Genomic DNA, 115,343 nt, shown 5'->3' on the forward strand with positions numbered 1-115,343 from the left:
CCGGAAGGTTTGAAAGATAAGACGATCTTTTCGCTTGATATGGGAGCGCTCGTTGCAGGAGCAAAGTATCGGGGCGAGTTTGAGGAACGACTGAAAGCAGTTCTTGAAGAAGTGAAAAACAGTGACGGAAAGATTATTCTGTTTATCGATGAGCTGCATACGATCGTCGGAGCAGGAAAGTCGGACGGCGCTATGGATGCCGGAAATATGCTGAAACCGATGCTTGCAAGAGGTGAACTTCACTGTATCGGAGCGACGACGCTTGATGAGTATCGTCAATATATTGAGAAAGATGCGGCTTTGGAACGCCGTTTCCAGCCGGTTTTAGTTGACGAGCCTACAGTAGAAGACGCCATTTCGATTCTGCGTGGTCTGAAAGAACGTTATGAAGTATTTCATGGAGTGAAGATTACAGACAGCGCTCTTGTCGCAGCGGCAATGTTGTCGAACAGATATATTTCGGATCGTTTTTTGCCGGACAAAGCGATAGACCTTGTAGATGAAGCTTGTGCGCTCATTAAGACAGAACTTGATTCGATGCCGACAGAGTTGGACGAATTAAGAAGAAGGATTATGCAGCTTGAGATTGAAGAAGAGGCGCTGAAAAAAGAAGAAGACAGATTAAGCCGTGAACGTCTGGAACATTTACAGGAAGAACTGGCGGGTCTGAAAGAAGAATATGCCGGTGAAAAGGTACAGTGGGAGAATGAAAAGCATTCTGTTGAGCGGGTACAGAAAATTCGTGAAGAGATCGAACATGTGAATAAGGAGATCAGCAAAGCGCAAAGAGAGTATGATCTGAATAAAGCCGCGCAGCTGCAGTATGGTGAACTGCCTCAGCTTCAGAAACAGCTTGAAGAAGAGGAAGAGAAAGTAAGAGAAAAAGAATTGTCTCTTGTTCATGAAGCGGTAACAGACGAAGAAATCGCAAGGATTGTTTCAAGATGGACGGGAATTCCCGTAGCGAAATTAAATGAAAGCGAAAGAAACAAAACACTTCATCTTGCTGATGAACTTCATAAAAGAGTCATAGGTCAGGATGAAGGAGTCGAACTTGTAACAGAGGCGATCATCCGTTCCAAAGCCGGAATCAAAGACCCGAGCAAGCCGATCGGATCGTTCCTCTTCCTCGGACCTACAGGCGTGGGAAAAACAGAACTTGCGAAGGCGTTGGCGCAGAGCCTGTTTGACGATGAGAATAATATGGTGCGGATTGATATGAGCGAATACATGGAGAAATATTCCGTGTCGAGACTGATCGGAGCGCCTCCGGGATATGTAGGATATGACGAAGGCGGTCAACTGACAGAGGCAGTCAGAAGAAAACCGTATTCAGTCGTATTATTTGACGAAGTAGAGAAGGCGCATCCGGATGTATTTAACGTGCTTTTGCAAGTGCTTGACGATGGAAGGATTACAGATTCTCAGGGCCGTACCGTTGATTTCAAAAATACGATTCTGATCATGACGTCCAATATCGGAGCAGGTTATCTTTTAGACGGTATAAAAGAAGACGGTTCGATCTCGAAAGAGGCGCAGGATATGGCGATGAATGATTTAAGAGCTCACTTCAGACCGGAATTTTTGAACCGTCTTGACGAGATCATTATGTTTAAACCATTGACGAAAGAAAATATTCGTGCCATTATTGACTTGTTAGTGGCAGATGTAAACAGACGGCTGGAGGAAAAAGAACTGACGATCGAACTGACGGAAGCGGCGAAAGACTGTATCGTAGAAGGCGGATATGATCCGATGTACGGAGCAAGACCGTTAAAGAGATATCTGCAGAAAAACGTAGAGACACTGGCTGCACGGTTGATTCTTGCCGGAAATGTCGGAAGAGAAGACACGATACTGATCGATGCGAAAGACGGCAAACTGAAAGCAGATGTGAAGCGGGTAAACAGCTTGGAAAGACAGGAAGCATAAGTAAGATATGCAAAAAAGCGAGAAGAAAAGAGTCTGCATGAAGCCGGTGTGTGAAAGGATGGCGCAAGTGACACCGATAATCTTTCATATTGATGTAAACTCAGCTTATTTGAGCTGGACGGCTGTAGAACAATTAAAAAACGGGGCGAAAGTGGATATTCGGGAGATCCCGGCAATTATCGGCGGGGATCAGACATCCCGGCACGGTGTTGTTCTCGCAAAATCCACTTTTGCCAAAAAATATGGCATCCGCACGGGAGAACCTGTTGCGAATGCCTTTCGTAAGTGTCCGAATCTCGTAATGTATCCGCCTGATCATCGGATGTACCGCGAGAAGAGCAGACAGATGATGGAATATTTAAAGACATTCACGAAAGAGATAGAGCAGGTCAGCGTAGACGAGTGTTATATGGATTTTACGAAGATCGCCGCGCGGTACAGTTCTCCGATCGACGGAGCGCTTGAGATTAAGGAAGGGATTAAAAAGAAGTTTGGATTTACGGTAAATGTCGGAATCTCAACGAATAAATTACTGGCGAAAATGGCGTCAGATTTTGAAAAGCCGGACCGGATACACACATTATTTCCGGAAGAGATTGAAGTGAAAATGTGGCCGCTTCCGATCAAAGATCTGTATATGGCAGGAAAATCCAGTGTGCAGGTATTGAAAAAACTGGAGATTAATACAATCGGAGCATTGGCGCAGGCAGATCCCGATCTGATCTCACTTCATTTGAAAAGTCATGGACGGATGTTGTGGGAGTTTGCCAACGGAATCGGTACGTCGACCGTTCAGTCTGAGCCGGAAGAAGCGAAAGGGATCGGGAATTCCACAACGCTTAGGGAAGATGCACGGACAATGGAGGAAGTTTGTCCGGTGTTTGAAGAATTGGCTCAAAGCGTCGGAAGACGTCTGAAAAAAGCCGGGAAAAAGGCAGGAATGGTAAGTGCGGAAATTAAATACTATGATTTTCGTACATTATCTCATCAGATGCAGTTGGAAAAGCCGTCAAACGAAAGCGATATAATATGCAAGGCGGCAGTCAATCTGTTTCGGGAAGTGTGGACCGGAGAACCGGTGCGTCTGCTGGGAATCAGAACGTCAAAATTGTCGGATGAAAACGAACCGGAGCAGTTGACGATCTTCGATATGAAACCGGAAGCAGAGCCGGACGAAAAACATAAACGGCTTAGAAAGGCGATGGACGAACTGAATAAAAAATACGGAGAAGGAGCAGTTATTAAAGCGAGTCTTATGCCGAAGAAAAAATAAATATCAAAATCTTGTTCAAAAAATCTTTAGAATTTCTTTTGAATCTTATGTCAGCCCCCTTTAGATTTACAGGATATCCTGTAGATAGTTAAAGGAGGCTGATTTTTTTATGAGCATATCTGAACTTACCGATTATTTTTTACGATACGGAGCATTTTTTATTTATTTGATCGTGCTTTTAGAATATTTGAATCTCCCCGGATTTCCGGCAGGAGTTATTATGCCGCTGGCGGGAATATGGGCGGCGAAAGGTGAAATAAGTTTTCCTATGGTCATGGTTCTGACTGTATTTGCGGGACTTACCGGAAGCTGGGCGCTGTATCTTCTCGGAAGATTCGGCGGCGGGAAGGTGATGGAATTTTATTTTAAGAAATTCCCGAAACATCGGCCGGTGATTGAAGAAAAAATGGCGTTTTTAAGAGAAAAAGGAGGAACAGGGGTATTTGTAAGCAAGCTTCTTCCGATGGTGCGCACGCTGATCTCTATTCCGGCAGGAATGGTAAAAATGAATTTTACAAAATATACGGTTAGCTCCGCATGCGGAATCTTCCTGTGGAATCTGGCGTTTGTAGGCGCGGGATATTTCTTCGGAGATGCGGCGATCAATTTCTTTACATAAATTTATGCATAATTTTTCACATAATTTTTTATATCATTTGAAAAATGAGAGTTTATTTAATAATTGTTATCCGAAAAAGTTATTAAAAATAAGGCGAGAGAATTCAGACAAGGGGGAAAAGACATGAGAATCGCAATGTTGACAAACAATTACAGACCATTTGTAGGAGGAGTGCCGATCTCGGTAGAGCGTCAGGCAGAAGAATTGATAAAATTAGGGCATCAGGTAACGGTGTTTGCACCGATGTACGGGGAAACACAAGAAGAAAGAGAGGCAGTTCTGGCAGCCGATGTTTCTGCTCCCGAGCAGGTTGTACGCTACGGAACGCAGAAACGTAAGATGGATAATGGGATGGTATATCCGAGTTTTTATCCGTCTGAGATCATGGAAGCATTTGAAAGAGACGAATTTGACTGTATCCATGTACATCATCCGATGTTCGTAGGACCGTGCGCTCTCTATCTGAAACGAAAATACAGACTGCCGCTTATCTATACATATCATACGAGATATGAAGATTATCTGCACTATATACCGGGACTGCGAGTTGATGAGAAGAGCTTTGTATTAAAAAAGAAGGCGATCGGACTGATCAGGACAAAGATCATACCAACTTATATGAGCTGGTTTGCAAATCAGTGCGATCTCGTACTTGCTCCGTCGGCAGGAATGCAGAAGATATTGTGGGAATATGGTATGAGAAGCAGATCCGCCGTATTTCCGACCGGACTTGAAAAGTCGTTTTTTGCGATGGATGAGCAGAAGGCAAAAGAGATCAGGAAGACGTATAAGGGAGATAAAAAACATTTATTTGTCACTGTATCCAGACTTGAGAAAGAGAAAAATTATGAATTTATCCTTCGGGGAATCGCGAAGATCAAAGAAGAAGCCGGGGATGACTTTCATGTGATGATACTTGGAGACGGAAGTCAGAAGGGAGAATTAAAAACGAAAGCCGCTCTTTTAGGGATCGGAAATCTTGTGACTTTTGTAGGAAACGTGAAGAATGAAGATGTAAAACATTATGTACATGCGGCAGATCTGTTTTTATTTGCATCAAAATCAGAGACACAGGGAATCGTTCTGGCAGAAGCGATGGCAGCAGGAACTCCGGTAGTTGCGGTTCACGCGGTCGGATCGGACGATATTGTCAAAGACGGAGTAAACGGATTTTTGACAGAAGAAGAGGAAAGCAGGTGGGCGGAGAAAGTCATCGAAGCAGCACAGCCGGAGAACCGGTTTAAAATGAAAAAAGCGGCTTTGAAAGAAGCACAAAATTATCGTTCCGACACACTTGCCTTATATGAAGAGATGCTCTACAATCAATGTATCTGCGGAAAAGCAATGGATCGGCAAAAAGACGGAAAAGGAGAATATTCTTATGAAAACGGAGAAGCTCACGGAGAAGGCGCTGCGATGGCTGTTCACAAAATATCTCACATTGCTTGAAAAGACAGTAAAAATAAACTGGCATGAAGAAAATGAATACGGTGAAAGTCAGATATTCGGATTTTGGCATGAGGACAGCTTTTTTATGAATCTCGTGCTTGAGCGTCTGGCGGATAAGACAACACCTGTAGATGTGATTGTTACAGCCGATACACGGGGAAATTATATTGAACATATGATAAAGCGATGCGGCGGAAACGCGCTTCGCGTTCCTGACGGGTATAAGGCGTTCGGGGCGTTAAAAAACATCGTCCGCGATTCTTATGAGAAGGCACATTCGATCGCCGTTGCGTTAGACGGACCGCTCGGTCCGCGGCACGAGCCGAAAAAACTGGCATTTTACTTGTCGGAACATGCAGAAGAAGCATTTGTAGGCATCAGCCTTTCTTATTCTTCATGTATCAGGCTGACTCGCAGATGGGATAAATATGTAATTCCGCTTCCGTTTACAACAGTGGACGTTGCGGTAAAAGATTATGGGATCGTTCAGAAGAAGGCGATTCCGAATCTTCCGGTCAATGCAGATGCAGCGTCGGAAGAAATATATGTTGCGCAGACAATATAAACATTTCTCTTTTGCAAAAAGAAGAGATAGGATAAAAAATACGGGGAATGACGGAAAAGGAGAGGGCATAAGCAATGGAAATCAATCATGTTTTGATCGTAGAGGATGATAAGGAAATCAGGGAAGGCGTACAGATCTATCTGCAAAGTCAGGGGTATGTCGTATTTCAGGCAGCAGATGGAATTGAAGGTTTAGAAATACTTGAAAAAGAGGAGATCCATCTGGCGATCATAGATATTATGATGCCGCGTATGGACGGGATACGCATGACGATGAAACTAAGGGAGAAATACGATTTTCCGGTTATCATGTTATCTGCCAAATCCGAGGAGGTCGATAAGATCACAGGTCTTAATATCGGGGCGGATGATTATGTGACGAAACCGTTTACTCCGATGGAACTGATGGCGCGAGTGAATTCCCAGTTACGAAGATACCGGAAGTTTCTTGAAAAATTAGCACCTCAGGAAAATACGCATGTGATCGGCGGGCTTGAGATCAATGAAGATATGGTAGAAGTGTCTATGGACGGAAATCCTGTGAAGCTGACGCCGATCGAGTACAAGATCCTTTTATTGCTTGCCAAGAATCCGGGAAGAGTTTTTTCGGCAGAAGAGATTTATGAGCGGGTTTGGCAGGAAAAAGCGATCAATACAGATACGATTATGGTGCATGTAAGAAATATTCGGGAGAAGATCGAGATCGACCCGAAAAATCCAAAATATTTGAAGGTGGTGTGGGGCGTTGGATACAAAATCGAAAAACAGCCGTAAATTTGGAATTCTTATTCTGATCTTGCTTTTGGCGGCAAGTTCCGCAGTTATGATGCTGCAATACGGAACGATCAGACGGCAGATAGAATCGGTGCAGGAGGAGGGCTCCCGATCGGGAGAAACGGCGGCGGATATGGCGAATACGCTGGCGGAAGGCAATTATCTTCTTTATAATCGGTATGTACGGGACACTGATCCGGCGGAAGTACTTTCTCTTTACGGACAGCAAAGGTTTGATCTGGCAGAAAAATATTTAGATTATGAGCTGATCGACAGTAAAGATGAGGTGATAGCTTCTGATCTGCCGGAAGAAGAACAGGAGAAGCTGCATGAAGACGGAAAAGAGTATGCCTTCCGTGTGAAATATATTTTTTCCGAAAACGGAGATTTGGAGGATATCCAGATCGGCGGAACGGCATTCGGAGCAGAAGAGGCATACAATATGGAATCGATCTATATTAACGAGGTTGAAAGCGTCGAGTCTTACGGGCAGATATCAAGCATTACAACGCTTACGGATGTTACGTTCATTTACGGGATAACAGAAGAAAATCTGGAAGCTTATGGGAATATCATTGCTTCGGAAAACGGAGAATATCTCGAGTATTACAATATCAGCTATACAACGGCTTTCAGAGATACGCTTGAAATGTTGAGCGTGCTGCTGATCGCGGCGGCGATTCTTATGCCGTTTGTAAAATGTCTCGACTTAAGCGAGATGAAAGTATTCCGTGCATCCTTTGAAGTGGCAGGTGCGGGAGCTTTATTTTTCGCTTTCGGCGGTTTTGATATAATGGCTTATGTTGTTTATCATACGGTGAAAGGAAGATCTCTTCCGGCAGGATTCGAGCCGGCTTTGCTTGTGGCGAATTTCCTGCTTTGGATGTTTATGTTCGGGATACTTTTCTGGTGCGTTACATCGCTTCGGGCAATGTTCCGCATGAAGAAAGCGTATTGGACGGAAAGGACGCTGACGGCAAAGATGTTAAGAAAGATGAAGAATAAAGGAGAAGAAAGCGGAGGAAAGATACAAAAGAAAGTGAAAAGTATCGGGAGAAAGATCAGAAACTTTTTTGCCCGGCAGTATGACGCTTTGCTTCATCTTGATTTTCAGGATAAAACGAACCGGACGATCCTTCGCGTAGTGCTGATCAACTTTGCGATTCTGTTTGTCGTATGTCTTTTTTGGTGGTACGGTACGGTCGCGTTGATCGTTTATTCGGTGATGCTGTTTATGTTTTTGAAAAAATATACGCAGGATCTTTCTGAAAAATATGCTCTTTTGCTCAAGTCAACGAATCAGCTTGCAGAAGGTCATTTGGATATTCCGATCGAAGGCGATGTCGGTCTGTTCAATCCGATCCAGGAAGAATTAAAGCGGATTCAAAAAGGATTTAAAAAAGCAGTAGATGAAGAAGTGAAAAACGAGCGGATGAAGACAGAACTCGTCACGAACGTCTCCCATGATCTTAGGACGCCGCTGACAGCGATCATCACATATACAGATCTGTTGAAAAATGAGAAAGACGAAGAAAAGAGAAAAGAATATATCAGCGTTCTGGAAAGAAAGTCTCTTCGTTTGAAAGTGTTGATCGAAGATTTATTCGAGATCAGCAAGGCGGCAAGCAAAAGTGTCGTTATGCATTTTATGAAAGTTGATATCGTAGGATTATTTAAGCAGGTTGAGCTGGAAAATGTTGAAAAAATCAAAGCGGCGAATTTGGAATTCAGAACAAAGATTCCGGAACAAAAAGTTGTCATGTGGCTTGACAGTGAGAAAACATATCGGATTTTTGAGAATCTTATCGTGAATATCACGAAGTATGCAATGCCTCATACGAGAGTTTATATTGATATGACAGAGACGGAAGACGGAGTGCATATTACAATGAAGAATGTTTCTGCGGCAGAATTGAACTTTAACGCAGATGAGATTACGGATCGGTTTGTCCGCGGAGATTCGGCAAGAAACACCGAAGGATCGGGACTTGGTCTGGCGATTGCAAAGAGCTTTGCCGAATTGCAGCACGGTTCTTTGAAGATTTCGACAGAGGCAGATCTCTTTAAAGCAGACTTGTATTTACCGAAATCAAAGGAAATGCCCGAAAAACCCGGGGGGGGGTATCCTGAAAATTTATAAATGTAACGGATATGTAAATAATGCCGGGAGAGTAGTGACTCTTCCGGTATTTTATGATAATCTGTGGATAGAAAACAGAGTCGGTATAAAGAGAGACAGAATAAGAAAAATATGCTGGCATAAAGAATGGGAAAAGGGAGGAAAAGAAGATGAAATATGAGATTAAAGGCGGAGAACTTCCGGTAGTAGTCTGCTTTATGGACGCAGGAGAAACGATGATTACAGAAAAAGGCTCTATGAGCTGGATGTCACCGAACATGAAGATGGAAACGACGTCAAACGGCGGGGTCGGAAAAGCGCTCGGAAGAATGTTCGCAGGAGAGGCGATTTTCCAGAACCGTTATACAGCGGAAGGCGGTCCGGGGATGATCGCGTTTGCATCCAGTTTTCCGGGACAGATCAGACCTTGGGAGATCGCTCCGGGAAAAGAGATAGTTGTGCAAAAAGCAGGTTTTCTGGCGGCGCAGGAAAGCGTTGAATTATCGATCTTTTTCCAGAAAAAATTAGGTTCCGGTCTGTTCGGCGGAGAAGGATTTATCATGCAGAAAATTTCGGGACATGGTCTGGCGTTTCTTGAATTTGACGGATCTGTCATAGAGTATGTACTCCAGCCGGGACAACAGATCGTAGTCGATACAGGTTACCTTGCCGCTATGGAGGCGACATGCAATATGGAGATTCGCACAGTGCCCGGAATCAAAAACATGATGTTCGGAGGCGAAGGTCTGTTTAATACGGTAATTACAGGACCGGGACGGGTATGGCTTCAGACAATGCCGATTTCAAATGTGGCAGGCGCTATCATGAAAGTTTTCCCGGCAAGATAAATATAATAGCATGCTATATAATAAAAACAGCAGTCTGGCAGGATCGGATATTGATACCGATCCTGCCAGACTGCTAAAAAAGAAGAATTTTTTTGCAGATCGTATTGCACGTCACGTTTAATCTAAAAACATCTTTGACCCCATCCATTGTCTCATATGTTCGATCATTTTCCTGTCAGGTTCGATATATACGCATGAGTTTTTCTGATCGAGAGAAATCATAACGGCATAGACGTCGGCATTTTCATTTCCTGAAGTGAAATCATATGTTTTGTCAGGATGGAAAGCGTTCAGCCGCGGAGATTTTTTCGGAGCAATGATCTCGGCAGACTGAATATCAAAACTGAGCATATGTTTTCTTTTGGACTTGTTGTAAATGGCATCGATCTGAAGATCATGGTTTAAGATCATATATTCATATTCCACATTGAGCTTTGGAAAGATAAAATAAAAAGCGATCATCAGGATCAAAACTGCGATAAGAAATGACAGAAAACCGACCAGAGGCATTCCTAAAACAGCAACAGCGACTGCAAGAACGATGATAAGTATGCTGATGAGAATGCCGGAAGTTTTTTGTTTGCGGGGTACGAGTTGTTCATATAATGCGTCATTCATAGTTATTTGTTTCCTTTCAAGTAATTTATGACCATCATAGCGATCTTAAATGTCATGGCGTCGTCAAAGAGACGAAGATCCAGACCTGTCTGTTTTTCAATCTGTTCCAGACGGTAGATAAGAGTGTTTCTGTGCATATGGAGTTGTCTGGCGGTTTCGGCAATGTTTAAGTTGTTTAAAAAGAAACGGTTGACTGTTGCCATAAGTTCGGGGTCAAGCGTTTTTGGTATAGGAGAACCGAATATTTCAGACAGAAAGTTCTCGCACAGTGAAACAGGAAGACGATAGATCAGTCTGCCGATCCCGAGTTCGTTATACGGGAAAATATTTTGTTCTGAATAAAAGAGCCTTCCGACTTTCAACGCAAGATTCGTTTCCTGAAAAGCTTTTTGAATATCGGCAAGCGTGTTCATTACAGAACTGTATGAGAGGCGGACACGGATAAGCGCCTCGGTATTGAGCGTATCAACGATCGTCTCCGCAATATGTCTCATATCTTCAAACGTCTCGTTTTGGCAAAGCGGACGTATGACTGCAAGCAGCGTTTCCGTAAGGGGAACGATATAAGTTTTTGAACGGCAGGACAGTAGATTTTTCAATATTGCGCCTGAAGTTTCATCAAAGTGTTTTCCTTCTATAAGGAAAAGAATTCGTTTTTCCTCCGGATCAATGTGAAGTCTCGATGCCCGATCGGAAATTTCATAGTGCGGGATATTCCCGGTCATCAGTCCCTGCAGAAAATCAGTGCGGTTATATTTTTCTTTGTAAGCTGTGCAAAGACAGTGGATCTGTGTCAGCGCAGGTTCGATCTGTTCAGGCGCTGCACCGGATACCTCAAGCGAGATTCCGGTAATTTTTTTTAATTTCAAGCAGAGCTTTGTTTAGTTCATTCATCTGTGCTGTAGTTTCTGTTTTGCGGTTTGTAGTCTGTTCAGTATTTTCTCCCATAGATTAACCTCGTTTTGAATAAAGAGGCCGCACCTGTAATAAGTGCAGCCCCCTTTAAATTCTTATTATAAGCAGTATTGTCAGAAATGAGATCCTGATCAAACCGGGCGTTCTGACACTATGTAACTGCTGTTTTGATTTTAAATCATTAGTTTGTAATCGTCAACTCGGTTTCTTTGTCAAATACGTGAATTTTTTCCATATCAAGCGCGAATACGGCTTTATCGCCTGTACGCAGTGTCGTACGAGGATTTACACGAGCTGTCATCTGTGTTCCTTCCACGTCAAAGTAAAGGAATACTTCAGCGCCGAGCAATTCGTATACTTTGATCTCAGATTCAATAATGCTGTCCGGTGAATTGCTGATAAATGCCTGAGAATCATGTACGTCTTCAGGACGGATGCCGAGAACAACTGTTTTTCCGTCATAGTTTCCGTTGATAAGAGCCTGTTTCTTGGAAGCAGGAACTTTTAATACATGTTTTCCTACAGTCAATGTTACATCATCACCTTTTACAGAGCATACGGCATCCATAAAGTTCATCTGAGGAGATCCGATAAATCCTGCAACGAACAGGTTGCACGGTGTATTGTAAAGGTTCTGCGGTGTATCGACCTGCTGAACGACTCCGTCTTTCATAACGACGATTCTCGTTCCGAGAGTCATGGCTTCTGTCTGGTCATGTGTTACATAGATGATCGTTGCGCCGAGGTTTTCGTGAAGTTTTGAAATCTCGATACGCATCTGGACTCTCAGTTTTGCGTCAAGGTTGGAAAGAGGTTCGTCCATAAGGAATACTTTCGGATTACGAACAATGGCACGTCCCATGGCAACACGCTGTCTTTGTCCTCCCGAAAGAGCCTTCGGCTTCCGGTCGAGCAGTTTGTCAAGGTCAAGGATTCTTGCCGCTTCACGGACTTTTTTGTCGATTTCTGCTTTCGGTACTTTACGAAGTTTCAGACCAAACGCCATATTATCATATACTGTCATGTGCGGATACAATGCGTAGTTCTGGAATACCATTGCGATATCACGGTCTTTCGGTTCTACGTCGTTCATAACTTTTCCGTCGATTTTGAATACTCCGTCGGAAATATCTTCCAAACCTGCGATCATACGAAGTGTTGTAGATTTACCGCATCCGGACGGACCGACGAAGATGATGAATTCTTTATCTGCGATTTCGAGGTTGAAATCTTTTACTGCATGGAATCCGTTCGGATAAATTTTCTGAACGCCTTTAAGTGATAAACTTGCCATTTTATGTTCCTCCTAAAAATAAACTTGTTTTTCTGGATTTTTCTTATGAGATAAGTATAACCGTAAGCCAGAAACAGAACAATGTCATGAGTGACTAAAAAAAGCGGCGGAAAGTGTACATGTTGACGAAAAATGAGAAATCAGATACAATAGCACTGTTATAAGCGATGAAAACAGTAAAGAAAAGAGGAATAAAATTATGGCAAATCCAATCGTTACATTTGAGATGGAAAACGGCGATATCATGAAAGCGGAGCTTTATCCCGAGATTGCGCCGAATACGGTAAATAACTTTATTTCATTGATTAATAAAGGATTTTACGACGGTCTGATCTTTCACCGTGTGATCCGCGGATTTATGATCCAGGGCGGATGTCCGAACGGAAACGGAATGGGTGGTCCGGGATACGCGATCAAAGGCGAGTTTGCACAGAACGGTTTCCAAAACGATCTTGCACATGATCCGGGAGTTCTTTCCATGGCTCGTGCAATGCATCCTGATTCTGCGGGAAGCCAGTTTTTTATCATGCATGAAAAATCACCGCATCTGGACGGCGCTTATGCGGCGTTTGGAAAGATCACGGAAGGAATGGATATTGTAAATAAGATCGCAGAAACCGCAACAGATTACAGCGATCGTCCGCTTGAAGAGCAGAGAATGAAAAAGGTGACTGTAGAATTGTTCGGAGAAACATATGACGAACCGGAGACAGTATAAGCTGTAAAGGCAAAAAAGAAAAGTAAAGATGCTGACATATTCCCCTTAGGCAGGCAAGGAAACGAAAACCTGTTTAAGGGGATTGTTATGTCACAGTATTTACAGCCGATATTCCATAATGTAATCATCCATGAAAAAGCCGTTTCCGATATCATTTTTCTGAGCGTCGATCGTCTGAAAACCAAAGTGACGGTATACGTTCAGAGAGTGATCGTTGTGCTTATTACATGTCAGCCAAATGGCGGAACAATTTCGCTGCCGACATAAATTTTTTAGAAAATCAAACAAAAATGCGGCTAAATGTCTGCCGCGGTATTGTTTGGCAATGTACAGTTTGCTCAAAAACATCCTTCCGTCCTGATCCTGCCTGATCGCCATATATCCGCACAGTTTTCGGTTGCCGAGAAGCCGGTAGTATTCGTATCCGGTAAGAACCTGATCTTGTAAAGCCGGATAAGACTGAAAACGTGACAGCATATATTCTACCTGCTCTTTGCCGATGATCGGCGTGAAATGTTCATGCCAGATCACATCTGCCAAAGCGGCGATCTCTTGAAGATCCTCGTTAGTTTCTGCCTTGCGGATTGTAAACGGTTGATCCGTTCGATTGTCTGAAGATGTCTGATCCATGAGAAATATTCCCCCTTCTTTTTTTATCAAATATTATAGTACAAATAACATATTTTCCGCAACTTTCTAAAAATAATATTAATTATTAGCACTCAACACAAAAGAGTGCTGATTTTCTATTGACTTTTAAATATTGCCGTACTAGAATGTCTGTTAGACATAAAAAACAGATCGCATGAAGCCGATGTATATAAAGTATACCGGGAGATGCGTAAGTCATAAAATCAAAAAAAGATAAGGAGTGTTTACAATGGCAGTGAAAAAAGGAACATTATCGATCGACAGCGAAAATATATTTCCGATTATAAAGAAATGGGTGTATTCGGATCATGATATTTTTGTGAGGGAACTTATATCAAATGGCTGCGATGCGGTTACGAAGCTGAAAAAGCTTGATATGATGGGAGAATATGAACTTCCCGAAGATTATAAGGCAAAGATCGAAGTAATTGTCAATCCGGAAGAAAAGACAATGAAATTTATCGATAACGGTCTTGGTATGACAGCCGAAGAGGTAGAAGAGTACATTACGCAGATCGCATTTTCGGGAGCGACACAGTTTCTTGAAAAATATAAAGATAAAACGACAGAAGACGATATGATCGGTCATTTCGGACTTGGATTTTATTCTGCGTTTATGGTGGCGGATGAAGTTCAGATCGACACATTGTCTTATAAAGAAGGCGCATCTGCCGTACACTGGGCAAGTCAGGGAGGTACGGAATATGAGATGCAGGAAGGAAATAAAGAGACGGTCGGAACAGAGATCACACTGTTTTTAAATGAAGACAGTCTTGCGTTTGCAAATGAATACCGCGCAAGAGAAGTGATTGAAAAATATTGTTCTTTTATGCCTGTTGAAATCTTCCTTTCCAAAGCAAATGCGCAGCCGGAGTATGAAACGATCGATGAGGAGGATGTGCTTGACACAGACGAAGTCGTAGAGCATATTACGGAAGAAGTAAAAGAAGGCGAAGAAGGAGAACCGAAAAAGAAAGCGAAGATCGTGAAACGCCCTGTTTCTTTGAGCGATACTCATCCGCTGTGGAGCAAGAGTCCGAGCGAGTGCACAAAGGAAGAATACATTGATTTTTACCGCAAAGTGTTCATGGATTATAAAGAGCCTTTGTTCTGGATCCATTTGAATATGGATTACCCGTTTAACTTAAAAGGAATTTTGTATTTTCCGAAGATCAATACGGAATATGAATCTATCGAAGGAACGATCAAGCTGTACAACAATCAAGTTTTTATCGCGGACAATATCAAGGAAGTGATTCCGGAGTTCCTTATGGTTCTCAAAGGTGTGATCGACTGTCCGGATCTGCCGCTTAATGTATCAAGAAGCGCCCTGCAAAACGATGGATTCGTCAATAAAGTTGCCGATTACATTTCTAAGAAAGTGGCGGATAAGCTGACGGGAATGTTTAAGACAGACAGAGAGAATTATGAGAAATACTGGGATGACATCAGTCCGTTTATCAAATTCGGATGTCTGAAAGATGAAAAATTCGGCGAGAAGATGAAAGATTCGATGATCTACAAAAACCTGGATCACAAATATCTGACATTAGAAGATATTATAAATGAAAGTAAAGCTGCAGGAACAGAAGAAGAGACAGCCGAAGAGGCGGCAGCGGAAACAGATGTGCAGACAGATACGGACGATCAGGATAAAGAGCCTGAGAAAACGTCGGTTTACTATGTGACAGACGAAGTTCAGCAGAGCCAATACATCAATATGTTCAAGGCACAGGGACAAGACGCGATCGTACTGACACATAATATTGATTCTGCGTTTGTGACTTATCTGGAACAGAAACATGAAGACGTCAGATTTTTAAGAATCGATGCCGATGTACATGAGTCTTTGAAAGATGAAGTTGCAGAAGACGAGAAAGAATCTTTCGGAAAAATGGCAGACAGTCTCGTGGAAATCTTCCGAAAAGAACTAAATGACGATAAGCTCGATGTGAAAGTGGAAAAGCTTAAAGACGATAAAGTGGCGTCTATGGCTGTTTTGTCAGAAGAAAACCGCCGTATGGAAGAGATGATGAAGATGTACGGTATGAGCGGAATGGATTCGGCTATGTTCGGCAGCAAGGCGACACTTGTACTCAACGCAAACCATCCGCTTGTGAAGTTCCTGACAGAGAACAAAGAAAGCGAGAATGTAACTGTCATCTGTAAACAGCTTTATGATCTTGCAATGCTTGCTCATAAGCCTTTAAGCCCGGAAGAAATGACGGCGTTTGTACAAAGAAGCAACGAGATCATGCTTTTACTCACAAAATAAAATGATAATGATAAAGGCAGCCTGTATAGTTTTTTATACAGGCTGCTAAATTAAAACCGTTTTTTATTTCTGTCAATTTAGTAATTCAAAATCAATCCCTTTTTTCTTAAAGAAATTTTCAGTCATTTCATCCCATGCATGTTCTAATGTTTTATCCATCGTAAAAGTCTTGAAGGAAGTTCCGGTAATACATGTCAATGTTTCTCCGTTGTAGCGGATGTTCAGATAGAGTCCCTGCACAGCGTCCGCCTGAACGGAAAGATCGTTTTGCAAGAGGAGCGTTTCGATGTTCTTCGGAGCAAGGCTGAATACGAATTGGAAGGCAAGAGGAGTCCGTTTTCCTTTGATGAGGGAAAAGCAGAAGTTTCTTACATTTTTCCAATAAGAGTATTCGGGAAGGACGGAGTTAGAGTCAAAGAACTCTTTTTTGATAAAGCCGTCAATGTGAAATGTATTGAATGTTGTGATCTCTCCTTCGATAAATGAAAAATGATCAAATGTTTCATTTAACAGAAGGTGCGACATGAAATCTTTTATATTTGTCAATGAAAATGCGATCATGGAAAGACTCCTTATCATTGTATATTTGTTCATTTTACCTGCCATGTTTTTGATATGACAGGGTCATACTGATTGTACCACGAAACGGATGTGCCGTCATTGACTTTTTAATCTAAAAAAAGTATTATTATCTTGGGTTATTTTTATTTGTAAAATAAAATGAGTATTATAATGGGGAAACAATATAAATGAAGAAAATAAAACAGAAAACAAAAAGGAAGATCGTTCTTGCGGTATGTGTTCTTGCGGCAGCGCTTGTCATTGTGCTGATCGTGCAGGGCGTGCGGGGACTTTTTTATAAGAAAGCGGACACATCGGCAGGACTGGAATATATTCACGGAGAAGAAAAAGGAGATATTGCGGCGATTGAGAAAAAAATCGAACTGCTTGAAAAAAAAGACGGAGAAGAAGGCACCGGGGAACGGAGTCTGAAAGAAAAGTTTACGGGCGCGGTTATCGTGGGAGACTCTATTACGGAAGGATTTACAGAATATGACATTTTGAACACATCCAGCGTTGTAGCAAAGATCGGAGTACATTTGGATGAGTTGGACGAGCAGATCAAACAGGTGAAAAAATTAAGTCCCGGGATCATATTTTTGTCTCTCGGAATGAATGATGTCGAGCATACAAACGGTGATGCGGACGAGTTTGTCAAACAATACGGAGCAGTTGTGGATGAACTGAAAAAGAGCGTGCCGGGAGCGCATATTTTTGTGAACGCAATTTTTCCGGTGCAGGAAAAGGCAGTGAAAGAAAAGCCTGTTTTTGCAGAAATAGAAAATTTCAACGAGAAACTAAAAGAGTTATGTGATAAAAAGCGGATAGCGTTTATCGACAGTTCGGATCTTATGTCTGACGAATATTATGAGCAGGACGGCATACATTTTAAGGCGTCTTTCTATCCGGTCTGGGCTGAAAAAATGGCGGAGGTGGCAGGCTTATGAGTCAGTGGAAGAAAATAACTATCCGGGTGATGCGCTATGTGACATTGCTTCTGATCGTCGGATTCGTTGCACTTCTTTTGATCTATACAAGCGGCAGCAATCGCCCTTTTGAGAAAGTGGAGAAGTCTGTGGAAGCATCTCTTGATAAGGAAAATATGAAGCGTCAGGACGGGACGGCATTAAAACGTAACTTTGGACTGAATGCGGCAGATTATGACGGCGTTATGTATTATTCGTCGGAATTTAGTATTTCATCTGAAGAAGTTCTTCTTATTAAAGCAAAAAGTGAAACGCAGACCGCGGAAATTTCAAGTGCGATCGAAGAACGGATCAAAACAAGGATGAATGATTTTGAGGGGTATGCGCCGGAATCGGTGCAGTTATTGGAAGATGCAAAGAAAAGCGTGCGCGGTAAATATGTATTTTTTGCCGCTGCGCCGGGAGCAGAAAAATATTTAGAAATATTTAACAACAGTTTATAAATCGGGAGAGGGAACAGGCGGATGTTATTTAGCAGTATCACATTTTTGTTTATGTTTCTGCCAATCGTAATGGCAGTGTATTATCTCGTTCCGAACGGGGCGAAAAATATCGTCTTGCTTTTGGCGAGTCTGTTTTTTTACGCATGGGGAGAGCCGGTCTATGTCGTGCTCATGATCTTATCCATCGTATTAAACTATTTTTGCGGACGGGATATCGAGGCAAATGCAGACAATCCGAAAAAGGCAAAGCTAAGTCTTGTGTTTGCTCTTACGGCAAATATTCTCATACTTGGATTTTTTAAATATTATGGCTTTTTGCTTGATACAGTTAATTCCTTTCTTACGACGGACATTCCTTACAGAGTGCTCCCTCTGCCGATCGGAATCTCATTCTATACGTTTCAGGCGATCTCATATGTGATCGATATCTATCGGAAAGACGCGAAGCCGCAGAAGAATATTTTATACTTTGCGCTTTATATCAGTATGTTCCCGCAGTTGATCGCAGGTCCGATCGTCCGTTACGCGGATATTGAAGAACAGTTGAAAATGCGGAAAGTCACGCTTCGTAAACTGGGGCAAGGTTCGATGTATTTTATCATCGGTCTGGCGAAAAAAGTGATCATCGCAAATTCAACGGGGGCGGTGTTTGAAGAAGTCGCCGCGATGTCAACCGGAAGTTTATCTGTCTTAACTGCATGGGTCGGCGTATTTTCTTATGCGTTCCAGATATATTTTGACTTCAGCGGATATTCGGATATGGCGATCGGCCTCGGAAAAATGTTCGGATTTGAATTTAAGAAAAATTTTGACCATCCGTATGTATCGAAAAGCGCAACGGAATTTTGGAGAAGGTGGCATATTTCTCTTGGAACGTGGTTTAGAGAGTATGTATATATTCCTCTCGGCGGCAATCGATGTTCGGTTTCGAGAAATATATTTAACCTGATGGTTGTCTGGACACTGACCGGAATGTGGCACGGGGCGGCATGGAACTTTGTCGCATGGGGCGTATATTACGGCGTGATCCTTGTGATGGAAAAGTATGTGTGGGGTGCTTCCGTCGAACAGCTTCCGAAACCGGTCCAGCATATTTATGCAGGCGCAGTCATCCTTGTAGGCTGGGTATTCTTCTTTAGTCCGAGTCTTGGGTATGCTCTGCGGTATCTTTGGGCGATGATCGGAGGAGGATCGGGAATAGCGGATGCGCAAGGCGCATTTCTTCTGTTTACTCACTGGCTTTTGTTTGTCATTGCGGCGGTGGGAAGTACAGCTTACGGAAGAAAACTGCTAAATAACGCAGTTCGTTTTTCCGCCAACCGAACAGTAAGAATGACGGTGGGAGCCGTTCTCTATATTGGAATTTTCTTCCTTTCGGTGGCATTTTTGGTGACAGATACATTTAATCCATTTTTATATTTCAGATTTTAGGGGAATACTTATGAACAGCAGGAAAAGAAAAGGTCAGCTTGAGAGTATGATCGGAAAAATCTTTGTATTAAGTCTTTTTCTCATTTTACTTGTGAATCTGATCGTTCCGAACAAAGAAAAATCAGAAGAAGAAAACAGGATGCTGGAGACGAAACCGAAAGCGTCGGCAGCTTCGATCATTTCCGGAGATTACATGGAACAATGGGAAAAGTATGTAAGCGATCAGTTTTTCGGACGGAACTTTTGGAGGAAGATAAAAGTAAACGCAGATAAGATTTCGGGAACAAAAAAAGAAAACGGCGTGTTCATCGGAAAAAGCGGACAACTATTAGAAGATATCGCAGTTCCGGATAAAGAGCAGCTTGAAGCGAATATCAATGCGGTGAAAAATTTTGCACAGACATATGAAAACATTCCGACGACGGTAATGCTTGTTCCGGATGCGGCATGTATTTTGAGCAATCGTCTTCCTGCATTTGCGACAGTGGAAGATCAGCGTCAGATGTTCGGTATGGTAGAGCGTAATCTGGGCGATACGGTCAACTGGGTAGATACTGTTTCTATTATGAATAAACATAAGTCAGAAAAGCTGTACTATAAAACGGATCATCACTGGACGACTCAGGGAGCGTTTTATATGTTCAAAGATACGGCTTCGCTGTTCGGGATCAAAGGAGACGTATCTGATGATTATGTTTCCTATACTGTGACAGATGATTTTAACGGTGTTCTTGCGTCAAAAAGCGGATGCGGTCTGGATGAAAAAGAAAAAATCGATATTTACGCGCCGACAAACGGCGATGACGATGTAATCGTAAATTATGTCAATGAAACGAAAAAGACAACTTCTCTTTATGATTCGTCCAAACTAAAGACAAGAGATAAGTACGGAGTATTTTTAGGCGGGAATACATCAGTTATCGATATAAAGACAGTGTCTACGAGCCAGAAGAGACTGCTTGTGGTGAAAGATTCATTTGCAGACTGCTTTATTCCGTTCTTAACTCCTCATTACAGAGAGATCGTTGTTGTTGATCCAAGATATTACAGCGGAACGATGCAGGATATTATGGACACATACCGCATAACAGATGCGTTGATCTTGTATAGCGGAAATACATTTTTTACAGACAATAATATAAGTGGAGTGTTTACTGGTGAGTAATCGGATCAGAGAAGAATTTTTACAGGCAAAAGAGTCGGTAAGACTGAATAAATACTTAAGCGAGGCGGGCGTTTGTTCCAGAAGGGAGGCGGACCGCCTTATTGAAAGCGGTAAAGTGACGGTAGACGGAGTGACGGCGCAGATGGGGATGCGCGTTACGGCGGGGCAGATTGTCAAAGTCGGAAAAAAAACAGTGTCAAAGCAAGATGAGATGATCGTTTTAGCTGTGAATAAGCCGAAAGGGATCGTCTGTACCGAAGATCAAAGAGAACGCGACAGTATCGTTCGTTTTTTGAACTACCCTGTGCGTGTTACTTATGCGGGCAGACTGGACAAAGATTCGCGCGGACTTCTGCTTATGACGAACAACGGAGATATCATCAATCAGATGATGCGTGCGGCAAACCGCCATGAAAAAGAATATAAAGTTACGGTTGATAAAGAGATCACGGAACAATTTATAAAAAAAATGTCGGAAGGAGTTCCGATCCTTGACACGGTCACAAGACCATGTACAGTAAAGAAGATCGGGAAATATACTTTTTCGATCATCTTGACTCAGGGGCTGAACCGCCAGATCAGAAGGATGTGTGCGGCGTTCGGATATGAGGTGAAAGATCTTGTCCGTATAAGGATTATGAATATTCGTCTCGGGAGTCTGAAAGAAGGAGCATACCGAAAACTGACGGACGAAGAACTGGAAGAATTGTATGAGATGTTGAAATGACCGGTCAAGATACCGTAAAGAAATTAATTGTTGGAGAAGAAGATGGAAAAGAAGAAGAAAACGAAACGGATGCGCGAACTTGTCGAACTTCTGAATAAAGCGCGCCGTGCTTACGAACAGGAAAACACGGAGATCATGAGCAATTTCGAGTATGACCGTCTTTATGACGAACTGTTGTCCTTAGAAAAAGAACTGGAAACAACGCTTGCCTCAAGCCCGACGGTCAATGTGGGATATGAAGTTTTGAGCGAGCTTCCGAAAGAGCGTCATGAAACGCCGATGTTGTCCCTTGATAAGACGAAAGATGTAGAACGATTGAGGGAATTTTTGGGAGATCAACAGGCGGTGATCTCATGGAAGATGGATGGTCTGACGATTGTTCTGACTTATGAAAACGGAGTTTTGAAAAAAGCGGTTACAAGGGGAAACGGGGAGATCGGAGAAGTTGTGACGAACAACGCAAAAGTATTTCGTAATGTTCCGTTATCTATTCCGTTTAAAGGGGAGCTTGTGCTTCGGGGAGAAGCTGTTATTTCTTATAAAGATTTTGAAAAGATCAATGAAGAAATCGGAGATGCCGATGCAAAATACAAGAATCCCCGTAACTTGTGCAGCGGATCGGTCCGCCAGTTAAACAATGAAGTGACGGCGAAGAGAAATGTAAGGTTTTATGCGTTCACGCTTGTGAAAGCTGACAATGTGGATTTTGAAAATTCAAGAGCATATCAACTGAAATGGCTGCAGGAACAAGGATTCGATGTTGTAGAGCATCATCTCGTTACCCGGGATACCGTCGGTGATGAAGTTGCGTGGTTTGCAGAGCATATTCGGGAAAACGAAGTGCCGTCGGACGGACTTGTTCTTATATATGATGATATTTCTTATGGGCAGTCACTTGGAACAACGGCAAAGTTTCCGCGAGATTCCTTTGCGTTTAAGTGGGAGGATGAAGTGCGAAAGACGACGATCCGTGAGATTGAATGGAGTCCGTCCAGAACAGGACTGATCAATCCTGTTGCGATCTTTGATCCTGTAGAATTAGAAGGAACAACAGTAAGCCGTGCAAGCGTTCATAATATCAGTATTATGGAGGAACTGGAACTGGGGATCGGAGATACGGTTACGGTGTATAAGGCAAATATGATCATCCCCCAGATTGCGGAAAATCTGACGCGCAGCGGAGTAAGCGAGATTCCGAAAGAATGTCCTGTCTGTAAAAAGCCGACAAAAATATCTATGGAAAATAATACGAAAACGCTGTATTGTATGAATCCGAAATGTCAGGCAAAGCATGTGAAGTCATTCAGTTTGTTTGCAAGCAGAGACGCTATGAATATCGAAGGACTGTCCGAGGCGACTTTGGAAAAATTCATCATTAACGGGTATGTCAAAGATTTTACGGATATCTTCCATCTTGACAGATATGAAGCGGAAATAAAGACGATGGAAGGATTTGGAGAAAAATCTTATGAAAATCTGCGAAAAAGGATAGAAAATGCAAGAAAGACAACGCTTCCGAGGCTGATCTACAGTCTTGGGATTCCGAACATCGGAATCTCAAACGCAAAAATGATCTGTCGTGCGCTGGGAGAAGATCCAAAACGGGTCATCCGGGCGACGGAAGAAGAATTAAGCGCGATATCGGGTGTGGGAGGAGTGATAGCAGGTACATTTGTCGAATATTTTAAAGATACGGCGCATGTAGATGTTTTTGATCGTCTCCTCAAAGAAGTAGAACTTACGAAAGAAACGTCAGAAGAAGATCAGAAGTTTGCGGGAGTTAATTTTGTCATTACAGGCAGCGTAGAGCATTTTGTAAATCGGGCACAGGTAAAAGAAGAGATTGAAAAACGAGGCGGCAAAGTGACGGGGAGCGTGACGTCAAAGACAAATTATCTGATTAACAACGATACCGGATCGGGAACGGCAAAAAACAAAAAAGCACGGGAACTTGGTATTCCGATCATTTCGGAAGAAGATTTCCTTCAAATGATGAATGAATAGAAAAAAGCGGATTCGATTTTTACAAAAACTTCATTTGTACAATGAAGTCAAGTGTACTATAATAAAAAAATACTTGTAAAAGAAAGTGGATAAACACAATGTCCATATAGATGAAAACAGTCAGAGAAAGACGAGGAGAATTATGTCAGATCAGGATTTCATTTTAGTAGATGAGGAAGAAAAAGAGTCCACAGGGGCAGACGAGGTGGACAAAGAAGAGAAAAAAGACCATTTGGCAGTAAAGAAGGAAGAGGAAAAGAAACGGAAAAAGACAACGATGATGATGGATATGAGAAGATCTGTCTCATCTGTCACAGACCGGAAAGCGTTGCGGGAAAGATGATCGAGATGCCGAATCATATTACGGTATGCCGGGATTGTATGCAAAGAAGCTTTGATGCGATGACAGACGGCTCTGTTGATCTGAGCCGGCTTGTCAACATGCCGGGGGTACAGTTTCTTAATTTATCGGATTTGGATCATATGCAGCCTAAAGCGCAGAAGATCAAGAAGAAAAAAGAAAAGCCGAAAGAGTTCCATCAACTTGATATTAAGAAGATTCCGGCGCCTCATAAGATCAAAGCAAGACTTGACGAATATGTAGTCGGACAGGAAAAAGCGAAGAAAGCGATGGCAGTCGCCGTTTATAATCATTATAAACGGGTTGCGTCAGATACAATGGACGATATCGAGATTGAAAAGTCGAATATGCTTATGATCGGACCGACGGGAAGCGGAAAGACGTATCTTGTCAAAACATTGGCAAAACTTCTTGACGTGCCGCTCGCCATTACAGACGCTACGTCGCTGACAGAAGCAGGATATATCGGAGATGATATAGAAAGCGTTGTTTCCAAACTACTTGCCGCTGCCGACAACGATGTAGAACGGGCGGAGCAGGGAATTATTTTTATCGATGAAATCGATAAGATCGCAAAAAAACATACGTCGAATCAAAGAGATGTAAGCGGGGAATCAGTTCAGCAGGGAATGCTCAAACTTTTGGAAGGAAGCGAAGTGGAAGTTCCTGTCGGAGCGAACAGCAAGAACGCGATGGTTCCTTTGACAACGGTCAATACGAAAAATATTTTGTTTATTTGTGCCGGCGCATTTCCGGATCTGGAAGATATTATAAAAGAGCGTCTTACAAAGAAAACGTCTATGGGATTTAATGCAGAACTAAAAGATAAGTATGAGCATGACGAGGACATTTTGTCGAAAGTGACGGTGGAAGATCTGAGAAAATTCGGTATGATCCCGGAGTTCCTCGGACGTATGCCGATCATATTTACATTGAAAGGTCTTGATAAAGATATGCTTGTTAAGATCTTGAAAGAGCCGAGAAATGCGATCTTAAAACAGTATCAGAAGCTGCTTGCCCTTGATGAAGTAAGTCTGGTGTTTGATGACGGCGCTCTTGAGACGATTGCGGAAAAAGCAATGGAAAAAGATACCGGGGCGAGAGCGCTTCGGGCGATCATCGAAGAGTTTATGTTGGATATTATGTATGAAATCCCCAAAGATGACAACATCGGGGAAGTGACGATCACAAGAGAGTATATTGAAGGTACGGGAGGTCCTGTCATTAAACTGCGGGGACAGCAGTCGATCGCGATGAAAGAGGATCATTCGTAAAAGAGAGAGTAAAACCGGAAGATTTGGTCATAGATCAGAGCCTTCCGGCTTTTCTTTTGATTTTCTTTAGAAAAACTTTCAAACATATATATTGACCATTCATATTATATATTATATAATATAAATATATTAAACATATAAATAAATAAAACATATATAAAGGAGTGAGAATATGACATTACCGTTGAGTGCACCGATGCTCGATCTTCTTGTCCTCTCTGTGATTGCAGAAGAAGATGCGTATGGTTATCAGATCGGCAGGATCATTAAAAGAGCGTCGGCTACGATGAAAGATTCTGCGTTGTACCCGATATTAAAGCGGCTTCAGGAAAATCATTTTGTGGAAACGTATGATAGACAGTTTCAGGGAAGAAACAGGAAGTATTATACGATCACAGATGCCGGGAGACAGTATCTGGCAGAATTGACAGAGGAATGGGAGCGTTATCGGACGGTTGTGGATGATATTGTAAAGGGAGGGAATTTATCATGACAAAAAGTGAATATATGAAAAAATTGTCATACAGTCTCAGAAGGCTACCGAAAGAAGATTTCAATCAGGCGATAGACTACTTTGAGGAATACTTTGCAGAGGCGGGAGAGGAGAATGAACAGCAGGCGATCGAAGATCTTGGATCGCCGGAAGATGCGGCAAAAGAATTGATTATGAATCTGGCGGAAAAGAATATGGAGCAGCCGCCGAAAACGGTAAAACACAGTTTTAAGGCAGTCTGGATCGGTATTCTCGGAATCTGCGCGGCGCCGATCGCACTTCCGATCGCACTTTCTTTGATCTGTGTGATCGCAGCCGTGATTGTTTCTGTTTTCTGTGTGTTTGCAGGCTTGTTTCTTACGGCGGTTACGCTGGCGGGAGCTGCGGTGATCGGCGTGATAGGAGGAGCGGCTCTGCTGATCCAAAGTCTCCCGGATGGATTGGCGACATTAGGATTCAGTCTTTGCTGCGGCGCAGTAGGAATTATGTCTGTATATGGAATTTTCTGTTTCTTGAAATGGCTTCTTTATAAAGTGGCTCAGCTTTTAGGAAAGATTATGAAGGGAGGAAAGAAAAATGAAAAAAATAACTAAGCGGATTTTGATTGCTTCGGCAGTGACAGCCGGAACAGGAGTTGTCTTTATGGGAGTTGGAATCGCATTAGGCGGCTGGCCCGGAGTTGTTTTTACAAAAGGCGGAATCCATTCACCGTACGAGCAGAAAACTCCTTATCGGCAGGAAAAGAAAGAGATCGAACCTTTTTCAGAACTGAGTCTCTATGTGGGAAGCGAAGCGGATGTAGTTGTTATGGCTTCAAAAGATGAGAAATATTATGTCGAATATACACTTGACGGAAATTACGGTAAACCTAAATGTGAATTAACAAATGGAAAACTTTCTATTGCTCAGCAAGATCACAACGGATATATGACAGGTATGTTCGGATTGAACCTCGGAGAAAATCTATCAGGAGAAAAATCTTACATTACAGTTTATATTCCGAAAGGAACGCTTCTTGAAACCGCAGATATATACAATGATTATGGGAATGTCAACTGGTCAAATGTCAATGGAAAAAAAGTGTCGATCGAGGCGGACAGCGGAAATGTAAAAATAGAACAGTCGGAAACAACGTCAATGAAACTGACTTTGAACGACGGAGATGCATTCGCAGACAAACTGAAAGCGGAAACATTTACGCTGCAATCGGATTATGGCGACAGTACACTTTCCAATGTTTCCGGTAAGACGTTTACAGTGCAGTCAGAATGCGGAGATGTAAAAACAGAGCAGTCGGAAACAACGTCGATGGAACTGATTTTAAATGACGGAGATGTATCTGTAGATGGACTGAAAGCGGAAACGTTTGTATTACAATCGGAGTATGGCGACAGCACGATTTCCGATGTTTCCGGTAAGGTGTTTACGGTACAGTCGGAATGCGGAGAAGTGGAATTAGACCGGGTTTTGTTTGAAAAGATGAAAGTGGAAGCGCTGGATGGAGACGTATTATCGAGTGAAATTTCCTGTTCTTTTGCAGATGTGACATTAGAATACGGGGATCTTCGCTGGGATGCGCAAAAACTGGAAAATTTGACCTGCCAGGCCGAGTGCGGAGACGTAGATCTTATTCTTCCCGAAGAACTGGAAAAGTATGAAGTTGATCTGCAGATTGAATACGGAGATCTTTCTCTGCCCAAAGACACTCCCCATGATCAGTATAGAGAGGAAGACGGAGAAGTATCTTACCGCATATCGGCATCAGAGAAAAATGCAGGAAAGAAGATCTCCGTCATAAATGAGGAGGGCGATGTAAAGGTTCGCTATCGCTAAATTTAAATCGTTATAATTTTCGCATCACTTCAAATGTATGGTAAAGATTTAACTGCCCGTATCCCCATATACGATTAGGATACTCCATCGTATCGGGACGCAGAGCTCCGAGTATGAGAAGACTTCTGATTTGGAAGGAATCTATACCCGGAGCTTTTTGAATATAGAGAAGCCATTCCAACATCAACGCCACAGCGCCGGCAGTGACGGCACAGGCTGCGCAGGAGCCGGAATGTGTTTCAAATCGTCCGTTGGAAACAGGACCGCGTATATTAATCCCGGGAGCAGTTAAGTCCGGCTTGATCTGACCGGATCGTGTATATCCTCTGCCTGATGTTTGAGATACGGCGTTTGTCGTTCCGTTATAATAGGAAACGACAACGGGACTTTGAGTATTTGCGGGATTGGTTAAAGTATAATAGGGGTCAGATTCAAGAAAATACACTTCTCCGTCAATAAATTCCGTGACAGGAAGCCACATGTGAAACTGACCGTCGGTGACGGTGATCGGTTCAATGACGATTTTCCAAATGCCTGCCGCCGGGCTGTTAAAACGGAAAAATACAAGTTCGGAAGTGGTTTTTTCTACGAGGATACGGTAATCGACCGATACCTTTGTACGCTCAAAGAGAAAATCAAGCTCTGCGCTTGATCCCGCATGAAAAGGGATTCGCGAGGTGTCTTCCCCGGAAGGGGATATAATGGATATGGACGATGTATTCGGAATATCTGTCCATAATTCCATGGAAAATCCCGAAACATTTTCTCCGACGCGGATTTCTACCGTTTTGTTTTTTGATCCGTTCGTTAAAGTATTGGCATAGTGATGACGCTGATCCGCCTCATTTCCGGTTCCGATGACGGCGATATGATTGGCAAGCGAACCATAATTTTCAATTAGATTCGGGAGCGGAAGCGTCCCGATATGTCCGCCCATATTAGAACCGACTGTAAAACAGATGACAAGAGGAAGATTCAGGGAATCTGCAAGAAGGTTTAAATAGCGGATTCCGAGCATAAGATCTGTTTCCTGGTAGCATTCGGCATCAGAAGGAATGAAATAATAGTCTCGGAGATATTGCTTTGCCTGTTTTAGTTTCACAACGGCGATAGAGGCTTCAGGTGCGGCGCCGAGAAATTCTTCTTCAGGAACGGCGCTTCCGCATGCAAGGGCAGCGGCGTAAGTTCCGTGCCCTGTTTCATCAGTGGATGGAACAAGATCAAACGGAGAATCCGATCTAAGAGCTTCGTTGATCTGTTCTTCCGTAAATTCGCTTCCGTAAGAAAAATGTTCCGGCATTGTTCCGGTCTGCACAGTTTGATCCCAAATAGCGCGGATGCGGGTTGTATTATCTAAGTTTTGAAAAACCGGATTTGTATAGTCGATTCCGCTGTCAAGAAATCCGATCAAAATATTGCGTCCTTTAAGCTGAAGCGTAGGGTAGTTTTGAACAGGGAGGATTCCGGCTTCGTTGAGTGTCTGCATATTAAGAGGCGAATAGCAGTTCGGAATCGAAGCATATGAATATTTCGGCAGAGTGATCGGGTCGGAAATCTCCTTTGGAAGATAGAAGCATTTGTAAGAAAATCCCGCTTCCTGTTCACAGCGATGCACGTTCATGAGACTGTTGAAAAAGGGAGTTCGGACATGGTTTCCGATAAAGTCGCGGTAATCTTCGGATAAAATATGTTCACGGCATGTTTCGCGGTCAAGCATAAAATAAATTCTCCGATTTGATTTTTATATCATATGCGGAAAATCAGAACCTCATTCTTGAAAAAATGAAAAAAGAGTGTTTGATCTAAAGAACGCTTCCGAAGAATCAGAAGTGAAAAAAGTATAAATTCCAATGAGAAATGTTGAAGTTGTTTCAGAAAAGGGTATAATAATGATAACTTAAATATCAGATACGACCGATGTTTTTTGTACTTCGGACGTCCGTTTGGATAAAAGACGAAAGGAGATTGATACACATGAAAGATTTTTTTGAAAATTTCGGAAAACGGTTCGGAGAGACTGCCGAAATGGTGACGAATAAAGCAGGAGAGATGATAGAGATCCAGAGAGTTAAAAGTCAGATCAGAGATCTTGCTCGTGAAAACGCCGTTGATATGATGGAGTTGGGCAAAGCGGTGTATGAGCGTTATAAATCAGGCGAAGAACTTGACGATAGCACTGCGCAGATTTGTGATTCGATAAAAGAACGGGAAAAGGAAATTGAAAAGTACGAACGCAAGATCGCGGTTTTGAAAGGTTCTGCAGCTTGTGTTAAATGCGGCAGAATGGTTTCGGAAGATATGGCATACTGCCCGTACTGCGGAGAGAAGATGGAGGCCCGGGATATGGAAGAGGCGACGGAGGAGTATGCGGAGAAAGTAAAGGAAAAAGCAGCGGATGTTGCCGAAGCGATGGCTGATAAAGCAGAAGAAACGGCAAAAAAGATAGGAGAAGCTGCGCAGAAAGCAGCGTATAAGACAGAAGAAGTGCTTGAAAAAGCGGCAGATAAGACGACCCAGGCTGTTCATAAAGCAGCGGAAAAAACGACGGAAGCAGTTCATAAAGCGGCGGATAAAGCTGAGGAAACAGCGCATAAATCAGCGGATAAAGCAGAAGAAGCGGCGCATAGATCAGCGGAGAAAGCAGAAGATGCGGCAGATAAGACAGTGGAGAAACTCAATGAAGATTAGATGGTTTCCGATCACGGCAGCTTTGGCTGCCGCAGATCAGGCGGCAAAATGCTATGCCGAGAATAAACTTGCAAAAGGAGAAGAACGTGCGATTACAGACAAGGTTGTTTTACGGCACGTTCAAAACGAAGGAGTCTGTATGAGCCTTCTGGAAGATGAACCTGAGACTGCCCGTATTTTGGCGGGAGCGGCGTCGGGAGCTGTGCTCGGATGGCATGCCTTTACGGTTGTGACAAAGAAGAAGAGGTTTTGGAAAAAGGCAGGACTTTCATTGATGGCGGCAGGCTCGATCAGTAATATGTTCGATCGGCTCGTTCGCGGACACGTTGTAGATTATGTGGGATTTCGCTTGGAAGATAAACATTTGGAAGGGATCACATATAATTTCGCGGATTTCTTTATCGCAGCAGGAGCTGTCATTACAGTGATGACAAAACTGTTTCGACCGGGCTCGAAAAAGAAGAAAAAAGCAAAAACGAAAAGTGTCTGAAATCTGAAAAACGTAAAATCCGAAAAGAAAACGAAACAAAAAAACAGAACAGAAGAAGGTACAGCTAAAAAGCGACTGGTTTCTTGAGATCAGAAACCAATCGCTTTTTTCACATCGTCGATATTGCCGTTGAAAACAATTCCGTCCATACCAAGAGAACGCGCGGCATTGATATTTTTTTCCAGATCGTCGATAAAGAAACATTCTTTCGGATCAAGGGAAAACGTTTCAAACAAGTAACGGTAGATTGCAGGATCGGGTTTTGCCATTTTAAGAGGAGCGGAAAATACAATTCCGCTGAACTCCTTCAGAAAATCATAGTTGACGGCATATTCGGCAAAATAGGTCGGTGCATTTGATAATAGATACAACGGAATGTTACGCTCTTTTAACTCATCTATAAAGCGCAGCGTATCGTTGATCGGCGTCAGGTGACGCGGCCACTCGCGAAAAAGTGTCTGTACGGCAGATTCTAACCGGTCGGGGAGTGAAGCTGCAATATTGTCTATGTTTTGTTCATAGTCTACCGAACCATTGTCAATATCATCCCATCTTGAAAAAATTGCGGTAAAGAGAAGTTCCTGATCTTCTTCGCAGGAAGAAAAATGTTTTACAAGATCACGTCCGTTAAATTTACCTATTACATTTCCGAAATCAAAAACAATATTTTTATATTTCATAGCATTTATACCTCATATTATTACAATTATCATCATTAGTTTAGTGGCATTTTCATACTTTGTCAAATGCTTTAAAAGATAAGGAATTTAGATCATACATGTTTAAAATCTACATTTATTGCAGTAGACAGATGGTGCGTGTTATACTGGAAAAAACAAGAAAGAGGTGTTGTATGTCTATTATTCAAATTATAAAAGAACAGATGAATATGACGGAACGAGAGCGGGATATATGCAGATATATTTTGGAAAATCCGGAAAAAATAGAAGAAATGTCTTCAAGAGAATTAGGGCATGCGACTTTTACAAGCGCCGCTTCCGTAACTCGATTTTGTCAAAAGATAGGGGTAAAAGGTTTTCCTGAATTTAAAATGCAGTTTGTCCGGGAGTTGAGAACCGGGGGAATGGAAGACGTTTCCGCAGTTACGATGTCGGAGCGGGAAAATGTGGTTACTATGGTTCGGAAAGCGGAAAAGATACAAAGACAGGCGGTGGAGGAGACGAATAAAGAACTCTCTTATACTCAGTTAGTGCGGATCGGAAAGTTGATCGCAGATGCGTCTTGTGTTGATTTTTATGTATATGATATGAATATTTATTTGGCGAAATACGGATGCGCCTTGTTTTTTCATGCCGGGAAATTGTCGAGTGTTCACTCGGAAATTAATATACAAGGGCTGCATGCGGCCATGCCCGCAGACGGACATGTGGCAATTATTATCAGTCATACGGGCAAAAACGAGCAGCTGGCGGAGATTGAAAAAATGCTGCACAGGGGAGGAACGAAAATTATCGTAATCTCCGGAAACAGGAAAGGCGTGGTAGGTCAATATGCAACAGAGTTTTTATACGCGGCAGGTTCTGAAAAAGTGGAAGAATTTTGGAGTTCCACGTTTTTTGCATCGGGGAAATATCTTCTTGATATTTTATATGGAATGGAATTTAGCAGACGGTACGAAGAAAATATTGCTTTAAACAGCAGATATGAAAAGTCAGGCAAGAATCTTCTGTGGAGATTTTCCGAAAAAGAGAGTGATTAAAAATAACAGAGTAGTAAAAAGACAGAGTGAAAACTTTTCCTTTCTGAAAGATCAGATATGGAGAAGTTTTTATGCTTTATACATTTTGCACAAAATACAGGACAGATTTTTTACATCTGAAACGAAATTGCATAAAACGGAACGCGAAAGTAGTTAATTTTGAAACAGATAAACAAAAAAGTATGAATGAATTGAAAAAAATCATCAGATTATTTAAACTGATGTCAAGATCAAAAGAGAAATGTGCACAAACTCTCTTAGAATCGGAGCAATATGATGTTTGATCATCATACTCATGGAAGCAAGGTTAGAATCAATACGTTGGCAGATCGGTTCAGTGATATCAACTAAGTGATCGAACATCGATTGTAAGTCCATAAGAAAGTCCTGTTTAAAGCGGGTAAATTTTGAGGCATCAGGAACAACACGGAAGCCACAGAAATCCCGTAGTTCCTGAGAATATTTTAAAAATATAATCAGAAGAGTATCCGTCGGGATTGAGAAAATGCGCTGAATAAGGAGAACCTTAATCATAGGATAAAGTGGATGCTTGCGAGGTCTTCCTGTGGAAGCGTGAAAATGAGTAACAAAAGAAACAGGAACAATTTCATCAAGATTAATGGTTTGGTGAAGTAGAGAAAGAAACTGATATTTGTCATTATCGAATTTGTTTTGGCAATCTTCAAAAATTTCTGCCAAAGTGAGCTGCTTATATGGTATCATATAGGTACATCTCCTTTCGGGTGGTTGGTTTATAGTTTCTAGGCAACTCTATTTTACCACAATCCGTTGAGGAGATATTTTGTTTTATAAAAGTTAAAATGCCGTATTTATGCGGCTTGTGGCGTTTCGCAAACGCCTAATTGAAAATAAAATGAAAAGGAGAATTTGCAAGATGCCATTATCAAATGATTTTTTATGGGGAGGAGCAGTTGCGGCAAACCAGTTTGAAGGCGGATGGAATGAGGGCGGTAAAGGAATCAGTGTTATAGATGTGATGACAGGTGGAACACATGAGAAGATGCGGGAGATTACAAACGGAATTGAAGCAGATAAATATTACCCGAACCATAAAGCGAGTGATTTTTATCATGAATACAAGAGTGATATTGCGCTGATGGCGGAGATGGGATTCAAATGTTTTCGTACAAGTATCGCATGGACCCGCATTTTTCCAAGCGGGGATGAGACAGAACCGAATGAAGAAGGGCTGAAGTTCTATGATGATATGTTCGATGAACTTTTGAAATACGGAATCGAACCGGTCATTACGTTAAGCCATTTTGAAATGCCGTATCATCTGGCAAAAAAATACGGTGGATGGGTCAATCGTAAGGTGATTGATTTCTTTGTAAACTATGCAGTGACGGTCATGGAGAAATATAAAAATAAAGTTAAATATTGGATGACATTTAATGAGATCAATAATCAAAGTAATACATCAGCTGATATTTTCGGATGGACAAATTCGGGAGTTCTCTTTTCGGAATATACAAATAAGAAAAAGGCGATGTATCAGGCGGCGCATCATGAGCTGCTTGCAAGTGCGATCGTTGTGAAAAAAGGTCACGAGATCAATCCGGAGTTTCAGATCGGATGTATGTGTTCTTTTGTTCCGTTTTATCCGTATTCCTGCAATCCAGAAGATGTTATGACTGCGGCAGAATGTATGCATGAAAGATTTTATTTTTCAGACGTACATATGAGAGGGCATTATCCGGCTTATGCAAAAAAGGAGTGGGAGAGGGAAGGAACAAAACCACAGATGCTTCCTGAAGACGAGAAGATTTTGGCGGAAGGAAAATGCGACTATCTGGGATTTAGTTATTATATGACGAATGCGGTGAAAGCAGATGCAAAAAAAGATACGACAGAATCTCTGGACGGAAGTTCTCCGTATTCTGTACCAAACCCGTATGTGAAGGCAAGTGACTGGGGGTGGCAGATAGATCCTGTCGGATTAAGATATGCTCTGGTTACTCTTTATGAACGTTACGAAGCACCTCTGTTTATTGTAGAAAATGGATTCGGCGCGATCGATGTGTTAAAAGAAGATAAAACATGTGATGACGATTATAGAATTGCATATTTAAGAGAACATATTACCGAAATGAAAAAAGCGGTTGAACTTGACGGAGTAGATCTTATAGGATATACCCCGTGGGGATGCATTGATCTTGTATCGTTTACAACAGGCGAGATGAAAAAAAGATATGGATTTATTTATGTCGATATTGATAACGAAGGAAATGGAAGCGGAAACAGGTATAAGAAGAAGTCTTTTGACTGGTACAAGAACGTAATCCGGTCGAATGGAGAAGAACTGTAGTTTTAAAGATAAAATAAAAAGAAGAATAAGCGGAAGAAAAGAAATAATGCGCTATACCCCCTTGATTTTTGAAGCAGTATATTCTATATTATAAATGATGTAAAAATTACATCTTCTGTACAACCTGACAGACGAGGGCTTGTACTGGTTTCGACAGGGATCTTGAAGATGGAGAAGCTATCCGCAGGCTGATGCGTTAAATCGCAAACTTAAAATTAAACGCTAACGATAATTTCGAATTAGCTGCGGCCTAATTGCCGCATGTCGGCTCTGTGGCACTCACACCACGGAAATCCGGCATCAACGATGTGAGAAACGATATTGGCAAAGCTTTGAGCCGATAGGCGTATCATGAAGCTACTGAAACCGTAAGGGTGTTAGTTCCCGTGCGGCAGAGGGAATGAAAAAGAACTGACTATGATAGTAGAAGTACATGGGATAGGTTTTTGGACGCGGGTTCGATTCCCGCCAGGTCCATAAGGGGTATTAGCGCAGTTGGGAGCGCGCAACATTCGCATTGTTGAGGCCAGGGGTTCGACTCCCCTATACTCCATGGAAAAAGCGCCCACACAAAAATCATTGTTTGAAAAAACAGGATTTTTGTGTGGGCGCTTTTTGTATAGCCGGCAAGCCAAAGTCCGGAATTGTTCAAGATCCCGGCGGCTGCTTTAGAATAAATTTCATTTTACATAGATTTAACATAGCGCTGATTTTACATTTTACATTTGTTATTTATGATAGTCAATGTGCAAAGGAGCACAAAAGAAAACAGCGAAATGTGAAGTTGGTTTTAGGTGTTTTCGCTGAATAGAAAGAAATAAAAAAGAATAAAAGAAAACAAAAAAATGAAAAAGCGGAAGCAAAAAGGAGATTGTAAGACTATGAAAATGAAAAAGTTTATCGCAGTTGTATCTATGGTAGGAATGTTGGCAGCAGCTATGACAGGCTGTGGATCAGGAAGCGATGATGCAAAAGATGCGGATAAAGGCGGAGATGCAAAATATGCAGGAGACTGGGACAGCGCAAATGACATTACAGTTGTTTCCCGTGAGGATGGTTCGGGAACAAGAGGCGCGTTTATCGAATTGTTCGGCATTCAGGAAGAAGTTGACGGAGAAAAAGTCGACATGACGACAACGGAAGCGCAGATCACAAACAATACTTCGGTTATGATGACAACAGTGGAAGGAAATGAATATGCGATCGGATATATTTCTCTTGGATCTCTTGATGAGGACGCTGTAAAAGCACTTAAGATCGACGGAGCCGAAGCAACGGCAGAAAATATTGAAAACGGAAGTTACAAAGTATCCAGACCGTTTAATGTAGCAGTAAAGAAAGATCTGGACAATGAAGCGGCAAAAGATTTTATGAGTTTTATCATGAGTACGGAAGGTCAGAAAGTTGTAGAAGAAGCAGGTTACATACCGGTATCCGATGTTCAGGCATATGCAGGAACTAAGCCGGAAGGAAGCGTAGTTGTAGGAGGATCTTCTTCTGTAGCTCCGGTAATGGAGAAACTTGTAGAGGCATACAAAAAAGTGAATCCGAATGCAAATGTTGAACTTCAGTCATCCGATTCAACGACAGGTATGACATCTGCCATCGAAGGAAGCTATGATATCGGTATGGCATCAAGAGAGCTGAAAGACGAAGAAAAAGAGAAACTGGAAGGAACAGTCATTGCGACAGACGGTATCGCAGTGATCGTAAACAAAGCGAACCCGACAGAAGAGATGACATCTGATCAGGTAAAATCCATCTACCTCGGAGACGTACTTACATGGGATAAGAGACATGAACAATCAAAGTAGACTCTTTTAATTCTATATCTGAGATCTAAAAGTAAGTTTAAAGATTTATGAGGCGAAGAAGGATTCCATTTCTCATACGAAGTTTTTGTTTGATCAATACGAAAAGAATGAGAAAAAGAAAAGAATGCTGAATTTACAAAAAACCCAGCAACTCATGGAAATTGATAGTGAGATTGAGCAAAACAAAGAAATCATGGATGACTTTATTGATACCATTTTGGAAATCCATGAATCCATTATGGGAAATAAGGAATGTTCGTTTAGCCTCCAGACTGTTGATAAGGCACGAAAGAAAACACCAGTTGAGTTGACGCTTCGTATTTACGATGATGGAAGCCATAGTGTAGACAGAACAAAGGTGTTCATTTATGATATGGCGTTATTATTTAATCAATACACCAGAGACAGGCATCCGTTGTTTTTGGTACATGACAACATTTTCGATGTGGATCAAGATACGTTAGTTCAATGTTTAAATTATATTTATAAGCAGGAAGAGCAGTATCAGGATTTTCAATATATCCTTACGTTGAATCGGGATAAAATCGAAAATGAAGAACAGCGGAAATTAATCCAGATGGATATTGATGAACATCAGGTAGCTGTGTTTACGAAAGAAAAGAAATTTTTAGGACGGAACTATCAGGAAAAATAGTAGCGTATGTAGAAGGAATGTTTTGTTCTAAGTTTGGAGGTATTTCATGCATTTAAGAAAAGCAGCGGAAGATGTTTCAGTTTTGAAAATGCGATGTTCTATTAATGCAGATACTATGACGAAAGCAGAACTTCACCAAAAGCTGAAAACAGGATACCGAGATATTGGGAAAGGAAGAGTGAGAAACGCTTCGAAGGCTTTTGAAGAATGGCAGAGAAAATGTGAAACCAGTGAATAGTGAAAGGATGAAAATATGCAGATTGAGATTCAAATACCGAAAGCTGTTTTATTTGATGTCAAGTATACGGTAGAACAAGCAACCAATTTTGCAAAGAAAGAAGTTGCACTTGGATTCTATATGCAAAAAGGGGTGTCAGTTGCACTGTGTTCACAGATTGCAGGTATGTCGGAGAAAGAATTTCTAGTAGAAGTAAAAGATAGGAAATAGTTTTTGACAAATCTGTTAAAAAAAAGTATGATAAAAAGTAATCGCACTACAGAAACTTGCGAAGCCTGTAGTCTGGAAGGTTTCTTCGGGAACCTTTCGTTATATATGGTAAAGTCATGATTAAATTTCACAGTGAAGTAATTAAGAACTGTGAGATGTGATAAAAAATGAAGCCGTAGGACCGCAAGGTATAGCTTCTGGAGGCTCCCCAGTTTAGCTGGGGAGTTTTTCTTTATCATATTTTAAAGAAAACAGAAAATGAAAACAAAATAATAAAGAAACCAGGCAGGATATGTTCCCGTGAAAAGGAAGGTATCCTGCCTTTTTTGCATGAAAGTCTAACTATTAAAAGTCAAGGTTAAAATGAAGATTTTTTGAGTAAATTGCAGAAATGCTTTTCAGATATATTTGAACCTTGAAAACTGCATGACAATAAGAGCATCTTTGCAGGTGCTCTAAAAGGAGATATGAAGTTAAATTTTATGCTGCTCTATGATAAAGCTGCCCTGACTTTTCTAGTTGGTAAATAACCCTGACCAGTTTCTTGGCAGCATGGGATATGGCAACATTATAGTGTTTGCCTTCGGAACGCTTCTTTGCAAGATAAGCAGAGAACTGATTATCCCAAATGCAGACAAATTTTGTCGCATTAAACAGCGCATAGCGGAGGTAACGGGAACCACGCTTTTCCATGTGAGAATAACAGCCGTCAAGCTGACCTGATTGGTAAGTAGAGGGAGAAAGTCCTGCATAGGCAAGTATCTTGTCAGGGGAACTAAAACGGTTGAAGTCGCCAATCTCAGCAATGATCATCGCACCCATTCGGTAATTGATACCAGGGATGGAAAGAATTGGAGAGCGGATTTCGTCCATAATGGATTTAATGAAGCATTCTATTTCATCAATCTCAGAAGTTAATTCCTGAATAAGCCGAATTGTGTGCTTTAGTTTGTCTGAAGCTGTGCGCCTAAGATCAGGGAACGTAAAAATTCCTCCCTGCTTAGTCCACTCTTTGCGACCTGCCCGTCCAGATGCCGAAGTTCTTTCGCATTCAAACGGACAGGAACTACATGGTTTCGTTTTCTCATTCGACCACCTACCTTTCCTTCTTTTATGCTGTCTCTAAGGGATACACCTGAATCCCCCTGCGTTCCATCTGCCAGAGGAATTCCCCGATCTCCCAAATCTGCCCATTCACATCCACCTGCTTCCCATCCACAAAGCGGCAGAGCCCAATCTCTTTCGTTCCGTCCTCTGCCATCATGCAAAGGCTTTCCCCATCCGAAAGGGAGAACCTCTCTATTCCTTCCCGATCCCGGAAATGGATTGTTTTCAGTTCTCCCTTCTTCTGTCTGCGTATCCGCATCTGTTCCATCTGCTGATCCTCCTGCTTTCCGGCAACTACACAGCACATGATTCCAATGCCAAAGGCTGCGCCTGCCACTATCCCAAGAGCCATTCCTGCAAAAAACATTTCACTTCTCTCCTTTCTCGACTGCCGGGGGATTGGGGTTCTCCCCAAAGTGCGTTTGGATATCCAAACGCTATGCTTGCCAAACCAGTTCCATCGATTCAAATCGACTCCCCCATGCAAGTTCTCTTTAACGTTCTCTTTGATATTTCTTCACTGGATGGATCAACTTTTTATAGTCATTCGCCATTCGACCTAAAATACAATATCCATCGGCACCATCCGCCACCTGATTTTCATATTCCTTTATTGGTAACATAGGCAGTTTCGGATCATCCTCCTTCCAAAGTTTCATTCCATAAGAAAGGCGGGGTACAGGGCTACCATCTGGTGCAGAGTTTTGCAAAAGGGGAAGGGAAACCTACCTGGAGGACTGTCATCCGCATGGATATCCGGGATGCCATTGGCGTGAGCTTTTCCTGGAGTCAGTTTGTAAAAGAAATGGAGAAGCGGGGTTATACCTGGAAGCTGAACCGGAAGTATCCGGCATTAAAGACACCGGATATGGAGAGGTATGTCCGTCTGCGTTCCTTGGGAAAAGGCTATGGGGAGGCAGAGATCCGGGAGAAGATCCTGCGTCCAAAGATCCAACAGGTGTATGGAAAAACACAGGTGCAGTTTCCAAAGAGGAAACTTACCGGACTTCAAAAGCTGTATTTTTCTTATCTGTATCGGATGGGAGTGCTTCAGCAGAAGCCGAAACGGATTTCTTATGCGGTCCGTTCCGATATCCGAAAACTGGATCTCCGCATCCGGCAGATGGAGTTTTTGCAAAAAGAGGGGATCAACACCAGGGAAGAGCTGGCAGCATACCGGAAACCTTTGGAGGAACAGGTGCTTTCCTTAATGAAGGAGCGAAGAACGCTATACCGAAAAGAACCGGGCGGTATGCGGATTCAGGAGATCAACGGGGAATTAAAAGAACTTCGGAAGAAGATCCGTTTAAGCCAGCAGATTGAGATCCAGTCGAAAGAGATGGAAGAGAGGTTAAAACAGGCAAAGGAACAGGAGCAGATACAGGAATCGTCCGGGAAACAACGAAGGGAAGAAGAACGGAAGCGGTAAGGAGGTGAGAGCGTATGAACTATGGCGGTGATGCGGCAGATCAGATTGTTCGGTATTCCATGGAAGGCATGGAACATACCTTACGGATCAGCGGGAGCATTGCAAAGAATCTGGCGGTGCTGATCGTTGCGGTGATGAAGGACCAGAAAAAGACCAGGGGAAAGACCAATCTGCTTTGGATGTTAAAGGAACAGCGGGCAATGAAATTTTTCACCATTCCCCATGACAGGCTGCGGGAGTTTGCTGGGGAAGCCAAATCCAGGGGACTTTTGTATGTGGTCATCCGGGATAAGAAGAACCCCCAGTTTCCCGAGATCATGGTGTTTGCTGATGATGCGGCAAAGGTGAACCGGGTGCTGGATAAGATGAATCTGGACTTTGTAAAATCCGAAGCCGGGGAAGCGGTTGTGGAACAAGCGCCAGTCCGGGAAGGAGAGCGTGTGATCGATGCAGAGTTTACCGAGAAAACCGAAGCAAAAGAAGAACTTCCGGCAAAGACCGAAAAGGTGGTGCTGCCGGAAGGGACCATTGAGTTCGAACTGGATGAAGAAGAGCATCTGTTTGATGTAGGGGAAGTCTCTCCTTCGGAGGGAAATTTTACCCAGGCGGAGAAGGCAGGGAATCTGTCCGGACCTTCCTCGCACAGCAGCGGTTCTTTTTCCGGGCAGGAAACTAGCTGGAAAGGGGAGAAACCATCTGTCCGGCAGGAATTAAAAAAGATTGAAACGGAACAGAAACAGCGGCAGAAGCAACAGCAGAGCCGGAGAAAACCGAGAAATCAACAAAGAAGGGAACAGAAGAAAGTGAAAGGCAGGTAAGGCTATGGATTTAACGAACATGATCCCTGGTGGGGCAGGGGAAGAAAAAACTCCACAACAGCAGTTATCAAAAGAAGAATATGCAGCCATGAAAAAACAGCAGAGGGAAGAAGTATGGGCAGAGGTAGACGCCCAGGCACAGGCGGTGTTCCAAAACGGGGATTCTTTAAAGGGATTTTTAGATTTTATGGCACAGTGCAATACGCAGAAAACACCCAACCTTCTGTTGATCTACGGACAGAATCCAGAAGCAACGGTGGTAAAATCCTATGATTACTGGAAAAAAGAACACCGTTCTCCGAAATCCGGGGTGCATGGCTACACCTATATGGTCAGTACGGAATATGAAAAAGACGGGGAGATGCGGACAGGCTATGCCATCGGTAAAGGATTTGACATCAGCCAGATGTCTGGGAAACCGCTGGAGGAACGTCCACAGCGTTCCATGGAAGAACTGATCCATGCAGTCTTAAAGGATCAGCCAGTGCGGATGCAGATTGCAGACAATCTGCCGGAGGGCATCCAGGCACAGTATATCCCGAAACAGCGTACCGTCTATGTGCGCAACGGAATGGATGAGAATACAACATTCCATGCAGTGAACCGGGAACTGGCTTGTGCCGCCCTGGATCAGCACGATGGGAACTATGCAAGGAAGAAGGTGAATGCCCAGGCATACTGTGCTGCGTATGTGATTGGCAAGCGGTATGGGGCAGAGGTGTCCGGCTTCCAGTTTGGAAAAGTGGCAGAGATGCAGGCAAATGGACAGAAAGATCCCCAGGAACTGCGGGGATTTTTAAATGATGTCCGGCAGGCAGCCTATACTATCCGTAACCATATGGAACGAAATTTCGGGGAACAGGAGCAGACCTTTTCCAAAGATGATTTTTCTTTTGAGGAACCTCCAAAGCAGGCACCGAAGAAAGAGAAAAAAGAGAAACAGCCGGAGCGATAGGTTCTTAAAAAAGTTCCGCCGTTGGGATAGCTATTGCAGGGTTCTTGTGGTATGTTGGGTGTAACAAAGATAGGAGGGAACGGGGATGGCAGATTACTATTTAAAAACGGATAACATCATGAAAAATATGTTTACAGTGGCACTCAAAGATGAGCTGGCAGCCCAGAGCCGGATGGGAACGGTTCACCCAGAGACAGAAGCCATGCTGCAGAAAGTCCGAGCCTATGAGCTTTCCGAGAAAAGGCTTCCCATTATAAGCGAGGAACAGCGGGAACTTCGCAATGCCCTCAATCGGCTGCGGGACAAGTATCTTGCCATGGGCAGGTACAGCGACGGCATTGACAGCGTGATCTTAAAGGTCATGAAACCAAACACCAGCAGGCGCTTCTTCTGGTAACAGAAGGGAGGGATGTCTATGAGTATGTACGATCAAAAACAAGTGGAACAATTACGAAAGCGGTATCCGAAAGGAACAAGGCTCTGCCTGGACTTTATGGATGAGCCGGGGATGCCGCCGGGATTACAAGGAACGGTAGCATATATTGATGATGCCGGGCAGATTCACATGCATTGGGAGAATGGGCGAAGCCTTGCCCTGATCCCCGGAGAGGATTCTTTTCATAGGATAGACGGACCAGCAAACGAAGTGCCAAAGAGTGAAAAAGCGAAGAAGGAGAGAAGCCCGCAGAGGTAGCATGGAAACGTGCGGACCTTTGGGTGTGGCTGCTGTTTTTGCCTGTTGTCTGGTGGGCAGGCGCCATCACTGCCTGTGCCATAAAACCGGATACGAATCTGTTACAGATCTTACAAGTGCTGACCGAAAAACTGGATCAGCCTTTTTCTATTTCTTATACGCCGTACACGCTGCGGTGTGTGTTCACATTCACAATCGCCTATGTGTTAGGCATCGGTATTTATTATTCCCAGAAGAAAAATTATCGAAGAGGGGTGGAGCATGGCTCTGCCAAATGGGGCGATGCAGCTTCCATCTGCAAGCGTTACCGGGACAAGCGGTACACCCAGAATCTCATTTTAACCCAGAACTTCCGCATGGGATTGGACTGCTATAAGCACAAACGGAACTTAAATGTTTTGGTGGTGGGCGGTTCCGGTGCGGGAAAAAGCCGGGCATACGCCGTAGTCAATATCATGCAGTGTAACTGTTCCATGGTGGTCACCGATCCTAAGGGAGAGCTTCTTCGGAAAACCGGAGGACTGCTGGAGAGGGAAGGGTATGAAGTCCGGGTGTTTGATCTTATTAACCCGGAGACATCTTTTTGCTACAATCCCTTTGCCTATGTGCGGGATGACAAGGATGTGCTAAAGCTCATCAACAACCTGATCCGAAATACTACCCCGAAAGGGGCGCAGAGTTCGGACCCGTTTTGGGAGAAAAGTGAGACCGCCTTGCTGCAGGCGCTCATGCTGTACCTTCTGCATGAAGCGCCGCCGGAGGAACAGAACTTCTCCATGATCATGGAAATGTTAGGTTCTGCCCAGGTGAAAGAGGACGATGAGGAATACCAGTCTCCGCTGGATATCCTGTTTGAACGGTTGGAGATGCGAAATCCGGAAAGCATTGCAGTCAAGCAGTATGCCATTTACAAGCAGGCGGCAGGTGTTGTATGCTCTAAAAGACTTCTTAATCAAGCGGTTGGGAAGTCTCTTAGAACACACAACCTAAAACCGAAGAAAGGAGCGCAAGTTATGAGAAAAAACGAGAAAATCACTGCTCTGTACGAACGACTGAGCCGTGATGACTTTGGCAAAGATGATGACCAGCAGCGTGAGAGCAACTCCATATCCAATCAAAAAGCAATGTTGGAGGAGTTCGCCGCACGGCAGGGTTTTACAAACATTGTCCATTTCACGGACGATGGCATTAGCGGCACCTGCTTTGACCGTCCCGGATTTTTAGCAATGATGAAAGAAGTGGAAGCCGGGAATGTGGAGTACCTGTGTATCAAGGACATGAGCCGCATGGGTCGTGACTATCTGAAAGTCGGTCAGATTATGGAAATCCTGCGTCAGCGTGGCGTTCGCCTTATCGCCATCAATGACGGCGTGGACAGTGCCAGAGGGGACGATGATTTTACCCCTTTCCGCAACATTATGAACGAGTATTACGCCAGAGACACCAGCCGTAAAATCCGTTCCACTTTCCAGTCCAAAGGCAAGTCCGGCAAGCACCTCACAGGCACAGTCATTTACGGCTATCTCTGGAACGAAGCCAGAGACCAATGGTTGGTTGACCCCGAAGCCGCAGAGGTGGTCAAGCGTATCTTTGCCATGACGATTGAGGGCTACGGTCCGTATCAGATCGCCAGCAAGCTGAAAGAAGAAAAAATCCTCATTCCGTCCGCTTACCTTGCCCAGCACGGCGAGGGCGTGAACAAGAATAAGACTTTCAAAGATGTGTACGGCTGGGGTTCTTCCACCATCTGCAACCTTCTTGAAAAGCGTGAATATCTGGGACACACCATCAATTTCAAGACCCGAAAGCACTTCAAGGACAAGAAAAGCCATTATGTCCCGGAGGACGAATGGACGATTTTCGAGAATACCCATGAAGCTATCATTGACCAGCAGACCTTTGACCTTGTGCAGAAAATCCGTGGGAATGTCAGACGCTACCCGGACGGCTGGGGCGAAGCGGCTCCCCTCACAGGCTTGCTTTATTGTGCCGATTGCGGCGGCAAGATGTATGTCCACCGTACCAACAACGGCAAGCGTATTTCTCAATATACCTGTTCCCAATACAGCAAAGTCCCAGTTGGAAAGCTCTGCACGACACAGCACCGTATCAATGAAGATGTGGTACTGTCCCTTGTCTCTGAAATGCTCAAAGCCATTGCCGAGTATGCGAAGCATGACCGAGCCGAGTTTGTCCGTGTGGTGCAGGAAGCGCAGTCCAGCCAGCAGACGGCAGAGGTCAAGAAACAGCGGACACGCCTTGCCACCGCAAAGCAGAGAGTTTCCGAGCTGGAAGTCCTGCTCTGTAAAATCTATGAGGACAACATTTTAGGAAAGCTGTCCGACAGCAGATACGCCACTCTGGACGCTCAATACGAAAAGGAACAGTCCGAGCTTACCGCTGAAATCTCTGTTCTGGAAAAGGCAGTCAAGAGCTATGAGAAGCACGAAAAGGACGCTGACCGTTTTATCGCTCTGATTGATAAATATGAGAACTTCGACAAGCTGACCATTGCTATGCTCAACGAGTTTATCGAGAAAATCCTTGTGCATGAGCGTGACCGCAAGGGCAGTATTCAGACCACACAGGAGGTCGAGATTTACTTCAATTTCGTGGGTCGTTTCGTTCCCCCTGCGTTTGGCGAAGTGGAGCTTACCCCGGAGGAATTAGAGGAAATCCGCAAGCGTGAGGAACGCAAGGACAGGCTCCACCAGAACTACTTGAAGCGGAAAGCCAGCGGAGCGCAGAAGCGATACGAGGACAAAATCAAGGGGAGAAAAAAGGCAGAAATCGAAGCCAAGAAAGCCGCTATTCGTGCGGAGGATATTGCAAAGGGAGTGTTCGTCCCTGTCAGCAGTTTACCGCAGAGAGAGCCGATGAAAGGAGTACAAACAGCATGAATATCACTTATACACAGAACGGCGATTATCTTATCCCGAACATCGTTATCCGCAAGACCAAGCCCCTCGGACACTACGGCAGACTTCGCAAGGCGTATCTGGAAATGCACCGTCCGATACTGTTCAATGAGCTGGTGCTATCCGACAAGCTCTTTGAGCATTGCGCCGAGATTGACGAAGCGGCACGAAACCGCATGGAGCTGATCGTGCGGTCACTGGCAGAGCAAAACGGCGTGACCGAGCAACTAAAAGCCAAAAACCAAATGGAATGGGTGCGGCAGATGAACGCTTGCAAGGCACAGGCAGAGGAGATTGTGAAAGCGGAATTGATTTATGATTGAGCGAGGAAGTCCGGGCAGAAAACTGTTCGGACTTTTCTCATGTAGTCCAAAGTTGCGGTAGAATTGTTCACGAGTTTTATGGTACAATTTATGCGAATAAAGAAAACGGAAAATTAGAATCTAACAAGAGAATGTGGTTGTATGAAAAAATCCATATTAGTATTTTGGGCAATCGTGTGTCTGTTACCTATTCAAAGGAGGTTTAAGAATTTCAAATGAAACATATAAGAAATATATTGCTGTTGATTACGATTATTTTTGCTTTTGTTATGCAAGCTGAAGTATATCAAAATATGCTCTGGAACTTTAATGGTGCTTATTATTTATCGTCCAGATACACAACTACTAATGACGATATGGATTCATTTTTAGCCAATGCAGAAGATACAGCTGAGAAGCATGGTGTTCATATTTTTTCGACTTTTAATCAGAGAGTTTCTAATTATCAGACAAGACTTTATATTTATGGTGATGATACCGTTGTTCGGGATAGTCTTAAAAGCACAATGGATATTGAGGAAAAAACATATACGGCTTTGATAGGTGGAATCACCGTAATAGAATTTGAAGATTTTAGAGAAGCAAAAAACACAGGCAATGGACAGGAAATAATGGTCAGCTATATCGGTGATGATGATGACATTATTGCCACATATCAAGATTTGGCAAAAGAATATTCTATATCGCAGCCAGAGTTTTGGCAATCAACCGAAACTGATATGATGTTCATTGTTTGGGGCCTGGTTGCCATATTGATGATTGTACTTAATATGATTGAGGTGATACGCAGGCAAAAGGAAGTAGTTGTACGAGCTTCTCTGGGCGAAAATGCTGCTGTGATTGCTCTAAAAGCTGTAGTGGCTGATATGATTTCATATGCTGCATTATTCGTCTTAGCAAAGTTGCTTGTTTCTCAATTTATATCGGGAGCGTATGAAGATCATCTCATTTTGGCAGTGTATTGTGCCGGAGCAGTTCTTTCCGTAATTCCTTATGCTGCTTTTGTCCGCTTTGATGTAAAAAAAGCCTTTGCCAATGCTTCAGATAAAAAAGGTATGTTTTATCTTCTGAACGGTCTTAAAGTATTTGCTACTGCTATGACAATTTTTACAATAACTACAAATCTCAGTAGCATTCAAGGTAATTTACTTACAAACACTACTCTTTTAGAAAATCATTATAATGATTATTATTTTGGAGTTATGCAGATTGAACCTCCTTTTGAAGAAAATGAGGAGGAATCCAAAGAGAGCAAATTTTGGAATGACCTTTACGAAAATGAATACAACACGATAAATCCGGTGGTCTGCATAGGCAGCCGGATAAGCGATACGGATAATTATATTTTTGTAAATCATAATGCCAGAGATATGCTACAAGGGTTTTCTGATATGCTTACTGAAGATGATGAAAAAGAGGATATCGTGGTCTTCGTGCCAAAGGGAAGAAATGCGGAATCATACAAAGATATCGCAAAAGAGGAAATTGGTTCTCTTACCCAAAATGCAGAAGAACTGCGTGTTGTTTATAAAGAATATTCTGGCAGAGAACAATTTTATTATCTCAATTCGAACAGAGAAGAGGCTATTGACGGATTGTCAAGAGTAACAAATCCGATTGTGATTTATCAGGCAAATGAGGCTGTTGCTTTAAATGGAAGTTATATCGAAACAGGAACATATAATGGTGAGGTAATCTACGGATGCGATGAAAGCACAATTCGCAGTGTTGCGAAAAAATATTCAGAACAGCTTGGTTCACACTATTTTATGCTGACGAATGTCGGAGAGGATTACATTTATAGTCATAGTTTCCTCGTGAAACTGATTGGCTTTATAAGCTCTCTTTGCGTATTAGTATTGCTGTTAGATATCGCTATCATCATATCTGAAGTGAAAATGGAATTTAGACTTAATGCGATGGAAATCTCCCTCAAAAAGGTTTTGGGCTATCGCTTTTATGAAAGGCACAAAAGATTTATTTCCGTTAATCTCTTAGAAAATATAGCCGTTGTGATATTGATTTGCATTGTTTCAATTTTTATATCTAACGCAAGTGTCGGGATTGCTTTACTGATTGGAGCGTTGCTCACCATTATTGAAATGGCAATCATTTTCACAAATATTATGTGGGTTGAAAAAACAAATATCTCAAAGTCATTGAAGGGAGGATGTTTATGATTATAATTCGTGGCTTAAATAAAGCATTTGGAGAGAAAATAATTTTCTCTAACTTTAATTTAGAAATTCCGGATGGAAGTTTTGTAGTAATCAGCGGCGATAGCGGCAGTGGAAAAAGCACTTTACTCAATATGATTGGTGGTATCGAAAAACCGGATAGCGGCAGTATCATAATCGAAGGGCTGAATATTACCCGGCTTAAAAATAAAAACAGTTTTTTTGCGGATACAGTGGGGTTTCTTTTTCAGAATTTTGCACTGCTTGAAAATAAGACAGTTAAAGAAAATTTAAGTTTGATTAAAAAATCAAGCCGAACTAAAGTATCACTTAAAGAAGCTCTTAATCGTGTGGGGTTATCAAAGGAAGTTAACAAAAAAGTTTATCAGCTTTCCGGTGGTGAACAACAGAGAGTTGCTTTAGCTCGTCTTATGATGAAAAAATGTTCTGTTGTTTTGGCAGATGAACCTACTGGCTCACTTGACAAGAAAAATAGAGATATTGTTATGAGGTTATTGCACGAACTCAATGAAGAAGGTAAAACGGTTATCATTGTTACCCACGATCAGGGTATTATTGAAGATGAACCTTATGTTGTGAAAATCTGAGAGTACCTCTTAGAAATGTCTTGATCTACATTTTATATAATTTGGGTCAGAAGAAAATCCCTTTAGGAACTAAAGGGCGCACTTCTATACTCTCCTATCGGGAGTATGTGCGTCCTGCGGAGCTTCATTCTCTGTCAGCAGAAGAAAACTGCCCGACCGAGAAAGTTGCGTCACTTCGTTCCGTCAAGGTGGCTACACCCCCTTGCGCCGCTAATGCGGCTATCCCCTGTGGACTTGCCGTCCGCAAACAGCATGAAATGCTGTTCGCCGCCAGCAAGTTTGAAAAAATGAATACCGAAAATCAGACCGTTGACTGGTCGCACTATGCGAAAAGTTGACGGTCTTTTTTTATCCCTAAAATCAAAAAAAGGAGGTCAATCACAATGACAAAACCGAAAACCCTTGAACAGCTCCGAGCCGAAAAGGAACGAGCCGAGACGCAGCTTTTACAGGAACAACACAAGCTGGAGCGTCTGGAGAATAGAAAGAAGTATCTGGAGAAAGGTGAACGCACCAAGCGCACACACCGCCTTTGCAATCTGGGCGGCACGATTGAGAGCCTTGCCCCGGAGGTCAAAGATCTCACACGCACCGAAATGACAGAGCTGATGGAACACATCTTTTCCCTGTCCGAAGTCCAGCGAGCCGTCCGTCACATGGCGATTACCCACATCAGCCAAGCAAACAGAGAAAAGGAGTTGAAAGCCGATGGCACTATTTCATCTGAGCGTCACGCAGACTAAGCGAAGCGCAGGACAGTCCGCTATTGCTTCTGCCGCCTACCGTGCTGGGGAGCGATTGTATAGCGAGTATTACGGCGAATACAGCGACTACACCCGCAAGGGCGGCGTGATCTGCTCCGATATTCTCCTGCCGTCCTATGCACCGCCCGAATACGCAGACCGCCAGACCCTATGGAACGCCGTGGAAAAAGCCGAGCGTGGAAAGAACGCCCAGCTTGCATACAGCTTTGACATTGCCTTGCAGAATGAATTTTCCCTTGAGGAAAACATCGCTCTTGCAAGGCAATTTTTGTTAGAAAACTTTGTGAGCCGGGGCATGGTGGTTGACTTCGCCGTACACCAGCCGGACAGAGAGGACGGAGGCATACCAAACCCACACTTCCATGTTCTTTGCCCTATCCGTCCCATTGAGCAGAACGGTAAATGGGGGCTAAAGCAACGCCGGGTGTATGAGCTGGACGAGGACGGCAACCGTATCAGAGACCAGAACGGCGAGTATGTTTTCAATGCCGTTCCCACTACCGACTGGGGCAGTCCCGAAACGCTGGAATACTGGCGGCAGACATGGGCGGAGCTATGCAATGGCAAGTTTGCGGAAAAGGGGCTTGACGTTCGTATCGACCACCGAAGCTATGAGCGTCAGGGCGTGGAGCTTCTTCCCACCGTCCACGAGGGCGCAACCGTCCGGGCAATGGAGAAGAAAGGCATACGCACCGAGAAAGGCGAGTTCAACCGCTGGATCAAAGCCACCAATGCCGTTATCCGTGACATCAAGAAGAAAATCGCTCTCCTGTTCGATTGGATTGCCGAAGCAAAAGCAGAGCTTGCCAAGCCGCAGGCACCCGACCTTGTTTCGCTGCTGAACGCCTATTACACCCAGCGCAGAGCCGGGGCGTATTCGCAGAAAGGCAAGGTCAGCAACCTAAAGGAGATGAACGAGACTTTCAATTATCTCCGGGCAAACGGCATTTACACTCTTGAAGATTTGGAAAGCCGTGTCAGCGAACACAGTGCTGCCACAGAGAGCTTGAAGAAAACGCTGGACGAACAGACCGCCCGAATGAAAGCAATTAAGCAGCTCTATGACAGCTCTGCTGCTTTCCAGAGCTTGAAGCCTGTCTATGACGGCTTGCAGAAAATCAAGTTTGAGAAGCCCAGAGCCAAGTACAAGGCAGAGCATGAAGCGGAACTGAAACAGTTCTACGCCGCCAGACGCAAGCTGACCGGGGAGTTCCCGGACGGCAAGGTGGATATGAAAAAGCTGACCGAAGAGTATGACGAGCTGGAACAGGCGCACAACACCACCTATGGCGAGTTTAAGACCGTCAGAGACGATTTACATCGCCTTTGGAAGGTTAAGTCATGCGTAGGTACTGCCGCCCGATTTAACGAGCGCACAGAGGAACAAAAGCTCCAAAATCGACCCCAAACACGGCAGAAAAAGGAGGAACTATCCCGATGAATTACACCCAAGCGCAGATTGACCGGGCAAACGCCGTCAGTCTGGAAGATTTTCTCCGCACACAGGGAGAGACGCTTATCAAAAGCGGACGGGAATACCGCTGGAAAGAACATGACAGCCTGACCGTCCGGGGAAACAAGTGGTTTCGCCACAGCCAGAGCAAGGGCGGCTATCCCATTGATTTCGTCATGGAGTTTTACGGCAAGTCCTTTCCCGAAGCTGTCCAGATGTTGACAGGCGAAAACGGCGAGGGACAGACCGAAGCCACCACAGCACCGCCCACAGCGTTCCACTTGCCCTTGCACAACAGAACAGCCGACAGAGCAATTCAATATCTTTGCGAAAGCCGAGGCCTCAACAAAACGCTTGTTGAGGATTTTCTTCTTTCCGGGGATATTTACGAGGACGCAAAGCGGCACAATGTTGTGTTTGTCGGCAGAGACCGAAGCGGTACGCCGAGATACGCCCATGTGCGAGGAACGGCAGACCCATTCAGACAGGACATTGCCGGGTCTGACAAATCCTATCCGTTCCACTATGAGGGAAACGGCAACCAGCTCTTTGTCTTTGAAGCACCGATTGACCTTTTGTCCTTTATCTGCCTTTATCCGCAGGACTGGCGGACAAGGAGCTACCTTGCCCTGGGCGGCGTTTCAGGCAAAGCCCTTGACCGTTTCCTTTCTGAACGCAAGGACACCCGAAAAGTGTTCCTCTGCCTTGACAGCGACACCGCAGGAAGTGAAGCCTGCACCCGGCTGGCACAGGACATTCCCGGCGAGATCGCCGTCATTCGCCTTGTCCCGGCAAGGAAAGACTGGAACGATGTTCTCCGTCAGCAAGGGGACATTCCCAGCCGCAAATTCATAGCCGAGACAATCACGCTGCGAGAGCTGCCCACCGCCCAGCCTGTCCCCATGCTCCGTATGGCAGATGTGGAGCTGACGAGCGTGGATTGGCTATGGTTTCCGTATATCCCCTTTGGAAAGCTGACGATTATACAGGGCAACCCCGGCGAGGGCAAGACCTACTTTGCCATGCGTCTTGCGGCGGCTTGCACCAACCGAAAGCCTTTACCCGGTATGGAGACCCTTGAGCCTTTCAACATCATCTACCAGACCGCAGAGGACGGTCTGGGCGATACCGTCAAGCCCCGGCTGATGGAAGCAGACGCAGACCTTGAAAAAGTGCTTGTCATTGACGATAGAGACACACCACTGACCCTTGCCGATAAACGCATAGCAAGGGCAATCCGGGAAAACAACGCAAGGCTGGTTATCATTGACCCGGTACAGGCGTTTCTGGGCGCAGATGTGGACATGAACCGGGCAAACGAGGTGCGCCCGATATTCCGCAGTCTGGGAGACATTGCACAGGCTACCGGGTGCGCTATCGTGCTGATCGGACACCTCAACAAAGCCGCAGGAACGCAAAGCACCTACCGGGGATTAGGGTCTATCGACATTACGGCGGCAGTCCGCAGTCTGCTCTTTATCGGCAAGCTGAAGGACAGCCCCACAACAAGGGTACTTATCCATGAGAAAAGCTCCCTTGCGCCGCCCGGACAGTCCCTTGCCTTTTCTCTGGGAGACGAGAAAGGCTTTGAGTGGATAGGGGCTTATGACATTACCGCTGACGAGCTTCTTGCCGGGGCAGACAACACCAAGACCGAAAGCAAGACCGCACAGGCGCAAATGCTCATTCTGGAACTGCTTGCAGACGGAAAGCGTATGCCAAGCGCAGAGCTGGAAAAGACGGTCAATGAGCGTGGGATTTCCTCACGCACCATGAGAACGGCAAAGAGCCGTATCGGGGACAGACTTGTGACCGAGAAAGACGGCACAGCATGGGTCTGCTATCTCCGAAACTGACAACAGGAACACGGCAAGCGTGGCAAAGACGGCAAGGTTTTTATAGATACCTTAATGTTGCCGCCTTGCCTTGTTCCCTCATACCGACACCGCCCGATGATGAACCGTCACCGGACATTTTTCATTTACAGGAGGATTTTGAATGAACAATACCGCAACCAACACCGCCACTTGCCCGACTGTCAGAAAGCAGATCGGCAAGACCACCTATATCGTCCGTGTCCATTTCAGCCAGACCGCAAAAGAGACAATGGAGGACAAAATCAAGCGTATGCTCCGTGAGGAAGTCCGCAAAATGTGACTTCTTTGTGAATTTGATGAAAAAGTCCTTGACTTTTCGTCTCTGGAAAGACCGCAAAGTCCATCCTGATCTCCGTAGGCGTCCGTCTGGCTGCGTTCAATTTAAAACAGATCGCCAATCTGACCTGTACCGATGAACTGGATCTTTACAGCATCGGGGAGAAAAAGGTGGCGCTGTTTTGCTGTATCCCGGATGCGGATACCAGCCTCAATTATCTGGTGGGCATGATCTACAGTAACCTCTTTCAAACCCTTTACTATGTGGCGGACCGGAAATACCATGGAAAACTTCCTATCCCGGTACACTGCATTATGGATGAGTGGCCAAACGTGGCGCTGCCGGATGATTTTGACAAGCTTCTGGCAACCATGAGGTCGCGCGCAATTTCCTGCAGCATCATCATCCAGAACATTGCGCAGATGAAAGCCTTGTTTAAGGATAGCTGGGAAAGTCTCATAGGGAATTGCGACGAATTTTTATATCTGGGCGGCAATGAAAAAGAGGGGCATAAATATGTCTCGGAACTATTGGGGAAAGAAACACTGGATACCAATACCTATGGGCAGACCAAGGGAAGGGGTGGAAGCTATTCTGTGAATTTCCAGCAGTCAGGAAGGGATGTGCCATACTTGTTCGTGAAGAGTTCAGTTGCCTTGAATTTATCATGAACAGGGACACGATCAACTGGATTCTGAAAAAATTGAATACAGGAGGTCGAACATGGAGCATTTACCAAAGAAAATCCACCACAACGGCATCGGCTACACGCTGATGGGAGACTACTACATCCCCGACCTGAAACTGCCGGAGGAAAAACGCCCCATCGGGCGGTGGGGGCGGATGCACAAGGCGTTTCTGCAAGAACACTGCCCCGGCCAGTACAATGAACTGCTTCTGTCGGGAAAACTCTGGACATATCTTGCTGACCTGAACGAGCAGGCCGATGACCGGCTGGCGTGTATCATCTCGCAGATGCAGGATGCGGAGGGCGTCACCGAGGAACTGAAAGCCTGTGACCAGCTTGCATGGGTCGGAGCCATGAACAGCATCCGCAGTCGGGCAGAGGAAATCATCCTCTCTGAGATGATTTTTGCCTGAGGGAGGTGGACGCATGATTCTGGAAGAAATGTTTAACGGCAGGTTCTATCCTTGTGAAACGGTGGTCGCTGATTCACTGAGGTTCAAGCAGGCCACCAAAGCCAGTGCAGCTCTGATGGATACTTTATCGGAACACCTGAGCAAAGAGGACTATGCTCTGGTTGAAGAACTGCGGGAGCAAATGGCAATCGCTCAGTGCGAGGAAAACGAAAGCCACTTCAAATACGGCTTTTCGGCGGGGCTACTTGTCCAAAAGGAAGCCTATGAGCAAGTGGCGCAGAGAGAAAAAGAGTAGCATCCCCATTGTAGCCGTTCTCATTTTGAGTACGGCTACTTTACTCCCATAAAGTGGTGGTGGACAAAATGACCACTCCTACTTCATTGGAGTAAAGTGGTGGTTTCCATTTTGAGAACTACCAAAATCGAAACAACATCGGCTTTTGGCTGTGCCCATTTTGGGCACAACCACCACAACAGAATACAGCTTCATAAAGGTCATTTACCGCTCAACCGGTGGATGGCCTTTTTTGCTGCCCTTACAGCCGCCAACCGTGACAAACACGCCCGGTAGCTGTACTACAAGTCACTCTGATTCCGCCGTGTCCAGACCTATACTTTTTATTGTCGGAAGCGAATACCGAGTGATGGACTATGTCTACAAGACATAGCGAACTGCGTCTGCAAGGGACTCTGGAACCGGCGTTTCTTCCGCTAAACTGGAAAATACAGACAGGGATACACATAAAGCCGATACCGGCAGACTTACTTCTGCTTGCGCCTGGCCTTGCGGTTGAGCGGGATGGGGCTGGTCTTTCCCCTCATATTGTTGGGATTTTTGAGTATCTTGGACAGGCTCAGTATCCGCAGGAACGCCGAGAAGTCCTCCGAGGAAATCTTCTCAAAGGGTATCTGCAACTTATCGCAAAATTCGTGGATCAGCATTTCTATATCGCTGCCCTGATGGATGGCCTGCTCAAATTTTTCCTTCACGTCATCCAGCGTGGGCTGCGGGTCGGCGGTGGTCTTGTCCTTGCGGTGTGCTTCCCGGATGTCCCGGACGATGCTGTCCAGATCATCGTGTATGACGTGGCTGTAATAATCGCTTTCCTGCACCTGCCCCAGTTCCAGCGTCCGCATATAGAGGTCATCTTCTCCGGGCGCATACTTGCTGAGGACGGCCTGCCGGGTGGCTTCCATCACCAGATTCATCTGCTCCACCCGCATATTGGCGATTTGGTCGATACAGATTTCCATATCCACCATCAGCCGCCGGAAGTTCGGGTGTGTAGCCAGTTCGCAGAGAAGCCGATTGTTGATTTTGCCGCTCCGTAAAAGTTCAATCATTTCATCGTTCAAATGGAGCGACTGTACATCGGCGTTGGGAACCTCTTTATTATCGGTCAGTCCCATCAGATAGTCGGCGGACACGCCGTAAAAATCCGCCAGCGTCGCAATCGCAAATGGGCTGATGTCCTTGTAGTCATCGGTTTCGTATTTCCCCAGCGCAGATTTAGACAGGCCGGTCTGCTCCGCCAGTTGTTCCAGCGTCAGGTGCTTGTCCACCACCCGCAGGTCTTTGAGCCGCTCCGGGATTGTCAGCTTTGCGTACATCCAAAGCCCCCTCTCTCGTTATGGTTTTTCAGTGATTACACCCATTATAGCACGATTCCATAAGCGTGGAAATATGCGGATTTCAAGCGTTTTTCCGACGTTTTGGATATACGGGAAAGGGCCTCTTTTTTCGGTAAACTGGTTCTTGCAGACAGGCACTGAACCTTGAAAATTGAATGACCGGCTGCAAGGGGTATGGCCTCCGGGGAAGTGACGCCACGACAGAAATCGAGCGCACCAAAGAGGCCGATACGCCGGGAGAAATTCCGGGCAGGAGCGGCTTGCAGGCAGACCGGCGGACAGAAACAAGTTTATCATGCGGGGCGCATGGCTCCGCAGCAAAGAAATGGAGGAATATCATTATGAAACTGAGCATGAAAGAAAAGAAGATTCTCTACGCTTACGGCTGTCCCAGCCACCACAATACGGTGACACGGCTGAAATGGCTGACGGCCCTGACGGTTGACCCGGAGGCCAAACGCCGGATGCTGGGGTTGGCCCGTAAGGTGGAGACGGAGGTGGACGAAAGCTGGTACGAGGATTTTTACCACCATCTGCGCATGGAGATGGACGAGTACCGCCGTCTAAAGCGCAGCCTGCGAGTGCTGAAATCTTACACTGATTATGAGGAGGATTTATATGAGGAAGCTGTCTAAATATGAGAAAGAAACCATCATCAACTGGAACGAGGCGGAGAACCTTGCCAGCGTCTACACCTTCAACGCCAGCTTGAAGCGCAGGCTGGCGGAGTTCAGCCGGAAGTACCCGCTGCTGTGCCGGTTGGAGCGCAGTACGCCGGAGGGCAGCGTGACCTATGTACTGGACAAGTCCCGGCTGTCGATCCGGTTCATCCCGCCGTACAGTGAGGAACGGAAAGCCGCCGCCAGTGCCTACGCAAAGGAGCATGGCTTTCAGGTGGTAGGGGCGGAAGAAAAAATAGCCTGAAATCGGGGAGATTACGGTCAAAATGCCGGGGCTGCACCTGATGTTTTGACCGGCAATCCCCGCAGGCGTATTCCGTATCCACTTCCAGCCGAAAGGCGTAAATGTGTGGATGTGGAGCCGGTGAAACTGGCGGCAACCGCTTCTGCGGCGGAAGCCAGCTTCGCCGGTGCGGGAGTACAGAGGGCGGCGAGCCCTCTGTGGCGGGGTGCAGGGGCGGCAGCGCACTGCTGGGGTCAAGGGGCAACGCCCATTGGGCGGGTACAGGGCGGCAGCGCCTGTGCGGAGTGTAGAGGCGGCGAGCCTTTACTCCGGTGTCCAGAGGTGGAAAACCTCGGCCCAGGGAAAGTTGATGCCTGCGTCAACTTGTACTGGGTATTACCTGACGCAGACTTTCGCAGGATTTGCGGCTTCGCCGCCCTTCCCCGGCCCCGGAACATCTTCGCAGGAAGGAGGGAAATTGTTTGAAACTGACACGACACAACGGGCGCTCCGGCAAGCATGGCACCTACAATCCCCGCCACAATGACCGCCGGTTTGATGTGGAGAACAGCGAACACATCGACGCAGAGCGGGCCAGGCAAAACATCTACTGGGACTGCTACCGGGGCTTCACCACACACGAGTTCCGGGAGAACCCGGAGCAGCCGGATTTCAGCTTTGAGGAAATCGAGCGGATGTACTACTACGAGTATTATTCTGACCATGTGGAGGCGCAGAACGCCCGGAATGAGAAAACCCGGCACACCGAGCGCAACCGCACCGTGGAGGACTTGCTGAAAAACAACAAGACCTGCCCGGAGGAAAGCATCTACCAGATCGGCACACTGGAAGAATCCGTCCCGCCGGAAACGCTCTTTCGCATCGTCAACGAGTTCTATGAGGAATTCGAGCGCCGCTTCGGTTCCCATATCCACATTTTAGATTGGGCGCTCCATCTGGACGAGGGGACGCCCCACATCCATGAGCGCCATGTGTTCGACTGTGAGAACCGCTACGGGGAACTGTGTCCCCAGCAGGAGAAGGCGCTGGAGGAACTGGGCATCCCTCTCCCGAACCCGGACAAGCCAAAAGGCAGGCACAACAATCGGAAACAGACCTTCGATGCGGTCTGCCGGACGATTTTGTTTGACATCACAAAGCGGCATGGGCTGCATCTGGATCAGGAGCCGTCCTACGGCGGACGGGAGTATCTGGAAAAGCAGGACTATATCCTGATGAAGCAGAAGGAGCAGCTGACGGCGCAGGAGCAGAAGCTGGAAGAACTGACGCTCAAAATCGAGGACGTGGAGACGCTGCTGGATGATGTTTCCGATGTGGCCTATGACAAGGCGGTGGAGGTGGTGACCGATACTGTCCGGCAGGAGACACACAAAGAAGATATTCGTTTGATTGAGGAAACAAAAAAGTGGGTACTTTCGCCGGAGCGGAAGGCCCCGCAGAAGGAGCGTGACTACGCCGCCGCCCGGCTGGATGGAGTGATTACCAAAATCAAACGTGTCATGCAGAGTGCCCTGGCAAAAATCCAGAAAACGCTTATGCAGCCGGAGGTCAAGAAGGCCGGTAAGGAGCAGATCAAGGAGAAAGCCAGAGAATCCATCCGGGATAAGCTGGCGAAAGACAAGCTGGACGCTGACCGGGATAACCGGGAACGCTGGGAACGTGAGGGGCGGATCGCTCCGACTAAGAAACACGATATGGAGTTATGAGGCATCTGATTTTCTGCGGAAACCAGGTGTCTTTTTCTCTGTCTGGAGGTGAGAAAATCGAATGTATTTGAAGCGGTGAAGGAGTCTGTCACCACAAGGCAGGCTGCGGAATATTACGGGGTGCAGGTTGGCAGGAATGGGATGGCCTGCTGTCCCTTCCACGATGACAAACATCCCAGCATGAAGGTTGACCGCCGGTTCCACTGCTTCGGCTGTCAGGCGGACGGGGATGTGATTGATTTTACCGCCCGCCTGTTTGGTCTGAGCGGTAAGGAAGCGGCTCTGAAGCTGGCGGAGGATTTCTCTGTCCGCTATGACGCCAAAGGCCATGACCCGCCCCGCAGGAGGCCGGTCAAACGGAAAATCAGCGAGGAACTGCGCTACCGGCAGGCGGAGCAGAAATGTTTCCGGGTACTGTGCGATTACCTGCATCTGCTGGAACGCTGGGAGAAGAAATACGCTCCGCAAACGCCGGAGGAAGCATGGAATCCGCTGTTTGTGGAAGCACTGCAAAAGAAAGCACACACGGAGTATCTGCTGGATGTTCTCCTGTCCGGCAGCATGGAGGAACGGGCTTCCGTTGTCGCCCAGTACGGAAAAGAGGTGAGGAAGATTGAGCAGCGAATATCAGAGTTTGCCGCCAGCCACCCGGCAGGCCGCCATGAGCGCAGCCGAAGCCTTAGCGCCGGAGCAGAGCGCCTCTGAGGTGCGGGAAAGCCTCTCCGTCACCGAGAAGGGCCAGCCCGCCAACACCATCGGCAACTGCCGGACGGTGTTCTGCCATGACCCTCTCCTGCGCGGGGCGATCCGGCTGAACCTCCTGACTGACCGGGTGGACATTGTGCGGGATTTGGGCTGGCGCAGGAATACCAGCGCCCTGACGGATACAGACGTGAAGTATCTGCTTCTCTATTTTGAGCAGAACTATGGCCTGACCAGCGAGAAAAAGATGACAGCGGCGCTCTCTATCGTGGCGAATGAAAACTGCTACCATCCCATACAGGACGTGCTGAACGGCCTTGTCTGGGACGGGACGCCCCGCATCCGCTCCTGTCTCCATCACTTCTTGGGTGCGGACGAGAGCGACTATGTGGAGGAAATGCTGAAACACTTCCTGCTGGGGGCTATCCGGCGGGTATTCCGGCCCGGCTCCAAATATGAGGAAATGCTCTGTCTGGTAGGCGGTCAGGGCGCTGGCAAATCCAGCTTCTTCCGCCTGCTGGCGATCCGGGACGAGTGGTTTTCCGATGACCTGAAAAAGCTGGATGATGACCGGGTGTTTTTGAAACTGCAAGGACACTGGATTATTGAGATGTCGGAGATGCTGGCTACCAGCAGCGCCAAAAGCATTGAAGAAATCCGCTCATTCATCAGCCGCCAGAAGGAAACCTACCGGACGCCCTATGAAGCCCAGCCCAAAGACCGGCTGCGGCAGTGTGTGTTCGGCGGTTCATCCAACACGCTGGACTTCCTGCCCCTTGACCGGGCCGGGAACCGGCGCTTTTTGCCGATCATGATTTACCCGGAGAATGCGGAGGTTCACATTTTGGAGGACGAGGACGCCTCCAGAGCCTATCTTTTGCAGGTCTGGGCGGAGGCCATGACGATTTACCGCAGCGGCCACTACTCTATGAAGTTCAGCAAGTCCATCCAGCGCCAGCTGGTGGAGGTACAGAAGGATTTCATGCCGGAGGACACGGAGGCCGGGCAGATACAGGGCTTTCTGGAACACTACACCGGCAGCATGGTCTGCTCCAAACAGCTGTTCAAGGAGGCGCTGGGCCACACCTATGACGAGCCGAAACGGTGGCAGCTGCACAATATCAACGAGATCATGAACACGGTGGTGACGGGCTGGAAGCCGTTCTCCAATCCGAGGATGTTCGCCGGGTATGGCAGGCAGAGGGGCTGGGAACGGGACGTTTCCGGCAACGAACTGCCCGGCAACGAAGATGGATTTGTGGAGCTGACCGAGGAAGAATGCCGCCAGCTGGAACTTCCCAAAGAGTGGATCGCATAAAAATAGCGGTCTGTTGCCGGGATGGTTGTCACTTGGTTGCCGGGTTCGTTGCCGGGGATTTTCCGGTCTGGATACGGAAAAAGCCTGTAAATAAGGCATTTTCTAATATCTATCTCTATCTCCGGCAACGAAAGCAACGAGATTTTTCAAGAAAATTTAGAAAGTAAGATTTGCAGGCCAGACGGTAGTTTACAGGTTTTTGGAGGTTCGTTGCCGGACTTCGTTGCCGGTGTGCTATTGTCTGGCCTGCCACTCTATGGAGGTAGCCTATGGAAAAAAGCAAGCAGCAGAAAAATAAAGTCCGTTTTATGGTGGTGCGGGAGTTCTCCGGGGAGAAATCCATGCGGGAAGCCTTTGAGCAACTGATCGAGCGCCAGACCTGCGAACACTTCGAGGAATGGCTGGAACAGCGTGAGATGGCGGAGAACGCTGCGTAAAAACGGTTGATTCAGGGACAGGGGCATGGTATGATAATGGTATCGTGTCCCTGTTCATAGAAGGAGAACGCTATGAGCAGGAAAAAACAAGTCTATGAGAAAATCACCGCTCTCTACTGCCGTATCTCTCTGGATGACGGCGGCGACAATGAGAGCATGAGCATCAGCAACCAGAAAATCATGCTTCGGGACTTTGCTGAAAAGCATGGGATGTTCCAGTATGAGTATTATGTGGATGACGGCTATACGGGCCGCAATTTCAACCGCCCTGCCTTCCAGCGTATGATCGCTGACATTGAGGCAGGGAAGATCGGCTGCGTCATCACCAAAGACCTATCCAGACTTGGTAGGAATTATATTGAAGCTGGCAGCTATATCGAAATCTTTTTCCCCAAACACAATGTGCGCTATATCGCCATCACGGACGGCGTGGACAGCCTGACCCGTCAGGAGATGGACATTACGCCCTTCAAGAATATCCTGAACGATATGTATAGCCGGGATATTTCTAAAAAGGTGCTGGCGGGCATCACGACCCGCTCCCGGCAGGGAAAGTTCTGCGGAGGGACGCCGCCCTTCGGCCTGATGCGTGACCCGGAGGACAAAGGGCATCTTATCATTGACCCGGAGACAGCGCCGATCATCCGTAAAATCTATGACTATGCCCTTGACGGGCTGGGCTGCATGAGGATTTCCAAACGGCTGATGGAAGAAAAAATCCCCATCACCCATGTCAAGGCCAATACGGAGTTTGACGCCAACTATTACTCTTGGGGCGGCGCAAGGATCAGCCATATCCTGCGGAATCCCTTTTATAAGGGCGCACATCTGGTCTTTCGGACACACCAGAAGGGCATCCGCTCCAACACTTATGACATTATCCCCCGTGACCAGTGGGAAGTGATCGAGGGCTGCCATGAGGCGATTGTGACGCCGGAGGAATGGGAACAGGTACAAGCTATCATTGACCGCAAACCACCTATCATGAAAGGCAATGCCTGCCCCTTTTATAATCTGTTCCACGGGCTGGTCTACTGCGCTACCTGCGGGAAGTCCATGCAGGTGCGGTATGAAAAGGTCGGCAGAACCGGGAAGAACCGGTTCACCGGCGAGATGCGGGAACCGATTGACAAGGCGTACTATATCTGCCAGACTTATAACCGCATGGGATGCAAGGTCTGCTCCAGCCACAAGATCGAGGCCAGAGATTTATACAATCTGGTGCTGAAAGACATTCAGGAGCTGGCGGCGCAGGCCATGAAGGACGCCGATGCGTTCTATCAGCACCTCAGCAGCCGGATGGAGCGCCGGTATCTGGTAGACGCTTCTCAGACCGAGAAGGAACGGAAACGGCTGGAAGCCCGGAATCAGGAAATTGATGTGATGTTTTTAAGCCTGTACACGGATAAGGCAAAAGGCATCCTGACCGAACAGCGGTTTATGAAACTGACGGCGGCGCTGGAACAGGAGCAGGAATCCAACCAGAAGCGTCTGCATGACCTGGCGATGATGCAGAGCCGGGCGGACGCACAGGAAAGCGAAGTCCGTACCTTTATCAAGGAAATCCGGCGCTATTCCGCTATTGAGGAACTGGACGAGGCAATGCTGAACCGGCTTATCAGCCGGATTCTGATTGGCGAGGTCAAGAAGGTGGACGGACAGAAGGTGCAGAAAGTCAAAATCGTTTATAACTTTGTCGGGGAAATCCCGGAGATTGCAGCATAAAGACAGTACAGCCCTCCCCGTACCGGGGAGGACTTTTTGATATTTGGAAAAGATAAAAATGTATGTGTTATTTATAGCATCCTAAAAGGCCATTGTTTCCAAAATACCGGTTTTAAGATTTTGAGCAGCAGCGCTCAATGGACGTTTCCTGTCATATACCATACAAATCTGACGTTCAGGGATTGTTTCCCGCAGATGAATCTGGAAGATCTCACGTTGCTGAAGTGCTTCCTTCGCCATTGGTTCTGGAAGAAAAGCTAGCCCTAATTCCGCTTTTACCAAAGGTAAAATCTGATCTGTGGTAGCTGCTTCCGTGTCTGGTATCAACTCCAACCCGTGGGACAGGAACAATTTATGATAAAAATTCCAGGTCATAGTTTCTTTTCCGAGGCAAATCAACGGATAATTTTTTAGTTCGGCAAGTGTCAGCTCCTGGCTGCCCAGTGCCGTAAAAGTTTTGCCGCCCACAAGAATTTCACGGAAGGGCCGCAAATGCAATTCCTTCAAAGAGGTATCCACGTTGGTCGGCGTTGATACAACAGCAAAATCAACTTCACCGTTTTTAACAGAGCGGATGGCTTGCGGAGTGGAATGGTTATATATTTTCAAGCGAATACCGGGATGCTTCATGTGAAAGGGCTTCAATATATCCAGCAGGTAGATATTCAATGCGGTTTCGCTGGCTCCGATTGAAATACTTCCATGCTCCAAACCACTGTGCGCATTTAGTTCGGTTTCGGCTGTTTGTATCTGAGAAATGGCAGCTTCGACATGAGTGAACAACATTTCTCCTTCTGGGGTCAGTTGAACACCTCGATTGGTGCGTATAAATAACGTACAGTGCGTTTGCTGCTCCAGGCAGTTCATGGCGCGGGTAACGTTGGGCTGTCCGCTGCCCAGTGCATGAGCCGCTTTTGTGAAATTCTTGTATTTGGCTACATAATAAAAAACCTTGTAATATTCAAAGTTGACATCCATCCAGGCATCCTCTTTCTGATATGCTAATTGCTGATGATCACTATATCAATAATACTTTTTACATATTCCTGCCTGTCCAGTATAATAGATTTTGGTTCCAAAAACAAGTGAAGGAGTGCTTTAGTATGAGTGAAATCAAAAAAGTTGTGCTGGCATATTCCGGTGGTCTGGATACCTCCGTTATTATCCCGTGGCTGAAAGAACACTATGACAACTGTGAAGTGATCGCTGTCTGTGGAAATGTTGGACAAGACGATGAATTGGATGATTTGAAACAGCGAGCAGTGGCTTCTGGAGCCAGCAAACTTTATGTCGAGGATTTAACGGATGAGTTTGTTAATGAGTTTGTTATTCCTACTATGCAGGCGGGAGCTGATTATGAAGGGTATTTATTGGGAACCAGCCTTGCCCGCCCTATTCTGGCTAAGCGTGTCATGGAAATTGCAAAGGCAGAGGGGGCGGATGCTGTTTGCCACGGCAGCACCGGAAAGGGCAACGATCAGGTGCGATTTGAGCTGGCCATTATGCACTTTGCGCCGGAAATGAAAATCATTACACCGTGGCGGGAATGGGATATTCAAAGCCGCAATGAGGAGATTGATTACGCCGAAGCCCATCATATTCCTTTGAAAATAAATCGAGAAACCAATTACTCAAAGGATAAAAATCTTTGGCATCTTTCTCATGAGGGATTGGATTTGGAGGACCCAGGTAATGAGCCGCAGTATGAAAAAGAAGGTTTTCTGGAAATGAGCGTTTCTCCACTGAAAGCGCCGGATACTCCTACATATGTGGAGCTGGACTTTGAAAAAGGCGTACCTGTTAAGTTGAACGGCAAGGCAATGAAATCATCAGACATTATTTCTAAGCTAAACGAGATTGGCGGCTGTAATGGTATTGGCCTGTACGATGTGGTGGAAAACCGTCTGGTTGGTATGAAAAGCCGAGGAGTGTACGAGACACCGGGCGGAACCATTCTGTATAGAGCGCATGAGATATTAGAAACACTGACATTGGACAAAAAAACTGCCCATAAGAAAAAGGAATTGTCTATTTGCTTCGGTGAGTTGGTTTACGACGGACAGTGGTTTTCTCCGCTGCGCAAAGCGTTGTCTGCATTTGTGACAGAGACGCAGCAGACCGTCACCGGAAAAGTACGTCTGAAGTTATATAAGGGCAACATTATCAATTCAGGTGTGTGGTCCCCATATTCTTTGTATAGCGAGGATATTGTCACATTTAATGAAGGAGAGGGCTATCAGCAGTCCGATGCTACTGGCTTCATCCGTCTTTTGGGGCTGCCTACCCGTATACAGGCGTCTGTAAATGCCCGAAATAGAAGGGAGGCAGAAAAATGCTGACTGCGGTGACAGGTATCAAGTGGGGGGATGAAGGGAAAGGACGGGTTATTGATCTGCTGGCAGAGCGGGCGGATATTGTCGTGCGTTACCAGGGGGGAAATAATGCCGGGCATACGGTCGTAACCAAACAGGGAAAATTTATTCTGAATCTGCTACCATCCGGGATTCTTCATCCCAATGTGGTGTGTGTTCTTGCGGATGGTATGGTAGTTGATTTAGAGCATCTCTCCAATGAAATTGCCGATATTCGCGGCAAAGGGGTGTCTGTAACACCTCAAAATTTCAAACTGTCCGCTCGTGCAACCATCTCCATGCCGTGGCATCGGATACAAGATGATTTGGAGGAAGAACGTCTTGCGCAGAGCGGAGTTGCTTTCGGCTCTACTCGCAGGGGAATTGCTTATGCCTACAGCGATAAGTATCGCAAAAAAACATTGCGTTTAGGTGATCTGCTTCATTTAGATGAGCCATATATACAGGTTCGTCTAAAAACCATGCTGGAAGCAAAAAATTTGGAACTGGCAGGCTGCTATCATCAGGAGCCAATGTCTTATCCGGCCCTGCTTGCCTGGTGCCAGAAGCAGGCAAAGGAGTTTTTACCCTATATCTGTGATACCGGAAATTATTTGGATACAGCGTTATCGTCAGGAAAACAGATGGTTTTGGAAGCGCAGCTTGGCGCTATGCGTGATATTGACTATGGCATTTTCCCCTACACTTCCAGTTCTACAACGATTGCGGCCTATGGGCCGATTGGAGCGGGAATTCCTGGCGTGCAGCCTGACCATGTGGTCGGTGTGTTAAAGGCTTATTCAACGTGCGTTGGTGCAGGCCCATTTGTGGCCGAGAACGCTATGCCTGAAGAATGGAAGGAATCCCTGCGCAAGGCCGGCGGTGAATATGGCGCTGCAACAGGCCGCCCACGCCGGGTTGGGCCATTTGATGCGGTTGCAAGCCGGTACGGCCTAAAATGCCAACGCGCTGACAAAATCGCATTGACTAAGTTAGACGTACTCAGTTATATGCAGGAAATTCCCATCATTACGGGATATTTGTACAAAGGCAAAGAAACAGACACCTTTGTTCCTACGGAAAATCTGGAAGAATATCAACCGGTTATCAGCTTCATTCCCGGCTGGAAACAGGACATTTCCGCTTGCCGTCGCTGGGAGGAACTGCCGGATGCTGCAAAAAATTATATCAAAACGCTGGAAAAATTACTTGATCACGAGATCCAGTTTATCTCTGTCGGCGCAAAGCGCGAAGAATATCTGATAAAGGGGGAATGGCTGTGAGACACCTGATTGAACCAACCGATTTCAATGACGATGAAACGATGGCAGTCCTGGATTTGGCTGATCGAATTGCCGCCGCTCCGGAGATGTATGCGCATGTGGCTGACGGCAAAAAGCTGGCGACCTTATTTTATGAACCCAGTACGAGAACCCGGCTTTCTTTTGAATCTGCCATGCTAAGTCTGGGCGGGCAGACGCTCGGCTTCTCCGGAGCAGAACAGTCCAGTGCAACCAAAGGAGAAACGGTTGCTGATACAGCTCGCGTAGTCAGCTGCTATTCCAATATTATAGCTATGCGCCACCCAAAAGAAGGTGCTCCGCTTCGCGCTTCCATGTTTTCCAAAGTTCCTGTCATAAATGCTGGTGACGGAGGCCATAATCATCCTACACAAACTTTAATTGATTTGCTGACGATTCGCCAGCGCATGGGACGGTTGGATCATCTGACCGTTGGTTTTTGCGGTGATCTGAAGTTCGGCCGGACAGTGCATTCTTTGGTCAACAATCTTGTTCGTTTTTTAGGAAATCAGTTTTATTTTATCTCGCCAGAGGAACTTCGCATTCCCGAATATTTGAAGGAGGATACATTGCACCCGGCAAATTCCTTATATTGGGAGGTCAGCAGTTTGGAGGACACACTCCCTAAGCTGGATGTGTTATATATGACCAGAGTGCAGAAAGAACGTTTTTTTAATGAGGAAGATTACATTCGGCTAAAGAGCATCTACACGCTTGACCCTGAAAAAATGAAATTGGCTAGGCCGGATATGCCTGTGTTGCATCCACTGCCTCGTGTCGATGAAATTACTCGGACGGTAGATGATGATCCCCGTGCCGCTTATTTTGATCAGGTGCAGAATGGCGTTTATGTTCGCATGGCACTAATTATGGCTCTGTTGGGAATTGCCGATCCTGTGACTGGAGAGAAGGTGTTAAAATGCTGAAGGTAGAACCCATTCAAAATGGTGTGGTTATTGACCATATCCCCGCTGGGCGCGGTATGGAAATTTACCGGCTGCTCCATCTGGAGAGCAAACATCAGGCAGTTGCGCTGCTGCAATCTGTGCGCAGTGAGAAATATGGAACAAAAGATCTGATTAAGATCGAAGGTTCAAACCTTCCGGAGCGGCTGGAGATTTTAGGCTATCTGGATCGGCGAATTACACTAATCTATATCAAAGACGGAGTAGTGGAGCGAAAATGTCAGCCTGATATGCCAGAGATATTGCGAAATGTGGTTAAATGCACAAACCCACGATGTATTACCAGTATTGAGGCAGGATGCGACCATATTTTCAAACTGTCTCCTTCTGGGAAGTACCGCTGCCTTTACTGTAATCAGGAACTGCCGGTACAGAGGTGATACCATATGGATTTTTCTGCATACGAAAAAGGCAATCCTTTTATGTCTTATAACCATATTCAAATATGCAAAGTTGACCCGGATTGCTGTGTGGTAAAGGTAAACTTGGTTGCCGAATCTATGAATCTTCATGGACACGTACATGGAGGATTGTTATATGCAATGGCAGATTGCGTGGCGGGAATTTTTGCCAGAATGGATGGTAGAGATTATGTAACGCAAAGCGCACATATCAATTTCCTGCATAACGTACAGTCAGGGACAATCTTTGCAAAAGCTGAAATCATAAAGCGCGGTAAGCACATGGCTTACTTTCATATCAGCATTACCGATCAAGATGATCATCTTCTTTGTGATGGTATGGTTGATATGTATTGTATTTCAGGATGCCAAACATAGTCAGGCTTCTGCTATTTTGAGAATACATACATAGAGGTATCTTTAGTTATACATCAAGGAGTGAACACATTTGCATGGAATTATAAAATGCCAGCATCAGGGACAAATGTCCGAATCTTTCCCAACTGCCGCATTTTTGTCAATATCAGGCGGCCTGCAAGATGCCTATACCTATGTGTTCCGGGGCAAGGTGTTCGCCAATGCTCAGACCGGGAATATCGTATTACTTAGTCAAAACATCTGTGAGCGTAATTGGTTGCAGAGCGCACACTACTTTGTTCCGTTGGCAGCATTTGCAATAGGCATCATTGTTGCAGAGCAGATACGGGGAAAATATCAGAATGTGCAGAATATCCACTGGAGGCAGATTGTCCTGCTACTGGAAATGATTCTGCTGTTTTTGGTAAGCTTTCTTCCGCAAAGTCTTGATATGCTGGCTAATGCACTGGTATCTTTTTCCTGCGCTATGCAGGTGCAGACATTCCGAAAGGTGAATGGTTACGCGTTTGCCAGCACCATGTGTATCGGAAATATGCGTAGCGGCATGGAAGCACTTTCTGCATACATCAGAACACATGATAGAAATGTTTTAGGGAAAGCTTTGCGCTATTGGGAAATCATTTTCCTATTTGCTGTTGGCGCTGGAATCGGCGGTCAATTTGTTGTTCTGTTCGGAGCGCATACGATCTGGTTTTCCTGCCTGCTTCTATTGGTCAGTTTTTGCCTGATGTTTATCAGAGAAGGGCTTGCTTTTTGTAGTTCAAAGGAGGCACATTGCAAATTGATTATAAGTTCCGAAATGTATAAAAAAGCATATATAATAGTAGAAAATGCACAAGATACATATATTGCCTGATGATATAATGGGTGCATAATATACCAAAATAATTCTGAAATACCGGAAAAAATATCTACAATTCACAAAAAGAATGGAGGAAAGGAAATGAGGGATTGGAAGCGGTGGACTGCTGTACTTTTGGCAGGCTCTTTAGCGTTTACAGCTGCAGATGATATGAAATTGATTGTTCAGGCATATGAAATGCAGAATGAACAAGGACAGGAATCGTATCAGGCGGAAAGCAAAAGTAAATTGGACGATTTAAAAGAAAAAGCAGTTCTCTTTCAGGAATTTCAGGGCGAAGAACAGAGATTTGACGGAACGCGCGCCGTCGATGTCAGCGATCATGCGGAACAAATACATAAAATAGAGACGGGAAGCGTAGTGTTCAGATTTAAAGCTTCCAAAAAAGCGGACGGCGTTTTACTGGGAGCGAAAGATAAAACGATCGATCTTCCGACAGATCTTAACAGGGGAAGCGACTGTACTTCTTTCTTTATAAGGGCGAATGAAAAGTTTCGTATGGTATATAAACATACTGCGGCGGAACATGTAGGACCGGCTTCATTTTCAGATGGGAATTGGCACACTGTCGTTGTCAGCAGTCAGAATGAGAAGTCGATGCGTCTGACGATCGACGGACAGGAAATGTGGAGTAACACAGACGCAGGGAACAGAGGTCTTTTTTCAAAGCAGTCGGTTCTGGATCAGGTGACGATCGGAGCGCAGAAAACAAAAGACGGACAGGTTTACAAAGGATTTCAGGGGGAGATTTCTCACGTTATCATTACAAGTGAAACGTTGACGGACGCGGACGCGATCGCGATATCGAAACCGGAAACTTCCGGTGAGATCGCAAGCGGTTCGGCAGTGGGCGAGATGTTTCAAATTCAGTACGGCGATAACTCATGGGTATTTACAGGAGGAGAAGCCGTACAGGGAGGATTTGCCCAGACAAGAGGGGTAAGAAATTATGTAGGACAGTTTGAAGAGTATGTGCGGTGGACGAAAGCAGGAAATGAAAACGGGCGGCAGCGTTATACGATCAACACAGGAAAGGCCGGTCAGACTTTAAAAGACGTCGTTGACAATTATCAGACTTTAGTGGCGGATTACAGCCCGAAAGCGGCGGCTTATCTCGTCGGGAAAGAGGATTATCAGGCAGGAGAAGCAGGAATTGCTTCGTTTCAAGATTCATTGCGTCAATTTATCAACCTGTCATTAGGATTAAAAGAAAACGGAAAAGGATTTGCTGTGATCCAAAAGCCATTTGCAGTTAAAGATGATGCGGTAAATGCAACAATCATGCTGTACTGTAAAGCGGTAGACGAAGTTGTAAAAGAATACGAAGACGAGTCGGAGAAGCTCGATCGGATCGTTGTAGTCGATCATTTTGCACAGACAAATCAGGATGATTTTAAAAATAATAAATTAAAAGACGGTCAAACGCTGAACGCAGCGGGACATTTTGAGATCGGAAAACAGTTTTCCGCAGCTACGATCAAGACGACGGACAGTTATCCGGGAAACGGAGTGACTCTGAATCTGAAAGAAGAAGAGCAGCCGGACGTATATTTGAACGTTCTTCCGGTTGTGACGGCGGAGAATGCCGGTCTGCATGTACAGATCCCGGAAACAAATGAAACGTCGTGGAGATACGAGTTGAGTATTGGAGATAAAAAAATAACGGGAAGTGCGGATGGGAATACATTTACGATTACAGGAGCAGAATCGGGAAAAGAGTACCTTTTCAAATGTATTTCATCAGACGGAACGACACAGCTTCAAACTGTGACAGGAAAAACGGAAGCAGGCAATGTCGGAATCGCGTATGGGCAGACGCTGGATGAAAAGCAAAAAGCGCTTTCGGAAAAGCTGAAAGAAAAAGATAAGATGACATGGCTGTTCATGGGAGATTCTATTACACATGCGGCTTTGTGGACAAAAGGTTATGACGGGATCGCTCAGACTTTTGAAAAATATTTGAAAGATGAGATGGGAAGAGCTTCAGATACTGTGATCAATACGGCTGTTTCAGGAGCGACGACAACAAGTACGCTGAATAATATTGAACAGAGATTGGAAAAATATACTCCTGACGTAGTCTCGATCATGCTTGGAACGAATGATGCGGCAACAGGAGGACTTACGGCGGATATATACAAAAAGAATCTTGAGACGATCATAGAGAAGATCAGAAATAAAAATAAAGACGCGGTGATCATTTTAAGAACGCCAACGCCAATGTGGAATACCGGTTCAAGAGAAGCGAATATACCGCAGTATATTGCAAAAATGAAGCAGGTCGCAGACGAGCAGAACCTGATCTATATCGATCAGTATACGGAACTTCAAAAAGCGTTTAATGATTACGGCTGGCTGAAAAAAGATACTGTTTTATTCGGAAATAATCTGCATCCGGGCGCAAACGGACACCTTCTTATGACCAGACACTTTTTAAAAGGATGCGGATTGTGGAAAGAGGACAGCGCGATTGCCAATTTGTTTTATGAGATGCCGATCAATGAGAAAACATCTGAAATCACTCCGGAAGTTATAAAAACGCCGAACCGCATCGGCGTGTCTTTGGAAAAGCTGAAAGAAGACAGCAAGTCTCAGATAGGGGCGGTGCATCTGAAAGCGGTTTCCAAAGCATCAGGGCAGACATATGAGACAGATGCAGAAGCAGGAGAGAAGTTGATTGTTTTAAAAAACCTTCCCGAGAATCAGAAATACGAGGTAGAAGTGTCTGCATGGCTGAAAGACCGGGCGGAAAAAACAGTATTTCAAAAACAGGAGATTGAATTAAATAATACGCTTGAGGAAGCATTTGATATTTGTTTGAGTGATGAAAAAGTAGAAAACTTGAATGAAGGAACAACGGTGGGAACATTCACAGTTAATGAGATGGCTCCTGAAGGAAACTATGTTTTCTCTCTTTGCACAGGAGAAGGCGACACTCATAATCCATATTTTGCGATAGAAAACGGAGTGTTGAAAACAGCAAAGAAACTGGAGGAAGGAAAGACATATACGATCCGGCTGAAAGCAAAAAATGCAGAGGCTGAAAAAGAAAAAATATTTAAAATATACGCGGTAGGCAGAGGATTGGTTTTCAGAAAAGAGGATCAGAAGATCGCAGTAGGATCACCGGTAGAATTAAGTACAAAAGATTACGCAGAAAAATTGATGAAGCTGGAAGAAGGTACGATTTTAGTACACTATACATCGACAAGCGATCAGGCAATTCAGTCTTTGTTTAGTGTTTCCAATGCAAAAGCAGGACATGAAAACAGACATTTTCATGTTTATATCAGACCTGAAGGAGTACTTGGCTGCGAAATCAGAAATGAGAGCGCGATGAATTATGGATTTAAAGCGGCAAATGCAGTGAAGGCAGATTATAAAGGAAAACCTGCAGAAAATATAATTGCGCTTCAGGCAGATAAAGAAAAAGGAACGTATCAGTTGTTTGCAAACGGAGAGAAAGTGCTGACGGTAGACGCCGCTGCATTGGGAGGATACCGCTTTATTTCTGAAATTACGGGATTAGATACTGTTTCTCTGGGGGCAACAAAAAGGGGAGGAATTAATAAATATACTTTCGGAGGAAATATCCATAAGATCGAAGTGTATGAGACTCCTTTAACAGATGAAGAACTGATCGAGGAAACGAAGAAGACCGCATATCCTGAATTACAGCAGATTTTCCATAAAAATGACGGAACAGGCGCGAACTATTACCGGATTCCGGCGCTTTTGACACTGAAAAGCGGTACAGTGATCAGCGCGGCAGACGCAAGGTTTGGCGGTACGCACGATTCACCGAATAATATTGATATTGCAGTGGCAAGAAGCGAAGATGGAGGAAAGAACTGGAGCAAGCCGGAGCTTCCATTCCACTATGAGGATTATGAAGATAATACATTAGAAATTCCGGTAGGAACGCAGACGAGAGTAAATCAAAGTGCATCATTTATCGATCCGGTTCTTTTGCAGGACGAAGAGACAGAACGTGTATTTTTGATATCGGACGCTATGGCGGCTGGATATGGTTCTCCGCAGGCAGTTACAGGAAGCGGATATAAAGAAATTCAAGGGAAAAAATACTTGAAACTGCAAAAGGCAGGAGAAACAGATTATAATTATACAGTGAGGGAGAATGGTGTTATCTATAATGATACAACGAATCAGCCGACAGAGTATTCTCTGAACAGTAATTTTGAAATTTTGAAGGATAATGTATTGCAGACAGTCAAACAAAAATCGTCAAGATTCGATCCTACGAACGGTTCGGGACAGCTTGTAACAGATGAGACAGACAAAGACGTTCCGATGAACATTATGTATGCAGATGCAGTATTCAAAGCATTGCCTACGACATGGCTGTATATGAAGTACAGTGATGATGACGGAAAAACATGGTCTGATCCGATACTTTTAAACGGAATGGTCAAAGCAGAAGATTCAAGAGTGCTTGTCACAGGTCCGGGAAGAGGCATGCAGATTAAAAACGGAGAATATAAGGGGCGGTTGATCGTACCGGTTTATGATACGGCACAGTCGGGAATTATTTACAGCGACGATCATGGAGCAACATGGAATTATGCAAAAGGACCGTCTACGAAGAAAGCGGCGATGTCAGAATCACAGATCGTAGAAATGCCGGATGGAACGCTTCGTGTTTATGCGAGATCAACAGGTTCTAAGATAGCGGAAGCAGTGAGCCTGGACGGAGGAAAAACATGGACAGAAGCGGCGTATGTACCGGGAATGACCCAGCCGGGATGGGGATCGCAGTTATCCGTGATCCGCTATGGCGGTCTGATAGAAGGAAAGCCGGCGCTGATCATGTCCACTCCTGCCGGTGTGGGAAATTATCGAAGAGACGGAAGAGTCAAGATCGGTTTGATCACAGATACCGGAAAAGAAGGAAGTGAAAAATATAAAATTGATTGGACTTACGATTATTCGGTAGACAGTAAGAATGCAGGGTTTGCATATTCCTGCCTGAGCGAACTTCCGAATCACCAAATCGGTCTGATGTATGAAAAGTATGATTCTTACAATCCGGCAGAATTACATTCACAGGATATTATGAAATATGAAGAACTGTCCTTATCAGAATTAATGGGAAAAGAAGTTGTGGAAATCATACCGCAGACAGAAGGAAAGGGAACTGTTTCCCAAAGAAATACTGTGAAAAAGGGAAGCAAGATTACAATCGAAGCATATCCGGAAGAAGGATATCAATTTGTCCGTTGGGAAGATGAAAAAGGAAACCCGGTAAGCGAACAGGAAAAATATACGTTTGATGCAAAAGAAAGCGCCGCTTTTACGGCTGTATTTGAACAGGAAAAAGAAGAAGTCGATAAGTCTCATCTTAAAGAGGCAATCCGGCATGCAGAAGAACAGATGCAAGATGAAAAATATCAGGATGTAATTCCGGTTGTGCGCGAAGAGTATGAGGAAGCGTATAAAAATGCAAAAGCGATTGATGAGAAGCCGGATGCAACAAGCGAAGAAGTGGAGACAGCGTATAAGACACTGATAGAAGTCGGGAAAAGGCTGACTATGTATAAAGGAGATCTTACAGAACTTCAGGCGGCATATGACTTATATGCAGGCAAAGATTTGAGTATTTATACACAAGACAGTAAAACGGTTCTGGAAGAAGCTTTAAAAGAGGCGGAAAAAGTCTTAAAGCTTGGAGAAAATGCAGTAAAAGAAGATGTGAATGAGGCATTGGAAAAACTGCAAAAAGCGATAGAAGGTCTGGAAAAATCGGAGCCGAATCCACCGACAGATCCGGAATTCCCGACAGATCCGGATTCCGGTAATACAGATATTGTGAATCCAGATAATTCACTGTCGCCGGACGATACACCGTCAACGAATGGAACACCATCGGCAAGCGATGAAAAGGCTGTTGCGACAGGAGATAAGGAAACGCCGGTCGGATGGACGACCTTAGGATTTGCGGCAATGCTTGCGGCGGCAGGCAGATTCTTAGGCAGAAAGAAAAGGCGGTAAGCCTGACTGACAGAATAAAAACATAATTTTACCTCCCTGCACTTCTGATAATAAAGTCGGAAGTGGAAGGAGGAGAAGATCAAGTATAAGTCTTGACAATTTCTTCGGCAATGGATCGCTTTGGAATACAGCGATCCATTGCCTGTTTTTCTATGTAGCGGTGAGCTTCCGGTTCACTCATAGAAAGTTCACTGATCAAAAACCATTTCGCTTTGTTGACCAGACGGATTTCCGCCATTTTTTCCTCGATGGATAAAGATTTCTTTTCAAGCTGCCTTAAACGCTCGCGGGAACTTTCCATCCAGCTTAACGCCTGAAGGAGGGTCGGTTTTGAAGTTGGCTTTGGAAGTGTAAACACTCCATATTCGGCAACCTTGTCATGAATATCAGAGTGAATATCCCGTTTTACTAAAAGCAGAACGGCGATCTGTCTGGAGGAACAAAGGTCGATCGCAAAACGAACGCCGATATCATCAGACAGAGGAGAATTGATAATGACAAAATCGAAAGACTTTTCTTTTAACATTCGTTTCGCTGCGCTGACACTTGAAGCCGTAAGAACAGGATAATACCGGATTTCAGGAAGAGAGCCGATAAAGGCAGAGGCAAAACTGTCTGTCGAAGATACAACAAGAATACTGTATGTACGCTCTTTTAGACTCATTTTATGCTCTCCTTTCTTTGGAACTCGTATAAATTACTGTTTGCAATAAATGTTTAAGATCGCGTCAGGTATATATTTCTTGATAAAAGAACTGTTTGCGGCAAGAAAACAGGCTGTTTTAAAGTCTTTCGGAAGTTGGCCAAAGCGCGCAAGCGTATCTTTATCAGCCCGATACAGATTGATATCGGCAGGAGCGGGGAGCTCTGTTTTATTACGGATTCCGTCGAGGACCGCGTAAATGATCAAGGCAAACGCCAGGTAGGTGTTGGTGGACGGATCAGGAGAACGAAGCTCTACGCGCTGATATTCGCCCAGCGCCGCGGGAACACGGACGAGCTGGGAACGGTTCTCTTTTGACCAAGAGATGTAGAGCGGCGCTTTATTTTGTCCAAAACGTTCATAGGAATTTTCAAGCGGATTCAAAAAAAGAGTCATCTCCGAGATTTTATCCAGAATACCGGCAATTACAGCGTCCATATAATTAAATTCGCGATCGGATTTGACGGAAATGTTAATATGAAAACCATTGCCGGGCTGATCACGAAGGGGTTTTGGGGAAAAATCGGCACAGAGACCGTTTCTTAACGCAACAGCTTTAACTACAGTCTGAAAAGTCAAGGCGTTATCGGCCGCCGTCATAGGGTCGGAGTAGCGAAAATCGATCTCATTTTGCCCCGGTCCTTGTTCGTGGTGGGAACTTTCGGGATGAATGCCCATTTGTTCAAGAGTCAGACAGATCTCTCGTCTGATATTTTCACCTTTGTCTTCCGGAGCGATATCCATATATCCGGCATGATCATATGGGATCATGGTAGGTTCGCCAAAGTCGTCTGACCGGAAAAGATAGAATTCCTGTTCCGTACCAAAAGAAAATTGCAATCCCTCTTCAGAGGCTGCTTTAATGGCTTTTTCCAGAAGCGCACGGGAATCATACTCAAAAGGCGTGCCGTCTTGATGCGTGATATGACAGAACATCCGAACTACACTGCCTTCTTCCGGTCTCCAGGGAAGAGGCATCAAAGTATCCGGTTCTGGATGAAGAAATAGATCTGAATGAGTCTCATCACCAAATCCATCGATGGCGGACGCGTCAATGGCGATACCGTAAGAAAAGGCTCTTTGAAGCTCATCAGGCATGATGGATATGTTTTTCTGTTTTCCGAAAACGTCGCAGAAAGCCAGACGGATAAACTTAACGTCCTCTTCCTGAACATACTGTATAATTTCTTGCTGGGAATATTTCATAGTCTTCCACCTCTTTCACGTTAATTTGCTACATACATCTGTTTATACGGATTCTTGCTGTTCGGGGTGACAAGAGTAAAAGGAGAGGAGAGAATGGTTTTCAGGTCATAGTGAAAATCGCTGCAATATTCCTTCAGATCATCCATGATTCCCTGCAAGTCTTCAAAAGAAGCAATATCTGCCGTCACCTGCGGAGGAAATTTCAGATTCCTGCAGTCGCCCCGCAGAAACAGCTTTCCGCCGTGCATACCGGTACAGGGGAAATTGCCGATGATCGGATGATGATCTTCCTGTAATCCTAATACAATCAGAATCCCTCCGGCCTGATATTCCCCCAGAAAACTGCCGGCGCATCCTCCGATAATCATTATCGGAACTTTCTTTTTATATTCTTTCATATGAATGCCCGCCCGGTAGCCGGCATGGTCGCGAACATAAATTTTACCGCCTCTCATAGCGTATCCGGCCGCATCTCCGGCGCTGCCATGAATCAAAATCTTTCCTGCGTTCATCGTATCGCCTACGGCGTCCTGCGCATTTGCGTTTACGGTAATAGAGGCGTTATTTAGGTAGGCGCCGAGAGCATTGCCGGAAATTCCATTGACGGTAATATTCCGGTCAGACATTCCGGCGCCGATAAAGCGCTGTCCGCAGCAGCCTTCGATCACATAATCGTGTTCCGGCTGCCGAAGGACTTCGTTTAAAGTTTTATAATCTAGTGCAGCAGCATCTATCACTTTCATAGTATAACACATCTCCTTGATAAAATGATATTGTTTTTATTCTCCGGCATGGGAAATGCCAAGTATTTCAAGTTCTTTTTCGTTTAGCCCGATTCCGCGGAGCATAAGACGGTTGCCCCGGAGAGCTTCGATGGAGTTAATTCCCATACCTCCCATAAGTTCTTTGATTTCATGTTTCCAGGCAGTCATCAGATTGATAAGCCGACGGCTTCCCGTCTGCGGATCAAGTCTTTCCACAAGTTCAGGATTCTGCGTGGCGATCCCCCAGTTACACTTGCCGCTTTGACACGTGCGGCAGAGATGACACCCAAGAGCCAGAAGCGCGGCTGTTGCAACATAACAGGCGTCCGCTCCAAGGGCTACTGCTTTTACCACATCGGAAGCGCTGCGGATACTGCCGCCTGCTACGAGCGAAACGTGATTTCGGATTCCTTCATCACGAAGCCTCTGATCCACTGCCGCCAGAGCGAGCTCTACAGGGATTCCCACATTGTCGCGTATTCTGGTAGGAGCGGCGCCGGTGCCTCCGCGGAAGCCGTCGATAGCGATAATGTCCGCGCCGCTGCGTGCAATTCCGCTGGCGATGGCTGCGATATTATGGACAGCCGCCACTTTTACGATAATCGGTTTTTTGTATTCCGTAGCCTCTTTCAGAGAACAGACCAGCTGCCGCAGATCTTCAATAGAATAGATATCATGATGAGGCGCGGGGGAGATGGCGTCAGAGCCTTCAGGGATCATTCTGGTGCGGGACACGTCTCCTACAATTTTAGTTCCCGGAAGATGCCCTCCGATTCCCGGTTTTGCGCCCTGTCCCATTTTGATCTCAATGCCGGCGCCGGCGTTTAAATATTTTTCATGAACGCCAAAGCGTCCTGACGCTACCTGTACAATGGTGTTTTCTCCATAGCAATAAAAATCTTCATGGAGACCACCTTCTCCTGTATTATATAAAATCCCAAGCTCTTTTGCAGCGAGAGCCAGTGATTTGTGCGCATTATAACTGATAGAGCCATAGCTCATGGCGGAGAACATGACCGGCATAGAGAGTTCCAGCTGCGGGGGAAGCTCACAGTCTAAAGAACCGTCCGCCATCCGATGCACTTGTTCCGGTTTCTTTCCAAGATAAATCCGGGTTTCCATAGGCTCTCTTAGAGGGTCGATGGGAGGGTTGGTTACTTGCGAAGCATTGATTAAGATGCGATCCCAATAAACGGGAAGAGGATTTGGGTTTCCCATGGAAGAGAGCAGGACTCCGCCGCTGTTTGCCTGTTTATAAATTTCTTTCATCATATTTTCCGGCCAGTTGGCATTTTCGCGTAGAGAACAGTCGCTCTTTACGATTTTTAAAGCTCTGGTGGGACAAAAGGAAACACATCTTTGGCAGTTTACACAGTTGCTTTCGTCACATACCATCTGTTTGGTTTCACTATTGTAGGAATGTACGCCATTGGCGCATTGCTGCTGGCAGATACGGCAGGTAATGCAGCGGTTTTCATTTCGGATCACTTCAAACTCAGGGTAGATAAATTCAATGCTCATAATAAAACACCTTCCTTTACTGTTACGATAACCGGTTCTCCGCCGGCGGGAGCCCAGATATTTTCGGCATCCGGTTCCATGGCTCGGATGGCTGTTTCTTCACTGGCAATATAAACCATATCTTTTTTTTCTCCTACGACCATGGAGCGGAGCTTCAGCCGGTCATTGAGCGCCATAAGCCCTCCGTTGAAACCGAAAACAATGGAGAAAGGTCCGGTGATCAGAAGGCTGGGGAACAGAGTTCGTAAGTAAGTGTGCTTTTTCTGATCTGCAAGATCTGTTTTTGCTGCAATGGTGCTCCAAAAGGGGGCGGCAATTACGCTGGCAGCTTCTCCAAGAGTCAGATTCTGCCTGCGGAGCAGATAGTCTAAAATATACGTGATGACTTCCGTATCCGTCTGAAGGGTACACTTATATCCAAACATTTCCATAAAACGGCGGTTGGCATCATAGGAAGAAATTTCACCGTTATGTACAACGGAAGAATCCAGAAGAGCAAAGGGGTGAGCTCCGCCCCACCAGCCCGGAGTATTGGTAGGATAGCGGCCGTGGGCAGTCCAGGAATATCCCTCGTATTCGTCTAATTTATAGAAAATACCGATGTCTTCCGGGTATCCCACTGCTTTGAAAGTTCCCATGTTTTTGCCGCTGGAAAAGACATAAGCTCCCGGCATCTCCGTATTGATCTTCATGACTGTACGTACCACATATTCCTTTTCATCCAGCTGCATAGACGTCAGAAGAGACTTCAAAGGAGCTACAAAGTATCTCCAGATGATAGGCTCATCTGTGATCAGAGGCGTTTTTCTTGTGGGGATAATTTCTGACTGTACGATCTCAAACCGTTCTTTTAAAAACGCCTCGCATCCTTTTCTGGCAGCTCTGCTGTCAAAAAACATATGAAAGGCATAAAAGTCTTTATATTCCGGATAGATTCCATAACCGGCAAATCCGCCGCCAAGACCATTGGATCGGTCATGCATGGGTTTCATAGCATTTGTGATCGTTTCCCCGGACATTTTATTCCCGTCTCTGGAAATCATAGCTGCGATGGCACATCCTGAAGGAATCCTTACCTGACCTTCTGTTTTCATTTTCCATTTCATTCCTTTCTTTTTGATCTTATACAATAAAAACAAAGACGCTCATTTTGAAAGCAGAAAAATTCTGATTCCTAAATGAACGCCTTTGCTCATATGCATACTTATACAACGATTAGGAATGTTTGTCAATCATAATTTGATTGAGTTTTTGCAGAACGATGCGCGGATTCCTTTATCTTTCTTATTTCATATGTGTTTCCGTAAGTGGTTTTCGCAGGCTGAACGGTTATAATTGTACTTGTAAAAATACAAAAAAAGGAATTGACAAAGAGGTTTGTCCGGTGTTATCATGCAACACGTAAAGGCAAGGGCGTCTTTGAGAACACAATCTCAGAGACGCTTTTTCCGTTGTTGCAAAGAAACAGATAGAAAAAGGCAAGGGCGTCTTTCATGTGGATAGCAGGAAAGGCATCCTTGTCTTTTTTCGTGCGAAAGGAGTGTCGTTATGAAGAAGAAAAATGTTTCCAAATATTTTGGCTGTATGGTGTTTGATGACAGGGTTATGAAGGCAAGTTTATCTTCAAAAGTATATCAGTCATTGAGAAAAACCATTGATGAAGGTGAACAATTAGACAGCAGCGTAGCAGACGTTGTGGCAGAAGCTATGAAAGAATGGGCTGTATCGAAAGGCGCAACACATTACACACACTGGTTTCAGCCGCTGACCGGAATCACAGCAGAAAAACATGACAGCTTTATTTCTCCTTCTCCAAACGGAGGCGTTATCATGGAATTTTCGGGTAAGGAACTGATCAAAGGAGAGCCGGATGCCTCTTCCTTCCCTTCCGGAGGTTTAAGAGCTACCTTTGAGGCAAGAGGATATACCACATGGGATCCGACTTCCTATGCGTTTATTAAAGGAAAAACCTTATGTATTCCCACAGCTTTTTGTTCTTATGGAGGAGAAGCGTTGGACAAGAAAACGCCGCTGCTTCGTTCCATGAAGGCATTGAATAAGCAGGCGCTTCGGATTCTCCGTCTGTTCGGCAATGAAAAGGTATCATACGTTATTACTTCTGTAGGACCGGAACAAGAATACTTCCTGATTACAAAAGAAATGTATGATCAAAGAAAAGATCTTCAATTTACAGGACGCACTTTATTTGGAGCAAGACCTCCGAAAGGACAGGAGATGGATGACCATTATTTCGGTGTGATCAAGCCAAGAGTAGAGGCTTACATGGCGGACTTAAATGAGGAACTCTGGAAGCTTGGAATCCTTGCAAAGACACAGCACAATGAAGTGGCTCCGGCACAGCATGAGCTGGCGCCGATCTACACAACGACCAACATTGCTACGGATCACAACCAGCTGACGATGGAAATCATGCAAAAAGTAGCCGCACGGCATGGATTGGTTTGTCTTCTTCATGAGAAACCGTTTGCAGGAGTGAATGGAAGCGGAAAACATAATAACTGGTCCATCTCCACTGATACAGGCGTAAACCTGCTGTCGCCGGGAGAAACACCTTATGAGAATGCGCAGTTTTTACTGTTTCTGTGCGCAGTGATCAAAGCGGTGGATGATTATCAGGATCTGCTGAGGCTGTCTGTTGCAACCGCAGGAAACGATCATCGTCTGGGAGCAAATGAAGCGCCGCCGGCTGTTGTGTCCATGTTTCTGGGCGATGAGCTGAACGGAGTCTTAGAGGCGATTGAAAAAGATATTCCTTATGAAGGAGCGGAAAAAACACAGATGAAGCTGGGTGTGGATGTCCTTCCGAAATTCAATCGGGATACTACGGACAGAAACCGTACTTCACCTTTTGCTTTCACAGGAAATAAGTTTGAATTCCGTATGTTGGGATCTTCCAACAGTATCGCATGCGCCAACATGATGCTTAACAGCGCAGTGGCGGAAAGCCTGAAGATCTATGCGGACAGACTGGAAAAAGCAGAGAATTTTGAAGAAACCCTTCATGCCATGATCCGCAAGACGATCAAAGATCACAAGAGGATTATTTTCAATGGAAACGGTTATGACGATGCATGGATAAAAGAAGCAACGGAAAAGCGCGGACTGATGAACTATCCGTCAACGCCGGACTGTATGCCGCATCTGCTGGATGAAAAAAATGTCAGGATGCTTACTTCACATAAAGTATTCTCCAAGGCGGAACTGGAATCAAGATGCGAGATTATGCTGGAAAACTACTGTAAGACGATCGTAATAGAAGCAAATACTATGGTGGATATGGTTAAAAGAGAGATCATTCCGGCTGTGGAAGCCTACGCAATGGAACTGGCAAGGACAGCTTCTGCGAAGAAACGTGTCGATGAGACATTGGCATGCCGTTATGAAAGCGGCCTGATAAAAAAACTCTCTACACTTACAGACCAGATGGCAGTCAGGACGGATGCATTGGAAACAGCTCTGATAGAACTTCAGGACGTGAAGGATATTGTGGCGCAGTCTTATCAGATCCGGGATACAGTATTGACCAGAATGCAGGAGTTACGAATTGCCTGTGATGAAGCGGAAACCGTTACAGCAAAAAAATACTGGCCGTTCCCAACCTACGGGGATCTGCTTTTCAGCGTAAAATAGCAAAGATAACAAAAAGGGAGGGGTTATCATGTACAGTTCTGTAAATACAATCTGGGTATTATTTGGCACAGCTCTGGTCTTCTTTATGCAGGCAGGTTTTTCCTTGTGTGAAGCGGGATTTACAAGAGCGAAAAACACCGGAAATATTCTGATGAAAAACCTGATGGATTTCTGCATTGGAACACCGGCATTCTGGCTGGTAGGATTCGGACTGATGTTTGGAAAAGGTTCCGGAATCATTGGCAGCTTTGACCCGCTGATCCGGGGCGAGTACAGCCAGGCGCTTCCTTCAGGCGTTCCTCTGTGGGCGTTTGCGATCTTCCAGACTGTCTTTTGTGCGACATCCGCCACGATTGTGTCAGGAGCAATGGCAGAGAGAACAAAATTCAGCGCTTACTGTATTTATTCTGCAGCGATCTCACTTCTGATCTATCCGGTTTCTGGCCACTGGATCTGGGGAGGAGGATGGCTTTCCCAGATGGGATTCCATGATTTTGCAGGATCTACAGCCGTACATATGGTAGGAGGCATCTGCGCTATGATCGGTGCGAAAATCTTAGGTCCGCGTATTGGAAAATACGATAAAAACGGAAAACCGCAGGCGATTTTAGGGCATAACCTTACATTTGCAGCGCTTGGCGTCTTTATCCTCTGGTTCTGCTGGTTTGGATTTAACGGAGCTTCTACGGTAGGTATGGACAGTGATGCCCTGATAGAAACAGCGGGAAGGGTATTCTTTAATACTAACCTGGCAGCTGCTGTCGCCTGCTGCGCGGCTTTGATTTTCACCTGGATACGTTACAAGAAACCGGATGTCTCTATGACTTACAATGCAGCATTGGCAGGTCTGGTAGGCATTACAGCGGGCTGCGATGCGGTAGATGCGGTCGGCGCGGCGGTCATTGGAGTTGTCTGTGGAATCCTGATTGTACTGGCGATAGAATTTTTTGATAAAATTGCAAAAATAGACGACCCTGTAGGCGCTGTTTCCGTACACTGTGTCTGCGGCGCTGCAGGAACGGTTCTGACCGGTCTGTTTGCCACAGGGGAGACTACAGAGGCAGGACTTTTCTATGGAGGCGGCGCGCACTTTCTGGGAATCCAGGTATTAGGCGTGCTTGCTGTAGCAGCGTATGTTGCGGTGGTTATCACCATTGTATTTTTAGCAATTAAACATACCATCGGGCTGCGTGTAAAACCGGAAGAAGAGCTTGCCGGATTGGATGTTTCGGAACATGGACTGTTTACCGCATATGCCGGATTTTCTATGCTGCCGGACACCATTGCGGAGGATGTGGACACCAATACGGTCTTTGCCATGGGAGATGTGCCGGAAGCTGAAGCTGTACCGGTGAAGACGGTTCCTGCATTTGAAGAAGGAACGCCGAAATTCACGAAGGTGGAAATTGTCTGCAAGGAATCAAAGCTTGAGGCATTAAAAGCGGCAATGATGAATCTGGGAATTACAGGCATGACCGTATCGCACGTTCTTGGATGCGGCGTACAGAAAGGAAAACCGGAGTATTACCGCGGCGTACAGATTGAGGCAAACCTGCTTCCGAAAATCCAGGTAGAAATCGTGGTGAGCAAAGTTCCTGTCCGCAGTGTTATCGAAACGGCTAAGAAAGTGCTTTATACAGGACATATCGGAGACGGTAAGATTTTCGTTTATGATGTGGAAAATGTTGTAAAAATCAGAACCGGTGAAGAGGGCTTTGATGCTCTGCAGGATGTAGAATAAATTTAAAATAAGGGAACTGTTTACAGCGCGCATGGAACAGTTCCCGAAAAATGGAGGTAAAATGTATGTGTTCGATTATGGGATATTGCGGACCGGTAGTCGATTTAGATAAATTTAAAGAAGGTTTCCAAAGAACCATTTCCAGAGGTCCGGATGACAGCCGGATCGTTGATACGGGAAATGGTCTTCTTGGATTTCACAGACTGGCCATTATGGGATTAACACCGTCCGGAATGCAGCCTTTCCAATTGGATGGAAGTTACGTGGTCTGCAACGGAGAAATTTATGGATTTGAAAAGATCAAAGAAGAATTGTCTGACCGATATAGCTTTGCAAGCGATTCAGACTGTGAGATCCTTCTGCCCTTGTATAAAGAATATGGCACAGATATGTTTGCTATGCTGGATGCAGAATTCGCATGTATTCTCTATGACGGCGATACAGGTGAATATATTGCGGCAAGAGATCCCATTGGAATCCGTCCTCTCTATTACGGATATGATGAAAAAGGTGTGATCCTGTTTGCAAGTGAAGCGAAAAACCTGGTAGGGCTTACTGACAAAATCATGCCTTTTCCTCCGGGATATTATTATAAAAACGGCAGTTTTACCTGCTATTGCGATATAACAAAATCAGAACACATATGCCGGGATGATTTAGAAACCGTATGCCGGAATATCTACGACCTGCTGATCGAAGGAGTAAAGAAACGGCTTGTAGCGGATGCGAAGGTAGGTTTTCTGCTTTCGGGCGGGCTGGATTCCTCGCTCGTCTGTGCGATCGCCGCTAAAGAGAGCCGGAAACCTATCCGTACGTTTGCCATCGGGATGCGTGAAGACGCCATTGATTTAAAGTATGCGAAGCAGACAGCAGAGTACATCGGAAGCGAACATACGGAAATATATATGACGCCGGAGGAAGTGATCGATACGCTGGAAGAGGTGATTCATGTTCTGGGGACTTACGATATTACTACGATACGTGCATCTGTGGGTATGTATCTGGTATGTAGGGCAATTCATGAGCAGACAGATATCCGCGTACTTCTCACCGGTGAAATATCGGATGAATTATTTGGATATAAATATACTGATTTCGCCCCCGGTCCGGAGGCGTTCCAAGAAGAATCCGTGAAAAGAATCCGTGAACTTCATATGTATGATGTACTAAGGGCAGACCGCTGTATCTCTTCCAATTCTCTTGAGGCAAGAGTTCCGTTCGGAGATCTGGATTTTGTGACTTACGTTATGGCAGTCGATCCGGAACTGAAAATGAATCATTACGGAAAAGGGAAATATCTTCTCCGTCATGCATTTCAGGAGGATTCGTACCTTCCGCAAGAAATCCTGTGGAGAGAAAAAGCAGCGTTTTCAGACGCAGTAGGTCATTCCATGGTGGATTATCTGAAAGAATACGCAGAATCCGTTTACACAGATCAGGAGATGGAAACATTATCAGAAAAGTATACCTATGCACGTCCGTTTACGAAAGAATCTTTGTTGTACAGGGAAATCTTTGAAAAATATTATCCGGGGCAGGCGGAAATGATCGCCGGATTCTGGATGCCGAACAAAGAGTGGGAGGGGTGTGACGTCAATGACCCTTCAGCCAGAGTGCTTTCAAACTATGGAGAAAGCGGAAAATAATAGAAAGAGGAATGACAATTTATGACAAAGTATATTTTTGTGACCGGAGGCGTGGTATCCGGGCTTGGAAAAGGAATTACGGCAGCCTCCCTTGGGCGGCTTTTAAAAGCCAGAGGTTATAAGGTGGCCGCTCAGAAGTTAGATCCTTATATTAATGTAGATCCGGGAACTATGAGCCCGTATCAGCATGGAGAGGTGTTTGTCACGGAAGACGGCGCGGAGACAGATCTGGATCTGGGACATTATGAGAGATTTATTGATGAAAACCTGAATAAATATTCCAATCTGACGACAGGAAAAGTCTATTGGAATGTGTTGAATAAGGAAAGAAGGGGAGAATATCTGGGCTCTACTGTTCAGGTGATCCCGCATATCACCAATGAAATCAAAGAATTTGTCTATCGCGTAGGGAAACAGACGGATGCAGACGTGGTAATTACGGAAATCGGAGGAACAATAGGAGATATTGAATCCCAGCCTTTTTTAGAAGCAGTCCGCCAGATTTCTCTGGAAGTGGGACGGGAAAACAGCCTGTTTATTCATGTGACACTCGTCCCTTATTTAAGCGGCTCGGACGAACACAAATCAAAGCCTACGCAGCACTCTGTACGGGAACTGCAGGGAATGGGAATCCACCCGAATCTCATTGTACTTCGGTGCGATAAACCTTTGGAGGAATCTATTTTTCAGAAGATTTCTCTTTTCTGCAATGTGAAGCCGGACTGCGTGATCGAAAACCGCACGCTGTCAAATTTATATGAAGCGCCCCTTATGTTGGAGCAGTCCGGCTTTTCTTCTGTAGTTTGCAGAGAGCTTCATTTAGAGGCAAAGGAAGCCCGGCTTGAAGACTGGAAAAAAATGGTGGAACAGATAAAAAATCGTACCCGGGAAGTACATATCGGACTGGTCGGGAAATATGTAAAGCTTCATGACGCCTATCTGTCCGTAGTGGAAGCTTTAAATCATGCAGGCTATGCGCAGAATGCTTATATCCGTATTCATTGGATCGATTCAGAGAATATTACGAAAGAAAACGTAGCTCAGATTTTCCGGGGAATACACGGGATCATCGTTCCCGGCGGTTTTGGAAACAGAGGAATTGAAGGAATGATCACTGCAGCTGAATATGCCAGAAAGAATCGGATTCCTTATTTCGGGATCTGTCTTGGCATGCAGATTGCCGTCATTGAATATGCCAGGAATGAGGCTGGACTTCCGGAAGCACATTCCGGGGAATTTGATGAGCAGTGCAGGGACAAGGTTATTGATTTTATGCCGGGACAAAGTGATGATATTGATAAGGGAGGCACACTCCGACTTGGAAATTACCCTTGTGTGATTCAGCCGGGAACACAAATGGAGCATTGCTATCAGCGCTCGGTCATTCAAGAGCGCCATCGTCACCGCTACGAATTAAATAATCAGTACCGCGAACTGCTTACCGATGCAGGTCTGGTGATCAGCGGAACTTCCCCTGATGGCCGTTTGGCAGAAACCATCGAGCTTGCGGATCATCCGTTTTATATCGGAGTGCAGTTTCATCCGGAATTTACAAGCCGCCCCAACCGGCCGCATCCGCTGTTTCAAGGATTTATTTCAGCGGCTTTCCATGAAAATACGAAACAAGAGGAGTGAACAGATATGGCGATTCATGAAGAATGCGGCGTGTTCGGAATTTTAAGCAGAAAAAGAGAACGTCTTGGGAAACTGGTTTATTATGGACTCTATGCACTTCAGCACAGAGGGCAGGAAAGCTGCGGCATTGTTGTAAATGACGATGGCGTCTTTTCGTCGTATAAGGATTTGGGGCTTGTAAGCGAAGTATTTTCTGAGGATACTCTGGCACATCTTTCGGAAGGAAATATGGCCGTGGGACATGTGCGGTACGGAACGACAGGAAGAAATAATCGAAAGAATTGTCAGCCTATAGAGGTGAACCATCAGAAAGGGAAAATGGCGCTGGCACATAATGGAAATTTAAGCAATGCGTTAGAGCTTCGTGATAAATTGGAATTATCAGGAGCAATTTTCCATACAACCAGCGATACAGAAACGATTGCGTATATGATTACAAGAGAAAGGCTTACTGCGCCTAGTATCGAGGAGGCGGTAAGCCGCGCCATGACTTCTTTGGAAGGAGCATATTCTCTTATATTAATGTCTTCTGCTAAAATGATCGCAGTGAGAGATCCGTATGGATTCCGTCCCCTTTGTTACGGGAAAATGCCGGACGGCTCCTATGTGATTGCCTCGGAAAGCTGCGCCCTGACATCTGTAGGCGCGGAACTGATCAGGGATCTTCTTCCGGGAGAGATCCTGGTATTTAGCGAAGAAGGCGTCGAGTCGCGCCGGGAACACTGCGGCACGCAGAAACAGAAGACCTGTATATTTGAATATATTTATTTTGCAAGACCGGACTCTGTCATTGATAAGATCTCTGTATCAGCAGCAAGAATTCAGGCTGGGAAACTATTAGCACAGACAAAACCGGTCAAGGCGGATATTGTAATCGGCGTTCCGGACAGCGGTCTGGACGCGGCGCTTGGATTTTCTGAAGTTTCAGGAATTCCTTATGGAATCGGACTTGTCAAGAACAAATACATTGGAAGAACTTTTATATCTCCCGGTCAAAAAGAACGGATCGATCTGGTGCGGATGAAGTTGAGTCCGATCCCATCGGTTATTCAGGGAAAACGAGTAGTTTTAATTGATGATTCCATTGTAAGAGGAACTACAAGCAGACAGCTTGTAAGTCTTTTAAGAGAGGCAGGCGCAAAAGAGATCCATCTAAGAATCTCTGCACCTCCGTTTCTGCATCCGTGTTATTATGGTACAGACATCGATTCGGAAGAAAATCTTATTGCATCCCACCATGGAGAAAAAGAGGTCGCCACGCTCATCGGGGCGGATTCACTTGGCTATCTTCCGTTGGAATGCCTTCATGAACTGACAGGAACGCATTCATATTGTGACGCTTGTTTTAGCGGGAAATACGCGACTGAAATTCCCACAGATGTCCGAAAGGACCGATTTGAACAAAAATTATCCGAGAGGTGAAACAAATGGAAAAATGGAATAAGAAGCTTCTTCTGGAAGACGGAAGTCAATTTTATGGCTATGGGTTTGGCAGTCAGGAAGAGAAAATAACGGAAATAGTATTTAATACGGCGCCGGTTGGGTATCAGGAGATCCTTTCTGATCCATCCTACACATATCAGACCGTTGTTATGGCATATCCGTTGATCGGAAATTACGGGATTGCAAAAGAAGACTTTGAGACAAAACAACCTTCCATCGGCGGGCTTGCCGTGAGAGATTATAATGATATTCCTTCCAATTTCCGCAGCGCCGCCACGCTGGACGAGGTGATGAAACAGTATCATATTCCCGGTATTTACGGCATTGATACGAGAAAACTGGTAAGAAAGATCCGGGATTTCGGAAGTTGTAAGGCGCTGCTTACAGATGCGCAGACATCGCCGGAAGAAGGATTGAAAAAACTGGCAGGATTTGAGATTCCGAAAGATGCCGTAGAAAAGGTCAGTTCTAAAGAAATAAGATACTGTGCCGCCAAACAGGAAAATTATCTTGTGGCGGCCATTGATTGCGGAATAAAAGAAAATATTATACGAAGTTTAAATGCAAGAGGCTGCAGCGTCATGGTATATCCATGGAACACTTCTTATGAAGAAATTCAAAAACAAAACCCGGACGGCGTCTTTTTGTCTAATGGACCGGGCAATCCGAAGGATGTAAAGCCGGTTCTGGAACTGGTACGGAAAATAAGAGGAAACTTTCCATTATTTGGAATATGCCTTGGACATCAGATGATCGGGCTTGCCTATGGCGCGGGGACTTATAAGTTGAAATTCGGACACCGGGGAGGAAACCATCCGGTAAAAAACTTAAAAACCGGGAAAATAGAAATCACGTCCCAGAATCATTCTTATGCTGTAGATTATGCCAGTCTGAAAAATACCGATCTGGAGATGACCCATATCAATCTGCTGGATCATACAGTAGAAGGAATTGCCTGCAGAAAAGATCATGTTTTCAGCGTCCAGTATCATCCGGAAAGCGCTCCCGGACCTCAGGACAGCGGGTATTTGTTTGATCAATTTATACAGATGATGGAGGAAAACAAACATGGCAAAGCGAACTGATATAAAGAAAATACTGGTTATTGGTTCTGGTCCTATTGTAATCGGACAGGCAGCGGAATTTGATTATGCGGGAACACAGGCATGTCTTGCGCTGAAAGAAGAGGGGTATGAAGTAATCCTGTGCAATTCCAATCCGGCGACTATAATGACAGACCCTGCCATTGCAGATAAAGTTTATATGGAGCCTCTTACATTGGAATATATGGCAAAAATCGTCCGCCATGAGCGTCCGGACGCCATAGTACCCGGAATCGGAGGGCAGACAGGACTGAATCTTGCAATGCAGCTCGAGAAAAAAGGAGTTTTGAAAGAATGTCAGACAGAACTGCTTGGAACTGGAAGTGAAAGCATCCGGCAGGCAGAAGACAGAGAACTGTTTAAAGAATTGTGCGAAAAATTAGGAGAACCGGTACTGCCGTCCCTTGTCGCCAATACAGCAGAAGAAGCCCTTCAGGCGGCAAAGACCATCGGTTATCCGGTAGTTCTGCGTCCGGCTTTTACTCTGGGCGGAACCGGGGGAGGGTTTGCAGACGATGAACAGGAATTTCTGGGGCTTATTCATAATGCGCTTGCCTTGTCGCCGGTTCATCAGGTATTGGTTGAAAAAAGCATTAAAGGTTTTAAAGAAATTGAATATGAAGTCATTCGTGATTCTAATGATACGGCAATTACGGTGTGCAACATGGAAAATCTGGATCCGGTAGGAATCCATACAGGAGATTCGATCGTAGTCTGCCCATCCCAAACCTTGACGAATAAGGAATACCAGATGCTGCGAGACAGTGCGCTAAGGCTGATCCGGGCTCTTAGGGTGGAAGGGGGATGCAATGTACAGTTCGCACTGGATCCTCATTCTTTCCGGTACTACGTTATCGAAGTGAACCCACGTGTTTCCCGTTCTTCTGCACTGGCGTCAAAAGCAAGCGGATATCCCATTGCCAGAGTGTCTGCAAAAATCAGCGTAGGTATGACTCTGGACGAGATCCCCCTTGTAAACACCCCTGCTTCCTTTGAGCCTGCCTTAGATTATGTAGTAACGAAAATGCCTCGTTTTCCGTTTGATAAGTTTGCAGATGCCAATCAAAAGTTAGGCACGCAGATGAAAGCGACCGGAGAGGTGATGAGCATTGGACGAACATTTGAAGAAAGTCTGTTAAAGGCGATCCGTTCCCTGGAAACGGGAGTATTTCATCTATATATGGAGAAATTCGATGAAAAGACAAGGGAAGAGCTTCTTTCCTATATAAAAGCAGGAACGGACGACAGGATCTTTGCCGTTGCACAATTATTAAGACTTGGCTGCAATGTTCAGCAAATTGCTTTTGAAACAAAGATTGACGGCTTTTTCCTGGAAAAAATGAAGAAAATCATAGAAATGGAAAATATGTTAAAAGCAAATCCATGGAACAGGGACGTCCTGCATGAGGCAAAAAGAGGAGGATTTTCCGATCGCGCTGTGGCATGGCTCTGGAATACAGACGAAGATACTGTCTTTCGCATTAGAAAAGAAATGCATCTGTTCCCGGTTTATAAAATGATCGACACCTGCGCTTCTGAATTTGACAGTTATGTCCCTTATTTTTATTCTACTTACGAAGAAGAAAACGAATCGATAGCAGAGGACAGAAAAAAAATTCTGGTGCTTGGATCAGGTCCTATCCGAATCGGTCAGGGCGTAGAGTTTGATTATTCGACAGTTCATGCCGTAAAAACAATACGCAATGCCGGATATGAGGCCATTGTGATCAACAATAATCCGGAAACAGTTTCTACGGATTATACGACTTCCGATAAGCTGTATTTTGAACCTCTCTGTGTCGAAGACGTGATGAACGTAATTGAACTGGAGCGGCCGGATGGCGTAATCGCCTCGCTGGGAGGGCAGACTGCCGTGAATCTGGCAGAGCCTCTGGAATCCAGAGGCGTAACGATCATCGGAACAGACTGCGAGGCGATCGAAAAGGCAGAGAACAGGGAGTCCTTTGAGAAGCTTTTGGCCGCGCTTTCTATTCCGCAGCCCAAAGGTCAGGCTGTAACGAATATTGAAGATGGTGTAAAGGCGGCAGCTGCAATAGGCTATCCTGTGCTGGTACGTCCGAGCTTTGTATTAGGCGGAAGAGCCATGCAGATCGTGGCAAAAGAAGAACAACTGCGGCAATATCTGAAAACGGCGGTGGAGATCAATGAAGAAAAACCGGTATTAGTGGATCATTATATCAGAGGAAAAGAAGTGGAGATCGACGGAATCTGCGACGGTCAGGATGTATTTGTGCCCGGCATCATGGAACTGGTGGAGAGAACCGGCGTACATTCCGGCGATTCCATCAGTGTGTATCCGAGTTACAGCATTTCAGACCATGTAAAAGAAGTGATTCTGGATTATACAAGAAGATTAGGTCTTGGAATCGGAATCAGAGGATTGTTTAATATTCAGTTTATTGTGGATCAGGAGGAAAACGTGTATATTATAGAAGTAAATCCACGCTCATCCAGAACCGTTCCGTTTTTATCAAAAGCCACAGGTTATTCTCTGGCGGATATTGCGACAAGAGTGATTCTTGGCATCAGCCTGAAAGAGCAGGGCATCGACACATGTTATCCGGAAGAAAAGAGTTTCTGGTATGTAAAAGCGCCCGCGTTTTCTTTTGCTAAGTTAAATGGAATGGATGCGTATCTGTCCCCTGAGATGAAATCAACAGGAGAAGCCATAGGATACGATCGAAAATTTCCTCGAGCCATGTATAAAGCCTTAATCGCTTCCGGTGTGAAAATGCAGAACTACGGAACGGTCATGGTAACTCTGGCTGATGAAGATAAAGAAGAGGCGCTGCCTCTTATTCGACGGTTTTATGAAATGGGATTCAATATAGAGGCAACAGTCGGAACCGGAGAGTTTCTGAAAGCGCATGGGATTCGCACTCGTATCCGCAGAAAGCTTAGTGAAAACAGCACCGAAATTCTGGAAGCGATAAGATCCGGCTATGTAAGCTATGTCATTAACACAAGAGCCATTTTATCCGGCGTTCATTATGAAGACGGACTGGCGATCAGAAGGACAGCCATCGAAAACAACGTAACGATGTTTACCTCTTTGGATACCGTAAAGGTACTTCTGGACGTGCTGGAAGAAATTACCATAGGTGTTTCGCCTCTTTACGCATAAAAACAAAAAAAGGAGAACTGCAGAATGATACCAAATATGAATTATCAAAATTTAAAAGAATCTTATTTGTTTTATAATATCGCCCAGAAAACAAAAGCTTATCTGGAAGCACATCCGGGAGCGCATCTCTATAGAATGGGAATTGGCGACGTTTCTCTGCCGCTTTGCGATGCCGTTATCCAAAAACTTCATGAGGCAGTAGAAGATCAGGCTCATAAAACAACCTTTCATGGATATATGCCGGAATGCGGAGATACGGAACTTCGGACAACCATTGCGGCATACTATCAAAAAAGAGGAGTAAAATTAAGCCATGAGGAAGTCTTTGTCTCCAGCGGGGCAAGTGATGAGCTGGGAGATATTTTGGATTTGTTCGGAAAAGAAAAGACAGTGCTGATCATGGAACCGGCTTATCCTGCTTATGTGGATGCGAACGTGATTGCCGGAAACACGATTATCCATATTCCGGCGGGAGAAGAGAACGGATTTGTTCCTGTGCCGGATCCGGACATTGCGGCAGACGTGATCTACATCTGCTCTCCGAATAATCCAACCGGCGCTGTATTTGACCGGGAGGCATTACAGGCATGGGTGGATTATGCCAACAAAATGAATGCCATCATCCTGTTTGATGCCGCATATGAGGCATTTATTGAAGAAGATGACATCCCCCACAGTATTTTTGAAATCCCGGAAGCGAGAACCTGTGCCATTGAAATTTGCTCTTTGTCTAAGACCGCGGGCTTTACAGGAACACGCTGCGGATATACAGTCATTCCAAAAGAACTGTTTCGCGGCGGAATGAGTCTGAACCAGATGTGGGTAAGAAACCGGACGACGAAAACAAACGGTGTATCTTATCTTATCCAAAAAGGAGCTTCGGCTGTATTTACGGAAGAAGGACAGCGGCAGATTCGGGAGGGGATTCAAATCTATAAAAAGAATGGAAGATGTCTGACGGAAGTACTGGATCGGCTCGGCATCTGGTACTGCGGAGGGAAAAACGCTCCTTATATTTGGATGAAATGCCCGAATGGAATGGGAAGCTGGGAGTTTTTTGATTACCTGCTTAATGAAATCCAGGTAGTGGGAACGCCCGGAGAAGGGTTTGGAGCGTGCGGCGAGGGATATTTCCGTTTCTCTACTTTCGGGTCGCCGGAAGATACGAAAGAGGCGGCTGGAAGGCTGGAACTGCTTCTTCAGAAACTGCTTTGATTTCGGGCCGTCATGAACCTGCCTGTAAGGGAGCGCGGTTTTAATCTTATAAATTTTACTTTGATTTAACAATGAAGCGCTAGTCGATTTTACATGTTTTTTATACAATGATATCACAGCGGTAAAATGTAATGTTGTGAAAATGAAGAAAAGATGATATGCCGTACATCCGGTATTTACAATGAGATGAGGAAATTTTGCCTAAAACGTAGGACGAGCGGACATCGGCTCTCTTTTCGGTCTTCATATCAAAGACTGAAGAGCTTGCGATGGAGCTGAAAAAAGATTATACTATTGCCATAGTTACATATAATATGCAGCAGGCAGTGCGCATGTCTGCCAATACGGCGTTTTTCCTTCTCGGAGAAGTGTGGAATGCAACAATACAGAAAAACTGTTTTCAATACCGTCAGATAAAAGAACGGAAGACTATATCACAGGGAGGTTTGGTTAAGCTATGCGTAACAGATTTGACAGACAGCTTCATTTATTGGACGAGCAGCTTACCCATATGGGCGAGTTGTGCGAGACTGCGATTGCAAAAGCAACGCAGGCATTGAAGGACGGAAGCATTGAACAGGCAAAAGTGATCATTGCCGAGGATGAGGAGATTGATCAGATTGAAAAAGATATTGAACGTCTCTGTCTGAAACTTCTCCTTCAGCAGCAGCCCGTGGCAAAGGATCTTCGCAGGATTTCTGCGGCTCTGAAAATGATCACAGATATGGAACGTATCGGAGATCAGACATCGGATATTGCAGAGATCATTTTGTCGTCAAAAGGAGTTGCGGCTACAGATGAGATCCATGTAATCGGTACGATGGCATCTGAGGTGAGCAAGATGGTCCGCACCAGCGTCACGGCATATGTTGAGAAAGATTTAGAGCTTGCACGCAGCGTGATGAAGGCGGACGATGAGATCGATCAGTATTTCGAGGAAGTGCGGGATGAGATGATCGAGTTTATAAGAGAAGAAAAAGGCGAGAACGGGAAACGCATTTTTGATCTGATCATGGTGACAAAATATCTGGAACGTATCGGAGATCATGCGACGAATATTGCCGAATGGGTAGAATTTTCCATTACGGGAGTGCATAAGGATCATGCGATCATACATGCGGAATAATGAACAAAACAAGTAAAGGAGAACTGGAAGAATGATATATTGCGTGGAAGATGACGACAATATCAGAGAACTGGTCATATATACATTGGAGACAACGGGGCTTAAAGCCAGAGGGTTTGCGGATGGTTCGGCCTTTACGGAGGCTCTGGCGTTTGAAACGCCGGAGCTTATTTTGCTTGATATCATGCTTCCGGGAGAAGACGGTCTGGAGATATTAAAAAAATTAAAATGTTCGTCCAAGACGAAAAGTATTCCGGTGATTATGGTAACTGCAAAAGGATCGGAATATGATAAAGTGATCGGTCTGGATTCGGGAGCGGACGATTATGTGACAAAACCGTTTGGGATGATGGAGCTTGTTTCCCGCATCAAGGCGGTTCTTCGCAGAAGCAAAGGATCGCAGGAAAGGGAAAATCCGGAAATACAAGGAGTTCATATTGATGTGAAGAAACATGAAGTGACCGTAGATGGACGGACAGTACCTCTTACATTAAAAGAATTTGAACTGCTTGAAAAGCTGATGAGAAACGAAGGAATTGTTTTGACAAGAGATCAGTTGCTTACAGAAATATGGGGATATGATTTTGACGGAGAAACAAGAACTGTTGATGTACATATCAGGACGCTTAGACAAAAGCTGGGTGAAAAGGGAGAAATCATTCAGACAGTACGCGGAGTCGGGTATCGCATAGGAGGAAGCGCATGAGTATAAAGAAAAAAATCCAGCAAAGCATGACTGTGATTTTGACGGTAACTCTTGTGCTTGCTTATGTGATCCTTTCGGTTATCCTTTATAATCGGAATATGAATCTGCTTCAGACAGAAGTAAAACAGGAAGCGGCATATATTCGTGAAGCGATCAATTTGTCTGACAGCGATTATATGAAACAGATGGATAATGTTGTGGAAAGCACAAGGGTGACGCAGATCAAAGCAGACGGAACGGTTCTCTATGATTCACGCAGAGATGCAGACATCCTTAAAAACCACGGAAACCGAAAAGAAGTCAGAGAAGCTCTTTCTAAAGGAGAAGGGGCAGACGTAAGAAAGTCAGAAACGGTAGGGAAGGATATGTATTATTATGCTCTTCTTCTCAACGACGGAACGGTGCTGCGCGTATCCAAGTCGATTGATAATCTGGCAAGTACCGCAGTCAGTCTAATGCCGGTGATGGGAATTCTTGCCGTACTGACAATATTGTTCGCTTTCGCTTTGGCAAGATGGCAGACAAATCGATTGATCAAACCGATCAATGAACTTGATCTGGAACGTCCATTGGACAGTGATATTTATGAGGAATTAAGTCCTTTGCTGGAGGCGATGGACCGGCAGAACAGAGAAAAAGAAGCGGTTGCGAATATGAGGAAAGAGTTTTCCGCAAATGTATCTCACGAACTGAAAACGCCGCTTACGTCGATTTCCGGCTATGCGGAAATCATGAAAAACGGATTGGTCCGTCCGGAAGATATTTCCGGTTTTTCGGAACGCATCTACAAAGAGGCGCGCAGACTGATCACCCTGATCGAAGATATTATTAAATTATCAAAGCTTGATGAAGAATCTGTGGAATTGGAAAAAGAAGATGTGGATCTGTATGAACTGACGAGGGAGATTGTCAGTCGTCTTTCGCCGCAGGCGGCACAGAAAAATATTCGGATCGAACTTTCGGGAGAATCTGTTCATTATCATGGAATCCGGCAGATATTAGATGAAATGGTTTATAATGTCTGCGAAAATGCAGTAAAATATAACTATGAAAACGGAAAAGTTTCGGTTTGGGCGGGAAATACGTTGAATGGACCGAAAATCAGTGTGTCAGATACAGGTATAGGAATTCCGAAAGAACATCAGGAACGCATATTTGAGCGGTTTTACCGAGTCGATAAAAGTCATTCAAAAGAGCGCGGAGGAACGGGACTCGGACTTTCGATCGTCAAGCACGGAGCGCTTCTGCATGGGGCGAAGGTCAGTGTGGAAAGTGAAGAAGGAAGAGGAACGAAGATCAGTATGCAGTTTCCGCGAATTTGTCAGAAATAAATAGGAACACCGATAAAACATAAAGGGTCTGGTATCAGGCTCTTTTTTGTTCTCTTAAGAAGCTTGAAAAATCCATCAGAAAAAGTTTAATTAAAAGTTTGAAAAATTATAAGATTGTGCTATTATACATATAACAAATTCCGAAAGGAGAAAGATATGATCATAGAAGTTGATTTTAACAGTGATGAAGCGATTTATATTCAGCTTTGTAATCAGATCATCATGGGGATCGCTACATCGGTCATTCATGAAGGAGATTCACTTCCGTCGGTGCGGCGTCTTGCGGATACGATCGGCGTCAACATGCACACGGTAAACAAAGCATATAGTGTACTGAAGCGGGAAGGCTATATCAGTCTTGACAAGCGAAGAGGAGCTGTAATTTCTCTTGATATTGATAAGTTAGAGGAACTGCAGGTGATGAAAAGACAGCTTCAGATCGTTCTTGCAAGAGGCTGTTGTAAAAATATTTCGAGGCAGGAAGTGCATGAACTGGTAGATGAGATATTCGATGATTATGAATAATTTGTTTTAGCAGATTTGAAAGCAAAATAACCGACAGGAGGAACTTATGCATATTTCATATACAAAACAGGCGGCAAATGCAGTCAGATATGCTGCGAAGAAAGCAAAGGAGATGAAGCATCCTTACATAGGTACGGAACATCTGCTTCTCGGACTGCGGGAGGAGTTTTCGGGGGTTGCGGGACAGGTGCTTGCGCAAAACGGCGTTGAGACAGAAAAGATCATGCAGCTTATGGATGAACTGATCGCTCCCCGGGAGGAGATGCCCGCATCGCAGAAACCGAAAGAAAGTCCAAGGCTTCGCTATATCCTCGCGAACAGTGAGAAGGAAGCGCATCGTCTCCGTACAGCCGAGGTCGGAACGGAGCACTTGCTTTTGTCGATGATACGGGATGTGGACTGCGTCGCCGCAAGAATTTTGATCACGCTGAATATCAGCCTTCAAAAACTTTTAAAAGATATTTTAAATGCATCGGGAGTCGATCCGAAAGATTATCAGGATGAACTTCAGGACGAGTCGAGAGGAAGCGGCTCTGTGATCGAGCAGTATTGTACAGATATGACGGCTCGGGCAGAGGAGGGAAAACAAGATCCCGTTGTAGGCAGGGAAGAGGAGATGTATCGCCTTATGCAGGTGTTAAGCCGCAGGACGAAAAACAATCCCTGTCTGATCGGAGAGCCGGGAGTAGGAAAAACGGCGGTTGTGGAAGGTCTGGCGCAGCGTATCGCGGCAGGCGTTGTTCCGGAAAAAATGAAAGATAAGCGGATTTATACGCTTGATCTTCCGGGAATGATCGCAGGGTCTAAATACCGGGGTGAATTTGAAGAACGTATGAAAGGTCTGATCTCGGAAGTAGAGTCCAACGGAAATATTATTTTGTTTCTTGACGAGATCCACACAATGATCGGAGCGGGAGGAGCAGAAGGGGCGATCGATGCATCCGGCATCTTAAAACCGTCTCTTGCAAGAGGGGAACTTCAGTTGATCGGAGCGACGACGATCACGGAATACCGGAAATATATCGAGAAAGATGCGGCTCTGGAGCGGCGTTTTCAGCCGGTATCGGTAGAAGAACCTTCGAAAGAACAGTGTCTTGAGATATTGAAAGGGTTGAAAGGAAGATACGAATCGCATCATAAGGTGCTGATTAGAGACGAGGCGCTGGAAGCGGCAGTTTCGATGTCCGAGCGGTACATTACGGATCGTAACCTTCCCGATAAAGCAATAGATGTGCTTGACGAGTCATGTTCAAAAGTCAGTCTGAAAGGATATAAAGTACCGGAAAACCTGACGGCTTTGGATCTTCGCCTGAAAGAACTGGAAAAGCAAAAAGAAGAGAGTATTAAAAACGGTTGTTTTGAAGAGGCTTCGCTTTTACAGAAAGAGCAGGAGGAGGCAGAGAAAAAATCGGAGCAGCTAAAAAAACGTTTTCAGAAAAAAACATCTTCTTCTCAGCCGGAAGTGACAGAAGAAGATATAGCGGAAGTTGTTTCCGCATGGACAAAGATCCCGGTTCAAAAACTTGCGGAAAGCGATACGGATCGTCTTAAGAAACTGGAAAGTGTCCTCCACCAGAGGGTCATCGGTCAGGAGGAAGCTGTGAAAGCAGTTGCCCGTGCGGTAAAGAGGGGGCGTGTAGGATTGAAAGACCCGAAACGCCCGATCGGTTCGTTTCTGTTTTTAGGACCTACAGGCGTCGGAAAAACAGAGTTGTCGAAAGCGCTTGCCGAAGCGATGTTCGGCAATGAAGAATCGATGATCCGTGTTGATATGTCCGAATATATGGAGAAACATTCCGTCTCTAAAATGATCGGATCTCCGCCGGGATATGTCGGACATGAAGAAGGCGGTCAGCTCAGCGATCAGGTGCGTACACATCCTTATTCGGTACTTTTGTTTGATGAGATCGAAAAGGCGCATCCCGATGTGTTTAATATTCTTTTGCAAGTATTGGACGACGGACATATTACGGACTCCAAAGGGCGGAAGATAGATTTTTCCAATACCGTTATCATTATGACATCAAACGCGGGAGCAAAAGCGATCATAGAACCTAAGAAGCTTGGATTTGCGGCAAAAGATGATCCTGCAGGCGATTATAAGCGTATGAAACAAAACGTGATGGATGAAGTAAAACAGATCTTTAGACCGGAGTTTTTAAACCGTATTGATGAGATCATCGTATTCCATGCTCTCGAGAAAACGCATATGAAAAAGATTGTTACGCTTATGTGCCGGGATTTTACAAAAAGGATCGAAGATCAGATGGATATCCGCCTGACTTTACGGGAGTCGGCAAAAGCGCTTATTGCGGAAAAAGGAACGGATGCAAAATATGGCGCAAGACCTCTTCGCCGCGCTCTGCAGACAGAATTGGAAGACAAACTTGCGGAAGCGATCCTGAACGGAGAAGTGAAGCGGGGAGACTGCATTGAGGCGGGAACTGTGAAAAAAGAGATTCGCTTCATTCGGAAAGAAGATCGTTTATAGGAGTAGAAAAATCAAATATTTTATATTATAATGGTACAAAGGTCAAAGGAATGCGAAAGACAATGATTTACACAAAACATATCCTGTGATCACATTGTGAAATACTTAGGAGGAAAATGAAGATGGCAGCAGTGAAGGAATTATTGCGCGCGGAGAATGACGGAAGTCTCAGTTTCGGAGACTACACTCTTTCGGAAAAAACGAAGAAAGATAATTATGAATTTGAAGGTGATATTTATAAAGTAAAAACCTTTTCGGAAATTACAAAACTTGAGAGGAACGGAATGTTCGTTTATGAATCTGTTCCGGGAAGCGCAGTGGAAGGTTTTAAAGAGACGGATTCAGAAGTTGCGTTTTCTGTTTCCGCAAAGGGAGACGTTCAGTTTACTTTGGAATTAGAGCCGGAATGTGAGTATGAAGTATTTATTGACGGCGAGTCCGCAGGAAAGATGCGTACGAATTTAAGTGGAAAACTCAGTGTCAGCGTGGAACTTTCAGAAGGACAGGAAGCGACAATGAGAGTTGTAAAATGTTAATATATTAACTGAAAAGTTTACAAATACTTAAATTGATTTCGGGGTGGATGCTATATCCACCCCGTTTGTCTGTAGGCAGATCTTATGCTGAGAGGCGTTTAGAATCTGTCTTTTAAGATGGATGTGTCAAATCTGATTGTTTAATGAGTGTTTGATTTTGAGAAGGAGAATGAATGGCAAAAGGAAAGAAAAGTGTGTTTTTCTGTCAGAATTGCGGGCATGAAGAGGCAAAATGGCTCGGTCAGTGTCCGGGATGCGGGGAGTGGAATACATTTGTAGAGGAAAAGATCGGCAGCGGTGTGACGAAAGGCAGTACACAGGGAGCAAAAGCTGTTCGCGAGCTTGTCAGAGAAGCGAAAGTGATCCCGCTTAACGATGTAACGGCTGAAGATGACGTGCGGTGCGCTACAGGCATCAAAGAATTAGACCGCGTGCTCGGAGGAGGGATCGTTCCGGGATCGCTTGTGCTTGTCGGCGGCGATCCCGGTATCGGAAAGTCTACTTTGCTGCTTCAAGTGTGCAGGATTCTGGCCGATAAAAAGAAAGTTTTATACATTTCGGGAGAAGAATCGCAGACGCAGATCAAACTAAGGGCAAACCGTATGGGAAACTTTGCGGACGGATTGTTTCTTTTATGTGAGACGAATCTGGAGATCATAAGAGGAATTCTTGAAAAAGAGCGTCCCGAACTTGTTGTCATTGACTCTATTCAGACGATGTACAGCGAAGAAGTTTCATCCGCTCCCGGAAGTGTGTCGCAAGTAAGAGAATCGACGAATGTATTTATGCAGCTTGCAAAAGGATTATGTATTCCGATTTTCATTGTCGGACATGTGACGAAAGAAGGAACGGTAGCAGGTCCGCGTGTCTTGGAACATATGGTTGATACAGTGCTTTATTTTGAAGGAGACAGACACGCTTCTTACAGAATTTTACGCGCTGTGAAGAATCGTTTCGGATCGACGAATGAGATCGGCGTGTTTGAGATGCGGCAGAGCGGACTTGAGGAAGTGGAAAATCCTTCGGAATATATGTTGAGCGGCAGACCGGAACAGTCTGCGGGATCGGTCGTTGCATGTTCTATGGAAGGAACTCGGCCTATTTTGATCGAGATACAGGCGCTTGTATGCAGGAGTAATTTCGGGATGCCGAGGCGTACGGCTGCCGGAACGGATTATAACAGAGTGAATCTTCTTATGGCAGTGTTGGAAAAACGTCTCGGAATGGCGCTGTCTAATTCGGATGCGTATGTCAATATCGCCGGAGGAATCAGAATGAACGAGCCGGCGATCGATCTTGGTATTGTTATGGCGCTTGTTTCAAGTTACAGAAACCGCCCGGTTGATGAAAAGACGATCGTGTTCGGGGAAGTCGGACTAAGCGGAGAAGTCCGCGCGGTCAATATGCCCGAACAAAGAGTCGCAGAGGCGAAAAAGCTGGGATTCGAGACGTGTATTCTTCCGCAGGTGTGCATGAAAATGGTAAAAGATATCAAAGGAATTCGACTCATCGGGGTAAAAAGCGTAAACGAGGCGGTCGGGATGATATAAGCGCCTGTTCATGAGTAAACCGCTGACGTTAGCTGCGATAAGCACGCAGCGCGGTTTTAGGAATGGCGCGGGCTGAACTGTTATGGCCTGAATTTTTTGAATGGAAAAAATATGCGGTTGTAAAAATAGTATAAGTAGAGTATAATAGCAGTAAGTTAAAAGAGAAATAACCTGAGATGTGCGATAACCTTGTTATTTTGAACCTACATTAGTTTAAACGGGATTCCTATATTTCTGTAATATGTCAGGCCTCCGACAGCAGTGGACGACAGAAAAGCAGATGCGGTTGCCCACCTAGCCGTGGCTAGGACTCAAAATACAGGGAACGGCATTTTGGGGAGTTACAAAAGATAAAGGCGGCCGTCCTGTACGACCGCTTTTTGCAATGGCGATAAGTCGAAGTTTGGGTTTGCCCCGGAGCTTGGCAGCCGTTTACAATCCCGGTACGAGCCTTTGGTGATTCCGGTGATTCAAATGAAATTAAATGGAATTATGATGTGAATATGAAAAAAAGTGGGAAAAGATAAAAAGTCAGATATTTAAAGTTATTATAACGATAAATTCTCATCACACAGGCGCTTATGCAGCACAGGCGGCTTATTTTTTTGTGCTGTCTTTGATCCCCATATTTTTGCTTCTCTTGACGATGGTTCGCTTTACGCCGATAACGATGAGCGAAGTTATGACAGCGGTTTTGAAAGTATTTCCGGAAAGTGTTGCGCCCATGATACGTTCGATCGTATCTCAAGTATATTTTCAGTCAGGAACGATCGTTCCGGTTACGATTGTTGTAGCGCTTTGGTCAGCGGGGAAAGGCGTTCTGTCTGTCACATCGGGATTAAACAGCATCTGTGAGAATATGGAGACGCGTAATTATTTTTATCTGAGGATAAGAGCATCGTTTTATACAGTTATATTCCTATTGGCTATCGTAAGCTCCCTTGTATTATCTGTATTCGGAAACAGGATCAGCGTGATGATATATGAGCACATTCCGTTTTTAAGCAAAGTTGTCGAATTTATTATTCGGATCAGGACGTTTGTTACATTTGTCGTGTTGACTGTTTTTTGGGATCTTGTGTACCGTTTTCTTCCGAACAGGAGAAATATGGCAAAGACAACTCTTCGCAAACAGCTTCCGGGAGCGGTGTTTACGGCATGCGGATGGCTGCTTTTGTCGTTCTTTTTTTCGGTATACCTTGATGTGTTTAAAGGCTTTACAAGTATGTACGGAAGTTTGACGACGATTATTTTGATCATGCTTTGGCTGTATGGATGTATGTACATTATATTGCTGGGCGGAGAGATCAATGCGCTTCTGGAAAAATTTTTGCAGAAACGGGCAGGCAATTTGAAAAAGAAGAAAGAGAAAGAAGTATAATCCCTCGGGCAAAAGCATAGTCTTTTGTTACGGGGGTGATTTATTATTGATCTATGTTGTGGAAAAAGGAGATACGTTGTCCGGCATTGCGGTAAAATTTGGCGTGCCCGTTTGGAAGATCGTTTATGATAATCAGCTAAAAGACAAAAATCAGATCGTGCCCGGGCAGGCGCTTCTTTTGTTGGAAGTTGATGAGGGGCAGGCAGAGGAAAGTACACAGCCTGAATTGGCAAAAGGGAAAACGATCGGCGGATATGCTTATCCTTTTATAGATAAAGAAATTTTAGAACAGTCGTTTCCTGCGTTAAAAGAACTTCTTGTATTTTCTTATGGTTTTACATTTGAAGGGAATCTGGTTCCGCCTTTGCAAGACGATCTTTGGATGATAGAGACCGCATGGCGTCACGGAGCAAAACCGATCATGGTTCTTACGCCGTTTTCGGAAGGAGCTTTTAATAATCAGCTTGTAAAAGTGCTTACGGAAAATGTCGAGGTACAGGAAAGGCTTTTGGAACAGTTGACTGCTGAAGTAAGAAGGCGGGGCTTTGCGGGAGTCAATATTGATTTTGAATATGTTTTGCCTGAAAATAAAGTTCAGTATGCTGCGTTTATCGGGAAAATGAGAGAACTTTTAAGACCGGAAGGATATACGGTATCTGTGGCAGTTCCGCCGAAGGTGTCAAACGAACAGAGAGGGCTTCTTGTAGAAGGGGCGGATTACAGACTGATCGGGGAGAACGCGGATTACGTTTTTTTAATGACTTACGAGTGGGGGTATACGTACGGACCTCCGATGGCTGTCGCACCGCTTGATAAAGTACGTCAAGTTGTCGAGTATGCTCTTAGCCAGATCCCGGCGGAAAAATTGATTTTGGGGATACCAAACTATGGATATGACTGGCAGCTTCCTTATGAGAGAGGAGTTACAAGGGCTCAGACGATCGGAAATGTGCAGGCAGTGGATCTTGCTGTTGAAAACGGCGCGTTGATCCGGTATGCGCAGACTGCCCAAAGTCCGTGGTTTACATATAAGAAAAGCGGCATGGATCATGTTGTCTGGTTTGAAGACGTCAGAAGTATTCAGGCAAAATGGAAACTCGTTCAAGAGTTAGATCTGGCAGGAGCCTGGTATTGGAATTTGATGAGGAAATTTCGGGGCAACTGGCTGATGTTAGAGTCCCCGGATGCAGGAAGAAACACTTGACATGAAGCAGGGGGAAAGGAGTATGATATCAAGAGAAGATAATGAGATAAATGAAAAGGAGACGATGTGATATGAACGGAAATTTTGTTTACTGCAATCCTACGAAGCTTTATTTCGGAGAAGATTCCCTTGATTTTTTGAATGAGGAGCTTCCTAAATACGGGAAAAATGTTGTACTTGTTTACGGTGCGGGTTCTATTAAAGAAAACGGAATCTATGATAAAGTAATAAATATATTAAAAAAGAATGAAAAAAATATCGCTGAGATTGCCGGGGTTATGCCGAATCCGACTTTGGCAAAATTATATGAAGGAATTAAGATTGCCAGAAATCATAATGCAGATCTGCTGCTTGCGGTAGGCGGCGGATCGGTATGTGATTATTCTAAGGCGGTGTCTGTATCAGTGAACTGCACGGAAGATCCGTGGGAGAAATATTTTGTGCGGTTTGATGAGCCTGATTGTGAGATCGTTCCGGTCGGCTGTGTTCTGACTATGGTTGGAACAGGATCGGAGATGAATGCGGGATCGGTTATTACGAACGAAAAGACGAAGCAGAAGATCGGGCATGTGTTTGAAGATGAGAAGATTATGCCCAGATTTTCGATTTTGAATCCACGTTTTACAATGACACTGCCACATTATCAGATGACTGCCGGAATTTATGATATTTTTAATCATATTTGCGAACAATATTTTTCAGATACAGATGATAATACGAGCGATTATATCAGTGAAGGCTTGATGCGTTCTCTGATTCATTCAAGTAAGATCGCAAATAAAGACCCGCAGGATTATGAAGCGAGAAGCAATATTATGTGGACGGCAACATGGGCGCTTAACACGCTTGTCGCATGCGGAAAATCGACAGACTGGATGGTTCATATGCTCGGACAGGCAGTAGGCGGATATACAAACGCGACGCATGGGATGACATTGGCGGCAGTTTCACTTCCGTATTATCGTCATATTATGCCGTATGGTCTTGAAAAATTCAAACGGTTTGCGGTAAATGTATGGGGCGTGGATGCTTCGGAAAAAGAAGATCGGGAAATTGCGGAAGAAGGTCTGGCAGCTATGGAAAGCTGGATGAAAGAGCTGGGGCTTGTTATGAATCTGTCAGAACTTGGGGTGACAGAAGAGATGATAGAAGGGATTGCGGATGTGACGATCGTATTCGATACCGGGTACAAGAAACTGGATCGAACAGAAATTATCGATATTTTCAGGGAAAGTCTCATATAGTAACAGTTCAGTCTGCGTCATTCGTAAAACCGCACTGCATGCTTATGGCGGCTGATGCCACTGTTTTACTCATAAACGGGCGGCCATCTGTATGGCTGAACTTGTTACCTTATATAACGAGAAGTTGAACAGTCTGTTCCGATTATGCTATACTTGACAGAGAGCTGCCGAAAGGTTCGGCAAAGAATCATCTGTACTATTTTATAAAAGTCAGGCAGAAGATCGGGAGGTTGTGATGACGGGCGGTATTGCGAAAGTAGTCATATTCAGTTTTACAGAAAGAGGAACGAAGCAGAATCGATACATATATAGGAAATTAAAGATGCAGGGGTATATCTGTGAAGGATATGCCCCTGCAAAGTATGTTATGGGAGAAGAAGGCGGGGTGAAGCAACTTCCGAAAAAAAAGGAAGATTTGATTCGGGAACGCTGGGGAAAGTGGGCATTTTTATTTATCGGTGCGGCAGGGATCGCAGTTCGGTATATTGCGCCTTATGTGAAAGATAAATTTACGGATTCGGCTGTCGTCGTGGCGGATGAAGCCGGGCAGTATGTGATCCCTTTGTTGTCCGGTCATGTGGGAGGAGCGGCAGAGCTCGCGGATCAGATAGCAAATCTGCTAGGCGCTGTCAGTGTGCATACGACTGCTACAGATGTGAGAAAAAAGTTTGCGGCTGATGTATTTGCAAAAAAAAATGCATTGTATATTACGGACAGAGAGGCGGCAAAAAGAATTTCCGCAGCGGTGCTTGACGGCGAATTGATCGGAATTTATGCGCAAGGCGATCATGCAGAAAATGCCGTAAAAAATTCAAAAGAGATGTTTTCGGATGAAGTTTGCATATGTAATACGATAGAAGAAGTAATGAAGTATCGGTATCGGGTCATTCTTGCAGATTCGTTTCCTGCGATAGATGAAAATACACTTCTTTTAAAGCCGAAAAATATTATTGTCGGACTTGGATGCAGGAAAGGAATTTCAGAAGAACTTTTAGAAAAAGGTCTTTTAGAAATTTTGAAAAAGAATCATCTGGATATGAATCAGATTGAAGCGCTTGTAAGTATTGATCTAAAGAAAGAAGAACCTGCCGTTGTTTCGCTGGCGGAAAAGTATAAAGTTCCGTTTTTGACATATTCGGCGGAAATGCTCAACGAGGTGGAAGAAGTCTCATCTGCATCTTCTTTTGTCAAAAAAATAACAGGAATAGATAATGTGTGCGAGCGTGCTGCGGTGACATATTGTAAGAAACACTGCGAGTATTTTGAACTGATTGCCGGGAAAAGCATCGAGACAGCGATGACTGCGGCAATCGCAAGACGAAATATATAAAGACAGAAGAGTGAAAGGAAAAAGGCACGGAGGAAGAAACAAATGGTATTTGAATTACAATTTTTAGATTGGCTGCAGACGCTGCAGACGCCGATTTTAAACGAAATTATGAAAGCGGTCACACATCTTGGAGACGCGGGCGCTCTGTGGATTATACTGGCGGCTGTTCTGCTGGCATTTCCGAAGACGAGAAAAAGCGGGGCGATCGTTGCGGCTGCGCTTATTGTCGATCTTGTGTTATGCAACGGGATCTTGAAAAATATATTTGCCCGCACGCGCCCGTTTGATGTAAAAGAAGGGATTTCGCTGCTGATCACGGCGCCGAAAGATTTTTCTTTTCCTTCGGGACATACGGCGGCATCGTTTACAGCGGTTGCGGCGCTGTATTTTGCAGGAGAGAAGAAACTTTGGAAAATAAGCTGTGCTGTGGCTGTTTTGATTGCGTTTTCCAGAATGTATCTGTACGTTCATTATCCGACGGATATTTTGGGCGGGATCATCGTCGGAATCGTATCAGGGCTTGTCGGGGCGTATATAATAAAACGGGTACAGAAAAGAGGCGTAGTTCCGAATTAGATAAAAAGACTTGATGAATATGCAAAAATGAACGAGAAGAAATAACAGGGAATTGTTATGATAATTTAAAGCTGTTCATTTGCAGGGAGACAGACATTATGAAAAATGAAAATCAGCATTTCTCAGCAGACAGACGGAAATTCGGCAGACATTTTTGGATCGGCGCGGCAGTGGCCGGAGCGCTTTCGGCGGCGGTTATATTTACGGCGGCGAGTGCGGTTTACCGAAAGAATCGTTTCGATCTGAAAATCGGAGAAGAAAAAGTTGGATCAAAGGAATATCAGCTTTGTATGGATCTTGTAAAATATGATGTGAAGATGGAGATCCAAAAGCGGTATGACGCTTTGTACGGTGAAGATTTTTGGGAGCAAAGCTATGAAGGACAATATGGATATGAGATTTTAGCGGATCACACGGTGGAAAAGATCAAGTATATTCATGCGGTGTATGATCTGGCGGAAGAATACGGCGATGTATCCGACGGAAGCTTTGCGGCGATTGAAAAACGGTGGAAGCAGGAAAATGCAAAAAGGCAGAAAAAGGTAGAAGACGGAGAAGTCATCTACGGTCTGAAAGAATACACGTTTGACCTTTATATGCAGTATGAGATCAGTATGTATAAAGAAATTTACTGTAATGATACTGACAGAAAAGGAATGGATCTGACCGAAGAAGAAGTAGCCGAATATTACAGTCAGGGAGAATGGGTTTTTCAAGACGACGGGGAAAAGGCTGATTTGGAAACTGCGCGCATTGCGGTTGAGAGAGAACTGCGTGAGAAAAAATATGATGCCATGATCGCTCAGATGACAGAAGATTTAGAAGTAAGCGGTGATTTGGAAGCAGTTGATCGTTTTACTTTGGATCATTTAAAACGATAACAGTCAAGGCGGCGCCGGCATATGACCGGGAATATAAAGAGGCGCTTTGGAGATTGTATCAGGTGGGAAGGAGAAAAGTATGAAGAAGAAATGGGTGAGCGGAATGCTCGCGCTCTTGCTTGTCGGAACGACTGTCGGATCGATGATGCCGACAGAGGCGGTGCAGGCAGAAGAAAACAGTCAGGGAAAGACGTATTATGTCGATTCTGAAAACGGAAAAGATACAAACGACGGACTTTCTGAAGGAAAAGCATTTCAGACACTGAACAAAGTAAATGATCTTACGCTCGGAGCGGGAGACCGAGTTCTTTTGAAAAACGGATCGGTGTTTGAGGATCAGGCGCTTCATATTAAAGGAAGCGGAAGTGAAAACGCTCCTATTAAAATTTCTACATATGGGGATGAGAAAGACGGACGTCCTCAGATCAATACAAACGGTCATGGACAATGGGAATTAAATTACGGGCACAAACTTGACAATCAGAACCATAAGTGGCACGGAACAGTATCTTCGTCTATTTTGCTGAAAGATGTAGAATATATCGAAATCGAAGGACTGGAGATTACAAATGACCGGGATTCCGCAACAGATGCAGAGAAAGATAAAAATTATAAATACAATGACGCGGAATGCATGGACAGGACAGGCGTTGCCGGAGTTGCAAAAAACAAAGGAACGGTTGACCATATCGTATTGAACGATCTGTATATCCATGATGTGACAGGCAATGTTTACAATAAACATATGACAAACGGCGGTATTTATTTTATTGTTGAAAAGCCGGAGAACGAGAGCGCGACGGGAATTGCCAGATATAATGATGTGACGATACAAAACTGCTATCTTGATACGGTAAACCGTTGGGGAATTGCGGTCGGATATACATATGAATGGGCAAAATTCAACGGCGGCGCTTTAAGTGATGAGACGATGAAAACATACGCGTCCTCAGACGTTGTGATCCAGAACAATTATTTGAATAATGTCGGCGGAGACGCGATCACGACAATGTATATCGACAGACCGGTCATCCAGTATAATGTATCGGAAAATGCGGCGGCTCAGATTAATACGACAGATTATACAGATCCGCAGCCACAGCTTGACGCAAACGGAAATCCAAACGGAAAGACGCATACAGGAGGAAGAGTCGCGGCAGGTATCTGGCCGTGGAAATGTAAAAATGCGGTGTTCCAATATAATGAATGTTTTAAGACGTTAAATGCCTCAAAAGGAAACGGAGACGGACAGCCGTGGGATGCAGATTATGGAGACGGTACAAATTATCAATATAATTACAGCCACGGAAATACGGCAAGTACGATTATGTTCTGCGGAGGCGAATCGATCAATAATACGTTCCGTTATAACATCAGCGTACATGAAGATATGGGACCGCTTGATCCGGCAGGAAACGCAGGAAATACACAGGTGTACAATAACACATTTGTGATCAAAGAAGGAATCCGGTCGATCTGGTACAGAGATTCCGGCCCGGTTACGATGGAAAACAATATTTTCTATTTTGACGGAGAGCAGCCGGCGCAGATTACAAACTGGAATCCGCGTAATAATAAAGTTTATTCCAACAATCTGTTTTATAATGTAAGTTCTTATCCGGATGATAAGGCTGCTGTGAAAGTGGAAAAAGGAACTCCGGTTCTTGCAGACGCAGCGTCAGGTCCGGTAAAAGCTGCAGAAAACAAACAGGCAAGACGGCATGAAGATCCGACGGAAATAACCGTTTTTGATGGATTTAAACTGGCGGAAAATTCGCCGGCGATCAATAAAGGAAAAGTAGTGATTGACCGTAACGGTTATTCAATCGATCACGATTTCTTCGGACATGCAGTTACGGCGACGCCGGAAATCGGAGCTGCGGAAAGCGATGTGATCGGAGATCTCGTTCTTCGTTCCGTAGTTTATCAAATCGATCAGGAATCAAAGACGATCAGCGATATACCGAAAAATACAACAGTAGAACAGTTTTGCAAAGATTCGATTGTAGATACGGGAGTGACGATCACTGTTAAGTCAAAAGACGGCAAGCCGTTGGAAAATGCAGATATCATTAAAGGCGGCATGACAGTAACCGTTTCCTGTGAAGGAAAAGAGGCTGTTGTATATACGGTAGTTGCAAGTTCGGATAATAAACTGAAGTCTGCATATTATGAAGTGAAAGACAAAACGATCTATGTGCCGTTTACAGAGAAGAATCCGACAACGGCAGGCGAGCTGAAAGGAAATGTTCAAGCGGCTGAAACAGCGGAAGTATCTGTAGTAAGCGGTGAAAAAACGTTGAAAGATCAGGAAAATATCGCAGATGCCATGACAATGAGGATCACGGCGGAAGACGGTAAGACGAACGATTACACGATCAAGCAGAAAAATACATATAACTGGGCGTTGGATTATGCAGGACCGCAGCAGGGAAATGTATGGTTTGGTCAGAAGAAAGCGGCATCAGGAGAGTGGACGGAGATAAAAGAGTATGACAGTCAGTATCCGAACTGGATGGTAAATACATACTACGGTCCGGGAATCGACGAGCAAAGCCATTCCGCAAAACCGACAGAAGCAACGCACGGTCTTCTTTCCGCTCCACCGAGCACAGGAATTTCTACTGCTATGGCGTATAGAGTGCCGAAAGACGGAATGGTATCATTCCATGTAAAAGATGACGAGCCGTATTTGAGACAAAACGGAAACAGCGGCGGAACAGTAACATTAAAACTGTTAGTAAATGATGAAGAAAAGCAAAGTGTTATTCTTGAACAGAGCAAAGTTCAGGCAAAAGACTGGAAAGCGTTTGATAAGATTGAAGTGAAACGCGGAGATTATATCCGTGTTGCGGCAATTTCAAACGGAAATCCTACAAAGCCGTCTGTTCATGTGACACCGATCATTACTTATCTTAACGAAGGCGGAACACCTGCACCTGAACCGACTCCGGAATTGAAAGCTCCGGTTGACGTGAAAGTTTCGGAAGTTACCGAGACAAGCGCAAAAGTATCATGGAAGAATGCGGCGGACGGAAAAGAAGCGGCAGGATACAACGTATATGTTGACGGAACAAAAGTGAATGAAGAACTTATTGCAGAGACAACATATAACGTAAGCAGCTTGAAAGACGGAACGACTTACTCTGTAGAAGTGACGGCGGTAGACGCAGCCGGAGAAGAGTCGGCAAAATCAGAAAAAGTTGAATTTACAACAGTAAAGAAAGTTGTTGTTGACAAAGAAGCGCTGAAGGCGAATATTGAAAGAGCATCCGCTCTTTTGAACGAGACAGACAAGTATACGGAAGAGTCTTTAAAAGCGCTTGAAGAAGCTTTGGCAGCCGCACAGAAAGTAAACAGTGATCCGAAAGCAGATCAGACAAAAGTAAATGATGCGAACACAGCGCTTGAAAAAGCAATCAAAGACTTGAAAGAGCAGGAGAAACCGGATCCCGAACCGACTCCGGAATTGAAAGCTCCGGTCGACGTAAAAGTTTCGGAAATTACCGAGACAAGCGCAAAAGCATCATGGAAGAACGCGGCGGACGGAAAAGAAGCGGCAGGATACAACGTATATGTTGACGGTGTAAAATTGAACAAAGAACTTCTTACAGAAGCATCTTGCGGATTGACAAATCTGAAAGCAGAGACTACATATTTTGTAGAAGTGACGGCGGTAGACGCAGCCGGAAATGAATCTGTTAAATCAGAAAAAGTGACGTTTAAGACATTGAAAGCTGAAGAACAGAAGGAAGACTCGACACTGGAAAATAATGAAAAACCGGGTGCGGTACAGACGGGAGATCATGTAAACGTATTTGTATGGATGATCGGGCTTCTTATATCAGCGTCGGCGGCTGTGGCTGTAATGTTCAAAAGGAATAAAAATCGTTAAAAAGATATCATATTTATAATATGAATGCAGGGAGCGGTCAAAAATGAACCACTCCCTGTTTTGTATTTCAAAACATGCCTTTTGGGCATATGAGGATCTATATAGACTTGCGATATTGTGACGGCGTTGTATTTACACAGTCACGAAATACTTTAGAATAGTGCTGGGAATTTGTAAATCCGGACTGCAGCGCTATTTCGGTCAGTGACAGTTTTGTATTTTGCATCAGGCTGATCGAATGATTGATTCGGTATACGTTAATATAGCTGGAGAGAGTGATTCCGATATGCGCCTTGAACAGTTTGCTTAAATAGCGAACAGAAATATGAAGCTGTGACGCAATATCTTCCTGTATGATCTTCTCGGTATAATGCTCCGCAATATAATTCAGCGTGTAAGCAACATAACTGTTCTGGAGCTGCGGGTTTGAAAAATGATGGGCCGGTTTTGTGTGATCCAATATGTACAGCATTAAGTTGATCAGAGAAATGTTAATATTGGCTGCCGGAAACAGACCGTCAGAGTCGGTATAAAGGCTGATCAGCTTGTCTAATGTACTGTCGATTACGTCGTCTGCCGAGAAACGGTAATAAAAATGCGAAGAAAATAAAACTGCATGCATTAATGTGATCGGATAAACGCCTTCGTTTTCTAAAATAATATTTGAAAACATGTTGGGATCAAAGTGGACGTGTTTAAACGTACAGTCAGATTTTTTGTTCAGATAAAAAGAGTGAACGATATTCGGCAGTATCATAATAAAATCGCCTTTTGTGCAGTGAAGTGTTTCCGACTGGACATCCATAAGACATTCGCCTGATATGATACGATAAATCTCTATTGTAGAGTGCAGATGATGCGGAAATGTGTATCCTGCCGGCTGTGATGTGATAGTTGCGCCTGATAAGATCGAATCGGACAAAGACAGTGATCCGATCGAATCGGTATTGTTTTTTTTGTATGTTTTCATGAAACGTTCCTCTTGATCATTGCATAAACTTATATGTTGGTTATATACGGTTATATATAGATTAATTATACCAGAAGTTTATTAAAAAGTGACAAAAAATATAAAAATATGTAGATAAAATGAGAACTTATTCCGAATTATATAATTTGAAAAAAATCTCGCAATTTAAGGTTTTTCTGTTATAATGTTAGTTGACGCTTACTAAAAGATGAGGAGTGAAGATTATGACATTGAAAGAACTTGGCATCGGACAGAAAGGAATTATCTTATCTGTCGGAGGAAGCGGAGCACTCAGACAACATTTTCTGGATATGGGATTGATACGGGGCGCAGAAGTGACAGTCGTAAAATATGCGCCTATGGGCGATCCGATCGAGTTGAAAATACATGGGTATGAGCTGACGATCCGTTTGGATGATGCAGAGAAAATAGAAGTAAAAGAAATAAAGTCAGAAGAAAAAGAGAAAGAAAGACGGAACAAGGTGAAACGTTCTGCACATCCCGGATACGGTGAAGGCGGAAAGTACCATAAGAAAGAAACAGAAAATCCGCTTAAGGATGATGAGACGTTGACGTTTGCCCTGGTAGGAAACCAAAATTGCGGAAAGACGACGTTGTTTAATCAGTTGACAGGGGCTTCGCAGCATGTCGGAAATTTTCCGGGCGTTACCGTAGACCGCAAGGACGGCGTGATCAAAGGGTACAAAAATACATTAATCACAGACCTTCCGGGAATTTATTCTATGTCTCCTTACAGCAGTGAGGAGATTGTTACACGAGAATTTTTGTTAAATGAAAAGCCGAAAGGAATCATTAATATCGTCGATGCGACGAATATGGAGAGGAATCTCTATTTAACGATGCAGTTGATGGAGTTAGATATGCCTATGGTCGTTGCATTGAACATGATGGATGAATTGAGGGAAAACGGGGGAAGCGTTCATGTAAATGAAATGGAAGAGTTTCTCGGTGTTCCGGTTGTACCGATCTCCGCTGCCAAAGGAGAGGGAATCGAAGAGCTTGTGAAACATGCGGTGCATGTGGCAAAGTATCAGGAAAGTCCTCAAAAACAGGATTTTTGTGCGGATACGGAAAGCGGGATCCACAGAGGACTTCATGCAGTCATGCATTTGATCGATGA

Annotated in this window: 97 protein-coding genes, 1 tRNA gene, 2 other RNA genes and 6 pseudogenes (2 of these 106 cut by a window edge); 86 read left to right on the top strand and 20 right to left on the bottom strand. The window is 44.8% G+C overall.

Features of this window, described 5'->3' with window-relative positions:
- From clpB to RUMTOR_RS01515, 8 genes are all read left to right on the top strand, one after another.
- Positions 1 to 1,932, top strand: partial view of an ATP-dependent chaperone ClpB gene (gene clpB / locus RUMTOR_RS01480; protein WP_004845247.1) — the 3' portion only. It extends 681 nt beyond the left edge of the window; 1,932 of the gene's 2,613 nt are visible here — the last part of the coding sequence; the start codon falls outside the window, past its left edge; its stop codon occupies positions 1,930 to 1,932.
- A 67-nt stretch (positions 1,933 to 1,999) separates the two neighbouring features.
- The gene (locus RUMTOR_RS01485) at positions 2,000 to 3,205 is read left to right on the top strand and encodes a Y-family DNA polymerase (RefSeq protein WP_227077180.1); all 1,206 of its coding nucleotides are present in this window, start codon (positions 2,000 to 2,002) and stop codon (positions 3,203 to 3,205) included.
- 109 nt (positions 3,206 to 3,314) lie between these two features.
- Positions 3,315 to 3,824, top strand: coding sequence for a DedA family protein (locus RUMTOR_RS01490; protein ID WP_004845249.1), 510 nt, complete (start codon positions 3,315 to 3,317; stop codon positions 3,822 to 3,824).
- A 123-nt stretch (positions 3,825 to 3,947) separates the two neighbouring features.
- Positions 3,948 to 5,273, top strand: a complete 1,326-nt coding sequence (locus RUMTOR_RS01495; RefSeq protein ID WP_004845250.1) for a glycosyltransferase — start codon at positions 3,948 to 3,950, stop codon at positions 5,271 to 5,273.
- Complete coding sequence (locus RUMTOR_RS01500) at positions 5,206 to 5,838, top strand: lysophospholipid acyltransferase family protein (RefSeq protein WP_004845251.1); 633 nt, start codon at positions 5,206 to 5,208, stop codon at positions 5,836 to 5,838. The genes RUMTOR_RS01495 and RUMTOR_RS01500 overlap by 68 nt, the downstream gene beginning before the upstream one ends.
- Positions 5,839 to 5,912: 74 nt before the next feature.
- Positions 5,913 to 6,611, top strand: a complete 699-nt coding sequence (locus tag RUMTOR_RS01505) for a response regulator transcription factor (protein ID WP_004845252.1) — start codon at positions 5,913 to 5,915, stop codon at positions 6,609 to 6,611.
- Positions 6,583 to 8,751 carry a sensor histidine kinase gene (locus tag RUMTOR_RS01510; RefSeq protein WP_009243344.1) on the top strand — a complete coding sequence of 723 codons (2,169 nt, stop codon included), beginning with the start codon at positions 6,583 to 6,585 and terminating at the stop codon, positions 8,749 to 8,751. The genes RUMTOR_RS01505 and RUMTOR_RS01510 overlap by 29 nt, the downstream gene beginning before the upstream one ends.
- 149 nt (positions 8,752 to 8,900) lie before the next feature.
- Positions 8,901 to 9,578, top strand: a complete 678-nt coding sequence (locus tag RUMTOR_RS01515; RefSeq protein ID WP_004845255.1) for a TIGR00266 family protein — start codon at positions 8,901 to 8,903, stop codon at positions 9,576 to 9,578.
- A gap of 117 nt (positions 9,579 to 9,695) precedes the next feature.
- Here the strand turns inward: RUMTOR_RS01515 and RUMTOR_RS01520 are convergent, their stop codons facing one another.
- The 3 genes from RUMTOR_RS01520 to RUMTOR_RS01530 form a co-directional block, all read right to left on the bottom strand.
- A complete protein-coding gene (locus RUMTOR_RS01520) occupies positions 9,696 to 10,196 on the bottom strand; it encodes a DUF6106 family protein (protein ID WP_004845257.1) in 501 nt (166 codons plus the stop codon).
- A gap of 2 nt (positions 10,197 to 10,198) precedes the next feature.
- Entirely contained in the window at positions 10,199 to 11,065 is an 867-nt protein-coding gene (locus RUMTOR_RS01525; RefSeq protein WP_114148660.1) for a PucR family transcriptional regulator, read from the bottom strand.
- Positions 11,066 to 11,292: 227 nt separating this feature from the next.
- Positions 11,293 to 12,405: an ABC transporter ATP-binding protein gene (locus RUMTOR_RS01530; RefSeq protein WP_004845260.1), complete on the bottom strand. Its 1,113-nt coding sequence runs from the start codon at positions 12,403 to 12,405 to the stop codon at positions 11,293 to 11,295.
- A 199-nt stretch (positions 12,406 to 12,604) separates the two neighbouring features.
- Between RUMTOR_RS01530 and RUMTOR_RS01535 the strand changes: the two genes are divergently transcribed.
- Positions 12,605 to 13,123, top strand: coding sequence for a peptidylprolyl isomerase (locus RUMTOR_RS01535; protein WP_004845261.1), 519 nt, complete (start codon positions 12,605 to 12,607; stop codon positions 13,121 to 13,123).
- Positions 13,124 to 13,222: 99 nt separating this feature from the next.
- On the opposite strand, the gene RUMTOR_RS01540 is transcribed toward RUMTOR_RS01535, so the two are convergent.
- Complete coding sequence (locus tag RUMTOR_RS01540; RefSeq protein ID WP_004845262.1) at positions 13,223 to 13,753, bottom strand: GNAT family N-acetyltransferase; 531 nt, start codon at positions 13,751 to 13,753, stop codon at positions 13,223 to 13,225.
- Between the two features lie 250 nt (positions 13,754 to 14,003).
- Between RUMTOR_RS01540 and htpG the strand changes: the two genes are divergently transcribed.
- Positions 14,004 to 16,049, top strand: a complete 2,046-nt coding sequence (gene htpG / locus RUMTOR_RS01545) for a molecular chaperone HtpG (protein WP_004845263.1) — start codon at positions 14,004 to 14,006, stop codon at positions 16,047 to 16,049.
- A gap of 72 nt (positions 16,050 to 16,121) precedes the next feature.
- Here htpG and RUMTOR_RS01550 read toward each other — a convergent pair whose 3' ends face one another.
- Positions 16,122 to 16,610: a DUF5721 family protein gene (locus tag RUMTOR_RS01550; protein ID WP_009243341.1), complete on the bottom strand. Its 489-nt coding sequence runs from the start codon at positions 16,608 to 16,610 to the stop codon at positions 16,122 to 16,124.
- 188 nt (positions 16,611 to 16,798) lie between these two features.
- Between RUMTOR_RS01550 and RUMTOR_RS01555 the strand changes: the two genes are divergently transcribed.
- The 10 genes and pseudogenes from RUMTOR_RS01555 to RUMTOR_RS01600 all read left to right on the top strand — a co-directional run bounded on the left by RUMTOR_RS01555 (position 16,799) and on the right by RUMTOR_RS01600 (position 27,327).
- The gene (locus RUMTOR_RS01555) at positions 16,799 to 17,557 is read left to right on the top strand and encodes a GDSL-type esterase/lipase family protein (protein ID WP_004845265.1); all 759 of its coding nucleotides are present in this window, start codon (positions 16,799 to 16,801) and stop codon (positions 17,555 to 17,557) included.
- Positions 17,554 to 18,039: a DUF4358 domain-containing protein gene (locus RUMTOR_RS01560; RefSeq protein ID WP_004845266.1), complete on the top strand. Its 486-nt coding sequence runs from the start codon at positions 17,554 to 17,556 to the stop codon at positions 18,037 to 18,039. The genes RUMTOR_RS01555 and RUMTOR_RS01560 overlap by 4 nt, the downstream gene beginning before the upstream one ends.
- 21 nt (positions 18,040 to 18,060) lie before the next feature.
- Positions 18,061 to 19,470, top strand: a complete 1,410-nt coding sequence (locus RUMTOR_RS01565) for an MBOAT family O-acyltransferase (RefSeq protein WP_009243340.1) — start codon at positions 18,061 to 18,063, stop codon at positions 19,468 to 19,470.
- 10 nt (positions 19,471 to 19,480) lie between these two features.
- Positions 19,481 to 20,635, top strand: a complete 1,155-nt coding sequence (locus tag RUMTOR_RS01570; RefSeq protein WP_004845268.1) for a DHHW family protein — start codon at positions 19,481 to 19,483, stop codon at positions 20,633 to 20,635.
- Positions 20,628 to 21,362 carry a pseudouridine synthase gene (locus RUMTOR_RS01575; RefSeq protein WP_009243339.1) on the top strand — a complete coding sequence of 245 codons (735 nt, stop codon included), beginning with the start codon at positions 20,628 to 20,630 and terminating at the stop codon, positions 21,360 to 21,362. The genes RUMTOR_RS01570 and RUMTOR_RS01575 overlap by 8 nt, the downstream gene beginning before the upstream one ends.
- 42 nt (positions 21,363 to 21,404) lie before the next feature.
- Positions 21,405 to 23,366 (top strand): NAD-dependent DNA ligase LigA, encoded by a 1,962-nt coding sequence (gene ligA / locus RUMTOR_RS01580; RefSeq protein WP_004845271.1) that lies wholly within the window; start codon positions 21,405 to 21,407, stop codon positions 23,364 to 23,366.
- A gap of 142 nt (positions 23,367 to 23,508) precedes the next feature.
- Positions 23,509 to 25,001: pseudogene (gene clpX / locus RUMTOR_RS01585) on the top strand (ATP-dependent Clp protease ATP-binding subunit ClpX).
- A gap of 172 nt (positions 25,002 to 25,173) precedes the next feature.
- Positions 25,174 to 25,494, top strand: coding sequence for a PadR family transcriptional regulator (locus RUMTOR_RS01590; RefSeq protein WP_004845274.1), 321 nt, complete (start codon positions 25,174 to 25,176; stop codon positions 25,492 to 25,494).
- The gene (locus tag RUMTOR_RS01595; protein ID WP_004845275.1) at positions 25,491 to 26,087 is read left to right on the top strand and encodes a DUF1700 domain-containing protein; all 597 of its coding nucleotides are present in this window, start codon (positions 25,491 to 25,493) and stop codon (positions 26,085 to 26,087) included. Before RUMTOR_RS01590 ends, RUMTOR_RS01595 begins: the two co-directional genes overlap by 4 nt.
- Positions 26,071 to 27,327 (top strand): DUF4097 domain-containing protein, encoded by a 1,257-nt coding sequence (locus tag RUMTOR_RS01600; protein WP_004845276.1) that lies wholly within the window; start codon positions 26,071 to 26,073, stop codon positions 27,325 to 27,327. Before RUMTOR_RS01595 ends, RUMTOR_RS01600 begins: the two co-directional genes overlap by 17 nt.
- A 10-nt stretch (positions 27,328 to 27,337) precedes the next feature.
- Here the strand turns inward: RUMTOR_RS01600 and RUMTOR_RS01605 are convergent, their stop codons facing one another.
- Positions 27,338 to 29,044 (bottom strand): S8 family peptidase, encoded by a 1,707-nt coding sequence (locus RUMTOR_RS01605; protein WP_009243336.1) that lies wholly within the window; start codon positions 29,042 to 29,044, stop codon positions 27,338 to 27,340.
- A gap of 257 nt (positions 29,045 to 29,301) precedes the next feature.
- Between RUMTOR_RS01605 and RUMTOR_RS01610 the strand changes: the two genes are divergently transcribed.
- A complete protein-coding gene (locus RUMTOR_RS01610; RefSeq protein ID WP_009243335.1) occupies positions 29,302 to 30,015 on the top strand; it encodes a zinc ribbon domain-containing protein in 714 nt (237 codons plus the stop codon).
- Positions 30,005 to 30,505 (top strand): signal peptidase II, encoded by a 501-nt coding sequence (gene lspA / locus RUMTOR_RS01615; protein WP_009243334.1) that lies wholly within the window; start codon positions 30,005 to 30,007, stop codon positions 30,503 to 30,505. Before RUMTOR_RS01610 ends, lspA begins: the two co-directional genes overlap by 11 nt.
- An 89-nt stretch (positions 30,506 to 30,594) precedes the next feature.
- Here lspA and RUMTOR_RS01620 read toward each other — a convergent pair whose 3' ends face one another.
- Positions 30,595 to 31,185, bottom strand: a complete 591-nt coding sequence (locus RUMTOR_RS01620; protein ID WP_004845280.1) for an HAD family hydrolase — start codon at positions 31,183 to 31,185, stop codon at positions 30,595 to 30,597.
- 173 nt (positions 31,186 to 31,358) lie between these two features.
- Between RUMTOR_RS01620 and RUMTOR_RS01625 the strand changes: the two genes are divergently transcribed.
- Positions 31,359 to 32,225 carry a MurR/RpiR family transcriptional regulator gene (locus RUMTOR_RS01625; protein ID WP_004845281.1) on the top strand — a complete coding sequence of 289 codons (867 nt, stop codon included), beginning with the start codon at positions 31,359 to 31,361 and terminating at the stop codon, positions 32,223 to 32,225.
- A gap of 288 nt (positions 32,226 to 32,513) precedes the next feature.
- On the opposite strand, the pseudogene RUMTOR_RS01630 reads toward RUMTOR_RS01625, so the two are convergent.
- Positions 32,514 to 32,948 (bottom strand): annotated as a pseudogene (locus RUMTOR_RS01630) (transposase); the annotation flags it as partial.
- Positions 32,949 to 33,120: 172 nt separating this feature from the next.
- On the opposite strand from RUMTOR_RS01630, the gene RUMTOR_RS01635 reads away from it, so the two are divergent.
- From RUMTOR_RS01635 to RUMTOR_RS01660, 7 genes are all read left to right on the top strand, one after another.
- Entirely contained in the window at positions 33,121 to 34,554 is a 1,434-nt protein-coding gene (locus RUMTOR_RS01635; RefSeq protein ID WP_009319922.1) for a 6-phospho-beta-glucosidase, read from the top strand.
- Positions 34,555 to 34,689: 135 nt separating this feature from the next.
- Positions 34,690 to 35,034: a transfer-messenger RNA gene (gene ssrA, locus RUMTOR_RS12595) on the top strand.
- A tRNA-Ala gene (locus RUMTOR_RS01640) sits at positions 35,035 to 35,107 on the top strand.
- Between the two features lie 328 nt (positions 35,108 to 35,435).
- A complete protein-coding gene (locus RUMTOR_RS01645; RefSeq protein ID WP_044997903.1) occupies positions 35,436 to 36,368 on the top strand; it encodes a substrate-binding domain-containing protein in 933 nt (310 codons plus the stop codon).
- A 154-nt stretch (positions 36,369 to 36,522) separates the two neighbouring features.
- Positions 36,523 to 37,023 (top strand): DUF2326 domain-containing protein, encoded by a 501-nt coding sequence (locus RUMTOR_RS01650; RefSeq protein ID WP_242647672.1) that lies wholly within the window; start codon positions 36,523 to 36,525, stop codon positions 37,021 to 37,023.
- A gap of 46 nt (positions 37,024 to 37,069) precedes the next feature.
- A complete protein-coding gene (locus RUMTOR_RS01655; RefSeq protein ID WP_004845287.1) occupies positions 37,070 to 37,261 on the top strand; it encodes a hypothetical protein in 192 nt (63 codons plus the stop codon).
- A 15-nt stretch (positions 37,262 to 37,276) separates the two neighbouring features.
- Positions 37,277 to 37,471, top strand: coding sequence for a UPF0175 family protein (locus RUMTOR_RS01660; protein WP_004845288.1), 195 nt, complete (start codon positions 37,277 to 37,279; stop codon positions 37,469 to 37,471).
- A 480-nt stretch (positions 37,472 to 37,951) separates the two neighbouring features.
- Here the strand turns inward: RUMTOR_RS01660 and RUMTOR_RS01665 are convergent.
- The 4 genes and pseudogenes from RUMTOR_RS01665 to RUMTOR_RS13610 all read right to left on the bottom strand — a co-directional run.
- Positions 37,952 to 38,422 (bottom strand): annotated as a pseudogene (locus RUMTOR_RS01665) (transposase); the annotation flags it as partial.
- A pseudogene (locus RUMTOR_RS12980) lies at positions 38,422 to 38,559 on the bottom strand (plasmid mobilization protein); the annotation flags it as partial. The pseudogenes RUMTOR_RS01665 and RUMTOR_RS12980, both read right to left, overlap by 1 nt.
- A 23-nt stretch (positions 38,560 to 38,582) precedes the next feature.
- Positions 38,583 to 38,945: a hypothetical protein gene (locus RUMTOR_RS01675; protein ID WP_004845291.1), complete on the bottom strand. Its 363-nt coding sequence runs from the start codon at positions 38,943 to 38,945 to the stop codon at positions 38,583 to 38,585.
- Between the two features lie 127 nt (positions 38,946 to 39,072).
- Entirely contained in the window at positions 39,073 to 39,201 is a 129-nt protein-coding gene (locus RUMTOR_RS13610; RefSeq protein WP_269117202.1) for a hypothetical protein, read from the bottom strand.
- 71 nt (positions 39,202 to 39,272) lie between these two features.
- On the opposite strand from RUMTOR_RS13610, the gene RUMTOR_RS01685 reads away from it, so the two are divergent.
- The 17 genes and pseudogenes from RUMTOR_RS01685 (at position 39,273) to RUMTOR_RS01760 (ending at position 54,267) form a co-directional block, all read left to right on the top strand.
- Complete coding sequence (locus RUMTOR_RS01685; protein WP_009321371.1) at positions 39,273 to 40,007, top strand: hypothetical protein; 735 nt, start codon at positions 39,273 to 39,275, stop codon at positions 40,005 to 40,007.
- A 14-nt stretch (positions 40,008 to 40,021) separates the two neighbouring features.
- Positions 40,022 to 40,825 (top strand): PcfB family protein, encoded by an 804-nt coding sequence (locus RUMTOR_RS01690; protein WP_004845294.1) that lies wholly within the window; start codon positions 40,022 to 40,024, stop codon positions 40,823 to 40,825.
- 4 nt (positions 40,826 to 40,829) lie between these two features.
- Positions 40,830 to 41,780, top strand: coding sequence for an ArdC-like ssDNA-binding domain-containing protein (locus RUMTOR_RS01695; RefSeq protein WP_004845295.1), 951 nt, complete (start codon positions 40,830 to 40,832; stop codon positions 41,778 to 41,780).
- An 85-nt stretch (positions 41,781 to 41,865) separates the two neighbouring features.
- Positions 41,866 to 42,177 (top strand): hypothetical protein, encoded by a 312-nt coding sequence (locus RUMTOR_RS01700; RefSeq protein WP_004845296.1) that lies wholly within the window; start codon positions 41,866 to 41,868, stop codon positions 42,175 to 42,177.
- An 18-nt stretch (positions 42,178 to 42,195) separates the two neighbouring features.
- Positions 42,196 to 42,474 carry a DUF4314 domain-containing protein gene (locus RUMTOR_RS01705; protein ID WP_004845297.1) on the top strand — a complete coding sequence of 93 codons (279 nt, stop codon included), beginning with the start codon at positions 42,196 to 42,198 and terminating at the stop codon, positions 42,472 to 42,474.
- Between the two features lie 23 nt (positions 42,475 to 42,497).
- Complete coding sequence (locus RUMTOR_RS01710) at positions 42,498 to 45,374, top strand: type IV secretory system conjugative DNA transfer family protein (RefSeq protein WP_044997905.1); 2,877 nt, start codon at positions 42,498 to 42,500, stop codon at positions 45,372 to 45,374.
- Positions 45,371 to 45,715 (top strand): TnpV protein, encoded by a 345-nt coding sequence (locus tag RUMTOR_RS01715; protein ID WP_004845299.1) that lies wholly within the window; start codon positions 45,371 to 45,373, stop codon positions 45,713 to 45,715. The genes RUMTOR_RS01710 and RUMTOR_RS01715 overlap by 4 nt, the downstream gene beginning before the upstream one ends.
- 215 nt (positions 45,716 to 45,930) lie before the next feature.
- The gene (locus RUMTOR_RS01725; protein ID WP_004845300.1) at positions 45,931 to 47,895 is read left to right on the top strand and encodes a bacteriocin-associated integral membrane family protein; all 1,965 of its coding nucleotides are present in this window, start codon (positions 45,931 to 45,933) and stop codon (positions 47,893 to 47,895) included.
- Positions 47,892 to 48,500 carry an ATP-binding cassette domain-containing protein gene (locus RUMTOR_RS01730; RefSeq protein ID WP_002593328.1) on the top strand — a complete coding sequence of 203 codons (609 nt, stop codon included), beginning with the start codon at positions 47,892 to 47,894 and terminating at the stop codon, positions 48,498 to 48,500. Before RUMTOR_RS01725 ends, RUMTOR_RS01730 begins: the two co-directional genes overlap by 4 nt.
- Positions 48,501 to 48,520: 20 nt before the next feature.
- Entirely contained in the window at positions 48,521 to 48,838 is a 318-nt protein-coding gene (locus RUMTOR_RS12605) for a hypothetical protein (RefSeq protein WP_242647673.1), read from the top strand.
- Between the two features lie 45 nt (positions 48,839 to 48,883).
- Complete coding sequence (locus tag RUMTOR_RS01735) at positions 48,884 to 49,243, top strand: DUF3847 domain-containing protein (RefSeq protein WP_004845305.1); 360 nt, start codon at positions 48,884 to 48,886, stop codon at positions 49,241 to 49,243.
- Positions 49,209 to 50,705, top strand: coding sequence for a MobQ family relaxase (mobQ, locus tag RUMTOR_RS01740; protein WP_004845307.1), 1,497 nt, complete (start codon positions 49,209 to 49,211; stop codon positions 50,703 to 50,705). The genes RUMTOR_RS01735 and mobQ overlap by 35 nt, the downstream gene beginning before the upstream one ends.
- Positions 50,702 to 52,573, top strand: a complete 1,872-nt coding sequence (locus RUMTOR_RS01745) for an AAA family ATPase (RefSeq protein ID WP_004845308.1) — start codon at positions 50,702 to 50,704, stop codon at positions 52,571 to 52,573. The genes mobQ and RUMTOR_RS01745 overlap by 4 nt, the downstream gene beginning before the upstream one ends.
- A 142-nt stretch (positions 52,574 to 52,715) precedes the next feature.
- Entirely contained in the window at positions 52,716 to 52,874 is a 159-nt protein-coding gene (locus RUMTOR_RS12610) for a transposon-encoded TnpW family protein (protein ID WP_004845310.1), read from the top strand.
- 41 nt (positions 52,875 to 52,915) lie between these two features.
- Positions 52,916 to 53,497: pseudogene (locus RUMTOR_RS01750) on the top strand (type IV secretory system conjugative DNA transfer family protein); the annotation flags it as partial.
- A gap of 97 nt (positions 53,498 to 53,594) precedes the next feature.
- Entirely contained in the window at positions 53,595 to 53,972 is a 378-nt protein-coding gene (locus RUMTOR_RS01755; protein WP_004845313.1) for a TnpV protein, read from the top strand.
- Between the two features lie 13 nt (positions 53,973 to 53,985).
- Positions 53,986 to 54,267, top strand: coding sequence for a DUF6809 family protein (locus RUMTOR_RS01760; protein WP_004845314.1), 282 nt, complete (start codon positions 53,986 to 53,988; stop codon positions 54,265 to 54,267).
- Between the two features lie 467 nt (positions 54,268 to 54,734).
- Here RUMTOR_RS01760 and RUMTOR_RS01765 read toward each other — a convergent pair whose 3' ends face one another.
- The gene (locus RUMTOR_RS01765; protein WP_004845315.1) at positions 54,735 to 55,583 is read right to left on the bottom strand and encodes a helix-turn-helix domain-containing protein; all 849 of its coding nucleotides are present in this window, start codon (positions 55,581 to 55,583) and stop codon (positions 54,735 to 54,737) included.
- A 176-nt stretch (positions 55,584 to 55,759) separates the two neighbouring features.
- On the opposite strand from RUMTOR_RS01765, the gene RUMTOR_RS13355 reads away from it, so the two are divergent.
- The 7 genes from RUMTOR_RS13355 to RUMTOR_RS01800 all read left to right on the top strand — a co-directional run bounded on the left by RUMTOR_RS13355 (position 55,760) and on the right by RUMTOR_RS01800 (position 62,416).
- Positions 55,760 to 56,239, top strand: a complete 480-nt coding sequence (locus tag RUMTOR_RS13355) for a hypothetical protein (RefSeq protein WP_004845316.1) — start codon at positions 55,760 to 55,762, stop codon at positions 56,237 to 56,239.
- Positions 56,223 to 56,528: a hypothetical protein gene (locus RUMTOR_RS01775; RefSeq protein WP_004845318.1), complete on the top strand. Its 306-nt coding sequence runs from the start codon at positions 56,223 to 56,225 to the stop codon at positions 56,526 to 56,528. Before RUMTOR_RS13355 ends, RUMTOR_RS01775 begins: the two co-directional genes overlap by 17 nt.
- Positions 56,529 to 56,989: 461 nt before the next feature.
- Positions 56,990 to 58,234, top strand: a complete 1,245-nt coding sequence (locus RUMTOR_RS01785; RefSeq protein WP_009243217.1) for a plasmid recombination protein — start codon at positions 56,990 to 56,992, stop codon at positions 58,232 to 58,234.
- Between the two features lie 48 nt (positions 58,235 to 58,282).
- Positions 58,283 to 58,939, top strand: coding sequence for a CHC2 zinc finger domain-containing protein (locus RUMTOR_RS01790; RefSeq protein WP_044929336.1), 657 nt, complete (start codon positions 58,283 to 58,285; stop codon positions 58,937 to 58,939).
- Positions 58,896 to 60,254 carry a virulence-associated E family protein gene (locus RUMTOR_RS01795; protein WP_009243215.1) on the top strand — a complete coding sequence of 453 codons (1,359 nt, stop codon included), beginning with the start codon at positions 58,896 to 58,898 and terminating at the stop codon, positions 60,252 to 60,254. The genes RUMTOR_RS01790 and RUMTOR_RS01795 overlap by 44 nt, the downstream gene beginning before the upstream one ends.
- Before the next feature lie 269 nt (positions 60,255 to 60,523).
- Positions 60,524 to 60,691 carry a hypothetical protein gene (locus tag RUMTOR_RS13085; RefSeq protein ID WP_004845325.1) on the top strand — a complete coding sequence of 56 codons (168 nt, stop codon included), beginning with the start codon at positions 60,524 to 60,526 and terminating at the stop codon, positions 60,689 to 60,691.
- Between the two features lie 72 nt (positions 60,692 to 60,763).
- Positions 60,764 to 62,416, top strand: a complete 1,653-nt coding sequence (locus RUMTOR_RS01800; protein ID WP_004845326.1) for a recombinase family protein — start codon at positions 60,764 to 60,766, stop codon at positions 62,414 to 62,416.
- An 81-nt stretch (positions 62,417 to 62,497) separates the two neighbouring features.
- Here the strand turns inward: RUMTOR_RS01800 and RUMTOR_RS01805 are convergent, their stop codons facing one another.
- Positions 62,498 to 63,394, bottom strand: a complete 897-nt coding sequence (locus RUMTOR_RS01805) for a LysR family transcriptional regulator (RefSeq protein WP_004845327.1) — start codon at positions 63,392 to 63,394, stop codon at positions 62,498 to 62,500.
- Between the two features lie 125 nt (positions 63,395 to 63,519).
- Between RUMTOR_RS01805 and RUMTOR_RS01810 the strand changes: the two genes are divergently transcribed.
- The 7 genes from RUMTOR_RS01810 (at position 63,520) to RUMTOR_RS01840 (ending at position 74,683) form a co-directional block, all read left to right on the top strand.
- Positions 63,520 to 64,755 carry an argininosuccinate synthase gene (locus RUMTOR_RS01810; RefSeq protein WP_009243213.1) on the top strand — a complete coding sequence of 412 codons (1,236 nt, stop codon included), beginning with the start codon at positions 63,520 to 63,522 and terminating at the stop codon, positions 64,753 to 64,755.
- Positions 64,749 to 66,050 (top strand): adenylosuccinate synthase, encoded by a 1,302-nt coding sequence (locus RUMTOR_RS01815; RefSeq protein WP_004845329.1) that lies wholly within the window; start codon positions 64,749 to 64,751, stop codon positions 66,048 to 66,050. The genes RUMTOR_RS01810 and RUMTOR_RS01815 overlap by 7 nt, the downstream gene beginning before the upstream one ends.
- A complete protein-coding gene (pyrB, locus tag RUMTOR_RS01820) occupies positions 66,047 to 66,994 on the top strand; it encodes an aspartate carbamoyltransferase (RefSeq protein WP_009243212.1) in 948 nt (315 codons plus the stop codon). The genes RUMTOR_RS01815 and pyrB overlap by 4 nt, the downstream gene beginning before the upstream one ends.
- A complete protein-coding gene (locus tag RUMTOR_RS01825) occupies positions 66,988 to 67,413 on the top strand; it encodes an aspartate carbamoyltransferase regulatory subunit (protein WP_004845331.1) in 426 nt (141 codons plus the stop codon). Before pyrB ends, RUMTOR_RS01825 begins: the two co-directional genes overlap by 7 nt.
- A gap of 6 nt (positions 67,414 to 67,419) precedes the next feature.
- Positions 67,420 to 67,812 carry a PaaI family thioesterase gene (locus RUMTOR_RS01830; protein WP_004845332.1) on the top strand — a complete coding sequence of 131 codons (393 nt, stop codon included), beginning with the start codon at positions 67,420 to 67,422 and terminating at the stop codon, positions 67,810 to 67,812.
- Positions 67,813 to 67,918: 106 nt separating this feature from the next.
- Complete coding sequence (locus RUMTOR_RS01835; RefSeq protein WP_004845334.1) at positions 67,919 to 68,668, top strand: YoaK family protein; 750 nt, start codon at positions 67,919 to 67,921, stop codon at positions 68,666 to 68,668.
- Positions 68,669 to 68,755: 87 nt separating this feature from the next.
- Positions 68,756 to 74,683 (top strand): sialidase domain-containing protein, encoded by a 5,928-nt coding sequence (locus RUMTOR_RS01840; RefSeq protein WP_004845335.1) that lies wholly within the window; start codon positions 68,756 to 68,758, stop codon positions 74,681 to 74,683.
- A gap of 79 nt (positions 74,684 to 74,762) precedes the next feature.
- On the opposite strand, the gene RUMTOR_RS01845 is transcribed toward RUMTOR_RS01840, so the two are convergent.
- The 5 genes from RUMTOR_RS01845 to RUMTOR_RS01865 are packed head-to-tail and all read right to left on the bottom strand — an operon-like array spanning position 74,763 to position 79,971.
- The gene (locus RUMTOR_RS01845) at positions 74,763 to 75,347 is read right to left on the bottom strand and encodes an ANTAR domain-containing response regulator (RefSeq protein WP_004845336.1); all 585 of its coding nucleotides are present in this window, start codon (positions 75,345 to 75,347) and stop codon (positions 74,763 to 74,765) included.
- Positions 75,348 to 75,380: 33 nt separating this feature from the next.
- The gene (locus RUMTOR_RS01850) at positions 75,381 to 76,592 is read right to left on the bottom strand and encodes a glutamine synthetase family protein (RefSeq protein ID WP_004845337.1); all 1,212 of its coding nucleotides are present in this window, start codon (positions 76,590 to 76,592) and stop codon (positions 75,381 to 75,383) included.
- Positions 76,593 to 76,612: 20 nt separating this feature from the next.
- The gene (locus tag RUMTOR_RS01855; RefSeq protein ID WP_004845338.1) at positions 76,613 to 77,335 is read right to left on the bottom strand and encodes a GltB/FmdC/FwdC-like GXGXG domain-containing protein; all 723 of its coding nucleotides are present in this window, start codon (positions 77,333 to 77,335) and stop codon (positions 76,613 to 76,615) included.
- Positions 77,336 to 77,371: 36 nt separating this feature from the next.
- On the bottom strand, positions 77,372 to 78,877 hold the full coding sequence (locus RUMTOR_RS01860; protein ID WP_022003067.1) for a glutamate synthase-related protein: 1,506 nt from the start codon (positions 78,875 to 78,877) through the stop codon (positions 77,372 to 77,374).
- The gene (locus RUMTOR_RS01865; RefSeq protein ID WP_009243171.1) at positions 78,874 to 79,971 is read right to left on the bottom strand and encodes a class II glutamine amidotransferase; all 1,098 of its coding nucleotides are present in this window, start codon (positions 79,969 to 79,971) and stop codon (positions 78,874 to 78,876) included. Before RUMTOR_RS01865 ends, RUMTOR_RS01860 begins: the two co-directional genes overlap by 4 nt.
- 454 nt (positions 79,972 to 80,425) lie before the next feature.
- Between RUMTOR_RS01865 and RUMTOR_RS01870 the strand changes: the two genes are divergently transcribed.
- The 24 genes and pseudogenes from RUMTOR_RS01870 (at position 80,426) to RUMTOR_RS01975 (ending at position 113,232) form a co-directional block, all read left to right on the top strand.
- A complete protein-coding gene (locus RUMTOR_RS01870; protein ID WP_004845342.1) occupies positions 80,426 to 82,528 on the top strand; it encodes a glutamine synthetase III family protein in 2,103 nt (700 codons plus the stop codon).
- 28 nt (positions 82,529 to 82,556) lie between these two features.
- Positions 82,557 to 84,269 carry an ammonium transporter gene (locus RUMTOR_RS01875; RefSeq protein WP_004845343.1) on the top strand — a complete coding sequence of 571 codons (1,713 nt, stop codon included), beginning with the start codon at positions 82,557 to 82,559 and terminating at the stop codon, positions 84,267 to 84,269.
- Between the two features lie 65 nt (positions 84,270 to 84,334).
- On the top strand, positions 84,335 to 85,915 hold the full coding sequence (gene asnB, locus RUMTOR_RS01880; protein WP_009243169.1) for an asparagine synthase B: 1,581 nt from the start codon (positions 84,335 to 84,337) through the stop codon (positions 85,913 to 85,915).
- Between the two features lie 21 nt (positions 85,916 to 85,936).
- A complete protein-coding gene (locus RUMTOR_RS01885; RefSeq protein WP_004845345.1) occupies positions 85,937 to 87,550 on the top strand; it encodes a CTP synthase in 1,614 nt (537 codons plus the stop codon).
- Positions 87,551 to 87,556: 6 nt separating this feature from the next.
- Positions 87,557 to 88,972, top strand: a complete 1,416-nt coding sequence (purF, locus tag RUMTOR_RS01890) for an amidophosphoribosyltransferase (RefSeq protein WP_004845346.1) — start codon at positions 87,557 to 87,559, stop codon at positions 88,970 to 88,972.
- A gap of 5 nt (positions 88,973 to 88,977) precedes the next feature.
- A complete protein-coding gene (carA, locus tag RUMTOR_RS01895; RefSeq protein WP_004845347.1) occupies positions 88,978 to 90,078 on the top strand; it encodes a glutamine-hydrolyzing carbamoyl-phosphate synthase small subunit in 1,101 nt (366 codons plus the stop codon).
- On the top strand, positions 90,062 to 93,241 hold the full coding sequence (carB, locus tag RUMTOR_RS01900; protein ID WP_004845348.1) for a carbamoyl-phosphate synthase large subunit: 3,180 nt from the start codon (positions 90,062 to 90,064) through the stop codon (positions 93,239 to 93,241). The genes carA and carB overlap by 17 nt, the downstream gene beginning before the upstream one ends.
- Positions 93,242 to 93,265: 24 nt before the next feature.
- The gene (locus tag RUMTOR_RS01905; RefSeq protein ID WP_004845349.1) at positions 93,266 to 94,456 is read left to right on the top strand and encodes an LL-diaminopimelate aminotransferase; all 1,191 of its coding nucleotides are present in this window, start codon (positions 93,266 to 93,268) and stop codon (positions 94,454 to 94,456) included.
- A gap of 212 nt (positions 94,457 to 94,668) precedes the next feature.
- Positions 94,669 to 94,910 (top strand): annotated as a pseudogene (pstB, locus tag RUMTOR_RS13870) (phosphate ABC transporter ATP-binding protein); the annotation flags it as partial.
- Between the two features lie 3 nt (positions 94,911 to 94,913).
- Entirely contained in the window at positions 94,914 to 95,582 is a 669-nt protein-coding gene (phoU, locus tag RUMTOR_RS01910) for a phosphate signaling complex protein PhoU (protein WP_004845350.1), read from the top strand.
- Between the two features lie 31 nt (positions 95,583 to 95,613).
- Positions 95,614 to 96,288, top strand: a complete 675-nt coding sequence (locus RUMTOR_RS01915; RefSeq protein ID WP_004845351.1) for a winged helix-turn-helix domain-containing protein — start codon at positions 95,614 to 95,616, stop codon at positions 96,286 to 96,288.
- On the top strand, positions 96,285 to 97,619 hold the full coding sequence (locus RUMTOR_RS01920) for a sensor histidine kinase (protein ID WP_004845352.1): 1,335 nt from the start codon (positions 96,285 to 96,287) through the stop codon (positions 97,617 to 97,619). The genes RUMTOR_RS01915 and RUMTOR_RS01920 overlap by 4 nt, the downstream gene beginning before the upstream one ends.
- A gap of 156 nt (positions 97,620 to 97,775) precedes the next feature.
- Complete coding sequence (locus tag RUMTOR_RS01925) at positions 97,776 to 98,144, top strand: GntR family transcriptional regulator (RefSeq protein WP_004845353.1); 369 nt, start codon at positions 97,776 to 97,778, stop codon at positions 98,142 to 98,144.
- 46 nt (positions 98,145 to 98,190) lie between these two features.
- Positions 98,191 to 100,635: an ATP-dependent Clp protease ATP-binding subunit gene (locus tag RUMTOR_RS01930; RefSeq protein WP_004845354.1), complete on the top strand. Its 2,445-nt coding sequence runs from the start codon at positions 98,191 to 98,193 to the stop codon at positions 100,633 to 100,635.
- A gap of 122 nt (positions 100,636 to 100,757) precedes the next feature.
- Positions 100,758 to 101,171, top strand: coding sequence for a hypothetical protein (locus RUMTOR_RS01935; protein ID WP_009243168.1), 414 nt, complete (start codon positions 100,758 to 100,760; stop codon positions 101,169 to 101,171).
- A 173-nt stretch (positions 101,172 to 101,344) separates the two neighbouring features.
- Positions 101,345 to 102,721: a DNA repair protein RadA gene (radA, locus tag RUMTOR_RS01940; protein WP_004845356.1), complete on the top strand. Its 1,377-nt coding sequence runs from the start codon at positions 101,345 to 101,347 to the stop codon at positions 102,719 to 102,721.
- A 165-nt stretch (positions 102,722 to 102,886) separates the two neighbouring features.
- Positions 102,887 to 103,065: non-coding RNA, 6S RNA (gene ssrS, locus RUMTOR_RS12625), on the top strand.
- Positions 103,066 to 103,268: 203 nt separating this feature from the next.
- Positions 103,269 to 104,102, top strand: coding sequence for a YihY/virulence factor BrkB family protein (locus tag RUMTOR_RS01945; RefSeq protein ID WP_082241024.1), 834 nt, complete (start codon positions 103,269 to 103,271; stop codon positions 104,100 to 104,102).
- A 46-nt stretch (positions 104,103 to 104,148) separates the two neighbouring features.
- Positions 104,149 to 105,306 (top strand): glycosyl hydrolase family 18 protein, encoded by a 1,158-nt coding sequence (locus RUMTOR_RS01950; protein WP_009243166.1) that lies wholly within the window; start codon positions 104,149 to 104,151, stop codon positions 105,304 to 105,306.
- 71 nt (positions 105,307 to 105,377) lie between these two features.
- Positions 105,378 to 106,550, top strand: a complete 1,173-nt coding sequence (locus RUMTOR_RS01955) for an iron-containing alcohol dehydrogenase (RefSeq protein WP_004845360.1) — start codon at positions 105,378 to 105,380, stop codon at positions 106,548 to 106,550.
- A gap of 235 nt (positions 106,551 to 106,785) precedes the next feature.
- The gene (locus RUMTOR_RS01960; protein WP_004845361.1) at positions 106,786 to 107,880 is read left to right on the top strand and encodes a cobalt-precorrin 5A hydrolase; all 1,095 of its coding nucleotides are present in this window, start codon (positions 106,786 to 106,788) and stop codon (positions 107,878 to 107,880) included.
- Between the two features lie 42 nt (positions 107,881 to 107,922).
- On the top strand, positions 107,923 to 108,456 hold the full coding sequence (locus tag RUMTOR_RS01965) for a phosphatase PAP2 family protein (protein WP_004845362.1): 534 nt from the start codon (positions 107,923 to 107,925) through the stop codon (positions 108,454 to 108,456).
- A 98-nt stretch (positions 108,457 to 108,554) separates the two neighbouring features.
- Positions 108,555 to 109,337: a hypothetical protein gene (locus RUMTOR_RS01970; RefSeq protein WP_004845363.1), complete on the top strand. Its 783-nt coding sequence runs from the start codon at positions 108,555 to 108,557 to the stop codon at positions 109,335 to 109,337.
- A gap of 79 nt (positions 109,338 to 109,416) precedes the next feature.
- Positions 109,417 to 113,232: a fibronectin type III domain-containing protein gene (locus tag RUMTOR_RS01975; protein ID WP_004845365.1), complete on the top strand. Its 3,816-nt coding sequence runs from the start codon at positions 109,417 to 109,419 to the stop codon at positions 113,230 to 113,232.
- Positions 113,233 to 113,329: 97 nt separating this feature from the next.
- Here RUMTOR_RS01975 and RUMTOR_RS01980 read toward each other — a convergent pair whose 3' ends face one another.
- Positions 113,330 to 114,202 (bottom strand): helix-turn-helix transcriptional regulator, encoded by an 873-nt coding sequence (locus RUMTOR_RS01980; RefSeq protein WP_009319901.1) that lies wholly within the window; start codon positions 114,200 to 114,202, stop codon positions 113,330 to 113,332.
- Positions 114,203 to 114,426: 224 nt separating this feature from the next.
- On the opposite strand from RUMTOR_RS01980, the gene feoB reads away from it, so the two are divergent.
- Positions 114,427 to 115,343: the beginning of a ferrous iron transport protein B gene (gene feoB / locus RUMTOR_RS01985; protein ID WP_004845368.1), read on the top strand. It continues 1,420 nt past the right edge of the window; 917 of the gene's 2,337 nt are visible here — the first part of the coding sequence; the start codon lies at positions 114,427 to 114,429; the stop codon falls past the right edge of the window.

Origin of the sequence: [Ruminococcus] torques ATCC 27756, from assembly GCF_000153925.1 — a bacterium.
In the GTDB taxonomy this organism is placed as follows: Bacteria; Bacillota; Clostridia; order Lachnospirales; family Lachnospiraceae; genus Mediterraneibacter; species Mediterraneibacter torques.

What these genes read in the sequence shown, in the direction of transcription:
- RUMTOR_RS01850 (WP_004845337.1), bottom strand. Translation starts at nt 76,592, where the DNA reads ATGAAATATTCCCAGCAAGAAATTATACAGTATGTTCAGGAAGAGGAC.
- RUMTOR_RS01590 (WP_004845274.1), top strand. Translation starts at nt 25,174, where the DNA reads ATGACATTACCGTTGAGTGCACCGATGCTCGATCTTCTTGTCCTCTCT.
- RUMTOR_RS01975 (WP_004845365.1), top strand. Translation starts at nt 109,417, where the DNA reads ATGAAGAAGAAATGGGTGAGCGGAATGCTCGCGCTCTTGCTTGTCGGA.
- RUMTOR_RS01495 (WP_004845250.1), top strand. Translation starts at nt 3,948, where the DNA reads ATGAGAATCGCAATGTTGACAAACAATTACAGACCATTTGTAGGAGGA.
- RUMTOR_RS01690 (WP_004845294.1), top strand. Translation starts at nt 40,022, where the DNA reads ATGAACTATGGCGGTGATGCGGCAGATCAGATTGTTCGGTATTCCATG.
- RUMTOR_RS01645 (WP_044997903.1), top strand. Translation starts at nt 35,436, where the DNA reads ATGAAAATGAAAAAGTTTATCGCAGTTGTATCTATGGTAGGAATGTTG.
- RUMTOR_RS01520 (WP_004845257.1), bottom strand. Translation starts at nt 10,196, where the DNA reads ATGAATGACGCATTATATGAACAACTCGTACCCCGCAAACAAAAAACT.
- RUMTOR_RS01550 (WP_009243341.1), bottom strand. Translation starts at nt 16,610, where the DNA reads ATGATCGCATTTTCATTGACAAATATAAAAGATTTCATGTCGCACCTT.
- RUMTOR_RS01960 (WP_004845361.1), top strand. Translation starts at nt 106,786, where the DNA reads ATGACGGGCGGTATTGCGAAAGTAGTCATATTCAGTTTTACAGAAAGA.
- RUMTOR_RS01970 (WP_004845363.1), top strand. Translation starts at nt 108,555, where the DNA reads ATGAAAAATGAAAATCAGCATTTCTCAGCAGACAGACGGAAATTCGGC.
- RUMTOR_RS01765 (WP_004845315.1), bottom strand. Translation starts at nt 55,583, where the DNA reads ATGTACGCAAAGCTGACAATCCCGGAGCGGCTCAAAGACCTGCGGGTG.
- RUMTOR_RS01980 (WP_009319901.1), bottom strand. Translation starts at nt 114,202, where the DNA reads ATGAAAACATACAAAAAAAACAATACCGATTCGATCGGATCACTGTCT.
- RUMTOR_RS01635 (WP_009319922.1), top strand. Translation starts at nt 33,121, where the DNA reads ATGCCATTATCAAATGATTTTTTATGGGGAGGAGCAGTTGCGGCAAAC.
- RUMTOR_RS01860 (WP_022003067.1), bottom strand. Translation starts at nt 78,877, where the DNA reads ATGAGCATTGAATTTATCTACCCTGAGTTTGAAGTGATCCGAAATGAA.
- purF (WP_004845346.1), top strand. Translation starts at nt 87,557, where the DNA reads ATGGCGATTCATGAAGAATGCGGCGTGTTCGGAATTTTAAGCAGAAAA.
- RUMTOR_RS01730 (WP_002593328.1), top strand. Translation starts at nt 47,892, where the DNA reads ATGATTATAATTCGTGGCTTAAATAAAGCATTTGGAGAGAAAATAATT.
- RUMTOR_RS01715 (WP_004845299.1), top strand. Translation starts at nt 45,371, where the DNA reads ATGAATATCACTTATACACAGAACGGCGATTATCTTATCCCGAACATC.
- RUMTOR_RS12610 (WP_004845310.1), top strand. Translation starts at nt 52,716, where the DNA reads ATGAACAATACCGCAACCAACACCGCCACTTGCCCGACTGTCAGAAAG.
- RUMTOR_RS01795 (WP_009243215.1), top strand. Translation starts at nt 58,896, where the DNA reads ATGAGCGCAGCCGAAGCCTTAGCGCCGGAGCAGAGCGCCTCTGAGGTG.
- RUMTOR_RS01825 (WP_004845331.1), top strand. Translation starts at nt 66,988, where the DNA reads ATGCTGAAGGTAGAACCCATTCAAAATGGTGTGGTTATTGACCATATC.
- asnB (WP_009243169.1), top strand. Translation starts at nt 84,335, where the DNA reads ATGTGTTCGATTATGGGATATTGCGGACCGGTAGTCGATTTAGATAAA.
- RUMTOR_RS01800 (WP_004845326.1), top strand. Translation starts at nt 60,764, where the DNA reads ATGAGCAGGAAAAAACAAGTCTATGAGAAAATCACCGCTCTCTACTGC.
- RUMTOR_RS01605 (WP_009243336.1), bottom strand. Translation starts at nt 29,044, where the DNA reads ATGCTTGACCGCGAAACATGCCGTGAACATATTTTATCCGAAGATTAC.
- RUMTOR_RS01830 (WP_004845332.1), top strand. Translation starts at nt 67,420, where the DNA reads ATGGATTTTTCTGCATACGAAAAAGGCAATCCTTTTATGTCTTATAAC.
- RUMTOR_RS01570 (WP_004845268.1), top strand. Translation starts at nt 19,481, where the DNA reads ATGAACAGCAGGAAAAGAAAAGGTCAGCTTGAGAGTATGATCGGAAAA.
- mobQ (WP_004845307.1), top strand. Translation starts at nt 49,209, where the DNA reads ATGGCACTATTTCATCTGAGCGTCACGCAGACTAAGCGAAGCGCAGGA.
- RUMTOR_RS01775 (WP_004845318.1), top strand. Translation starts at nt 56,223, where the DNA reads ATGAGGAAGCTGTCTAAATATGAGAAAGAAACCATCATCAACTGGAAC.
- carB (WP_004845348.1), top strand. Translation starts at nt 90,062, where the DNA reads ATGGCAAAGCGAACTGATATAAAGAAAATACTGGTTATTGGTTCTGGT.
- RUMTOR_RS13610 (WP_269117202.1), bottom strand. Translation starts at nt 39,201, where the DNA reads ATGTTACCAATAAAGGAATATGAAAATCAGGTGGCGGATGGTGCCGAT.
- RUMTOR_RS01565 (WP_009243340.1), top strand. Translation starts at nt 18,061, where the DNA reads ATGTTATTTAGCAGTATCACATTTTTGTTTATGTTTCTGCCAATCGTA.
- RUMTOR_RS01625 (WP_004845281.1), top strand. Translation starts at nt 31,359, where the DNA reads ATGTCTATTATTCAAATTATAAAAGAACAGATGAATATGACGGAACGA.
- RUMTOR_RS01660 (WP_004845288.1), top strand. Translation starts at nt 37,277, where the DNA reads ATGCAGATTGAGATTCAAATACCGAAAGCTGTTTTATTTGATGTCAAG.
- RUMTOR_RS01815 (WP_004845329.1), top strand. Translation starts at nt 64,749, where the DNA reads ATGCTGACTGCGGTGACAGGTATCAAGTGGGGGGATGAAGGGAAAGGA.
- RUMTOR_RS01490 (WP_004845249.1), top strand. Translation starts at nt 3,315, where the DNA reads ATGAGCATATCTGAACTTACCGATTATTTTTTACGATACGGAGCATTT.
- RUMTOR_RS01555 (WP_004845265.1), top strand. Translation starts at nt 16,799, where the DNA reads ATGAAGAAAATAAAACAGAAAACAAAAAGGAAGATCGTTCTTGCGGTA.
- RUMTOR_RS01695 (WP_004845295.1), top strand. Translation starts at nt 40,830, where the DNA reads ATGGATTTAACGAACATGATCCCTGGTGGGGCAGGGGAAGAAAAAACT.
- RUMTOR_RS01865 (WP_009243171.1), bottom strand. Translation starts at nt 79,971, where the DNA reads ATGAAAACAGAAGGTCAGGTAAGGATTCCTTCAGGATGTGCCATCGCA.
- RUMTOR_RS01955 (WP_004845360.1), top strand. Translation starts at nt 105,378, where the DNA reads ATGAACGGAAATTTTGTTTACTGCAATCCTACGAAGCTTTATTTCGGA.
- RUMTOR_RS01835 (WP_004845334.1), top strand. Translation starts at nt 67,919, where the DNA reads ATGTCCGAATCTTTCCCAACTGCCGCATTTTTGTCAATATCAGGCGGC.
- RUMTOR_RS01885 (WP_004845345.1), top strand. Translation starts at nt 85,937, where the DNA reads ATGACAAAGTATATTTTTGTGACCGGAGGCGTGGTATCCGGGCTTGGA.
- RUMTOR_RS01755 (WP_004845313.1), top strand. Translation starts at nt 53,595, where the DNA reads ATGGAGCATTTACCAAAGAAAATCCACCACAACGGCATCGGCTACACG.
- RUMTOR_RS01515 (WP_004845255.1), top strand. Translation starts at nt 8,901, where the DNA reads ATGAAATATGAGATTAAAGGCGGAGAACTTCCGGTAGTAGTCTGCTTT.
- RUMTOR_RS01935 (WP_009243168.1), top strand. Translation starts at nt 100,758, where the DNA reads ATGGCAGCAGTGAAGGAATTATTGCGCGCGGAGAATGACGGAAGTCTC.
- RUMTOR_RS01845 (WP_004845336.1), bottom strand. Translation starts at nt 75,347, where the DNA reads ATGAGTCTAAAAGAGCGTACATACAGTATTCTTGTTGTATCTTCGACA.
- RUMTOR_RS01530 (WP_004845260.1), bottom strand. Translation starts at nt 12,405, where the DNA reads ATGGCAAGTTTATCACTTAAAGGCGTTCAGAAAATTTATCCGAACGGA.
- RUMTOR_RS01810 (WP_009243213.1), top strand. Translation starts at nt 63,520, where the DNA reads ATGAGTGAAATCAAAAAAGTTGTGCTGGCATATTCCGGTGGTCTGGAT.
- RUMTOR_RS01915 (WP_004845351.1), top strand. Translation starts at nt 95,614, where the DNA reads ATGATATATTGCGTGGAAGATGACGACAATATCAGAGAACTGGTCATA.
- RUMTOR_RS01930 (WP_004845354.1), top strand. Translation starts at nt 98,191, where the DNA reads ATGCATATTTCATATACAAAACAGGCGGCAAATGCAGTCAGATATGCT.
- RUMTOR_RS01870 (WP_004845342.1), top strand. Translation starts at nt 80,426, where the DNA reads ATGAAGAAGAAAAATGTTTCCAAATATTTTGGCTGTATGGTGTTTGAT.
- RUMTOR_RS01745 (WP_004845308.1), top strand. Translation starts at nt 50,702, where the DNA reads ATGAATTACACCCAAGCGCAGATTGACCGGGCAAACGCCGTCAGTCTG.
- RUMTOR_RS13085 (WP_004845325.1), top strand. Translation starts at nt 60,524, where the DNA reads ATGGAAAAAAGCAAGCAGCAGAAAAATAAAGTCCGTTTTATGGTGGTG.
- RUMTOR_RS01560 (WP_004845266.1), top strand. Translation starts at nt 17,554, where the DNA reads ATGAGTCAGTGGAAGAAAATAACTATCCGGGTGATGCGCTATGTGACA.
- RUMTOR_RS01500 (WP_004845251.1), top strand. Translation starts at nt 5,206, where the DNA reads ATGAAAACGGAGAAGCTCACGGAGAAGGCGCTGCGATGGCTGTTCACA.
- RUMTOR_RS01655 (WP_004845287.1), top strand. Translation starts at nt 37,070, where the DNA reads ATGCATTTAAGAAAAGCAGCGGAAGATGTTTCAGTTTTGAAAATGCGA.
- RUMTOR_RS01840 (WP_004845335.1), top strand. Translation starts at nt 68,756, where the DNA reads ATGAGGGATTGGAAGCGGTGGACTGCTGTACTTTTGGCAGGCTCTTTA.
- htpG (WP_004845263.1), top strand. Translation starts at nt 14,004, where the DNA reads ATGGCAGTGAAAAAAGGAACATTATCGATCGACAGCGAAAATATATTT.
- radA (WP_004845356.1), top strand. Translation starts at nt 101,345, where the DNA reads ATGGCAAAAGGAAAGAAAAGTGTGTTTTTCTGTCAGAATTGCGGGCAT.
- lspA (WP_009243334.1), top strand. Translation starts at nt 30,005, where the DNA reads ATGAAGATTAGATGGTTTCCGATCACGGCAGCTTTGGCTGCCGCAGAT.
- RUMTOR_RS01965 (WP_004845362.1), top strand. Translation starts at nt 107,923, where the DNA reads ATGGTATTTGAATTACAATTTTTAGATTGGCTGCAGACGCTGCAGACG.
- RUMTOR_RS01610 (WP_009243335.1), top strand. Translation starts at nt 29,302, where the DNA reads ATGAAAGATTTTTTTGAAAATTTCGGAAAACGGTTCGGAGAGACTGCC.
- RUMTOR_RS01805 (WP_004845327.1), bottom strand. Translation starts at nt 63,394, where the DNA reads ATGGATGTCAACTTTGAATATTACAAGGTTTTTTATTATGTAGCCAAA.
- RUMTOR_RS01905 (WP_004845349.1), top strand. Translation starts at nt 93,266, where the DNA reads ATGATACCAAATATGAATTATCAAAATTTAAAAGAATCTTATTTGTTT.
- RUMTOR_RS01535 (WP_004845261.1), top strand. Translation starts at nt 12,605, where the DNA reads ATGGCAAATCCAATCGTTACATTTGAGATGGAAAACGGCGATATCATG.
- RUMTOR_RS01705 (WP_004845297.1), top strand. Translation starts at nt 42,196, where the DNA reads ATGAGTATGTACGATCAAAAACAAGTGGAACAATTACGAAAGCGGTAT.
- RUMTOR_RS01855 (WP_004845338.1), bottom strand. Translation starts at nt 77,335, where the DNA reads ATGAAAGTGATAGATGCTGCTGCACTAGATTATAAAACTTTAAACGAA.
- RUMTOR_RS01735 (WP_004845305.1), top strand. Translation starts at nt 48,884, where the DNA reads ATGACAAAACCGAAAACCCTTGAACAGCTCCGAGCCGAAAAGGAACGA.
- RUMTOR_RS01700 (WP_004845296.1), top strand. Translation starts at nt 41,866, where the DNA reads ATGGCAGATTACTATTTAAAAACGGATAACATCATGAAAAATATGTTT.
- ligA (WP_004845271.1), top strand. Translation starts at nt 21,405, where the DNA reads ATGGAAAAGAAGAAGAAAACGAAACGGATGCGCGAACTTGTCGAACTT.
- RUMTOR_RS01920 (WP_004845352.1), top strand. Translation starts at nt 96,285, where the DNA reads ATGAGTATAAAGAAAAAAATCCAGCAAAGCATGACTGTGATTTTGACG.
- RUMTOR_RS01595 (WP_004845275.1), top strand. Translation starts at nt 25,491, where the DNA reads ATGACAAAAAGTGAATATATGAAAAAATTGTCATACAGTCTCAGAAGG.
- RUMTOR_RS01620 (WP_004845280.1), bottom strand. Translation starts at nt 31,185, where the DNA reads ATGAAATATAAAAATATTGTTTTTGATTTCGGAAATGTAATAGGTAAA.
- RUMTOR_RS01540 (WP_004845262.1), bottom strand. Translation starts at nt 13,753, where the DNA reads ATGGATCAGACATCTTCAGACAATCGAACGGATCAACCGTTTACAATC.
- RUMTOR_RS01875 (WP_004845343.1), top strand. Translation starts at nt 82,557, where the DNA reads ATGTACAGTTCTGTAAATACAATCTGGGTATTATTTGGCACAGCTCTG.
- RUMTOR_RS01650 (WP_242647672.1), top strand. Translation starts at nt 36,523, where the DNA reads ATGGAAATTGATAGTGAGATTGAGCAAAACAAAGAAATCATGGATGAC.
- RUMTOR_RS01925 (WP_004845353.1), top strand. Translation starts at nt 97,776, where the DNA reads ATGATCATAGAAGTTGATTTTAACAGTGATGAAGCGATTTATATTCAG.
- carA (WP_004845347.1), top strand. Translation starts at nt 88,978, where the DNA reads ATGGAAAAATGGAATAAGAAGCTTCTTCTGGAAGACGGAAGTCAATTT.
- RUMTOR_RS01675 (WP_004845291.1), bottom strand. Translation starts at nt 38,945, where the DNA reads ATGTTTTTTGCAGGAATGGCTCTTGGGATAGTGGCAGGCGCAGCCTTT.
- RUMTOR_RS01600 (WP_004845276.1), top strand. Translation starts at nt 26,071, where the DNA reads ATGAAAAAAATAACTAAGCGGATTTTGATTGCTTCGGCAGTGACAGCC.
- RUMTOR_RS01760 (WP_004845314.1), top strand. Translation starts at nt 53,986, where the DNA reads ATGATTCTGGAAGAAATGTTTAACGGCAGGTTCTATCCTTGTGAAACG.
- RUMTOR_RS13355 (WP_004845316.1), top strand. Translation starts at nt 55,760, where the DNA reads ATGACCGGCTGCAAGGGGTATGGCCTCCGGGGAAGTGACGCCACGACA.
- RUMTOR_RS01505 (WP_004845252.1), top strand. Translation starts at nt 5,913, where the DNA reads ATGGAAATCAATCATGTTTTGATCGTAGAGGATGATAAGGAAATCAGG.
- phoU (WP_004845350.1), top strand. Translation starts at nt 94,914, where the DNA reads ATGCGTAACAGATTTGACAGACAGCTTCATTTATTGGACGAGCAGCTT.
- RUMTOR_RS01725 (WP_004845300.1), top strand. Translation starts at nt 45,931, where the DNA reads ATGAAACATATAAGAAATATATTGCTGTTGATTACGATTATTTTTGCT.